Source organism: Roseococcus sp., from assembly GCF_965227005.1.
In the GTDB taxonomy this organism is placed as follows: domain Bacteria; phylum Pseudomonadota; class Alphaproteobacteria; order Acetobacterales; family Acetobacteraceae; genus Roseococcus.
In genome coordinates this window covers 1-84,643 of record NZ_CBDDFJ010000035.1, presented here as the reverse complement: position 1 = coordinate 84,643, position 84,643 = coordinate 1, and the positions used below count along the sequence as shown (strand labels likewise).

The 84,643-nt window shown below is 68.9% G+C and carries 88 protein-coding genes, 2 tRNA genes and 1 rRNA gene; 46 read left to right on the top strand and 45 right to left on the bottom strand.

Features of this window, described 5'->3' with window-relative positions:
• The 3 genes from ACO057_RS17415 to ACO057_RS17405 all read left to right on the top strand — a co-directional run.
• Window positions 1-1,051: DUF6716 putative glycosyltransferase (locus ACO057_RS17415; RefSeq protein WP_421993875.1), on the top strand; the 1,051-nt coding region annotated here is incomplete at its 5' end.
• Window positions 1,052-1,156: 105 nt separating this feature from the next.
• Window positions 1,157-2,329, top strand: coding sequence for a glycosyltransferase (locus ACO057_RS17410; RefSeq protein WP_421993874.1), 1,173 nt, complete (start codon window positions 1,157-1,159; stop codon window positions 2,327-2,329).
• 101 nt (window positions 2,330-2,430) lie between these two features.
• Window positions 2,431-3,393 (top strand): N-carbamoyl-D-amino-acid hydrolase, encoded by a 963-nt coding sequence (locus ACO057_RS17405; RefSeq protein ID WP_421993873.1) that lies wholly within the window; start codon window positions 2,431-2,433, stop codon window positions 3,391-3,393.
• 89 nt (window positions 3,394-3,482) lie between these two features.
• Here ACO057_RS17405 and epmA read toward each other — a convergent pair whose 3' ends face one another.
• Window positions 3,483-4,502, bottom strand: coding sequence for an EF-P lysine aminoacylase EpmA (gene epmA, locus ACO057_RS17400; RefSeq protein WP_421993872.1), 1,020 nt, complete (start codon window positions 4,500-4,502; stop codon window positions 3,483-3,485).
• Window positions 4,503-4,540: 38 nt separating this feature from the next.
• Between epmA and ACO057_RS17395 the strand changes: the two genes are divergently transcribed.
• Together ACO057_RS17395 and ACO057_RS17390 are read left to right on the top strand one after the other, a co-directional pair.
• Window positions 4,541-5,506: a lysine-2,3-aminomutase-like protein gene (locus ACO057_RS17395; protein ID WP_421993871.1), complete on the top strand. Its 966-nt coding sequence runs from the start codon at window positions 4,541-4,543 to the stop codon at window positions 5,504-5,506.
• Window positions 5,507-5,551: 45 nt separating this feature from the next.
• Window positions 5,552-5,627: transfer RNA gene (locus tag ACO057_RS17390), tRNA-Lys, on the top strand.
• Between the two features lie 77 nt (window positions 5,628-5,704).
• Here the strand turns inward: ACO057_RS17390 and ACO057_RS17385 are convergent.
• Window positions 5,705-6,202, bottom strand: coding sequence for a hypothetical protein (locus tag ACO057_RS17385; RefSeq protein WP_421993870.1), 498 nt, complete (start codon window positions 6,200-6,202; stop codon window positions 5,705-5,707).
• Window positions 6,203-6,310: 108 nt separating this feature from the next.
• Here ACO057_RS17385 and ACO057_RS17380 point away from each other — a divergent pair, with 108 nt between their 5' ends.
• From ACO057_RS17380 to ACO057_RS17355, 6 genes are read left to right on the top strand one after another with little or no spacing between them, the layout of a single operon-like run.
• Complete coding sequence (locus tag ACO057_RS17380) at window positions 6,311-6,670, top strand: hypothetical protein (RefSeq protein WP_421993869.1); 360 nt, start codon at window positions 6,311-6,313, stop codon at window positions 6,668-6,670.
• 26 nt (window positions 6,671-6,696) lie between these two features.
• Entirely contained in the window at window positions 6,697-8,781 is a 2,085-nt protein-coding gene (locus tag ACO057_RS17375) for an exo-alpha-sialidase (protein WP_421993868.1), read from the top strand.
• Complete coding sequence (locus tag ACO057_RS17370; protein ID WP_421993867.1) at window positions 8,781-9,572, top strand: hypothetical protein; 792 nt, start codon at window positions 8,781-8,783, stop codon at window positions 9,570-9,572. The genes ACO057_RS17375 and ACO057_RS17370 overlap by 1 nt, the downstream gene beginning before the upstream one ends.
• A gap of 11 nt (window positions 9,573-9,583) precedes the next feature.
• A complete protein-coding gene (locus tag ACO057_RS17365) occupies window positions 9,584-9,748 on the top strand; it encodes a hypothetical protein (protein ID WP_421993866.1) in 165 nt (54 codons plus the stop codon).
• Window positions 9,745-9,906, top strand: coding sequence for a hypothetical protein (locus tag ACO057_RS17360; RefSeq protein ID WP_421993865.1), 162 nt, complete (start codon window positions 9,745-9,747; stop codon window positions 9,904-9,906). Before ACO057_RS17365 ends, ACO057_RS17360 begins: the two co-directional genes overlap by 4 nt.
• A 31-nt stretch (window positions 9,907-9,937) precedes the next feature.
• Window positions 9,938-10,132, top strand: coding sequence for a hypothetical protein (locus tag ACO057_RS17355; protein ID WP_421993864.1), 195 nt, complete (start codon window positions 9,938-9,940; stop codon window positions 10,130-10,132).
• A 218-nt stretch (window positions 10,133-10,350) separates the two neighbouring features.
• On the opposite strand, the gene ACO057_RS17350 is transcribed toward ACO057_RS17355, so the two are convergent.
• Window positions 10,351-10,536, bottom strand: coding sequence for a hypothetical protein (locus ACO057_RS17350; protein WP_421993863.1), 186 nt, complete (start codon window positions 10,534-10,536; stop codon window positions 10,351-10,353).
• A gap of 134 nt (window positions 10,537-10,670) precedes the next feature.
• Between ACO057_RS17350 and ACO057_RS17345 the strand changes: the two genes are divergently transcribed.
• Both ACO057_RS17345 and ACO057_RS17340 read left to right on the top strand, forming a co-directional pair.
• Complete coding sequence (locus ACO057_RS17345) at window positions 10,671-11,318, top strand: structural protein (RefSeq protein WP_421993862.1); 648 nt, start codon at window positions 10,671-10,673, stop codon at window positions 11,316-11,318.
• Complete coding sequence (locus tag ACO057_RS17340; protein ID WP_421993861.1) at window positions 11,315-11,575, top strand: hypothetical protein; 261 nt, start codon at window positions 11,315-11,317, stop codon at window positions 11,573-11,575. Before ACO057_RS17345 ends, ACO057_RS17340 begins: the two co-directional genes overlap by 4 nt.
• Window positions 11,576-11,817: 242 nt before the next feature.
• Here ACO057_RS17340 and ACO057_RS17335 read toward each other — a convergent pair whose 3' ends face one another.
• Together ACO057_RS17335 and ACO057_RS17330 are read right to left on the bottom strand one after the other, a co-directional pair.
• The gene (locus tag ACO057_RS17335; RefSeq protein WP_421993860.1) at window positions 11,818-12,225 is read right to left on the bottom strand and encodes a response regulator; all 408 of its coding nucleotides are present in this window, start codon (window positions 12,223-12,225) and stop codon (window positions 11,818-11,820) included.
• Window positions 12,222-12,611, bottom strand: a complete 390-nt coding sequence (locus ACO057_RS17330) for a response regulator (protein WP_421993859.1) — start codon at window positions 12,609-12,611, stop codon at window positions 12,222-12,224. Before ACO057_RS17330 ends, ACO057_RS17335 begins: the two co-directional genes overlap by 4 nt.
• Window positions 12,612-12,891: 280 nt before the next feature.
• Here ACO057_RS17330 and ACO057_RS17325 point away from each other — a divergent pair, with 280 nt between their 5' ends.
• Both ACO057_RS17325 and ACO057_RS17320 read left to right on the top strand, forming a co-directional pair.
• On the top strand, window positions 12,892-13,293 hold the full coding sequence (locus ACO057_RS17325; RefSeq protein ID WP_421993858.1) for a hypothetical protein: 402 nt from the start codon (window positions 12,892-12,894) through the stop codon (window positions 13,291-13,293).
• A 583-nt stretch (window positions 13,294-13,876) separates the two neighbouring features.
• Window positions 13,877-14,092, top strand: coding sequence for a hypothetical protein (locus ACO057_RS17320; RefSeq protein ID WP_421993857.1), 216 nt, complete (start codon window positions 13,877-13,879; stop codon window positions 14,090-14,092).
• 34 nt (window positions 14,093-14,126) lie between these two features.
• Here the strand turns inward: ACO057_RS17320 and ACO057_RS17315 are convergent, their stop codons facing one another.
• The 3 genes from ACO057_RS17315 to ACO057_RS17305 all read right to left on the bottom strand — a co-directional run bounded on the left by ACO057_RS17315 (window position 14,127) and on the right by ACO057_RS17305 (window position 15,473).
• The gene (locus tag ACO057_RS17315; protein WP_421993856.1) at window positions 14,127-14,564 is read right to left on the bottom strand and encodes a hypothetical protein; all 438 of its coding nucleotides are present in this window, start codon (window positions 14,562-14,564) and stop codon (window positions 14,127-14,129) included.
• Between the two features lie 229 nt (window positions 14,565-14,793).
• A complete protein-coding gene (locus tag ACO057_RS17310) occupies window positions 14,794-15,180 on the bottom strand; it encodes a helix-turn-helix domain-containing protein (RefSeq protein ID WP_421993855.1) in 387 nt (128 codons plus the stop codon).
• A complete protein-coding gene (locus tag ACO057_RS17305; protein WP_421993854.1) occupies window positions 15,180-15,473 on the bottom strand; it encodes a type II toxin-antitoxin system HigB family toxin in 294 nt (97 codons plus the stop codon). The genes ACO057_RS17310 and ACO057_RS17305 overlap by 1 nt, the downstream gene beginning before the upstream one ends.
• A 96-nt stretch (window positions 15,474-15,569) precedes the next feature.
• Between ACO057_RS17305 and ACO057_RS17300 the strand changes: the two genes are divergently transcribed.
• Window positions 15,570-15,944, top strand: a complete 375-nt coding sequence (locus ACO057_RS17300; RefSeq protein ID WP_421993853.1) for a hypothetical protein — start codon at window positions 15,570-15,572, stop codon at window positions 15,942-15,944.
• Between the two features lie 139 nt (window positions 15,945-16,083).
• Window positions 16,084-17,172, top strand: a complete 1,089-nt coding sequence (locus tag ACO057_RS17295) for a histidine kinase dimerization/phosphoacceptor domain -containing protein (protein ID WP_421993852.1) — start codon at window positions 16,084-16,086, stop codon at window positions 17,170-17,172.
• 336 nt (window positions 17,173-17,508) lie between these two features.
• Here the strand turns inward: ACO057_RS17295 and ACO057_RS17290 are convergent, their stop codons facing one another.
• The 7 genes from ACO057_RS17290 to ACO057_RS17260 all read right to left on the bottom strand — a co-directional run bounded on the left by ACO057_RS17290 (window position 17,509) and on the right by ACO057_RS17260 (window position 24,977).
• The gene (locus tag ACO057_RS17290; protein WP_421993851.1) at window positions 17,509-18,315 is read right to left on the bottom strand and encodes an ABC transporter permease; all 807 of its coding nucleotides are present in this window, start codon (window positions 18,313-18,315) and stop codon (window positions 17,509-17,511) included.
• Window positions 18,312-19,145, bottom strand: coding sequence for an ABC transporter permease (locus ACO057_RS17285; protein ID WP_421993850.1), 834 nt, complete (start codon window positions 19,143-19,145; stop codon window positions 18,312-18,314). Before ACO057_RS17285 ends, ACO057_RS17290 begins: the two co-directional genes overlap by 4 nt.
• A 4-nt stretch (window positions 19,146-19,149) precedes the next feature.
• Window positions 19,150-20,211 (bottom strand): ABC transporter ATP-binding protein, encoded by a 1,062-nt coding sequence (locus ACO057_RS17280; protein ID WP_421993849.1) that lies wholly within the window; start codon window positions 20,209-20,211, stop codon window positions 19,150-19,152.
• On the bottom strand, window positions 20,208-21,269 hold the full coding sequence (locus ACO057_RS17275) for an ABC transporter substrate-binding protein (protein ID WP_421993848.1): 1,062 nt from the start codon (window positions 21,267-21,269) through the stop codon (window positions 20,208-20,210). Before ACO057_RS17275 ends, ACO057_RS17280 begins: the two co-directional genes overlap by 4 nt.
• A 47-nt stretch (window positions 21,270-21,316) precedes the next feature.
• Window positions 21,317-22,558, bottom strand: a complete 1,242-nt coding sequence (locus ACO057_RS17270; protein ID WP_421993847.1) for an NAD(P)/FAD-dependent oxidoreductase — start codon at window positions 22,556-22,558, stop codon at window positions 21,317-21,319.
• A gap of 82 nt (window positions 22,559-22,640) precedes the next feature.
• Complete coding sequence (locus ACO057_RS17265) at window positions 22,641-23,978, bottom strand: NAD(P)/FAD-dependent oxidoreductase (RefSeq protein ID WP_421993846.1); 1,338 nt, start codon at window positions 23,976-23,978, stop codon at window positions 22,641-22,643.
• Window positions 23,979-24,047: 69 nt separating this feature from the next.
• Complete coding sequence (locus ACO057_RS17260) at window positions 24,048-24,977, bottom strand: LysR substrate-binding domain-containing protein (RefSeq protein ID WP_421993845.1); 930 nt, start codon at window positions 24,975-24,977, stop codon at window positions 24,048-24,050.
• A gap of 382 nt (window positions 24,978-25,359) precedes the next feature.
• On the opposite strand from ACO057_RS17260, the gene ACO057_RS17255 reads away from it, so the two are divergent.
• Complete coding sequence (locus ACO057_RS17255) at window positions 25,360-25,776, top strand: MucR family transcriptional regulator (protein WP_421993844.1); 417 nt, start codon at window positions 25,360-25,362, stop codon at window positions 25,774-25,776.
• Window positions 25,777-26,047: 271 nt separating this feature from the next.
• Here ACO057_RS17255 and ACO057_RS17250 read toward each other — a convergent pair whose 3' ends face one another.
• Both ACO057_RS17250 and ACO057_RS17245 read right to left on the bottom strand, forming a co-directional pair.
• Window positions 26,048-27,037, bottom strand: a complete 990-nt coding sequence (locus ACO057_RS17250; protein WP_421993843.1) for a Bug family tripartite tricarboxylate transporter substrate binding protein — start codon at window positions 27,035-27,037, stop codon at window positions 26,048-26,050.
• A gap of 126 nt (window positions 27,038-27,163) precedes the next feature.
• Complete coding sequence (locus ACO057_RS17245; protein ID WP_421993842.1) at window positions 27,164-27,661, bottom strand: flavin reductase; 498 nt, start codon at window positions 27,659-27,661, stop codon at window positions 27,164-27,166.
• Between the two features lie 181 nt (window positions 27,662-27,842).
• On the opposite strand from ACO057_RS17245, the gene ACO057_RS17240 reads away from it, so the two are divergent.
• The 5 genes from ACO057_RS17240 to serA all read left to right on the top strand — a co-directional run bounded on the left by ACO057_RS17240 (window position 27,843) and on the right by serA (window position 33,785).
• Window positions 27,843-28,544: a dienelactone hydrolase family protein gene (locus ACO057_RS17240; protein WP_421993841.1), complete on the top strand. Its 702-nt coding sequence runs from the start codon at window positions 27,843-27,845 to the stop codon at window positions 28,542-28,544.
• A 76-nt stretch (window positions 28,545-28,620) separates the two neighbouring features.
• Entirely contained in the window at window positions 28,621-29,904 is a 1,284-nt protein-coding gene (locus tag ACO057_RS17235) for a DUF1800 domain-containing protein (protein ID WP_421993840.1), read from the top strand.
• Window positions 29,901-31,097: a DUF1501 domain-containing protein gene (locus ACO057_RS17230; protein WP_421993839.1), complete on the top strand. Its 1,197-nt coding sequence runs from the start codon at window positions 29,901-29,903 to the stop codon at window positions 31,095-31,097. The genes ACO057_RS17235 and ACO057_RS17230 overlap by 4 nt, the downstream gene beginning before the upstream one ends.
• A gap of 151 nt (window positions 31,098-31,248) precedes the next feature.
• The gene (locus ACO057_RS17225) at window positions 31,249-32,529 is read left to right on the top strand and encodes a M20 family metallo-hydrolase (RefSeq protein WP_421993838.1); all 1,281 of its coding nucleotides are present in this window, start codon (window positions 31,249-31,251) and stop codon (window positions 32,527-32,529) included.
• An 11-nt stretch (window positions 32,530-32,540) separates the two neighbouring features.
• Window positions 32,541-33,785, top strand: coding sequence for a phosphoglycerate dehydrogenase (gene serA, locus ACO057_RS17220; protein ID WP_421993837.1), 1,245 nt, complete (start codon window positions 32,541-32,543; stop codon window positions 33,783-33,785).
• On the opposite strand, the gene ACO057_RS17215 is transcribed toward serA, so the two are convergent.
• Together ACO057_RS17215 and ACO057_RS17210 are read right to left on the bottom strand one after the other, a co-directional pair.
• A complete protein-coding gene (locus ACO057_RS17215) occupies window positions 33,770-34,099 on the bottom strand; it encodes a hypothetical protein (protein ID WP_421993836.1) in 330 nt (109 codons plus the stop codon). The genes serA and ACO057_RS17215 overlap by 16 nt on opposite strands.
• Window positions 34,100-34,139: 40 nt before the next feature.
• Complete coding sequence (locus ACO057_RS17210; protein WP_421993835.1) at window positions 34,140-34,442, bottom strand: hypothetical protein; 303 nt, start codon at window positions 34,440-34,442, stop codon at window positions 34,140-34,142.
• Window positions 34,443-34,538: 96 nt separating this feature from the next.
• Here ACO057_RS17210 and otnK point away from each other — a divergent pair, with 96 nt between their 5' ends.
• Both otnK and ACO057_RS17200 read left to right on the top strand, forming a co-directional pair.
• Entirely contained in the window at window positions 34,539-35,801 is a 1,263-nt protein-coding gene (gene otnK, locus ACO057_RS17205; RefSeq protein WP_421993834.1) for a 3-oxo-tetronate kinase, read from the top strand.
• Window positions 35,798-36,418, top strand: coding sequence for an aldolase (locus ACO057_RS17200; RefSeq protein ID WP_421993833.1), 621 nt, complete (start codon window positions 35,798-35,800; stop codon window positions 36,416-36,418). Before otnK ends, ACO057_RS17200 begins: the two co-directional genes overlap by 4 nt.
• A gap of 68 nt (window positions 36,419-36,486) precedes the next feature.
• On the opposite strand, the gene ACO057_RS17195 is transcribed toward ACO057_RS17200, so the two are convergent.
• Window positions 36,487-37,173: a hypothetical protein gene (locus ACO057_RS17195; RefSeq protein ID WP_421993832.1), complete on the bottom strand. Its 687-nt coding sequence runs from the start codon at window positions 37,171-37,173 to the stop codon at window positions 36,487-36,489.
• Between the two features lie 511 nt (window positions 37,174-37,684).
• Complete coding sequence (locus tag ACO057_RS17190) at window positions 37,685-38,818, bottom strand: bifunctional 2-methylcitrate synthase/citrate synthase (protein ID WP_421993831.1); 1,134 nt, start codon at window positions 38,816-38,818, stop codon at window positions 37,685-37,687.
• Here ACO057_RS17190 and ACO057_RS17185 point away from each other — a divergent pair.
• The gene (locus ACO057_RS17185; protein ID WP_421993830.1) at window positions 38,817-39,878 is read left to right on the top strand and encodes a MipA/OmpV family protein; all 1,062 of its coding nucleotides are present in this window, start codon (window positions 38,817-38,819) and stop codon (window positions 39,876-39,878) included. The two genes, ACO057_RS17190 and ACO057_RS17185, sit on opposite strands and share 2 nt — an antisense overlap.
• Before the next feature lie 124 nt (window positions 39,879-40,002).
• Here the strand turns inward: ACO057_RS17185 and ACO057_RS17180 are convergent, their stop codons facing one another.
• Entirely contained in the window at window positions 40,003-41,538 is a 1,536-nt protein-coding gene (locus ACO057_RS17180; protein ID WP_421993829.1) for an MmgE/PrpD family protein, read from the bottom strand.
• A 131-nt stretch (window positions 41,539-41,669) separates the two neighbouring features.
• On the opposite strand from ACO057_RS17180, the gene ACO057_RS17175 reads away from it, so the two are divergent.
• Both ACO057_RS17175 and ACO057_RS17170 read left to right on the top strand, forming a co-directional pair.
• The gene (locus ACO057_RS17175) at window positions 41,670-43,043 is read left to right on the top strand and encodes a dihydroorotase (protein ID WP_421993828.1); all 1,374 of its coding nucleotides are present in this window, start codon (window positions 41,670-41,672) and stop codon (window positions 43,041-43,043) included.
• Between the two features lie 56 nt (window positions 43,044-43,099).
• Window positions 43,100-44,044 carry an N-carbamoyl-D-amino-acid hydrolase gene (locus ACO057_RS17170; protein ID WP_421993827.1) on the top strand — a complete coding sequence of 315 codons (945 nt, stop codon included), beginning with the start codon at window positions 43,100-43,102 and terminating at the stop codon, window positions 44,042-44,044.
• Here the strand turns inward: ACO057_RS17170 and ACO057_RS17165 are convergent, their stop codons facing one another.
• The 10 genes from ACO057_RS17165 to ACO057_RS17120 form a co-directional block, all read right to left on the bottom strand.
• Window positions 44,045-45,454 carry an amidase gene (locus ACO057_RS17165; RefSeq protein ID WP_421993826.1) on the bottom strand — a complete coding sequence of 470 codons (1,410 nt, stop codon included), beginning with the start codon at window positions 45,452-45,454 and terminating at the stop codon, window positions 44,045-44,047.
• Window positions 45,455-45,575: 121 nt separating this feature from the next.
• Window positions 45,576-46,733 (bottom strand): rod shape-determining protein RodA, encoded by a 1,158-nt coding sequence (gene rodA, locus ACO057_RS17160; protein WP_421993825.1) that lies wholly within the window; start codon window positions 46,731-46,733, stop codon window positions 45,576-45,578.
• Window positions 46,734-46,838: 105 nt separating this feature from the next.
• Window positions 46,839-48,713, bottom strand: a complete 1,875-nt coding sequence (gene mrdA, locus ACO057_RS17155; RefSeq protein WP_421993877.1) for a penicillin-binding protein 2 — start codon at window positions 48,711-48,713, stop codon at window positions 46,839-46,841.
• Window positions 48,714-48,769: 56 nt separating this feature from the next.
• Window positions 48,770-49,309, bottom strand: coding sequence for a rod shape-determining protein MreD (locus tag ACO057_RS17150; RefSeq protein WP_421993824.1), 540 nt, complete (start codon window positions 49,307-49,309; stop codon window positions 48,770-48,772).
• 4 nt (window positions 49,310-49,313) lie between these two features.
• Window positions 49,314-50,183: a rod shape-determining protein MreC gene (mreC, locus tag ACO057_RS17145; RefSeq protein WP_421993823.1), complete on the bottom strand. Its 870-nt coding sequence runs from the start codon at window positions 50,181-50,183 to the stop codon at window positions 49,314-49,316.
• 48 nt (window positions 50,184-50,231) lie between these two features.
• Window positions 50,232-51,275 carry a rod shape-determining protein gene (locus tag ACO057_RS17140; protein WP_421993822.1) on the bottom strand — a complete coding sequence of 348 codons (1,044 nt, stop codon included), beginning with the start codon at window positions 51,273-51,275 and terminating at the stop codon, window positions 50,232-50,234.
• Between the two features lie 241 nt (window positions 51,276-51,516).
• Entirely contained in the window at window positions 51,517-53,496 is a 1,980-nt protein-coding gene (locus tag ACO057_RS17135) for a protein kinase domain-containing protein (protein ID WP_421993821.1), read from the bottom strand.
• A gap of 62 nt (window positions 53,497-53,558) precedes the next feature.
• Entirely contained in the window at window positions 53,559-54,152 is a 594-nt protein-coding gene (locus tag ACO057_RS17130; RefSeq protein WP_421993820.1) for a hypothetical protein, read from the bottom strand.
• A 54-nt stretch (window positions 54,153-54,206) separates the two neighbouring features.
• Window positions 54,207-55,568 (bottom strand): serine/threonine-protein kinase, encoded by a 1,362-nt coding sequence (locus tag ACO057_RS17125; RefSeq protein ID WP_421993819.1) that lies wholly within the window; start codon window positions 55,566-55,568, stop codon window positions 54,207-54,209.
• A gap of 4 nt (window positions 55,569-55,572) precedes the next feature.
• Window positions 55,573-56,448, bottom strand: a complete 876-nt coding sequence (locus tag ACO057_RS17120) for a c-type heme family protein (RefSeq protein WP_421993818.1) — start codon at window positions 56,446-56,448, stop codon at window positions 55,573-55,575.
• A 136-nt stretch (window positions 56,449-56,584) separates the two neighbouring features.
• Between ACO057_RS17120 and ACO057_RS17115 the strand changes: the two genes are divergently transcribed.
• Window positions 56,585-57,442, top strand: a complete 858-nt coding sequence (locus tag ACO057_RS17115) for a hypothetical protein (protein ID WP_421993817.1) — start codon at window positions 56,585-56,587, stop codon at window positions 57,440-57,442.
• A 79-nt stretch (window positions 57,443-57,521) separates the two neighbouring features.
• Here ACO057_RS17115 and ACO057_RS17110 read toward each other — a convergent pair whose 3' ends face one another.
• Window positions 57,522-58,394: an endonuclease/exonuclease/phosphatase family protein gene (locus ACO057_RS17110; protein WP_421993816.1), complete on the bottom strand. Its 873-nt coding sequence runs from the start codon at window positions 58,392-58,394 to the stop codon at window positions 57,522-57,524.
• A gap of 263 nt (window positions 58,395-58,657) precedes the next feature.
• Between ACO057_RS17110 and ACO057_RS17105 the strand changes: the two genes are divergently transcribed.
• Both ACO057_RS17105 and ACO057_RS17100 read left to right on the top strand, forming a co-directional pair.
• A complete protein-coding gene (locus tag ACO057_RS17105; RefSeq protein WP_421993815.1) occupies window positions 58,658-60,016 on the top strand; it encodes an LLM class flavin-dependent oxidoreductase in 1,359 nt (452 codons plus the stop codon).
• Between the two features lie 17 nt (window positions 60,017-60,033).
• On the top strand, window positions 60,034-61,002 hold the full coding sequence (locus tag ACO057_RS17100; RefSeq protein ID WP_421993814.1) for a Bug family tripartite tricarboxylate transporter substrate binding protein: 969 nt from the start codon (window positions 60,034-60,036) through the stop codon (window positions 61,000-61,002).
• Window positions 61,003-61,044: 42 nt separating this feature from the next.
• On the opposite strand, the gene ACO057_RS17095 is transcribed toward ACO057_RS17100, so the two are convergent.
• From ACO057_RS17095 to ACO057_RS17075, 5 genes are all read right to left on the bottom strand, one after another.
• Window positions 61,045-62,010 (bottom strand): Bug family tripartite tricarboxylate transporter substrate binding protein, encoded by a 966-nt coding sequence (locus ACO057_RS17095; RefSeq protein WP_421993813.1) that lies wholly within the window; start codon window positions 62,008-62,010, stop codon window positions 61,045-61,047.
• A gap of 108 nt (window positions 62,011-62,118) precedes the next feature.
• A complete protein-coding gene (locus tag ACO057_RS17090) occupies window positions 62,119-62,679 on the bottom strand; it encodes a phosphonate degradation HD-domain oxygenase (RefSeq protein ID WP_421993812.1) in 561 nt (186 codons plus the stop codon).
• Window positions 62,680-62,752: 73 nt separating this feature from the next.
• Window positions 62,753-63,349, bottom strand: a complete 597-nt coding sequence (locus ACO057_RS17085) for a glutathione S-transferase C-terminal domain-containing protein (protein WP_421993811.1) — start codon at window positions 63,347-63,349, stop codon at window positions 62,753-62,755.
• 71 nt (window positions 63,350-63,420) lie between these two features.
• The gene (locus ACO057_RS17080) at window positions 63,421-63,906 is read right to left on the bottom strand and encodes a flavodoxin family protein (protein ID WP_421993810.1); all 486 of its coding nucleotides are present in this window, start codon (window positions 63,904-63,906) and stop codon (window positions 63,421-63,423) included.
• Window positions 63,903-64,586: a GntR family transcriptional regulator gene (locus tag ACO057_RS17075; protein WP_421993809.1), complete on the bottom strand. Its 684-nt coding sequence runs from the start codon at window positions 64,584-64,586 to the stop codon at window positions 63,903-63,905. The genes ACO057_RS17080 and ACO057_RS17075 overlap by 4 nt, the downstream gene beginning before the upstream one ends.
• Window positions 64,587-64,882: 296 nt before the next feature.
• Between ACO057_RS17075 and ACO057_RS17070 the strand changes: the two genes are divergently transcribed.
• The 10 genes from ACO057_RS17070 (at window position 64,883) to ACO057_RS17025 (ending at window position 72,052) form a co-directional block, all read left to right on the top strand.
• Entirely contained in the window at window positions 64,883-66,388 is a 1,506-nt protein-coding gene (locus ACO057_RS17070) for a hypothetical protein (RefSeq protein ID WP_421993808.1), read from the top strand.
• A 46-nt stretch (window positions 66,389-66,434) separates the two neighbouring features.
• Window positions 66,435-67,166 carry a TenA family transcriptional regulator gene (locus ACO057_RS17065; protein WP_421993807.1) on the top strand — a complete coding sequence of 244 codons (732 nt, stop codon included), beginning with the start codon at window positions 66,435-66,437 and terminating at the stop codon, window positions 67,164-67,166.
• Between the two features lie 7 nt (window positions 67,167-67,173).
• Complete coding sequence (locus tag ACO057_RS17060) at window positions 67,174-67,494, top strand: 2Fe-2S iron-sulfur cluster-binding protein (protein ID WP_421993806.1); 321 nt, start codon at window positions 67,174-67,176, stop codon at window positions 67,492-67,494.
• A 10-nt stretch (window positions 67,495-67,504) separates the two neighbouring features.
• Window positions 67,505-67,816: a hypothetical protein gene (locus tag ACO057_RS17055; protein ID WP_421993805.1), complete on the top strand. Its 312-nt coding sequence runs from the start codon at window positions 67,505-67,507 to the stop codon at window positions 67,814-67,816.
• Window positions 67,813-68,127: a 2Fe-2S iron-sulfur cluster-binding protein gene (locus ACO057_RS17050; RefSeq protein ID WP_421993804.1), complete on the top strand. Its 315-nt coding sequence runs from the start codon at window positions 67,813-67,815 to the stop codon at window positions 68,125-68,127. The genes ACO057_RS17055 and ACO057_RS17050 overlap by 4 nt, the downstream gene beginning before the upstream one ends.
• Complete coding sequence (locus ACO057_RS17045) at window positions 68,124-68,600, top strand: GlcG/HbpS family heme-binding protein (protein ID WP_421993803.1); 477 nt, start codon at window positions 68,124-68,126, stop codon at window positions 68,598-68,600. Before ACO057_RS17050 ends, ACO057_RS17045 begins: the two co-directional genes overlap by 4 nt.
• A 163-nt stretch (window positions 68,601-68,763) precedes the next feature.
• On the top strand, window positions 68,764-69,537 hold the full coding sequence (locus ACO057_RS17040) for an ABC transporter ATP-binding protein (protein ID WP_421993802.1): 774 nt from the start codon (window positions 68,764-68,766) through the stop codon (window positions 69,535-69,537).
• Window positions 69,527-70,297 carry an ABC transporter permease gene (locus tag ACO057_RS17035; protein ID WP_421993801.1) on the top strand — a complete coding sequence of 257 codons (771 nt, stop codon included), beginning with the start codon at window positions 69,527-69,529 and terminating at the stop codon, window positions 70,295-70,297. Before ACO057_RS17040 ends, ACO057_RS17035 begins: the two co-directional genes overlap by 11 nt.
• Window positions 70,298-70,313: 16 nt before the next feature.
• Window positions 70,314-71,279, top strand: a complete 966-nt coding sequence (locus ACO057_RS17030) for an ABC transporter substrate-binding protein (RefSeq protein WP_421993800.1) — start codon at window positions 70,314-70,316, stop codon at window positions 71,277-71,279.
• Window positions 71,279-72,052, top strand: coding sequence for an ABC transporter permease (locus ACO057_RS17025; RefSeq protein ID WP_421993799.1), 774 nt, complete (start codon window positions 71,279-71,281; stop codon window positions 72,050-72,052). The genes ACO057_RS17030 and ACO057_RS17025 overlap by 1 nt, the downstream gene beginning before the upstream one ends.
• A 108-nt stretch (window positions 72,053-72,160) precedes the next feature.
• On the opposite strand, the gene ACO057_RS17020 is transcribed toward ACO057_RS17025, so the two are convergent.
• On the bottom strand, window positions 72,161-72,982 hold the full coding sequence (locus tag ACO057_RS17020; protein WP_421993798.1) for an MBL fold metallo-hydrolase: 822 nt from the start codon (window positions 72,980-72,982) through the stop codon (window positions 72,161-72,163).
• 221 nt (window positions 72,983-73,203) lie between these two features.
• Between ACO057_RS17020 and ACO057_RS17015 the strand changes: the two genes are divergently transcribed.
• From ACO057_RS17015 to ACO057_RS17005, 3 genes are all read left to right on the top strand, one after another.
• A complete protein-coding gene (locus ACO057_RS17015) occupies window positions 73,204-74,184 on the top strand; it encodes a Bug family tripartite tricarboxylate transporter substrate binding protein (RefSeq protein WP_421993797.1) in 981 nt (326 codons plus the stop codon).
• Window positions 74,185-74,441: 257 nt separating this feature from the next.
• Window positions 74,442-74,804 (top strand): transposase, encoded by a 363-nt coding sequence (locus ACO057_RS17010; RefSeq protein ID WP_421993796.1) that lies wholly within the window; start codon window positions 74,442-74,444, stop codon window positions 74,802-74,804.
• A 123-nt stretch (window positions 74,805-74,927) separates the two neighbouring features.
• A complete protein-coding gene (locus ACO057_RS17005) occupies window positions 74,928-75,899 on the top strand; it encodes an SMP-30/gluconolactonase/LRE family protein (RefSeq protein WP_421993876.1) in 972 nt (323 codons plus the stop codon).
• Between the two features lie 2 nt (window positions 75,900-75,901).
• On the opposite strand, the gene ACO057_RS17000 is transcribed toward ACO057_RS17005, so the two are convergent.
• Together ACO057_RS17000 and ACO057_RS16995 are read right to left on the bottom strand one after the other, a co-directional pair.
• Entirely contained in the window at window positions 75,902-77,233 is a 1,332-nt protein-coding gene (locus tag ACO057_RS17000; protein WP_421993795.1) for an NAD(P)/FAD-dependent oxidoreductase, read from the bottom strand.
• Window positions 77,234-77,274: 41 nt separating this feature from the next.
• Window positions 77,275-78,423, bottom strand: a complete 1,149-nt coding sequence (locus ACO057_RS16995) for a citrate synthase family protein (RefSeq protein WP_421993794.1) — start codon at window positions 78,421-78,423, stop codon at window positions 77,275-77,277.
• An 82-nt stretch (window positions 78,424-78,505) separates the two neighbouring features.
• Between ACO057_RS16995 and ACO057_RS16990 the strand changes: the two genes are divergently transcribed.
• Complete coding sequence (locus ACO057_RS16990; protein WP_421993793.1) at window positions 78,506-79,906, top strand: CoA transferase; 1,401 nt, start codon at window positions 78,506-78,508, stop codon at window positions 79,904-79,906.
• Window positions 79,907-79,923: 17 nt separating this feature from the next.
• On the opposite strand, the gene ACO057_RS16985 is transcribed toward ACO057_RS16990, so the two are convergent.
• Both ACO057_RS16985 and ACO057_RS16980 read right to left on the bottom strand, forming a co-directional pair.
• Window positions 79,924-81,519 (bottom strand): ABC transporter substrate-binding protein, encoded by a 1,596-nt coding sequence (locus tag ACO057_RS16985; RefSeq protein WP_421993792.1) that lies wholly within the window; start codon window positions 81,517-81,519, stop codon window positions 79,924-79,926.
• A 159-nt stretch (window positions 81,520-81,678) separates the two neighbouring features.
• A complete protein-coding gene (locus tag ACO057_RS16980) occupies window positions 81,679-81,933 on the bottom strand; it encodes a hypothetical protein (RefSeq protein ID WP_421993791.1) in 255 nt (84 codons plus the stop codon).
• Between the two features lie 580 nt (window positions 81,934-82,513).
• Here ACO057_RS16980 and ACO057_RS16975 point away from each other — a divergent pair.
• Window positions 82,514-84,091 (top strand): ABC transporter substrate-binding protein, encoded by a 1,578-nt coding sequence (locus tag ACO057_RS16975; RefSeq protein WP_421993790.1) that lies wholly within the window; start codon window positions 82,514-82,516, stop codon window positions 84,089-84,091.
• A gap of 310 nt (window positions 84,092-84,401) precedes the next feature.
• Here ACO057_RS16975 and ACO057_RS16970 read toward each other — a convergent pair.
• Window positions 84,402-84,478, bottom strand: a tRNA-Met gene (locus ACO057_RS16970).
• A 61-nt stretch (window positions 84,479-84,539) separates the two neighbouring features.
• A 5S ribosomal RNA gene (rrf, locus tag ACO057_RS16965) occupies window positions 84,540-84,643 on the bottom strand; the annotation flags it as partial.

Below are 84,643 nucleotides of genomic sequence, written 5' to 3'. Positions count from 1 at the left end.
ATTCGCGGACTGGCCCGCCTTCATCGCCGGCTACCTCGCCCGGCACGCCATCACCGACCTCGTCCTGCTCGGCGAGCAGCGGCCCTATCACCGCCCGGCCATCGCCGCCGCCCGCCCGCTGGGCATCGCGGTCACGGTCACGGATTTCGGCTATCTCCGGCCCGACTGGCTGGCCATCGAGCGCGACGGCATGAACGGCGAGAGCCGGTTCCCGCGCGATCCGGCGGAGATCCTGCGACTCGCGGCGAAGCTGCCGCCGCTGGACATGCGGGTGCTCCATGCGGATAGCTTTCCCCGGCGCGCGCTGTGGGACATGGCCTATCACCTGTCCAACCTGCTGCCCTGGCCCTTCCCGCATTACCGCAGGGCGACGCTGCACCATCCGCTGCTGGTCTATCCCGGCCTGGCCTGGCGCCTGCTCCGCCAGCGGGGCGCGGCCCGGCGGTCCGAGGCGGATTTCGCCGCCGCCCTGGCGCGCGGGCCGGTCTTCCTCTTCGCGATGCAGATGGAGAGCGATTATTCCATCCGCGCCTATTCGCCCTATCCCGACATGGACACGCCCATCGACGAGGTACTGCGCGCCTTCGCGGCCCATGCGCCGGCCGAGGCGCAGCTCGCCATCAAGCTCCATCCGCTCGATCCGGGACTGAAGAACTGGCCCAGGAGGGTGCGCCGCATGGCGGAGGCCGCCGGGGTCGGGGATCGCGTCGTCTTCCTCGCCGCAGGGGCGCTGGAGCCGATGCTGCGCGCCGCGCGGGGGCTGGTGACGGTCAACAGCACCGCCGCGCTCCAGGCCCTGGCCCTGGGACGGCCGGTGCTGGCGCTGGGCCAGGCCATCTACCGCATCCCCCGCCTCGCCTTCGACGGTCCGGCCGAGGCCTTCTGGCGAGAGGCCCCTCCCCCGGATTCGGGCCTGACCGAGGCCTTCCTCCGGCTGATGGCCGCGGCCCTGCATGTCCGCGGCACCTATTACGCCCGGCCAGGGCTCGACGCCGCGGTCGCCGCCACGATCCATCGCCTGCATGGGGATCTCGTGAACGAGCCGTTGTGAACGGCTGATTGACAGCGCGGCGGCAGCCCAGGAGAACCGTGGCTCTTCCCGCTTTCGTTGCGTTCGTGGCCCGGCGCCGCGGTCGACGCCCTTAAAGGTCTGCGATTGCACGTCATTCTTGACCTCTCCCGGCTGCTGGCCGCCGGCTGGCGCGGCATCGCCGCCGGGATCGACCGGGTCGAGCTGGCCTATGCGCGCCATTTCGCCCCGCAGGGCTGCACCTTCACCGGCCAGAGCCCCTGGGGCTTCTACGGCGAGCTCCCGCGCGAGCTCGCTCTGAGCCTGATCGGCGCGCTGCTGAAGAATGCGCCGGGCGAGGCCAAGGTCTTCGCCGGCGCCGCATATACCGCCCTGGCGGGCTCGGTGGGCCGCGCGAAGCTGACCCGCAGGATCGCCGCCACGCCGGGCTGCGTCTTCCTCGTGGTCTCCCATGCCGGGCTGCACCAGGCCGCACCCATCGCCGCGCTGAAGGCGCAGGGCGCGCGCTTCCTGCCCCTGCTGCACGACCTCATCCCCATCACCCATCCGGAATTCACCACCCGCAAGCAGATCGAGCGTCATCCCAAGCGAATCGAGACCATTCTCGCTTTGGCCGATGGCCTGCTCATCAGCTCGCGGGCGACGGGCGCGGCGCTGGCGGCCCTGCATCCCGGCCGCAAGCTGCCGCCGATGCACCTGGCCCGCTTCGGCACCGACATCGCCAGGATCGACACGCCCCCGCCGCCGAGCCCGGATTCGAGGCCCTATTTCGTCACGCTCGGCACCATCGAGCCGCGCAAGAACCACCTCCTGCTGCTCAACCTCTGGCGGGCGATGCCGCCCGGCCCCCGGCTGGTCATCATCGGCCGGCGCGGCTGGGAAGCCGAAGCCGCCTGCCGCCTGCTCGATCGCCGCAAGGGTTTCGACGGCCATGTCGAGGAAGCCGGCCGCCTGGACGACGCGCGCACGGCCGCCCTGCTGCGCGGCGCCCGCGCCTTGCTCTTCCCGACCTTCGTGGAGGGCTACGGCATCCCCCTGGCCGAGGCGCTGACCATGGGCGTGCCGGCCATCTGCTCCGACATCCCCTCCCTCCGCGAGCTGGGCGACGGCGTGCCGGATTTCCTGGAGCCGCTGGACGGTCCGGGATGGCGGGACGCGATCCTCGACCATGCGCGTCCGGACAGCCCCCGGCGCGCGGCCCAGCTGGCGCGGATGCCGGGATGGCACGCGCCCAGCTGGAGCGAGCATTTCGCGATCGTCGAGGGCGTCGTGGCCGGTATCGCCGCCCAGAGGGCGTAGCGCGGCCGGACCATCGGGAGCCCCAACTTCCTCCCGACTGGCAGCTTGCCCCGGCGCCGCTCCCCCGCGATCCTGCGCCATCACATTCCGGAGCCTGATCCTTGCCGCGTCTCGTCACCCTCGCCGCCGCCCAGCTCGGCCCCATCCAGAAAGCCGAAGGGCGCGACGTCGCCGTCGGCCGCATGGTCCGCCTCATGGAGCGCGCCCATCAGCGCGGCGTGGAGGTCGTCGTCTTCCCCGAGCTCGCGCTGACGACCTTCTTCCCCCGCTGGTACGAGGAGGATATCTCCAAGGCCGACAACTGGTACGAGCACGCCATGCCGTCCAACGAGACGGCGCCGCTCTTCGAGGCCGCGAAGAAATACGGCATCGGCTTCCACCTGGGCTATGCTGAGAAGACGCCCGACGGCCACCGCTACAACACCGCGATCTACGTCCATCCCTCGGGCGAGATCGTGCTGAAGTACCGCAAGATCCACCTGCCCGGGCACAAGGAATACGACCCGATCCGCAAGGTGCAGCATCTCGAGAAGCGCTATTTCGAGGTGGGCGATCTCGGCTTCCCGGTCATCCGCACGCCGCTCGGCCAGCATGAGGCCAATATCGGCATGATGATCTGCAATGACCGCCGCTGGCCCGAGGCCTGGCGCGTCATGGGGCTGCAGCAGGTCGAGGTCGTGATGCTGGGCTACAACACGCCCAGCCTGAACATGGACAATCGCGGCTTCGAGGCGCACCACCTGCGCGTCGAGCACAGCCACCTCTCCATCCGTTCGGGCTGCTACCAGAATGCCTGCTTCGGCGTGGGCACGGCCAAGGGCGGCACGGAGGACGGGCACGAGCTCTTCGGCCATTCCATCATCGTGAACCCCTCGGGCGAGATCATGGCCCAGGCGACCACCTGGGGCGACGAGCTCATCACCGCCGATTGCGACCTCGATGCCTGCACGCTGGGGCGGACGACCATCTTCAACTTCGCCGCGCATCGCCGGCCGGAAGCCTATGGGCGCATCCTGGAGCAGGTGGGCAGCGAAGCGCCGCCCGTCTGGACGCCCAAGGGCTGACGCCCCAAAGGCCCGGCGCCGCAGCGCCGGGCCATCCACCTGCATTTCGCTGCCGCGCAGACCACGACGGCCCGGCGGTAGTGGGTGGATCAGGTGTAGGGAAACTCACCGAGCCAAAGCACGTCCTCGATCCGCCGCGCCCCGCTCGCCAGCATGGCCAGCCGATCGAAGCCCAGCGCGATCCCGGAGCCCGAAGGCATGCCCTGCGCCAGGGCGGCCAGGAAATCCGCATCCACCGGCCAGGAATTATCCGCCCCGTAGAGCCGCTCGCGCTCGGCCACGTCATGGGCGAAGCGGGCGGCCTGTTCCTCGGGATCGGTCAGCTCGTCGAAGGCATTGGCCAGCTCGATGCCGCCGGCGAAAAGCTCAAAGCGCAGCGCCACGCGGGGATCCGACGGGTCGCGCCGGGCCAGCGCCGCCTGGGGCGCTGGCCAATGGGTGAGGAAGCTGGCGCGCTCGCGGCCGAGCTTCGGCTCCACATGCTCCAGCAGGAGGCGGAAGAAGGCCTCCTCCCAGCTTTCGTCGTCGCGCGCGCCGAGCGCCGCGCCGTCGCCCGTGCCGTCCTCGCGGATGGAGGCGAGCACGTCGATCCCCACCCATTTGCGGAAGGCCTCGGCGACGGTGATCCGCTCGAAAGCCAGAGCGAGGTCGGTCGTCACCTCCTCATGCGCCACCAGGCGCGGGCAGAGCTGGCGAACCAGCGCCTCCGCTTCGTCCATGAGCCCGTCCAGCCCGAGACCCGGGCGGTACCATTCCAGCATGGTGAATTCGGGGGCGTGACGGCTGCCGATCTCGCCGTTGCGCCAGACCCGCGCCAATTCGAAGACCGGCCCCGCCCCGCCCACCAGCAGCCGCTTCAGCGCCAGCTCCGGGGAGGTGCGCAGCCAGAGCCTGCGCCGCTCTCCCTGGCCCAGATGAGGGTCGAACTCGGCCGAGAAGCCGCGCAGATGGACCTCCATCCCGGGCGCGGGCACGAGGCAGGGCGTCTCCACCTCGCGGTATCCCCTGGCGGTGAACCAGCCCCGCGTTTCGGCGGTAAGTCGCGACCGCGCGTCCAGGAAAGGCAGGCGCGCGGCGAGGCGCGCGGGGGTCCAGGGCGGGTTCGGCATTGCATCCGAAGGTTTAACAGGGCAGAGCCTGCCCCGCCATGCAACGCACCCTCCGCTCCGCCGGGGACCTGGCCGGGGCCGGCCTCATCCCACGCGAATCCGTGCCGGCGATCGACGAGGTCGCCCAGCGCTACTCCATCTCGGTCACGCCCCTCGTCGCCCGGCTCATCGCCGAGCACGGCGCCCCGCTCGCGCGCCAGTACCTCCCCGAGGCGGAGGAGCTGACCACCGCGCCCCATGAACTCGACGATCCCACGGCGGATGCGCCCTTCACCCCGCTGAAGGGCGTGGTGCATCGCTATCCCGACCGCGCGCTGCTCAAGCCGCTGCTGGCCTGCCCGGTCTATTGCCGCTTCTGCTTCCGGCGCGAGGCGGTGGGCCCCGATGGCGGCCTGCTCTCCGAGGCCGAGCTGGAGGCCGCGCTGGACTGGTTCGCCCGCACGCCCCAGCTGCGCGAGGCGATCCTGACGGGCGGGGACCCGCTGATGCTCTCGCCCCGGCGCCTGGCGCATATCCTGACGCGGCTGGCGGCCCTGCCGCATCTGGAGGTGCTGCGCATCCACAGCCGCGTGCCCGTGGCCGATCCCGCCCGGATCGACGCGGCGATGCTGCAGGCCCTGACCCTGGAGCGGCCGCTCTACCTCTGCGTCCACGCGAATCACGCCAGCGAGTTCTCGGACGAATCCGCTGTTGCCCTGCGGGCACTGCATGGCGCGGGCGTGGTGCTGCTCGGACAGTCGGTTTTGCTGCGCGGCGTGAACGACAGCGAATCCGCTCTGACGGATTTGTTCCGGGCGATGCTGCGAAACCGGGTGAAGCCCTATTATCTGCATCAGCTCGACCCCGCCCCCGGCACGGCGCGGTTCCACGTGCCCGTCGAGGAAGGATTGGCGCTTCTCCGCGGGATGCGCGGCCGCGTGACGGGCCTCGCCTGGCCGACCTATGTCCAGGAACGCCCCGCCGGGGGAGGAAAATTTCCGCTCGGCATGGAAGCTATGCGCTGAGGGGCTGGACAACGGCCGGAAGACAGTTAAAAGCCCTTTCACGGCGGGCGTTTAGCTCAGTTGGTAGAGCAGCTGACTCTTAATCAGCGGGTCGTAGGTTCGAGCCCTACAACGCCCACCATTCCGCCTGATATTTCAATAAGTTAGCGTACCGGGTCAGGTTGCGTTATGGAACTGTTCCATAACTCGTTCCAAAACTCAGGTGGCCTTTCGCGCCTTCGGTGAGGGCAGCGTTACGACGTTGCTGACCGCCGGGCCGGCCTTCTCCCATTTCTCCACGCCGCCCAGCGCCACCTCGCCCCGCCGCGGCAGATAGGTGTCCAGGATGGTCTGCACCTGATCGATGCTGTGGCCAGATAGAGCCGCGATCTGCGGCGTCGTCGCTTCCGCAAGGGCGAGCTGGATGATGCCGGTGCGGCGAACGTCGCGCCGCTGCAACTCGCCCAGCGTCATGCTCCTGATCGCTGTCTTCGCCAGATCCCGTTCTGCCCGATTCGCCTGCGAAGGCAGACCACCTCGCGCGCGCAGCTCGCGGCGAATAATCATCAGGTTCGCGCGGCGGGCGATGTCGTCCCACCGGCGGGCGAAGTTTCGATAGGTCCAAGCCCCTCCCCTCGGTGCCGGTAGCAGCAGCCCGACCTTGGGCGCCAGCTTGAGTTCCGCCCATAGACGCGCGTGGCACGGCACGTCGACCAACTCGTCGGTCTTAGCCTGGCGTAGGCGGATCCAGCCCCGGCCCGCGGCGTCCAGGGCAACGACAAGGGCGCGACCAAGCCCGACAGCGCGCGCGACCAGGGCGGGGATGTGCTGAAGGGAGCCGAGGCGCTGGAGAAGGGCTCCGTCACCTCCTTCGCCTCCAGCATCGGCGGTGGCGTCACGGGAGCGGTGGCAGCCGTCCGACAGGTCCAGAGCACCGTGTCGGGTTACGCCGCTCAGGCCACCGGCCTGGTCCGGAGCGCCGTGAACGCCATCGGCGCTGTCTCGAGGGTCGTGCCAGGCCTCGACCGGGTCATGGGCCGCTTCACCGGCGGCCTCACCGATCCGCTGCGCGCGTCCAGCCGGATGCTCTCGACCGTCAGCGGATCACTCGCCCGGCTGAGCCAAGCCAAGGCGGCGGTCGGAAGCCTGGCCGCTCGGGCCATTTCACTTGCGGGGCGGCTATGACGGCGGCGGAAGACCTCGGGCGGAGCATGATGGATTTGGCCGAGGGTGTCAGGGCCGTCGCGACCGACCCGTCGGAAGCCATCTCCATGCTCTGCACGCTGGCCGCCTTCTCGCCGGGCCTGAGCTTCGCCGCGGACGCTATCGGGTTGGCGCAGGCCAAGGCTCAGGAGGCCGTGGCCGCTCTGGGCCGGCGTGCCGCGCTGGTGTCTCTGGCACGAGCCACGTCTGACAACCTCCGCGAGGTCTATGGGCCAGGCGAATCCTCGGTCGCTGTTGCTGCGCGTGCGGAGCGTGAGCGTGCGGGCCAGGAGGCGGACCGCGCCGAGGGGGCCGCAGAACAGACCGATGGCAACGCGCAGGCAGTAGAGCAGGCGCGAGCGCAGGTGGACGCTGATGCGCAGGCCGTTGTGGCTGCCCGAGCCGATGTGCAGGCGAAGCAATCCCTTGTCGCGCAGGATAGGGCGGCAACTGACGCCGACCGCGCTGCAACGGGCCAGGACCGCGCAGACACGATTGAGCAAGCGGCGCTTGCATTGGGTCGCGCAAGCGCTGCCGCCGGCTCGGCTGGCGCTGCGGATACGGCCCGGCAGGGCGCCGAGAGCGCGGCCGCCACCGCCACAGCGCGGGCAAACGAGGCTGGCATCGCCGCCGCGCAGGCGGTAGGCGCCTCGCAGCTTTACCCAAGCACCACGGCCGGCCTCGCGGCCGTGGCCGAGAACGCCTATTTCTCGGTGCCCGGCAGCGGCAACGACTTCGCCATCCTCTATCGCAAGCTGTCCGGCGCGGCGGTTGAGGTCGCGCGCTATCCCTCCAAATCCGCCCTCGACACGGCCGTCGCGGCGATCGCCACGGTGCCCGATGATGTCGCCGGCCGGCAGAAGAAACTGACCTTCGCGCCGCCGTTCGGCGGCTCCGATGTCATCGGTCCCCTCTCGTCCAACGGTGTCGCGGTCTACGGCGCCGACGCGGCGGATGAGGGCCGTTTCATTGCCATCGGCATCCGCGCCACGACCGCCGAGGGAACCCCGCGTTGCCCGGACTTCCTCGCGAACGGCGCGCGGCATTACTGGGTCACGCCCGACAACCGCTACGGCGTCGGGGAGAACGGCGAGCACGCACCGGCCTGGATCAGGCTGAGCTACACCGACCTCGATGCGGCCGGCGCGCCGACGACGTGGACCCGCGTGCTCTACGTCCGGCCAGCGACCTACCCGAGCACGACCGGCAGCGCGATGCTCGACCCGCATCTGTTGTCGATCAAATCCCCGACCGGCGCCGACTGGCTCCTGATCACATGCCCCTCTGCCTCGGGCGTGCGCGCGGCCTGGGGCTTCGTGCTGCGCAATCCCCTGACGGGCGGTGAGGGGACCTGGGACGTGGGGCCGATGTGCTACCTGGGCGTGGGTTTCGTGGGCAAGCCCCGGTTCCACGGCGGCGAAGTGCGGATGACCATCAACCAGCCGGTCCCCACCGACCGCGACCCGGTGTCCTACGAGAAATCATCCTACGGGCGGCTCGTCTTCGACGCGGCCGGCACGATCATTTTTCAGGAGATCGGCATCATACCTTCGATGCCGAACCGTACGCAGAACCAGTACCAGGAAACGTCGATCCTTCCGTTCGACCACAACTCGGTCCTGGCCATTTTCCGCACGTTGGAGATCCGCCAGCACTACTGCGTCAGCCGCGATGGCGGGCGAACTTGGACCCAGCCGCTGCCCGTGCCGGGCTATCCGTCCGTCAACTCGCGCACCGACCTGGCGCGCAGCCCCTCGGGCCGGGCGGTCTGGGCGTTCAACGACAGCGCCGATCGGCGCGAGCGCATCGCCCTGGCTCTGAGCGAGACGGATATGGATCCGGCAAGTCCCTGGCAGCTCTACGCTCTGCTCGACCCACGATCTTCGCCAGCCGTCTCCTACACCGCGCTGGACTTCGGCCAGGACGCCGACGGCCGGTACAATGGGCTGATCTACTGCTGCTGGGATCGCGGGCGCGGCAAGGCCCAGGACGGCGACGGCCATTGGGTCAATGACCTCATTATCGGGCGCGTGAGCGAGGCGAGCATCGTCGCCGGCGCGCCCGATACCACCCTGTTCGCGGAGGGCCTGTGATGCCTGGCTTTACCCTTGTCGATCGTATTTTCCCGGCCGGTGCGGCCCCGCCAGCCTTCGTTCCGGACGCGACGCTCATCAACATCCTGAACATCCCGAGCCTCGTCAGCTACATCCGACCTTCGATCACCCCAGCGTATGTGACGGGCGACACGGCGGCGGGCTTCCGCCTGCGTGAACTTGCATTCGGGATCGAGGGCGTGGCGGCCCTGAGCAACCGCCCGGTCTCGTCCCTGATCAACGGCCGGCCGGCTCTGTCTTTTGGCTGCGACGGCACGGGCGTCACCTCGGGCACCAACGGCTCCGTCCTTATGGCCGACACGCCCCTGCTGGATTCCTCCGAGCGGACAATCGCCTTTGTGGCTGAGCTGCTGCCCAGCGCGGCGGGGGTCATCCTCGGCAACGCCATCACGACCAACTATTGGTCGCTATCTGTGGACAGCAGCGGGAGGCTGTCCGTGATTCCGCAGAACAGCAGCGGCTTCATCATCCGGTCCCCCGCCGGCTATCGCGGCCAGCGCATCGTCGTGGTGTCGAGCTATCGCGCGTCGGACGGCGCGGCCACGCTGCGGATCAACGGGTCGGTGGTCGGTACGGCCACCTCAGCCACGGCGATCCTCAACTCGCGACTGCGCATGGGCGGCGCCGGGCTGCCGGGCTCCACCACGGGCACGGGCATCGACATCCGGATCGGCGACCTCGCCTTGTTCAACAAGGATCTGACCGTCGCCTCGCGCGCGGTGCAGCTCGCCACGGTGGAGAACTATCTGCGCCTTCAGGCGGGCGTGTGATGGAGGGCGACATGCAGATCATGACCGATGCGCACGGCCGCGAGGTCCGCGTCTGGGAGGACGGCATCCACCGGTATTTCGAGCTGGTTGTCGGGGATTACGCGGTCCGGACGCGGATTGGCGCGTCGGTCGCCCAGGGCCTGGCGCTCATTGGCAGCCACGAGGTTGAGGCATGACGCGCGCTGCCGAGCTCGCCAAGCGGGCCGTCGATAACATCTGGCTGACCCTGGCGCAGCGGGTGGTCACGCTATTCCTGGTGCCGCTCATCGGCGCGGCCTTCGATCTGACGCCCGAGCAGATCGATGCCGGCTGGGTCGAGGCGGCGGCCCTATGACAGTGACGCGCGCCGCCGAGCAGGTGCTGCGATGAGCGAGGACGATGCTCGCCTCCGCGCTGTGGAGATGAAGCAGGCCGTGCATGAGGCGCAGTGCCTCGAGCGGCAGAAGCAGATCAACTTCAAGCTCAACCTGATCATCGCCGGGCTTGGGCTTCTTCAGTTTGCGTCCATGACAGGCAACTCCGCCCTGGACATGATCCGACGCTGGCTCGGCGCAACCTGACGGCCAATACCTGCCGCGATCTGCGCCGGCACTGCGCGGGCTGACCTATCGCCCCGAGCGACCACCAATGATCGCGTATGTAAGGACGGCGGCCCCGACTGCTGCAATGACGATGGCGATAATCAGCATGGTTGGCCTCCCATTGCTGAATCTAAGGCGCGAGGCTTGGCTCTAGAAAGTCGGGAAAGGTCTGAAAGTTCCTAACCCACCAAATTGAGTCAATGCGTCGTCAGCAGGAATATCGACAGCCCTCCCGCAAGGCCGACGGCGGCCAGTACGGCAAGAGTCGTCGAGAAGGCGCGCATTGAACAATCCTTACTGGCGCGTGCCCACCACGATGATTTGTTCGTGATTGTGTAGGTCAGGTCAGCGAAGTCGGTAGCGGCAATGGTCAGCATCGACATGTCTCCCGCTTGTTAAAGCACTAACGCGCCAGCCACCGGTTTCGGTGGTTCGCAACGGTCGGGAATTTTCTCGACTGTCTTCACCCCGTCGCCGGGCAGGCGGCATCCCAACATCACAGAGAGAGGAGACGGCCATGGCCGACCCCACGCGTTCGCGCGGCTATCGGAATCGCAACCCCGGCAATATCGACTGGTCGTCGGCCAACAACTGGCAGGGCCAGACGGGTATCGAGCCGGCGCCAGTCGGCGGGCGCGCGCGGTTCGCCGTGTTCCAGAGCCACGAATATGGCATCCGGGCACTGGCGATGCTGCTGACCACCTACCAGGACCGGCATGGGCTGCGGACGATCCGGGCGATCATCTCGCGCTGGGCACCGTCGAACGAGAACCACACGGACGCCTATGCCGGTCGCGTGGCGAAGCTCACGGGCTTCGATCCCGACCTGACGGCGCTGGACCTGCACAATTACGCCCACCTGCGGCCGCTGGTGGAGGCGATCATCACCGTCGAGCTCGACGGTCAGCCCTATGCGTCCAGCATTCTCGACGAGGGCCTGCGCCTGGCCGGCGTCCCCCGTCCGGTCGAGACGGTGGCTCAAGCCGCGGCGACCCAGACGGGCCAGGGGGCGCTGACGGTGGCGGGCATCGGCGCTGCGGCAGCAGCGGTCGCTCCCGCGCTGCAGGCGATCGGCAGCGCGCCACAGTGGACGGGCGTCGCGGTGGTTGTCGCGGGGCTGGTGCTCGCACTGGTGCTTGTGCTGCGCAGCCGGCGCGACGCGTGACCGCCCTCCTTGCGCTCCCCGTCGTCCGCAACGCGCTCCTGGCCCTGGCTGCGCTGGCTCTCGTCCTGGCCGGGCTGGTGTGGCTCCGTCGCGACGCCGCCGGCGACGCCCGCAACCAGGTCGCGGTCGAGGCCGCGCAAACTCAGGAAAGGATCAGGACCGATGCGGACATTGCTGCCCGTGCTGCTGAGCGCGACGGTGCTGCTGGCCGGCTGCGCACCGGCAATTTCTTCGCGACCGTGCCCAAAGATCACTGAGTTCCCGGCCGAGGTGCAGCGCCAGGCGGCCGACGAGATCAAGGGGCGGCCGGCGATCTCGCGGATGATGGACGCGATGGCGGGGGATAGGGCGTTCAACCGGGCAGTGTGCCAATTGACCTCCACGGCTGGTTTTGTGGGGTCTGGGTCGCCGTCTGGCCGCGAGGGTGGGCCGTTCGCCTCCGCGCGCTTCGGGATTTAGCCAGCGTCCCGGAACACTCGGGGATGTTGGCTTCAGATGCTCAGCCGTCAGCAGTCCGGCGCGGTATGTTCCTCAGCTTTTGAATCCAATCGAGCACCTGTTGGGGATCGTAGGGACGTTGCAGGTGCGGTCCGTCCTCACAGATCTCGCCGGCCTCTTCGGCTGCCTTCTTGACTGTACCCGCCAACACGACATGAGTTTCAGGGCGGTTTGCGCGCACCCACGACGCCAGTGCAAAGCCGTTCATCTCACCGTCGAGCTCGACTGCGCTTAGAACAACATGGACGATGGCTTCAGCTTGGGACAGGACCACCAAAGCTTCGTCACTGGATGCCGCCTCCAGGACCACATAGCCGCAATGGCGCAAATACTGCGCGAGGACATGGCGTGCGATGACATCGCTCTCAACGACCAGCACGGTCTCGGTCGTCGATGGAATGTCAGTCATTTACGAGCTTCCCTTGCGTTCACGGCGTGGTCGGATGGTGCAACAAGGCGCGTGACGAGCTCGGCAATCCCTGCGAGATCATAGGGCTTCATAAGAAAGGCCGAAGCCGCACTGCCAAGCGGTTTCGAAAGGGGGCTGCCTGAGACTAGGATTATGGGAAGTTCTGGTCGGACCTCCCGAAGCCTCTCGGCGAGCCCGAGGCCGTCGATGTCGCCGGGCATCTGGACGTCCGTGATCACGATGTCGATCTCCAAAATAGACTTCGACAGGGTGAGGGCCTCGTCGCCACAGGAGGCCTCCAGCACCTCGTGCGATTCCGAGCGCAGCCACTCGGACAGGCTCAGGCGGATCAGAACCTCATCCTCCACCACAAGGATACGCGGCATGCCTGAGAACCTCTGTGTAGTCGCCGGGTGGCGATTGTTGCTTTGGTGAGCGGCGTCATGTCTACGCCAGCATCGAGCCGGCCCTCATCGATGGGCGCAACGCGTCGCAGCGCGGGGGGTTTCAGGCGAAGCTTCGCGCGCGTTGCCCAAGTTCGGCCGGCGCGGTGCTCGCCCGTCGGCGGGGATGGAATTCATCCCTCGGCGGCGGGCTATCGCGGCTGGTGGCGGGATCTGCGACCGCCGTGAAATTTGTTGAACCGAGTGATCTGGTTGGCCGAGTATGCTCGCCATGAACGAGCGGAAGTACGAGCTTGATGTGCTTTCGCGCGTCGAAAGCGGGCTGCATGTCCCTTTCCGGGAAGTATCTTTAGGAGGCAGACCTCCGGTTGAGGGGTCCTGTCACGACAATGTCGATGAATGGGTGCGCCTGAATCCTGAGTGCCGGGCAATCAGGGGCTGGGCTGCAAATGATGGCAATTCCCATACCGCCCATTCAGTTGTTAAAGATGAATGCGGGAATTTATTCGATATAACGGTAAAATACGGATCTTCTCTGTTTGTAAGGCATATTGGTTCTGAGGAAGATTTTCGGCGGAAAGTAAAATGCAAGCACACCATCCGCTACCCAGATGATCTGCGAGACCGATTAATAGCAGCCCAACTGCGAATCTTCGAAGATTGACCAAGCCCGGCCGGAGCAATCCGCGCCGGGCTTTTGCGTTTCAGGGCGCGGCGCCCTGGTGCGATGTAAAGCGAAAATGAACACGCTTTCTGTCGATGCAGATTAGTCTTGGAAAAGGTTAACCTTCGGTTATTGTAGCCGTTCCAGTAAAGGGAGGCAAACATGGTTAATCCATTATTTCGTGTCCTCGTATGCAGCATCTTGTTCGTTTTCCCATCTCACGCGCAGACGCCCGCTCCTGCCGCGGCTTCATCAACGATTTCCTCCAGTGCGCCCCTACCGGTCACCATCATAGGAGTCCCGCAGGTCACGATCGGCACGGGATCTGGTGCCCCGCCCGTGCAGCTGCCACCTGCAGCGGGCGTCTCCAACAGCTTTGGGACAACGCAGGAGGCTGCAGTTTGGGCGTCGAATGCCTGTGACTTTAATCGCAGCATAGTGTCGTTCGTCCACCCAGGCCCCGAGAATCGTATCGCGGTCGCCTGTTCGCCTAGATGAGAGACCGCAGACCGGCGCCCGCTGGCCTTAGGCTGGTGGGAGTTTTGCGTTTCTGGGGCAGGTCGCAACGCGCTATGATCGTCCTATGGACAAGGCCACCCCCGAGTACGGCATCTACAGCGGCCTCGGCCTGGGCGGAGTGGTAAACCCCGTCGGCGTTTCCGGCCGGCCGGCTTCAACGGGCATCGGCACGACGGGGGCGCCACCGAGCCCGGGCGTGCTCCGAGAAATCTGGCTCGACAACTGCCCGACGCTGCGTGAGATGGTCAACGGGACTCTGAAGCTCACGCCGCTCGGATAATCGTTGCCGATGCCTTGCCGGCGTGGCGCTTCGGTTAGGGCGCATGCCCCGGCCAGGTGAAACGCCTCGGAGCTCGGTTGTGCTGGCCAAGGCCCCAGAGCGAATCAATGCTCCGCAGATAGATTTCCACCCGATCATCCGTATCAGCGATTATCGAGGCCGAGAGTTCGGAGATCGGCTTTCTAAGGTTCCGATCGAAGCTTCCAACGAATGCCGGCCATGAATCGGGGAGATTTTCTGAGATTTGCAGAATATCAACCTCGTACTGCTCGACTTTCGCACTGGGTAGCTGAAAAAACTTTAGATCCAGGACGAGGGTTAGGTTGCCCTTTTTCTCGCCGATGAAGAGGACAGGCGCCAGGAGGCCAGCGAGATAAATCTGCTCTACAGCCTCCAAAACACGTTCGTCATGATCCTCATCCCAGATTACCGCGAAGTCGTGGATCTGGGGGCGAGACAGTGGCCGGAGCAAAGCGTCTAGCCATTCCACAGAGCGGAAGACGGAGTAATGCGTCCCCCTGCCTAGAGTGCCGAGTGGGCGTGGTTCATCGTGAAGGCAAGATAAGATGGTCGAATACTGTCGGGTGCTGTTCACGTGCGTAATCTCCGATTTCGTCGGGATGCGGGTTCCCCCGCGGGCGCCGCTTTCGACGGCGCACGCATGGTAGCTTCGTCCGAGGAGATCGCGCCAGACTTTCCGTTCAGGCCGCCTGCGCCACTGCATAGGGCTTGATCAGCAGGTCTGGCGCCAAGCCCCATGCCGTGTGGATCGCCCAGATCTGGTCCTTCGACAGCTCGCGCTTGCGGTTCAGTATCTCCGACGCGCGCGGCTTCGAGCCGAGCACCGTCGCGAGGTCACTCTGCGTGTGGCCCTTCGCCTCCATGAAGGCCGCCAGCACGTCGACAGGGTGCGCGGCGTCGATGTGCCAGTGCTCGTCCTCGTAAGCCTTGATCAGGGCCGTCAGCACGTCGAAGCGGGCCGCGTCGGGCGTGCCGGGATCAGGCTCGCTATCGAAGTACCGCTCAACCTCGGCCAGGGCCCAGGTGAGGTCGGCCTCGTTCTGAATGGGTCGGATGTCCATCATCATCACACCGTCTCCGGATCTATGGCGTCGTACTCCTTGTGGGTGCCGACGAACTTGATCATCACGCGCTGGTGCTTGTAGGCGATCCGGGCGACCAGCCGGAACTTGTTGCCGCCGATATCGAAGATCACGCGGCTGTCGCCGACGAAATCCGCCGCCCGGAAAGTTTCGCGCACCTGGGCGGGGTTTTCCCAGGAGGCCTTGGTCACCAGGGCGAACCACGCTTCGAGCGGGGCCTGGGCGGCGGGAACCCGCTCCCAGAAAGCCCTCAGCGTGCGCTTCGCGATGATGTGCATGCAGATTTTATAGCCGGTTCCCGAATTGGGAACAAGAGCCAATTTCCACATTTGGGAACTTTCTAGAGGTGACTTAGGTCGGCGCAAAGCCCTTGATTGACCACCGATGTTCCGAATATGTTCCGCGCGAAGAAAGGATTTAAAATGCCTGCGCAAGCAAAATCTCGCCCTCGGCCCATCGATGACGCGATGCGCCGACTTCTGGATCTTGCCGCCCGCGCCGCTGCACCTGGTCGAATGGCGCGAGAGGTCGGGGTTATCATCACGGAATGGCGCGCGATCGAAGAAGCTGACGTGGTGCGGGAGCGCATCGCGGAGATGCTGGAACAGCTCGACACTGGCGTCATCGACGCCGAGGAGCAGGTGGCGGACGCGGACCGGGACCAGCCGGCCGCGATGACCCAGGCGAACGCGACACTGGCGGCGATCACCGCGTGTCGAAATGCCGCGCGGTATGCTGCCGCAGGCTGACCCCCTCGGTTAGCCACCAGAAGTGAATATAGCCCTCAAAGCCATCCTCGTGAATTTCCAAAAAAGCTCTAGGATTCGCCTTTGGCTTTGAATGTCCTGTCACCACTATCCATCGCTCCTTCAGCATGAAAGCTGCCTTTTGAACGCTGCCAACCCTTGGGACGAGCAAGCCCGCCTTGCCGCCCTCCATCGATACGATGTCCTGGATGCCGAGGTCGATTTTAACGACTTCACAAAAATAGCTGCGCATATTTGCGATGCGCCTATAGCTATCGTCAGTCTTGTTGATGAAAAAAGACAATGGTTTGCAGCAGAAATCGGCCTTGGTGTCCGTGAGACACCCATCGGCATGTCGGTATGCGCCCATGCTATTCTCCAGCCCGGCATTTTTATTGTGCCTGATTTAACCAAGGATAACCGATTCGACTGCAATCCTCTCGTGACTGGGGATCCCAATCTGCGCTTCTACGGTGGCGCGGTTATCAATAATCCCGATGGTCTGCCGCTTGGGTCGATGTGCGTGCTCGACTACAAGCCACGGCCGCAGGGCCTCACACAACACCAGGCCGAGACGCTAACCGCTCTTTCCCGTCAGATCACAACACAGCTTGAGCTCCGCTTGCTCGTCCGAGAAAAGGATCTTCTCGTCAAAGAAGCGCATCATCGCGTCAGCAACAGCCTGCAGATGATTCAAAGCCTGCTCTCACTGAAAGCGAGCATGACCAATCACCCTGAAGCGGCCGAGGAGTTGCAAAACAGTGCCGCGCGGATCCGGTCTTTCGGCGCCATGCACGAGCATCTGTATCGCGCCGGCGCCGGCGTCGATGTCGATCTGTCGGCCTACCTGCAGAGGATCATCGATGATCAGAACGCCAGTTCGGCTTCGACATTAGAGAAGCGGAGGATCCAGCTCCAAGCGGATCGGATCGTCTGGCCTAGCGCCGATGTCTCAGCCGTAGGCCTCGTCATGGTCGAGCTCACGACCAATGCCCTCAAATACGGCGCCGGCGTTATCACGGTGAGGGTCATCCGGCGGGATGGCTTCATAGACCTGGCGGTCGAGGATGAAGGTGTCAGCCTTCCGCCGGACTATGACCCTGCGCAAAGCACGGGGCTCGGGATGAGCCTGATCCTTGGGCTTCTGCAGGCCCGTAACGGTGGTCTGAAGCTCGATCGCTCCAAAGGTCACACAGCTTTCGTCGCGACTATCGCCCTAAGGGCCGCATAGCTAGGCCCGTTCCATAATGCCGAAGCTTGTTCCGGGACCCCGGAATTATGGGGACGCATTTAGGAACATGAGGCCTGAAATACCTCGAAATTCCAGAAACTCTTAATCAGCGGGTCGTAGGTTCGAGCCCTACAACGCCCACCATTCCCACCGCCTCTCATTTCTTCAAGGTGTCACCGCTTCGGGTGACGCATCGCGCTCCGCACCACCCCGTGCCCTGGAGCCGCTTTCGCACGTCCGGCGGACGCCGCCATTTCCCCCAGAATCGAAAACGGCCCCCTCCCCTCGGCGCGAGGGAAGGAGGCCGCTTTGCGACCGCGCGAAATGTCCCGAGGGCTATTTCAGTGCGGCCATGGGCCCGCCGCGAATCTTGCGGATCACGGCATCGATCGCCAGCGCCGTCGCCGTCACCGCGATCAGCAGCGAGCTGACGGCGGCGATGGTCGGCTCCACCTCGAGGATGAGGCTGTTCCAGATCCGCACCGGCAGCGTCTCCGACCGGATCCCCGCCAGGAAGAGCGAGATCACCAGCTCGTCGAAGGACGTAAGGAAGGAGAAGAGCGCGGCCGAGACCATCCCCGGAAGCGCCAGCGGCAGCACCACGCGACGGAAGACACCGAAGCGCGTGCAGCCGCAGACCATGGCCGCCCGCTCCAGCACCGGATCCACCGTCCGCAGCGCCGATTGCAGGATCACCAGCACCACCGGCAGCGCGACGACGCTGTGCGCCACCGAGATCCAGGGCCGCACGCCCACCAGCCCCATCCGAGCCGAGAGGAAGTAGACCGCGACCGCCGTGATGATGTGCGGCACGATCACCGGCATCAGCAGCAGCGAGGCGATCACCGTCTTGAAGCGGAACTCGCCGCGCATCAGCGCATAGGCGGCCAGGAAGCCGATCACCGTCGAGAAGACCGAGGTCAGCAGCCCGATGAAGACGGAGTTCATGATCGCCGAGCGCCAGCGGTAGTCGCCCAGGAACCGCTCGTACCAGCGGGTCGAGAAGGTCTCCGGCGGGAACTTCAGATAGCCGTCGCCGCTGAAGGAGGCGATGGCCACGACCAGGATCGGCGCCACCAGCCCGAAGCAGAGCAGCACCACGAGCGCCTTGAGCAGCGTCGCGCGCAGGACGGGCCCCATCATCGCGGCGCCTCCCGGTCGGCGAAGCGGCTGTAGAAGCCATAGAGGACCATCGTCACCGCCAGCAGCACGAGGGTCATCATCGCGGCCGCCGGCCAGTTCTGCGTCAGCTCCACCTCACGCTCGATCAGCATGGCGATCATGATGTCGCCAGGCCCGCCCATCAGCGCCGGCGTCACGAAGAAGCCGATGGCGAGGATGAAGGTGATCAGCACGCCGGCGATCACGCCGTGCAGGGTCAGGGGCATGAAGACCTTAAGGAAGACGGTGGCCGGCGAGGCGCCCATGCCCTCGGCCGCCTGAAGCAGCCGGTGGTCGACGGCCTTCATCGCGGCGAAGAGCGTCAGCACCATGTAGGGCAGCAGCACATAGGTCATGCCGATGATCACGCCGGTGCGGTTGTACATGAGCTCCAGCGGGGCATCGACGAAGCCGAGGCCGAGCAGGATCTGGTTGATCAGCCCGTTGCGCCCCAGCAGCACCATCCAGGCATAGGTGCGCACGATGGTGCTGGTGAAGTAGGGCAGCACGATGCAGAGCAGGATGGCCGTGAAGGCCAGCCCCTTCGCGCGCGACAGCGCGTAGGAGACCGGATAGCCGATCACCAGCACCAGCAGCGTCACGATGGCGCCGATGCCGTTGGTGTTCAGCATCACGCGCATCACAGTGCCCGAGAAGAGCACGTCCTGCGCCTCCTCCCAGAGTTCCGCGAGCGAGCCGAGCTCCTGCAGCGAGCCCACGAGGAACCAGCCGATCGGCAGCAGGAAGACGCCGAAGAGCAGGATCAGCGCAGGGGCGAGCATCAGCCAGGCGGTGAGACGTCCGAGTGGCATGTCCTCAGCCCGCCAGAAGCCGGCTGTCCTCGGCGCGCCAGCTCAGCGTCACCTGGTCGCCGGGCCGGTGGATCTGCGTGCCGGGGCCATTGGCCTGGTCGCAGATCAGCGTCGCCCCCTCGGCGGCCGTGACCGCATAGCGCACGATATTGCCGAGGAAGGAGGCGTGCTGGATCTGTCCGGGGAGATGATTGGGCGCGACCACGGCGTCGCCGGCGGTGACGCTGACCTTCTCGGGCCGCATGAAGACCAGGCCGTCCCCCGCCGCCAGCGCGCCACGGGCGGCGACGATCGTCGTCCCGCCGGGACCGCGCACGGCCTCGCCGTCGCGGCGCACCTTCAGCAGGTTCGCCTCGCCCAGGAAGCTCGCCACGAAGCTGCTCTCGGGGTTCTCATAGACCTCGCGCGGCGGGCCCATCTGGGCGATCCGGCCATGGTTCATGATCGCGATGCGGTCCGACATGGTCAGCGCCTCTTCCTGGTCATGGGTGACGTAGATCACCGTCATGCCCAGGCGCTGCTGGATCTCCTTGATCTCGACCTGCATGTGGTAGCGCAGGTTCTTGTCGAGCGCGCCGAGCGGCTCGTCCATCAGCACCACCTTGGGGTGGCCCACGATGGCGCGGGCCAGCGCCACGCGCTGCTGCTGCCCGCCCGAGAGCTGGCGCGCATAGCGCTCCCCGAAGCCGTCGAGCTTCACCATGGCCAGGGCGTCGGCCACGCGCGCCTTGATCTCGGCCTTGGGCGCGCCCTTCACCGTCAGCGGGAAGGCCACGTTCTCGGCCACGTTCAGATGCGGAAAGATGGCATAGTTCTGGAAGACCATGCCCAGGCCGCGCCCGCGCGGCGGTACCCGCGTGAGGTCGGCGCCGCCGATCAGCACGCGCCCCTCATCGGGCACCACGAAGCCCGCCAGCATGGAGAGCGTCGTCGTCTTGCCGCTCCCCGAGGGGCCGAGGAGGGTGAAGAACTCGCCCTGCGGGATGTCGATCGACACCCCGTTGACGACCGTCTCCGCTCCGTACCGCTTGGTGACGGTATCGAAGCTGACCGAGCCCGCGCTCAACGCAGCAGCCAGCGCGACCAGGCGCGGCTCACGCGGTCGCGGTTCTCATGCCACCAGGCGATGTCCTGGTAGAAGCCGAGGCGACGCGAATTCTCGCCGCCCGGCATGCGGGCGACCTCGGCGGGGGTGAGCAGGTCGAAGGCGCGCTCATTGGTCGCGCCGTAGATGAGGGCCTTGGCGTATTGCGCCTGCATCCGCGGCTGCAGCATGAAGTCGGCGAGCTTCTGCGCACCTTCCACGTTGCGCGCATCCTTGAAGACGCCCAGCGCCTGGACCTGGATCATGTGCTGGTTCCAGGTGTAGCCGAGCGGCGCGTTGCGATCGATCAGCGTCTGCAGGCGGCCGTTCCAGATGGAGCCGGCCACGACCTCCTTGTCCGACAGCATCTGCGCCGCGAGCGCGCCCGTGTCCCAGAAGCGGCGGATGGAGGGGCGGATGCGCGCCATGACGCGCAGCGCACGGTCCACGTCGATCGGGTAGAGCTGGTCCTTCGGCACGCCGTCCGCGAGCAGGGCGAATTCGAAGTTGACCGAGGCGCTGGCGATGTCGGCCAGCATGCGCGGGCCGGGGAACTTGCCGGCGTCCCAGAAGTCCGCCCAGCTGTTGGGGTGGGCATCGCCGGGGAAGGTCTCGGTGTTGTAGGCGAGCACGGAGGCGTAGGTGAAATTACCCACGCGGTGGGTCAGCCGGACCTCGCGCGTGATGTCCTCGGGCTTGGTCCAGCGCCAGCGGTCATAGGCGATGGGCGCCAGCGCGCCGAGGCGCTCCAGGGTCAGCAGCTGCGCGTCGCCGGTGTCGATCAGGTCGAGCTCGACATTGTTCGCGCGCACCATGGCGATGAGCTTGGCGCCCGTGGCCGCGACCGGCGTGACACGGATGCCCGTCTCGGCCGTGAAGGGGTCGTAGACGACGCGGCGCATGACGTCGTCATAGGCGCCGCCGGGCGTGCGGACGATCACCTCGCCATTGGCTTGGGCGCGGCCGGTGCGCAGCGCGGGGGCCGCGAGCGCGGCGCCCAGTAACAGGCGGCGGCGGATGGAATCAGGCGTCATGGTCATGTCGGGCCTCTTCGTCTGTTCGGTGGTCGTGGCCGGCGGAAAACGCTTCAGAGGAAGCGTCTGGCCGAATAGGGCGCCGCGTCGATACGCGGCGTGGCGCCCAGGATGAGGTCGGCGACGAGGCGCCCGCTCGGCGGGCCTCCCGTCATGCCGAAATGTCCGTGTCCGAGGCACAGATGCAGCCCCGGATGGCCCGGCGCGGGGCCGAGCACGGGCAGGCTGTCGGGCGTCGAGGGGCGATGGCCCATCCACAGCCGCGGCGTGCCGCCCTCGATCGCGGGGAAGAGCGTGCGGACATGGGCCAGCAGCCGCTCCGCCCGGCGCTCGTCCGGCACGGCGTCCAGCCCCGCGATCTCGACGGTGCCGGCGGCGCGCAACCCGCCCTCCATCGGCGTCAGGGAGAAACTGCGCGACTTGTAGAGCAGCGGCGCGTCAGGCGTGATGTTCGCGTCGGGCAGGAAGAGGTGGTAGCCGCGCTCGGTCTCGAGCGGCAGGCGCAGGCCGAGCGGCGCGATCAGGCTGCCCGACCACGCGCCGCCGGCCACGACCAGCGTGCCGGTCTCGTGATTGGCGATATTGGTCATCACCATCCAGCGCGCGCCCTCGCGCGGGATGAGCTTGAGCGCGCGCTCGGCGCGGATCTCGCCGCCCGCGGCGAGGAAGAGCTCGGCCAGGCGCCGCACCATGCGGCCGGGATTCACCGTATGGCCGTTGCCCGGGATCAGCACGCCGCGCGAGATCCGCGCCGCGATGCCGGGAAACATCTCCCGCAGCTCGGGGGCGCCGAGCACCTCGGTGGGAATGCCCTGGCGGGCGCGGAAGCTGCGCTCCAGCGCGGCGGCGGGCGTCTCCTCGGCCTGATCCCAGACCTGCACCTGGCCGTTGCGGCGGATGAATTCGGCGAAGCCGTCGGGGCCCAGCAGGTCGCGCCAATGGGCGAAGCTCGCGCCGTGCAGCGCCCGCATGGATTGGGAGAGGACAAGCGCGCGGTCCATGCGCCCGGCACGGATCCAGCGTAGGAGCCAGGGCAGCGCGCGCGGGAAATAGCCGGGGCGCACGACCAGCGGCCCCATCGGATCGCTCAGCCAGCCCGGCACCTTGCGCAGCATGCCCGGCAGCGCGACGGGCACCGAGGTGTCCGGGCTCAGCAGGCCTGCATTGCCGAAGGAGCTGCCGCCGGCCGGGGGCAGCGGATCGATCACCGTCACGGTACGGCCCGCGCGGGCGAGCGGCAGCGCCGCCGCCAGACCCGCGACGCCCGCGCCGAGGACGATGATGCGATCTTCCATCAGCTGGCCAGCACCAAGCTGGCACAGCCCCTCGCGAGGCGCAGCCCATGTTCCGCAGGCGTGAGAACGAGGGTTCGACCCATCAGGGCGCCCGCTTGCGCAGATGCCAGCCGTCCATGCGGTCGCGCAGCTGATAGGCCACGCCGATGAAGGGCATGAACCAGGGAACGCCGTTGTAGAGGGGCATCGTCTGGAAGGGGATGCGCGAATAGGCGGAGACGGCGTTCGAGCCGCCGAGCATCATCTTCGCGGCCACGGTGCCGAAATGCGTCATCGTCGTCACCCCGCTGCCGTTGCAGGCCATGGCGTAATGCACCCCGTTCTCGACGCCGACATGGGGCATCATGTCGAAGGCGAAGGCGACATTGCCCTTCCAGCTATGCGTGATCTTCGTCCCCTGGAGGTCGGGGATGAGGTCCGTCATGAAATGGTGCAGCCGCGCGCCGGAGCGGCGGGTATCGGCATCCACGAAGCTCGCGCGGCCGCCGAAGAGGATGCGGCGGTGATCCGGCGAGGGGCGGAAGTAATAGAGCACCTTCTTGGTGTCGCCATAGACGCGCAGCTTGGGCAGCGCCCTGCGCACGCGCTCCTCGCCGAGATCCTCGGTGGCGATCATATAGCTCGCGACGGGCACCAGGCGGCGGCGATGCCAGGGCGTCGCCTTCCCCGTATAGCCGTTGGTCGCGATCATCAGCTGCTTCGCCTTGACCACGCCGCGGCTGGTGTCGAGCACGAAGCTGCCATCGGCCTCGCGCCGGTAGCCGAGCATCTCGGTGCCGCCGGCGAGGACGGCGCCGTTGCGCTCCGCGGCCTGGCCCAGCGAGCGCACATACTTCCCCGGATGCAGCGAGCCGGCGCGGTTCAGCACCATGCCGCCATAGAAGCGGTCGGTGGCGATCTCTTCGCCCACGCCGTCCCTGGGAATCAGGAAGGCCTGCTCGCCGGCGGCGGCGTTGATCATGTCGGCCCGGCGCTTCAGCGCGTCCATCGCCTTGGGCGCATGGGCGCCGGTGAAGCGGCCGCAGCGCACGAAGTCGCAGTCCAGCCCTTCGCGGGCGACCAGCGCCTCGAAGCTCTCGAAGGCGCCCTCGCTCTCCTCGGCGAGCTCGTTCAGGAACTTCTGGCCGAGGATCTCGGCGAGGTCGGAGCGGGACTTGCCCAGGCTGCCGGCGCCGGCCAGCGCGCCGCCGTTGCGCGAGGAGGCGCCCCAGCCGATCATCTCGCGATCCAGCACGAGGCTCTTCACGCCATTGCGGCCGAGCTCCAGCGCGGTGGAGAGGCCGGCGATGCCGCCGCCCACGATCGCGACCTCGATTGTCTCCGGCAGCGGCGGTGCCGTGTCGATGGCGGGCGGGGCGGCGTCCCACCAATAGGGGCGCTCCACGAAACCGGGGGCGAAGGGGTCTGAGGCTTGTGTCATGCGGGTGTCACGCTCGCACATCGTTCGCACGGCGCATCATACCAAAGCGTTATAGGGTCGCTCGCGGTGTTATGGCCCGGCGAGCTCGGCCACCAGTTGCACGACCCGCCGCGCCTCGTTGCGGATCGCATGGGCCAGGGCCGCGCGGCCGAAGGTGTCGCGCACCTCCTCGGGCCAGATCAGCCGGTATTCGAAGACCACCGCCGGCTCGAAGGGCCGGATCACCAGGCCGCGATCGAGGTAGAGCGAGATGGAGAAGGCATCGGCGATGGTGACGCCCACGCCCGCCGCCACCATCCCCACCGCGGCGGCCGTCATGCGGCATTCCACGTTCTCGACGAATTGCGCGCCCGAGCCGCGCATGGCCTCGTCGATCAGCTCCTGGCGTCCCTCCTCGCGCGAGAGGGCGACGAAGGATTGCCCGTCCAGATCCGCCGCGCGCACGACCGATCGGGTCGCCAGGGCATGGCCGGGCGCCATCACGCACCAGGCGCGGGTGCGGGCGAGCGGGGTGGAACGAACGCCGGGAATGGCCGGCGAGCCGACCGCGAATCCAAGATCGGCCTGGCGCGAGGCCACCAGCCCGAGCACGCCGCCCGCGGTGCGGGAATGGATGGAGAGCGTCTCGCGCCGCCCCGCCTCGCGCCAGGCCATGACGGCGCCGGGCAGGATGGAGAGCGTCAGGGTCGGCAGCGAGGCGATGACCACGCGCCGCGGCGACTGCACGCGCAGGCGCTGGGTGAGGGCCGCGATCTCCTCGATGCCGGTGAAGATGCGCTCCGTCTCTTCATAGAGGGTCTGCGCCGTGGCGGTCGGGACAAGCCTGCCGCGAAGGCGCTCGAAGAGAGGGAAGCCGACCAGGTCCTCGGTCTGGGACAGCAGGCGACTGACGGCTGGCTGCGAGACTCCCAGCATCGCACCCGCGCCAGTGGCCGTTCCGCTGCGCATGATCGCGCGGAAGGCCTCGAGGTGGCGGAATTCCAGGGATTTTCGAGCCATTGGGGACAAAATCCTCGCTGGCGAAGGGCAGGTCAACTCGCAATGCCTTGCCAAAGGAGGCGAAGAATCGCGAGTTTCTGCTACAAATTCGTTCCTTGGCATGCAATAAGACTTCGAACGATCCAGCCACGCCAGCCTTGCTTCAAGTCGGGAGCCTTAATCAAGACGGGACGGCGAACGAACGAACGGGATGCTGTCCCGGTGACGAATAATTTCGACCGCCAGGCCGCCTTATTTTTCAAGGCCGACCGACCGCCCTATTCCGACAATCCCTTAATAATTATGACAGTTTTACCTGTAAACAACAGCGATCAATTTCGTTATTTTTATTTGAAGAAACAAAATCACCGCTATATTATCCAGAAGTACAAAGGATTTTTCGATGTCCGAACACACTCCCGCCAGTGATCTTCTTGGCCTTACCGCCGAGATCGTATCGGCCCACGTTTCAAACAATCCCGTCTCCACAGGAGATCTGGCAAGTCTGATCACCGAAGTTCATCGTACCTTGTCTTCGCTCAGCACCGGTCAGACGCCAGTACCCGTTCCTGAAGTGAAGCCGCCGGCGGTACCGGTGAAGAAGTCGGTCACTCCCGACTATCTGATCTGCCTCGAGGACGGCAAGAAACTGAAGATGCTCAAGCGCCATCTGCAGACGTCCTACGGGCTGACGCCGGCTCAATATCGCGAGAAGTGGGGCCTTGCCTCCGATTATCCGATGGTCGCGCCGAAGTATGCGGCACGTCGTTCGGCTCTCGCCAAGGAGATCGGTCTAGGCCGAGGCGGCAAGACGAACTGAGCCCCCGCCAACACGCAGTCCGTAGATCCGGCTGACGTGTTTTTCCACGAACTGGCGACCGGAGGTACTGCCAGACCTTCGGGCCAGCGCGCGGGAAGGATCGCCCGGAATTCCCGGCAAGAGGCTCATCACCTCTGTCGCGGCGCGGAACCGGGCTTTGTGATAGCGATGGCATTTGCCGTTGACGCCCGCCGGATGTGCCGCTGCCGCGGACCTTACCGCGGACAGCACGCACGAAAATTGGCGCCCGGATCGCGAAAAGCCAGGCCGCCTAATCCAGCGTGATATTCGCACTGCGGATGACGCTGCCGAGCTGCTCGATCTCCCGCTTCGCCAGGGCGTCCATCTCGGCGATGGTCATCGGCACCACTTGCGCCCCGCCCTCCTCCGCGCGGCGCCGCACGGTCGGATCCTGCGCCAGCCGGCGCAGCTCCCCGTTCAGCCGCTCCAGGATGGGTTGCGGCACGCCCATCGGCGCGAAGAACGCGAACCAGGCATCCATGACGAAGCTCGGCAGTCCGGCCTCGGCCGTGGTCGGGACATTGGGCAGGCCCGGGCTGCGCTGCGCGCTCGCCATGGCCAGCGCCTTCACCTGGCCGCCCTGGATCAGGCCGATGGCCGAGGAAGGGGTGGTGATGAAGATCTCCACGCGTCCCCCCGCCACGTCCTGCAGGGCCGGCGCCGCGCCGCGATAGGGGACGTGCACCATGGGCGCGCCGATCTGCCGCGACAGGACCTCGCCCGCGATGTGCTGGATCGAGCCATTGCCCGAGGAGGCGAAGTTCACCTTGCCCGGATTGGCGCGGGCATAGGCGATGAACTCCTGCAGGGTGTTCGCCGGCAGGTTGGGCGCCCCCACGATCACATGCGGCGCCATCGTGCCCATGCCGACCGGCTGCAGGTCGCGCACCGGGTCCCAGGTGAGGTTGCGCATCATCGCCGGATTGCCGGCGTGGTAGCCCGAATACTGCATCAGCAGCGTGTAGCCGTCGGGCGCCGCGCGCACGGCGGCCTGGATCGCGATATTGCCGTTGGCGCCGGGGCGGTTGTCGATGACCACGGGCTGGCCGAGGGACTGGGTCAGCCCCTCCACGAACAGCCGCGCGGCGAAGTCGCTGCCGCCGCCCGGCGGGTTGGGGACGAGGATGGTGATGGGGCGCGTCGGCCAGGCCTGGGCGCGGGCCAGGCCCGGCAGGGCCAGGGCTGGCAGGGCCAAGGCCGGCGCGGCGAGCAACAGGCGGCGGGTGGGGCGGAATGTCATGGCGTGTCCTCGCGGTTTCGTTGCCGCGCAGTGTGGCCATCCCTTGCCCGAGGGCAAGGTCAGTCCGGCCTGCTCGCCGGATTCATCATAAGGACGCCGATCCGCGGCCGTCCCTCCGGCGAGGCCTCAGGCGGCCACGCCCACGCGGCGGTAGTCGCGCGCGAAGTAGAGAAGTGCCGCATCCACGCCCTCGCCGAGCCGGATGGCCTCGATCTCGGCGAAGACGACGAGATGCGTTCCCTTCTCCACCATGTCGGTGATGCGCCCGTCGAAGGCGACCATGGCGCCGTCCAGCGCGGGGGCGCCGGTGGCGAGCCGGCTCCAGCTGCCGCTCTCGAAGCGCGCCTCGCCCTCCACGCCGGTGAAGCCGGCGAAGATGCCCGAGAGCTCCTGCTGCTCGGCCGCCAGGGTGTTCACGCAGAGCACGCCGTTCTTGCGGAAGACCTCGGCGGAGGAGACGCCCTTGTTCATACAGACCAAAATCGTCGGCGGGGTGTCGGTCACGCTGCACATGGCGCTTGCCGTGAAGCCGGCGCGACCGGCGGGGCCGTCGGTGGTGATGATGTTCACGGCCGCGCAGAGCCGCGCCATCGCATCCCGGAATTCCTTACGCTCGACGGGCATCACCGCTCCTCACCGCAATCGCTGAATCTGATCCGCCCCACCATGGCGGATATTCGCGCTCATGTATCCTGGCTGTCGGGCCAGGCGGCAATTTCCCGGGGCGGCGCACGGTCGGCATGGTCGCGCGGGGGTTCCTCCGTTAAATGTTAAGCTCAGAACAATGCCAAGGGAGTTCAGCATCATGGCCGTGATTCAGATCGCCGCGACGGATGGCGCGGGCAGCTTCGACACCCTCGTCGTGATGCCGAAGGCCCAGCCGGCAGGCGTAGTCGTCCTTGTCCAGGAGATCTTCGGGGTGAACAGCGCCATGCACGCGCTCTCCGAATGGGTCGCCGATATGGGCTTCATCGCCCTCACCCCCGACCTCTTCTGGCGCCAGCAGAAGAACGTCGTGCTCGAGCCGGACCAGGGCCAGGCGCAATGGGAGCAGGCCTTCAAGTTCATGAACGGCTTCGACCAGGAGAAGGGCCTCGCCGACATCGCCGCCACCATCGCCCATGGCCGCAAGATGCAGGGCGCGAGCGGCAAGGTCGGCACCATGGGCTTCTGCCTCGGCGGGCGCATGGCCTTCAAGGCGGCCACCGGCACGGATGCCGATTGCAACGTCTCCTACTACGGCGTGATGCTGGACGCGCTGGTGGCCGAGAAGCCCGCCTTCCGCGGCCCGCTGCTGATCCACATCGCCGAGAACGACAAGTTCGTCCCGCCCGAGGCACAGCAGAAGATCCTGGCCGGGGTGAAGGGCGAGCCCAAGGTCGCGGCCCATGTCTATCCGGGCGTGGACCACGCCTTCGCCCGCATGGGCGGCCATGCCTGGGACGGGCGCGCGGCGACCATCGCCAATGGCCGCACCGCGGAATTCCTGGTGAAGCACCTGGGCTAGCCGGCCCGCCCCCGCGCGACAAACGGGACATATTTCCCGGCATACGCCGGCCGAGTCGTGTCATGGTCTGGCCGCCATGACGCCGCTCGCCGCCCATGCCGCGATCCGCTTCGGCCTTGGAGCCCGTCCCGAAGCCCCCGCGCCGGCTGATCCCTCGGCCTGGCTCGCGGGCCAGGTCGCGCCCCTCGCCGAGCTACCCGGCCCCAGCCTCAACGACATCCAGCTCGCGCTGCGGGCCCAGCGGCGCGACATCCGCCACCCCGGCGTGGGCGACATCTTCCGCGTGGAATCCACCGCCTGGGCCACGCGGATGATCGCCACGCGGATCCCCTTCGCCGAGCGCTGGGCGAATTTCTGGACCAACCACCTCACCGTCAGCCGTCGCGCCTTTCAGACCACGCCCTGGCTCGGCCACTACCAGCGCGCCATCCGCGCGAAATGCTTCGGCCGCTTTGAGGATCTGCTGCTGGCCGCCTACCGCCATCCGGCGATGCTCGGCTATCTCGACCAGACCAATTCAACCGGCCCGGCGAGCCCCGTCGGCCGGCGCGGACGCGGGCTGAACGAGAACCTCGCGCGCGAATGCCTGGAGCTGCACACCGTCACCCCGGCGGCGCGCTACGGCCAGCCCGATGTGGCCGCGCTGGCGCGGATCCTGACGGGATGGTCCTCCGGCCGGGGCGAGCAGTTCTCGGAAGTGGACGGCTTCCTCTTTCGCGCCGACGCGCATGAGCCGGGCGCCAAGCGCCTGCTCGGGGAAAGCTTCCCCGAGGGCGAGGAGGGCGGCGCCGAGGCGCTGCGCTTCCTCGCCAACCATCCGTCCACCGCGCGCGCCCTCGCGCTCAAGCTCGGCCGGCACTTCATATCCGACACGCCCTCGCGCGCCTCGCTGAGCTGGATCGAGGGCGCCTGGCGCGACAGCCGAGGCGACCTCGCGGCCGTGGCCCGCGCCCTGATCGCCGATCCCGAGACGCAGACGCCGCTGCGCAAGCTCCGCAGCGGGCAGGACTATGTGATCGCCGTGCTGCGCGCGCTGGGCCAGGGCGCGGAGAGCGCGCCGATGCTGCTGGCCACTTTGAACCGCCTGAACCAGCCGCTGTGGAACGCGCCGGCGGCCGATGGCTGGTCGGACGCCGCCGCCGAATGGGCTGCGCCCGAGCAGCTGATGCGCCGCCTCGAATGGGCGACCGAGCTCGCCGGCCGCGCCGCCGCGGCCGGGGCGACCGAACCCGAGGCCCTGGCCGCGACCATGCTCGGCCCCCTCGCCCGCGCCGAGACGATGAACGTGATGCGCCGTTCCGGCTCGGCGCGCGACGCGATCGTGGTGGTGCTCGCCAGCCCGGAGGCCCAACGCCGATGACCCAGCACAGCCTTCCCCGCCGCGGCTTCCTGCTCGGCCTGGCCGGCGCGATGGCCTTGGGCGGCACGCGCCTCGCCCTGGCAGAAGGCCCGCCCGGCGAGAAGCGCCTCGTCGTGGTGATGCTGCGCGGCGCGCTGGACGGGCTCGCCGCCGTCGCGCCCTATGGCGATCCCGGCTTCGCCACGCTGCGCGGCGGGCATGCCCCGCCCGAGCCCGGCCAGGAGGGCGGCACGCTCGACCTCGGCGGCTTCTTCGGCCTGCACCCGGCCCTCCCCCGGCTGCATGGCCTCTATTGTTCCGACCAGGCGCTGGTGGTGCATGCCGTCGCCGGCCCCTGGCGCAGCCGTAGCCATTTCGACGCGCAGGATTTTCTCGAATCCGGCTCGACGCAGCGCCTGCCGGACGGCTGGCTCAACCGCGCTTTGGCCACCATGCCCGGCGAGGCGGCGGGATATGCCCGGCGCGGCCTCGCCCTCGGCATCGAGGTGCCGCTGCTGCTGCGCGGGCCGGTGCGCGTGGGCAGCTTCGCCTCCCAGGCGCGGGCGCGACCCGACACCCAGGTCCTCGCGGCCCTGGTCAGGCTGCACCGGGCGGACCGCGAGCTCGGCCCGGCCTTCACCGAGGGGCTGCGCTCGCGCGGATTTTCCTCGGGCGTGCTGGCGGGACTGGAGCCGCCGCCGCCGGGCACCAGCGGCTTTGCCACCCTGGCGCGTTCGGCCGGGCGGCTGCTGGCGGATCCGCGCGGGCCGCGCGTCGCGGCGATGGAGCTCGGCGGCTGGGACACCCATGCGACCCAGGGCCCCAAGCTGATCGGCGCGCTGAACCAGCTCGACGAGGGGCTGGAGGCCTTGCGCGCGGGGCTCGGCGCGGCCTGGGCGCAAACGGCCGTGCTGGTCATGACCGAGTTCGGCCGCACGGCGCGCATCAACGGCACCCAGGGCACGGATCACGGCACGGCGGGCGTCGCCTTCCTGCTCGGCGGCGCGGTGCGCGGCGGGCGGGTGCTGGCGGACTGGCCGGGTGTCGGGCCCGGAAAGCTCTTCGAGAACCGTGACCTGGCGCCGACGCTGGACCTGCGCCGCGTGGCCAAGGGGCTGCTGCGCGATCACCTCGGGCTCGGCGAGGCCGCGCTGCTGCGGGCCTTTCCCAATAGCCGGGAGGCCGAGGCGCTGGCGGGGCTGGTGGCCATCTGAGGCTCAGCCGGGCGGCGCGCGACCATCGTCCCCGGTGATCGCCGCGGCGAGGCGGAACGCGCGCCTCTCAGGGAAATGCAAGGCTGACGCGCGGAAGCCCTCGCTGGCAAGGGCACGGGAGTTGCTCTAATCCCGGCAGCAGGAGGCCCCCATGCCCGATACCGTTGCTCCCAATCTCGTCGCTGCCGTCAGCGAAGCGCGCCACTGGCAGCGCCTGATGGAGATGGGCGCGATCGGCGGCTTCACCGATGCGGACGGGAACGAGGGCGTGAACCGCGCCTGCCTCACCGATCTCGACCGGCAGTCGCGCCGGCTGCTGATCTCCTGGGCCGAGGCCATCGGCCTCACCGCCAGCACGGACGCGCTGGGCAACCTCTTCCTGCGGCATGAGGGTGCCGATCCCACCCTCGCCCCCGTCCTCGCCGGCAGCCATATGGACAGCCAGCCCTCGGGCGGGCGCTTCGACGGCATCTGGGGCGTGCTCGCCGCCTTCGAGGCGGTGCAGGCGCTGCGCGAGGCGGGCATTGCCACGCGCCGCTCCATCGAGGTCGTGGCCTGGACCAATGAGGAGGGCGGCCGCTACGCGCCGGGCTGCATGGGCAGCATGGCCTATGCCGGCTACCTGCCGCCGACCACCTGGGATGCCGTGACCGACAAGGACGGCATCCGCTTCGGCGATGCCCTGTCCGAACACCAGGCCAGCGAGGCCGACATCGCCCGCCGCCCGCTCGGCGTGGTCGAGGGAACAGCGCCCTTCGCCTATGTCGAGGCGCATATCGAGCAGGGTCCGCTCCTCGAGGCCGAGGGCGGCGACATCGGCGTCGTCACCGGCATCCAGGGCAGCCGCTGGTTCCTCGTCGAGATCAACGGCAAGTCCGACCATGCCGGCACCACCCCGCTCGGCCTGCGGAAAGACGCCGTGCAGGACATGGTGCGCGCCATCACCGCGCTGAACGCCCTCACCCACGACCCCGCCGACGTGCTGCGCTTCACCGTCGCGCATATCGAGGTGGAGCCGAACAGTTCCAACAGCGTCGCCGCCGTCGCGCGCTTCACCATCGACCTGCGCCACCCCGACAACGCCGTGCTCCAGGCGCGCGGCAATGCCATCGAGGACGTGATCCAGGCCGCGCTGAAGACCTGCACGGCCAAGGTCACCGAGCGCTTCCACGCCATCCCCACCACCTTCGCGCCCCTGGTGCCCGACGCGGTCGAGGCCGCCTCGCGCGCCCAGGGGCTGCGGGCGCTGCGGCTGCCCTCGGGCGCCTTCCACGACGCGCAATTCATCCACCCGCTCTGTCCGACCGGCATGATCTTCGTGCCTTGCCGCGCGGGCGTCTCACACCATCCCGCGGAATACGCGACGCCCCCGGCGCTCGCCGCCGGGACGCGGGTGCTGGCGCAGGTGCTGGCGGATCTGGCGAACCGATAGGGCCATCACCGATGAACGATCTTCTCTCCCTCCCCAAGGACCGCATCCGCACGCTGCTGCTGGAGGGCATCTCCGACACGGCCGTCGAGCTGCTGGGCCATGACGGCTACAACAACATCGTCCGCGAGAAGAAGGCGCTGGAAGGCGCGGCGCTCAACGAGGCGGTGCGCGGCGTCCACATGCTCGGCATCCGCAGCCGCACCAACGTCACCGAGGAGATGCTGAGCCATGCCGACCGGCTGATCAGCATCGGCTGCTTCTGCATCGGCACGAACCAGGTGGATCTGGACGCGGCGCGGCAGCGCGGCATCCCCGTCTTCAACGCGCCCTTCAGCAACACGCGCTCCGTCGCCGAGCTCACGCTGGGCGAGATCATCATGCTGCTGCGCGGCATCTTCCCGAAATCGACGGCGGCGCATGCCGGTCAGTGGGACAAGTCGGCCGACGGCTATCGCGAGGTGCGCGGGCGCACGCTTGGGATCGTGGGCTATGGCAATATCGGCAGCCAGCTCTCGGTATTGGCCGAATCCCTCGGCATGCGGGTGATCTATTACGACACGGCGGCCAAGCTGCCGCTGGGCAATGCCAGCCGCTGCGGCACGCTGGACGAGCTGCTCCACTGGTCGGACATCGTGACCGTCCACCTGCCCGAGACGCCGGCGACCATGAACCTCATGGGCGCCGAACAGATGGCGAAGATGAAGGCCGGCAGCTTCCTCATCAACAACGCGCGCGGCACCATCGTGGATGTCCCCGCTCTGGCCGCCGCCCTAAAGTCCGGCCATCTGGCGGGTGCCGCGCTCGACGTCTTCCCCGAGGAGCCCAAGCGCAACGGCGACCCCTTCATCTCGCCGCTCCAGGGCCTCGACAACGTGATCATGACGCCGCACATCGGCGGCAGCACCGAGGAGGCGCAGTCGCGCATCGGCGAGGAAGTCGCGCGCAAGCTCGCCGATTATTCCGACACCGGCAGCACCGAGGGCGCGGTGAACTTCCCCCAGGTAGCCCTTCCCGCGCGGCCGACCGGCACGCGCTTCATGCACGTCCACCGCAATGCGCCGGGCGTGCTGGGCAATGTGAACCAGATCTTCTCCAAGCGCGGCGTGAACATCGCCGGCCAGTACCTCCAGACGGATGGGGAGATCGGCTACGTGGTCGTCGATGCCGGCGCCACGCGCGACGGCGAGGCGATCCTGGCCGAGCTGCGGGCCCTGCCCCACACCATCCGCGCGCGGCTGCTCTACGAGCGCGACTGAGGCCGAATTTTGCGGGGCCGGTGACGCCACCGGTCCTGCAGGGGACCGACCAGCAGAAGGGGCGACGCGGCAAGCGTGAGCAGCGCGAAGATCGCCGCCGTGCTGCGCGCGCCCGAGGCGAAGGCCGCGACCGTCACCCCCGCCAGCCCGCCGACCACCACCGCGCCCAGCGCGAAGAGTCCCAGGATGAGCCGATGGCGGCCCGACAGCCATTCGGGCGGCGGCACGCGCGTCTCGCGCGCCTGGCCGTCCCGGCCGACGTCATATGTTCGTGAAGGGTCGAGGCCGAAGGGCCTCTCGGAATCGGACGGCACGAAAGCGGCCTCGCATCAGGGCCGAAGCCGCAATTTGGCCTTAGCGGCGCATCACGACGAAGAAGGGCGTGGGCTCGATCCCCATCGCGCGCATCCGGCGGCGGCGCCACCAGAGCGACACGCTGGCGATCAGGGCCGCGCCGATCACCACCGGCAGCAGCAGGCCGATGAAGAAGATGGCCAGGGCCACCATCAGCAGCCCGCCCGCCGCGAGGGCGACGAGGATGGCGATACGGCTCGTGCGCGCCAGCAGCGCGTTGAGGCCGGAGGGGCGCGGCGGATCCCGGAACTCGCCCTCGGGCGTCATGTCCAGGACGGGGCGGCGGGAGAAGCTGTCGGTCATAGCCAGGATGTTGCCCCTCCTGCCGTGGCGTTCAAGACCTGTTTGCCGATGTTCCGCACCCGGCCTAAATCGGAAACGACCAGGGGAGAGAAACTCATGCCGTTGCTCGGCTGCATCGCGGACGATTTTACCGGGGCCACCGACCTCGCCAGCACGCTCGTCCGCCAGGGGATGCGCGCCGTCCAGGTGATCGGCGTGCCCGACGGACCGTTGCCTGAAGCGGATGCCGTCATCATCGCCCTGAAGTCCCGCACCATCCCCGTGGCCGAGGCCATCGCGCAGTCGCTCGCCGCCTGCGAGGCGCTGCTGGCGGCGGGCGCGAAGCAATTCCTCTTCAAATATTGCTCCACCTTCGACAGCACGGACGAGGGCAATATCGGCCCCGTGGCCGAGGCGCTGCTCAAGCGGCTGGACGGCGGCTTCGCCATCGCCTGCCCCGCATTCCCCACCAATGGCCGCACCATCTTCCAGGGCCATCTCTTCGTCGGCGGCGCGCTGCTGAGCGAGAGCGGGATGGAGAACCATCCCCTCACGCCCATGCGCGACGCCAACCTGGTGCGCGTGCTTGGCCGCCAGACCGAGGGCGGCGTGGGCCTGCTGCCCTTCGCCGTCGTCGAGCAGGGCGAGGTCGCCATCCGGCGCGAGGTGACGCGGCTGCGCGAATCCGGCCGCCGCTTCGCCATCGCGGATGCCATCACCGACGCGCATCTCATGGCGCTCGGCGCGGCCTGCGCGAACCATGCGCTGATCACCGGCGGCTCGGGCATCGCCATGGGCCTGCCCGAGAACTTCCGGCGTTCCGGGCTGCTGCCGGCGCGCGGCGATGCGGGCGCGCTGCCGGAGGTCGGGGGTTTTGCCGCCGTGCTCGCGGGCTCCTGCTCGCGCGCGACGCTCGGGCAGATCGGCACGGCGCGCGACCATGTGCCCACGCTGGAGCTGGACGCGCTCGCCACGCCGGACGCCGCCGCGCTCGCAGGCCAGGCCAAGGCCTGGATGGCCGGCAAGCTGGAGGCCGGACGCCCGGTCGTGATCGCGGCCTCCGCGCCGCCCGATCGCGTGGAGGCGCTGCAGAAGAAGCTCGGCCGCGACGCCGCCGGCGCGCTGGTGGAGGAGGCGATGGCGGAGATCGCCGCGGCGCTCGTCGCCGCCGGCGTGCGGCGGCTCGTCATCGCGGGCGGCGAGACCTCGGGCTCGGTCGTGCAGCGGCTGGGCGTGCGGTCCCTGCGCATCGGCGCGGAGATCGACCCCGGCGTGCCCTGGACGCATGCGACGCCCGACAGCGCGCCGGAGGGGATGCTGCTCGCGCTCAAGAGCGGCAATTTCGGCGCGCGCGACTTCTTCCTGAAGGCCTTCCAGTGAGCGAGGAGACGCAACGCCGCCTGCTCGTCGAGCTCGGCGCCTCGCTCTTCGCGCGCGGATTTTCCGTGGGCAGCGCGGGCAATATCAGCGTGCGCCTGGCGGACGGCTATCTGATGACGCCGACGAATTCCTCGCTCGGCCGGCTGGAGGCCGCACGCATCAGCAAGCTCGATCTCGCCTGGAAGCATGTCAGCGGCGACAAGCCGACCAAGGAGGTCTTCCTCCATCGCGCCTTCCTCGACGCGCGTCCGGAGGCGGGCGCCGTGGTGCACCTGCACAGCACCTACGCCACCGCGATCTCCTGTCTGGAGCCGGCGGTGATCCCGCCGCTCACGCCCTATTTCGTGATGCGCGTCGGCCGCACGCTGCCGCTCATCCCCTATTACCGCCCGGGCGATGCGGCGATGGAGCCCGCGATTCACGATGCGGCGCAGCATGCCAAGGCCGTGCTGCTCGCCAATCACGGCCCGGTGATCTGCGGCGCGACCCTGACCGATGCGGTGAACGCCGCCGAGGAGTTGGAAGAAGCCGCGAAGCTCGCGATCCTGCTGCGCGGGATGTCGCCGCGGCTGCTGACGCCGCCGCAGGTGGAAGATCTGCTCACCACCTTCGGCTGACGCGGCGGGCATAAAAAAGGCGCCGCCCCGATGGGGGCGGCGCCGGTCTCACGCGATGTTCGGCGTGATCAGCTGGTCGGCGTCTCGGTCACCGGCGTGGGGGCCGGCGCCGCGGCGGCGGCCTTCTTGGCGGCGCGCGTGATGGCGGCGCGCTTGGCGGCCTCGGCGCGCTTCGGATCCTTCGCCTTCACGACCGGCTTGGCAGCGGCCTTCGGGGCAGCCTTGGGGGCGGCCTTGGCCTTCGGAGCTGCCTTGGCGGCGGGCTTCTTCGCGGCGACGGCCTTCTTGGGAGCGGCCTTCTTCGCAGCCGGCTTCTTCGCGGCGACGGCCTTCTTGGGAGCGGCCTTCTTCGCAGGGGCAGCCTTCTTCGCAGCCGGCTTCTTCGCGGCAGCGGCCTTCTTGGGAGCGGCCTTCTTCGCGGCGACGGCCTTCTTCGGCGCGGCCTTCTTCGCGGCCGGCTTCTTGGCGGCGACGGCAGCCTTCTTCGGCGCGGCCTTCTTCGCGGGAGCGGCCTTCTTCGGCGCGGCCTTCTTCGCGACGGGCTTCTTCACGGCGGCGGCCTTCTTCGGCGCGGCCTTCTTCGCAGGGGCAGCCTTCTTCGCGGGAGCGGCCTTCTTCGCGGCCGGCTTCTTCGCGGCGGCGGCAACGCGGCCGCGCGCCGTGGCGGGCTTCTTGGCCGTGCGGCGGGCGCCGGTCGCCATCGCCATCGCCTGCGCGCGCGGCTTGATCTCGGTGGTCTCGGTCGTATCGGTCATTCTTATTCTCCTATGCGCCGTGGGCGCTCCAGACTGGGATGGTGACTCACTTCGCCGCGGCGCCGCGCCGCGACAGATGGCAGAGGCAATCACTCGGCAGGCGATGGACACCACGAAAGAAAGCTCGGCGCGCCATCTGCGCTTCCGCCGGCATCAGGCGACGGCCCATGCCTCTCTTCCGCGGCGACCGGAAACGGTGTTTCCTGACATTCGAAAATCACCGATCCAATCTTGGATCATCCTTCCTGCTCGACGCTCGCCCTGCTCTGCGATCCGGTTCGATGCTCGCCTCTCTCGCGCCAGGCGCGACAGCGTGTTCATGCCAGCGAATCGCACGTCAATGCGTGCGTTTGCAACGCTATCGGAATGCGCGAGTTGCCTGTCAAATACATTCTGCATTTGCTTGTGCGTTTTCGCGCGCGATGAATCGCCGATGCATCACGCGCCACAACGAAAGAGGCCGTCCGATCGCTCGGACGGCCTCTTGTTTTTCAGCGCGACGTGAGTCGCTTCAGCGCGCGCTCATCGGCGGAACAGGCCGCTGTTCGAGGCCCGTATAAAGTGAGAGCGGACGGATGAGGCGGTTGTCCGCGAGCTGCTCGAACACGTGCGCGGACCATCCGACGATGCGGCTGCACACGAAGATCGGCGTGAAGAGCGGAATGTCGAAACCCATCAGGAAATAGGCGGGGCCAGCGGGGAAATCGAGGTTCGGGTGGATGCGCTTCTCTTCGAGCATCACCTTCGCGAGCACGGCGGAGGTGTTCATCCACCGCTTGTCGCCCACGACCTCCGCCATGATCTCGGCGTATTTCTTCATCGTGGGGACGCGGCTGTCGCCCGACTTGTAGACGCGGTGGCCGAAGCCCATCACCAGCGCCTTGTGGTCGAAGCGGCTGCGCAGCCAGCCCTCGGCTTCCTCCGGCGAGGGGATTTCCTGCAGCATGTGCATCACGGCCTCGTTGGCGCCGCCATGCAGCGGGCCCTTCAGCGCCGCGATGCCGGCCGTGATCGCGCCATGGATGTCGGCCATGGTCGAGGAGACGGTGCGCGCCGTGAAGGTCGAGGCGTTGAAGGTGTGCTCGGCGTAAAGAATCATCGAGACGTCGAAGGCCTTGATGACCTCCTTCGCCGGCACCTTGCCGAAGACGACGTGGAAGAAGTTCTCGCAATAGGAGAGCGAGGGGTTGGGCGCCACCGGCTCCAGTCCCTTGGACAGGCGGAAGGCGGCGGCGACGGCGGTCGGCGCCTTGGCGAGGATGCGCATGGCCTTGCGGCGCTGGGCGGCGTCGGAGATGTCGGCCCATTCGGGATCTTCCATCCCCATGAAGCTGACGGCCGTGCGGATCGCATCCATCGGATGCGCGTCCTTGGGGAATTCGCGGATGACCTTCAGCAGCGCCGGGCTGAGGGCGCGGTTCGCCTTCTCCTCGTCCTGGAAGGCCTTGAGCTGCGCGGCGTTCGGCAACTCGCCGTTCCACAGCAGATAGGCGACCTCGTCGAAGCTCGCCTGCTCGCAGAGGTCCTGCACGGCATAGCCGCGATAGGTGAGGCTGTTGGTCTCGGGCATCACCTTGGAGATGGTCGAGACGTCGGCGTAGACGCCGACGAGGCCCTTCTTCAGGTCGGGTGCTGATTCGCTCATGGCATTCCTCATGCGGGTTCTTCTGCGGCGAAGCTTAAGCTCGCGCGCGCGGCTGTCCATCGCCGGGACCGATGCGGCGCATGCCCGCCGCAGCATGCGGATGCGCAAGTCGCGCGACCGGATGGGAGCCACCGCTCCCCGCGCCAGGGTCCAGGAACGGGTACGCCAGGCGCATCGCCGGGACACCGCGCCGATGCCCTCCGCCTTTCCCCGCTCTAGGCTGGGGCGCTTCCATCTCGAGGGCCCCTCCATGTCTGGTGTTTTCCGCAGCGTCGCTTCCGTGAGTCTGGCCGTCAGTCTGAGCCTGGTGGGCGCGGCGCGGGCGCAGGATCCGATGGACGGCATCCTGCCCAACTATGTCGGCGCGGGGGCCGGCGTGGCGCCGGAATATCTCGGCTCGCGGCACTCCACCTTCGGCGCGGCGCCGGCAGCGCGCTGGCAGTTCGACGGCCAGCGCTATGTCTCCGTGATCGGCCCGCGCATCGAGGTCAATCTGGTGGACAGCCCGTACTTCCAGTTGGGCCCCATCCTGAACTACCGCTTCGGCCGCTCCGGGGCCGATGATCGCGCGGTCCGCAACCTCGGTTCGCTGAACGGCGTGCTGGAGGGCGGCATCACCATCGGCGGCACCTATATCGGCACCGGCGCCATCCCGTTCCGGGTACGGGCCGGGGTGAACGTCGTCAGCGACATGACGGGCGGCTATGGCGGCGTCTCCGCCCTGCCCTTCGCCAATCTCTGGTTGCCGCTCTCGCCCACCGTCTTCGTGGGCGCCGGCGTCAGCGCACGGTTTTCGCCCGCGTCGCAGAACCGGTACTATTTCGGTATCTCGCAGGCCCAGTCGGTCCGCAGCGGGTTGCCGGGGTTTGACCCGGGCGGCAGCGGCTTCGCGCAGTTCTCGGCCTGGCCGGCCGTCGTCTGGCGGTTCAGCGACAAATGGGTCGCGAGCGCGTCGATGCACTATACCCGGCTGAGCGACGAGGCGGCGAACAGTCCCATCGTGCGGCGCGGCAGCCGGGATCAGCTGGTGGCCGGAGTGGGCGTCGCCTACCTCTGGTAGAGGATCGTGGGGCCTCGGAAGCGGGCGTGATGCCGTTCGGCATCACATGCGGGTCACCCCGACTGTAGCATCCCGCGCGTTCTGTTCGGTTCATGCGCGTGAACCGAACAGCGGATTGTTAACCTCAGAAGATGCCCGGCTTGCTCTCGTTGAGCGTGCCCTTCGGCAGCGCAACATGAAGCGCGCCGAGCTCGCCGGCCTTGAGGCTGGCGAGCTCGGCGGCGTCGATGAAGCGGCTCGCCTCGCGCGTCGTGATGATGCCATCCGTCAGCTCGCGGAACTTCCGGATGTACTGCGCCCGCACGAAGGGGCGCGCGCCGCGCGGATGGGCATTGGCAACGCCCAGCTCGTCCACCAGCCTGGTGCCGTCCTTGAACAGGATCTCGACGCGGCCGCCGAAGGCCAGGGTCTCGGGGTCGCGCGAATGGTAACGCTCCGTCCACTCCGGCGCCTCGGTGGTTTCGATCTTGTGCCAGAGACGGACCGTATCGACGCGGCCGGCGCGCCTGGGCGCGTAGCTGTCCACATGATGCCAGCGGCCGTCCTGCAAGGCGACGGCGAAGATGTACATGATCGAATGGTCGAGCGTCTCGCGGCTCGCCTTGGGGTCCATCTTCTGCGGGTCGTTGGCGCCGGTGCCGATCACGTAATGGGTGTGATGGCTGGTGTGGATGATGATCCTTTCGATCTTCTCCATGTCCGGGATGCTCTCGCGCATGCGAAAGGCGAGGTCGATCAGCGCCTGGCTCTGGTACTCGGCCGAGTGCTCCTTGGTGTAGCTGTCGAGGATGGCGCGCTTGGGCTCGCCGGCGCCCGGCAGCGGCACAGTATAATAGGTGGGGTCGTAGACGGTCTTGCGGCCCTTGCTGTCGGCCTGGGTGCGGCCGGAAAGGATCCAGGCGATCACGCTGTCCTCGCCCTCGTAGATCGGGCCTGGCGCGCCCTCGCCGCGCATGCAGCGGTCCACGGCCTCGACGGCGAGCTTGCCGGCATGGGCGGGGGCATAGGCCTTCCAGGAGCTGATCTCGCCCTTGCGCGACTGGCGCGTGGTGACCGAGATGTGCAGCGCCTGCTGGACCGACTGGAAGATCACCTCCTGCTTCAGCCCGAGCAGCGTGCCGAGGCCGGCGGCCTGGGCCGGGCAGAGATGCGCGATGTGGTCGATGCGGTGCTCGTGCAGGCAGATGGCGCGCACCAGGTCGATATGGATCTCGTAGCCCGTCGCGAGCCCGCGCAGCAGGTCGCGGCCCGAGCGGCCCATGGTCTGCGCCACGGCCAGGATCGGCGGGATGTTGTCGCCGGGGTGGGAGTAGTCGGCGGCGAGGAAGGTGTCGTGCATGTCGAGCTCGCGCACCGCGGTGCCGTTCGCCCAGGCCGCCCATTCGGGGCTGACCGTGAAGGAGGCGGGCATGCCGAAGACGGTCGCGCCGCCCTTCCTGGCGTGGCCCAGCGCCATGCCGCGCGCGGAGACGACGGGGCGGCGGTTGATGGCGGCGATGGCGACCGAGGCGTTGTCGATGACGCGGTTGAGGATCATCTCCGCCACATCCTTCTGGACGGCGGTCTTGTCGGTGGCGACCCCGGCGATCTTCCAGGCCAGCTGGTCCTCGCGCTTGAGCAGCGCCTTCGACGGGTAGACCTTGACGGGATGCATCTGCATTCGCGGCCTCCTCGGTGGTCAAACCCGGCTTGGCGGCTCATCCACGCGCGCCTAGCCTGATCCCATGCCTGGTGGGTCGCATCCTATGCGCCCCCGCATGCAGTGCAACATGGCCTGAGGATTTCTGAAGTATGGCGTTCGATCTGGTGGTACGAGGCGATCTGGTCCTGAGCGACCGCGTGCTGGAGGGCGGCTGGATCGGCGTTTCCGGCGGCGTGATCGCGGCGATCGGACAAGGCGTCCCCCCTGCCTCGGCGGAGGTCGCGGATCATCGCGGCCTGCTGATCTTCCCGGGCCTCGTCGACGGCCACATGCACACGAGCAGCGCGCTGGGCTGGCCGGGCATCGAGGGTGCCTCGCGCACGGCGGCGGCCGGTGGCGTCACCACCTGCGTGGACATGCCCTACGACATCCCGCGCCCCGTGACCGACGCCACGATCCTCGCCGAGAAGGTGAAGGTCGTGAACGCGACGAGCCATGTGGACATGGCCCTCTACGGCACCATCCGGAAGGACGGCGGCGTGGAGGAGATCGCGGGCCTCGCCGCGGCGGGCGTCTGCTCCTTCAAGCTCTCCACCTACGAGTATGACGCCGTGCGCTTCCCGCGCATCGACCACACGACCATGGAAGCGGCCTTCCGCGAGATCGCCAAGACCGGGCTGATGGTGGCCATCCACAACGAGGACCAGGAGATCGTCGAGGGCGCGATCGCGGCCGCGCGCGCGACCGGGCGCACCGATCCCATCATGCATGCCCGCACCCGCCCGCCGCTCTGCGAGACCATGGCCGACCTCGCCATCTTCGAGATGGCGCTGGAAACCGGGGCGCATGTCCATATCGCCCACTCGTCCCTTGCGCGCGGCTTCGACCTCGCCGAGCTGTTCCGCAACCAGGGCGCCAAGACCTCGGGCGAGGCTTGCATCCAGTATCTGTGCATGACCGAGGAGGACCTCGTCCGGCTCCAGGGCTTCGGCAAGTGCAACCCTCCCTTCCGCACGGCCGACGAGGTGGAGCGCATGTGGCAGAGCCTGGCCGAGGGCAAGATCGCCTATGTCTCGACCGACCACGCGCCCTGGCCGCGCCACAAGAAGGAATACAGCGGCGACATCTTCGCCTGCGGCGCCGGCCTCACCGGGCTGCAGAGCTTCGCGCCGCTGATGTTCACCTTGCTGGAGCAGCGCGGCCTTCCCGCGACGCTGCTGGCCTCGCTCTGCGCCGAGCGGCCGGCGAAGTTCCACGGGCTCTTCCCCAAGAAGGGCGCCATCCGCCAGGGCTGCGACGCCGACCTGCTGGTCATGGAGCGCGGCGACTTCACCCACGACGCGGCGAAGATCCAGGACCGCGAGGAGAACCGCTGGTCGCCCTATGACGGCATGAAGATGAAGGGCCGCGTGGCCGCGACCTATCTGCGCGGCGGCTGCATCTGGAACGGGACGGAAGTCCTGGCGACGCCTGGCACCGGCCGCTTCGTGCCCCGTCAGCATGCGGAGACGTTCCTGGGCTGATTTTTCCTGGCGGGGGCGGCCTTGTCATGCCGCCCCCCAAAAGGCAGCTTCCGGCCATGTCTCGCATGATCACGCTCGCCGGCGCTCAGACCGGCCCCATCCAGCGCGCCGACACCCGCGCGCATACCCTCGACCGGCTCATCGCCCTTCTGGAGGGCGCCGCGAAGGCGGGCGCCCAGCTGGTCGTCTTTCCCGAGCTCCCGCTCACCACCTTCTTCCCGCGCTGGCTGATCGAGAACACCCAGGAGCTCGACACCTGGTACGAGCGCGAGATGCCCAACGCGAATTGCCAGAAGCTCTTCGACCGGGCGCGCGAGCTGAAGGTCGGCTTCCACCTCGGCTATGCCGAGCTGACGCCCGAGGGCCAGCGCTTCAACACCGCCATCACCGTGGGCCCCGACGGGCAGATCCTGGGCAAGTACCGCAAGGTCCACCTCCCCGGCACGGTCGAGCCCCGCCCCGGCGCGCGCTTCCAGCAGCTGGAGAAGCGCTATTTCGAATATGGCGACCTCGGCTTCCCCGCCTTCCGCGGCGCGCCCGAATGGCACCGCCCCGTCATGGGCATGCTCATCTGCAACGACCGCCGCTGGCCCGAGGGCTGGCGCGTCTATGGCCTCCAGGGCGTCGAGCTCATGGTCATGGGCTACAACTCCGCGGCCTATGATCCGCTGGGCGGCGACACCGAAAGCGCCGAGCTGCGGACCTTCCACTCCACCATGGCCGCCCAGTCCAACGCCTATATGAACGCCACCTGGGCGGTCAGCGTCGCCAAGGCCGGCGACGAGGACGGCTCGGGCCTGATCGGCGGTTCGTGCATCGTCAGCCCGAACGGCATCGTGGTCGCCCAGGCCAAGACGCTGGCCGACGAGCTGATCATCGCCGAGGTCGATCTCGACGACTGCAAGCAGGGCAAGGAGAAGATGTTCAACTTCGCCGCACACCGCCGCCCGCAATATTACGGGCGGATCGTGGACCAGGTCGGCGCGATCCTGCCGGACTGATCAGCCTGCCAAGGGCGGCCTGAGCTGCGCCCAGGGCCGCGCCGCCTCGAGGGCGGCGCTGGCCTGCAGCACGCCCAGGTCGTCGAAGCGCCGCCCTACGACCTGCAGCCCGACCGGCAGGCCGGCGGGGGTGAAGCCGCAAGGCAGGCTCGCCGCCGGGCTGCCCGACCAGTTGAAGGGGTAGGAGAATTCCGCCCACATCAGCCAATCCCAATCATGCTGCGGCCAGTGCTCGGGCTGCAGCCGGTCCGCCGGGAAGGCAGCCACGCTCGCGGCCGGCGAGAGCAGGAAGTCGTAGCCCTCCATGAACTCGTGGATCTGCTGGACATAGGCGAAGCGCCGCAGCCGCATCTGCATGTATTGCGGCGCGGTGAAGCTCGAGGCGTGCTTGATCATCGCCACGAAGCCCGGATCCATCCGGCTCTCGAATTCCGGCAGGCTCTCGATCCGCCCGCTGAAGGTCGCCGGCCAGAAGAAGCGCACCAGCTCGGGGCCGAGAGGTCCCCATTCGGGCGTCACCTCCTCGATCTGCGCGCCCATCTCCTCGAAGGCCTTCACCGCGCGTTCGACCACCTCGGCGACCTCGGGATCGACGCGGGCATGGCCGAGGTCGCGCGTATAGGCGATGCGCTTGCCCTTCATGCTCGCCGCATTCAGCTGACCCGCATAATCCTGCGGCGGCGCCTCGAGCGAGGTGTAGTCCCACACATGCGGCCCGGCCATCGCCTGGGTCATCAGCGCGGCATCCTCCACCCGGCGCGTCAGCGGGCCGATATGGGTGGCGAGCTCGTTGTTGGACATCGGCCAGTTGGGCACGCGGCCATGCGTCGGCTTGAACCCATAGACGCCCGAGAAATGCGCCGGCATGCGGATCGAGCCCGCCCCGTCGCCGCCCTGGTGCAGCGGCCCATAGCCGCAGGCCGCCGCCACCCCCGCGCCGGAGGAGGAGGCCCCCGCATTCAGCCCCTTGCCCCAGGGATTGTGCGTGATGCCGGAGATCATGGCCTGGCTCACGCCCTTCCAGCCCCATTCGCTGGCCGAGGTGGTCTTGCCCACCATCATCCCGCCGGCGTCGTGCAGCCGGCTGACGCAGGGCGCGTCCACATCGGGGATCGTGCCCTGCAGGATGGCGGTCGCGAAATCGGTCTGCACACCCTTGGTGTGCTGCAGGTCCTTGATGGTGAAGGGGATGCCCTCCAGCAGGCGCGGCGTCTCGCCCGACAGGAACACGGCCTCCGAACGCCGAGCGGCCTCCAGGGCATGCTCCGGGGTGAAGCGCATCATGGCATTCACCCGCGGCTCGACCTGCGCCATGCGGTCGAGCACGGCCTGCGCGACCTCGACCGGCGAAAGCTTCCGCGCCCGGTACAGCGCGCCGAGCTCCGTCACGCCCAGATAACCGATATCCATCCGAGATTCCCCAGTCCTGTTGGGCCGCGTCAGGCGGCCTCCCTTGCGGCCTCTCGCGGGCCTGGCGTCATTTGACGCGAGGCCCGACGGCTTGGAAAGACGGGTTGGAAAGACGGTGGGCTCAGTCGCGCGCGGCCCCGAACTCGGCATCGCGATGCACCCAGGCGCTGATGAGCAGCCCGAAGCCCAGCATGGTGGTGAGCATGGCCGAGCCGCCGTGGCTGATCAGCGGCAGCGGCACGCCGCCCACGGGGATGCTGCCCGTCACCATCGCCACGTTCACGAAGACATAAAGGAAGTAGTTCGTCCCGAGTCCGATCGCGAGGAGCCGGCCGAACTGGTGCTTGCAGCGCAGCGCCACCAGGAAGCAGAAGCCCACCACCAGCATCAGCAGCACCAGCGTGCCCATGGCGCCGACGAGGCCGAATTCCTCGGCGATCATGGTGAAGATGAAGTCCGTCTGCTTCTCCGGCAGGAAGTTCAGGTGGCCCTGCGTGCCCTGCAGGAAGCCCTTGCCCCAGAGCCCGCCCGAGCCCAGCGCGATCTTGGACTGGATGATGTTGTAGCCGGCGCCGAGCGGGTCGGATTCCGGATCGAGGAAGGTCGTGATGCGGGCGCGCTGATAGTCGCGCAGGTTCTCGTAGACGATGGGCACCGCCGCCACCCCCGCAGCGATGATCGCCGCGAACTTCCACCAGCGCACGCCCGCCGCCCAGAACATCGCCCCGCCCAGCATGGCCGTGATGAGCGAGGTGCCGAGGTTCGGCTGCTTGAAGATCAGCCCGACGGGGACGATCACCAGGATCGCCGGGATCACCAGGAACAGGGGATTGCCCACCCGCTCCCAGCTCGCCCGGTGGAACCAGGCGGCCAGGGTCAGCACCAGGACGATCTTCATCAGCTCCGAGGGCTGGAGCTGCAGCGGGCCGAGGTCGATCCAGCGCTGCGCGCCCTTCCCCACCTCGCCGTGCAGCGCGACCATGACCAGCAGGCCGATGCCCACCACATAGGCGAGGGGCGCGGCCCGCGCGATCAACCGGATGTCCACGAAGCCGATGCACAGCATCATCACTAGGCAGAAGCCGAAGCGCAGCGCGTGCTTGGTGGCGTAGAGGTCCGGATTGCCGCCGCCGGCCGAATAGAGTGCGACATAGCCCACCGCCGCGACGGCGCTGAGCAGCAACACGAAGATCCAGGGGATCTGCCAGAGCTTCTGCAGGATTCCCGACCCGCGATCGCGGGTGAGCAGGCGTTTTTCGAAAACGGTCGAGCCGGACATGTTCTTAGGCCCTCAGACGGCGGGCGCCGGCTCCGCCGGCTTGCCTTCGCCGCGCGGCGGTTGGGCGGCGCCGGGCGCCTTGCGACCGGTCGGCGTTCACGGGCGTCACGTCCCGCGCACCACGTCGGCGACCCGCTGGCCTGGCTGGGAAGGGGCCACGCGGAAGCGGTTGAAGGTCTCGAACATCGCATCGCGGGCCAGGGGCGCCGCGGCCGCCGAGCCGGAGGTGCCGTGCTCCACGATCACGCTCACCGCATAGAGCGGGTTGTCGTGCGGCGCGAAGCCGACGAAGAGCGCGTGCGGCCGGTATTCCCGCGGCAGGCTCTCCACGCGGAAGCCGCGCTCGCGCTGCTCGCGCGAGACGCGGCGCACCTGGGTGGTGCCCGTCTTGCCCGACATCTGGCCGAAGCCGCCCGGAAGCCTGGCGATCGCCGCCGTGCCGCCGGCCTCGTTCACCACCGCCCACATGGCGTCGCGCACCAGGCGTATGTCCCGGTCGGCGACGCCCATGGCGGGCCAGTCGTCCGGCCGCCCGCCGCGCGCCGGCCGCCCGCCGATGCTGCGTGTCAGATGCGGCTGCACCGCCCGGCCCGTCGCCAGCCGCGCGGTCATCGTCGCGAGGCTCAGCGGCGTGAGCTGGTAGAAGCCCTGGCCGATGCCATGCACCACCGTGTCGCCCAGCGCCCAGCCGCGGCCCTGCGCCTCGCGCCATTCGCGCGTGGGCATCAGCCCGCGCCTTGCGCCCGGCAGCTCGATGTCGAGGTCCACGCCCATGCCGAAGCGCCGCCCCATGGCGGCGATCCGGTTGATGCCCAGGCGCTTGGCCAGCTCATAGAAATAGACGTCACAGCTCAGCTTGATGCCGGTGCGCATGTCCATCCCGCCATGGCCGGAACGGTTCCAGCAGTGGAAGCGGCTCTCGCCCAGGTCGAAATGCCCAGGGCAGTAGATTCGCTCGCCCGGCCCGATCACCCGTGCCTCCAGCCCGGCCAGGGCCACCACCATCTTGAAGGTGGAGCCAGGCGCGTAAAGCCCGTTGGTCGCCTTGTTGATGAGCGGCGTCGCGCGATTGGAGGTGAGCTGGCGCCACTGCGCATTGCTCACGCCGGCATTGAAGACGTTGGGGTCGAAGCTCGGCTGGCTCGCCATGGCCAGCACCTCGCCGTTGCGCGCGTTCATCACGACGATCGAGGTGCCCTCCTCGATCTTGCCGCGGATGGTCTTCTGCAGCTCGGTGTCGACGCTGATCTCGATGTCCTGGCCCGGCTGGCCCTCGCGGCGGTCGAGCTCGCGGATGATGCGCCCGACGGCGTTCACCTCCAGCTGCACCGCGCCCGCGCGGCCGCGCATGGCGAGGTCGTGATGGCGCTCGATCCCCGCGCGCCCCACCCGGATGCCGGGCAGCTGCAGCAGCGGATCGCCGTCCATGTCGCGCTCGGCGGGCGGGGCGACATAGCCCACGATATGGGCGAGGTGCTCCGCCTCGGGATAGATGCGCGTGGTGCCGACATCGATGAGGATGCCCGGCAGGTCCGGCGCATTGACCTCGATGCGCGCCATCTCCTCCCAGGCCAGGAACTCGCGCACGATGACGGGCACGAAGCGGCGGCGGCGGCGCATCTCGCGCTCGATGCGGGCGCGCTCGTGATCGGCGAGCGGGACGATGCGGTTGAAGGTCTCCAGCGTGGCGCCGACGTCGGAGGTCTGCTCGGCGACCAGCAAAGCGCGCCAATTCAGCCGGTTGCCGGCGACCACCGTGCCGTTGCGGTCCAGCACGCGCCCGCGCGGAGGCGAGAGCAGGCGCGCCGAGAGCCGGTTCTCCTCGGCCAGCGTCGCATAGCGCTCGCCCTGCTCGACCTGCAGCTTGTGCAGCCGGAAGCCCAGGAAGCCGAAGAGGCCGAGCTGACTGCCGGCCAGCAGCAGGGCGCGGCGGGTGAAGACGGAGCGGCGCTGCTCCTCCTCGCGCTTGACGCCGCGCATGGTGAAATTGGCAATGCCGCCCTTCTCGCGCCGCAGCTGGAGGATCTTGGGGAGTTTCACAGGGCCAGCTCCGCCCGGCGCATGGCCGTGTGCAGCCGGGTCAGCGCCCAGGCGAACATGGGATAGAGCCCGACCGAGACGCCGAACTGCGTGATGCCGGGCGTCATCGGCGGCAGGTGCCAGCCGAGCACGGCCTCCAGCCCCCAGCCGAGCGCGGCCGCGCCGGCGGCGAAGGCGCAGAAGATCAACCAGGCCGCGAGGAAGGACTGCCGCACCAGCACGTCGCGCCAGCGCAGCGCCACCCCATGCACGACGAGCAGGGTCAGGATGCCACCGCCGAGCGGGGCGAAGGACAGCAGATCCTGCAGAAGGCCAAGGAGGAACACCACGGGCGCGGGCATGGCAGCCGGCCGGAAGATCGTCCAGAAGAATATGCCCGGCAGGGCCAGCGCCGCGATCAACCCTGGTACGCCCACGGGGACGGCCGCCAGGATGATGAGGAAGCCCGTGAAGACGGCGGGGAAGCCCGCGCGTGCGCCGGCATCCAGCCGCCGAAGCAGGCCCATCGGCGGTTCGGGCCGACCCTTGATGTGCATGCCGTCAGCGCCGACCGGAAGCTCGCGGCTCGGGCCGCGCCACGGCCTCGGGCGGCAGGATGCCGGACAGGCCGAAGTCGAAGAGGCGCAGCACGTCGAGCCGATCCAGCTGAGCGAAGAGCTCCACCTCGGCGGCGCCGCTCTCGCTCCAGCGGACCACGCCGACCGGCAGGCCCGCCGGGAAGGCGCCGGCCTGGGCGCTGGTCACCACGCGGTCGCCCTCGCGCGGCGTCGTGCCCTCGGGCCAATGCTGCAGCCGCGGGCGGGCCATGTTGCTGCCGACCATGATCGCGCGGGCGCGGCTGCCCTCCAGCGTCACGGGGATGCGGCTGTTGATGTCGGTGGCGAGCAGCACGCGGGCGGAGCGGCTGCCCACCTCGGTCACGCGCCCGGCGAAGCCGCGCTCATCCAGCGCCACCTGGCCCTTGCGGATATTGTGCTGCGGCCCGGCGGCCAGCAGTACGGCGCGGGCATAGGTGCCGCCGGCATCGGCGACGACGCGGGCCGTGCGGAATTGCGGCGCGGGCTCGGGCACCCAGGAGAGTTGGCGGCGCAGCAGGGCGTTCTCGGCCTCAAGCGCCAGGGCCGTCGCCTGCCAACGGCGCAGGCGCTCATTCTCCTCGACGAGGCGGCTGTTCTCGGCACGGATGTTCCACAGCGTCTGTGCCTCGGAGAGCGCGTCGCGCACGGCAGAGACCGGCTGCTGCACGGCGCCCCAGATGGGCGAGAGCGCGTCGGCGATGCCCATCCGGGCGCGCTCGATCAGCAAGGCATCAGCCTTGCCGAGCAGCATGGCGCCGAAGGCGGCCGCGATCAGCACCGGCAATGACAGCCGGGCGAGAGCCTGACGCAGCGGGATACTGAGACGGATCATCGGCACTCCACCCCGAGGGGGGTAATCCGGGCTTCAGTCAGTTCGCCATCAATACATCGAAGTGAGGACCTGGCGAAGCCGTTTGATCTCCTCCAGGGCCCGGCCCGTGCCGAGTGCGACGCAGTTCAACGGCTCTTCTGCCACGACAACGGGCAGGCCTGTCGCATCGCGCAGCACTTCGTCCAGACGGTGGAGCAGCGCGCCGCCGCCCGTCAGGACGATTCCCTTGTCCACTATATCGGCGGCCAGCTCCGGCGGCGTGTTCTCGAGCGCGACCTTCACCGCGTCCACGATCTGCGTGACCGGCTCCATCAGCGACATCGCGATCTCGCGCTGGCTGACGACGACCTCGCGCGGGACGCCGTTCATCAGGTCGCGGCCCTTCACTTCCATGAGCGGACCGTCCTCGCTGTCATAGGGCGGCGAGGCGGCGCCGATGCCCATCTTGATGCGCTCGGCCGAGCTCTCGCCGATCAGCAGGTTATGGGTGCGGCGGATGTAGCTGATCACCGCCTCGTCCATCTTGTCGCCACCGACGCGCACCGAGCGGGCATAGACGATGCCGCCGAGCGAGATCACGGCGACCTCGGTGGTGCCGCCGCCGATGTCCACGACCATCGAGCCGGAGGGCTCGGTCACCGGCAGGCCGGCGCCGATCGCGGCGGCCATGGGCTCCTCGATGAGGAGCACCTTGCGCGCCCCCGCGCTCTCGGCGCTCTCCTGGATCGCGCGGCGCTCGACGGCGGTGGAGCCGGAGGGCACGCAGACGATGATCATCGGCGAAGTGAAGCTGCGGCGGTTATGCACCTTGCGGATGAAATGCTTGATCATTTCCTCCGCCACTTCGAAATCGGCGATCACGCCGTCGCGCAACGGACGAATGGCGGCGATGTTGCCGGGCGTGCGGCCGAGCATCTGCTTGGCCTCCTCGCCGACGGCGAGAACCTGCTTGCGGCCGCGATTGTCGGAAATGGCGACGACGGAAGGCTCGTTCAGCACAATGCCCCGGCCCTTCACGTAAACCAGCGTGTTGGCGGTACCGAGGTCAATGGCCATGTCGGCGGAGAGGAAGCCGAACAGGCGTGAGAACATGCGGGAAGGCCTTCCGGGGCAGTGTGGGACGACCGTGGCGTAGCCGCAGAAGCCAGCGGGGGCAAGCCGTTCGCGCGTCCAGACAGATGGACGAAAATACGCAAAGGCGCCGCCGTCCCACGTTTTCCTTTACCGCCAGATGGGTAGCCCCGACGACGGGGCGGGCGGCCTGGCCGAGAGATCGTGCCGGGCGGCCTGAAGCCCGTCGGCAAAACGGCAATCCGGGGCGGATCGCGCCGGATCAGCGCGCCGCCGTCTCGATGACGAAGGGCCGGATCTGCACGCGCCGGTTCTGCTCGCGCGCCTGGCGCAGCGCATCGGCCAGCGCCGCCAGATAGCTCTCCTGCTTCTCCACCTCCGGGCGCGCGGCCGGGAAGAGCGGGCCTTCGCTGACGATCGCCACCAGCAGATCGGTGCCGAAGGGCTCGCTGACCTCCCAGCCCGGGAAGCCCGCCCTGGGCTCGCCCAGGCGGACCGTGGCATTGGCTGGATGCGGGGCCGAGGGCACCAGATGCGCGACCTCGCCCGAGCTCATGAAATAGGCGACGTAGAGATTGCCTGCCCAGTCCGGCATGGTGACGTCGAAGCGCAGGAGCTGGCCGTTGACCAGCGGCAGATTGCCGACAGGGCGCACGTTCGGCCCCGTGTCCAGCGCGGCGAGATAGGGCCGCAGCACATCCGTGGCCGGGCAATAGGGTCCGTCGAAGCCCTGCACCGACATGCGGGCCGAGGCGAGCGGGATGTCGCGCGCGGCGAGCGCCCGGCGCAGCGCGCTGTCCTCACCCCGACGCAGCACGCCCTGCAGGGTCAGCGCATCATCCGTGGCGGAAGCGGCGATCAGCCCGCAGGCCGGCGCGGCCGCCGCCGCGCGGGCGGCGGCGCGGAAATCGAGCGCGGGACGCGGCGCGAGGGCCAGCTGCTGGGGCGGCGTCGGCCGGTCGGGGGCCGGCAGGGGCGCCGAGGGGAAGGTGCCGGCATTGCCCTGCCCCGACGGCGTCGGCGGCACCGGCGTGGGCGCGACGAGGACGGGCGCCGGAACGGCAGGGGCGGGCTGCAGCGCCACGGGATCCGCCGGGCGCAGCGCCGGCGTCGTGGGCGGCGGCGCGACCGGCGCGGAAGGCGTGACCGCGACCGGCGCGGAGGGCGTGACCGCGGGCGGCTGCGGGACCGCCGGGGCCAGCGCGATCACCGCCGGCGCCGGGGCCGGCGTGGGCGCCGTGCCGCCGAGGAACATGAAGGCTGCCGCTCCGGCCACCAGCGCGGCCGCGACGCCGCCGCCGATGAGCATCACCGGCGGGCCGGACTTCGCCTTGGCCGGCGGCGCGACGGGCGCGGGGGCGGCGGGACGCATCGTGGCGGAGACCACCGTCGCATCGGCATCGGCCATGGGCAGCGGGGCCGCCGCCGGTCCGGCCAGTGCCGCGCGGATCGCCTCGGCGAAGGCGGCGGCGGAAGCGAAACGGTCCTCCGGGCGCTTGGCCAAGGCCTTGGAGATCACCGCATCGAAAGCGCGCGGCGCGGTGACGGAGAGAATGGAGGGCGCCGTCGGCTCGGTGTGGATCGCCTTGTGCTGGACGGCGGTGATATTGCCGTCGAAGGGCTTCATGCCGGTCAACAGCTGGTAGAGCAGCACGCCGGAGGCCCAGATATCCGCCCGCGCATCCACCGGCTCGCCGCGGAGTTGCTCGGGCGCCATATAGGCCACGGTGCCCATGATGGTGCCGACCTGCGTCATCGAGGAGTTCTCGATGCGGGCGATGCCGAAATCGGCGATCTTCACCGTCCCGTCCGCCGTCAGCATGATATTGGCCGGCTTGATGTCCCGGTGCACCACGCCGCGCTTGTGGCTGTAGTCGAGCCCGGCGAGGATCTGCTCCATCACCCGCCCGATCTCGGGCGGCGCGAAGCGTTCCTCGCGGTCGATCACCTGCTTGAGCGTGCCGCCCTCGACCAGCTCCATGGCGATCCAGGCATTGGCGTCGTCCTCGCCGTAGTCATAGACGGCGACGATATTGGGATGGTTGAGCCGGCCGGCGGCCTGGGCCTCGCGCTTGAAGCGGGCGAGGGATTCCTGCCCTTCCACGTCGCCGGCGGCGGGCTTGGGGATCACCTTGAGGGCGGCGCGGCGCTCGATCACGACGTCGAAGGCATCGAGCACGGTGCCCATGGCCCCCGCGCCGAGCCGACCGCGAATCTCGTACTTGCCGACCTGTTCCGCCATGAATCGCGCCGCCCCCTGAAGCGGCATAGACTAGCGCCGAAGGTCCCGCTTGCCAGCAGGCATTATCGGCCCGGCTCGTCGCGGCCCATATCGGTATCGGTGAACTGCCCGGCCAGCAGCATTGTCGCCCCGAAGCTCTCGCGGCGGGCGGCATGGGCGGAGAGGAGGATGCGCAGCTCCGCCTCCTGGCGCGCCTCCGCGCGGTTGGTGGGCGCCGCGCGGGCGGCCCGCGCGGCGGGGCCGGCGACGACGGCCGCGTCCGCGGCGGCCATCCGCTCGGACACCAGCAGCGCGGCCTCGATCTCCTCGCGCAGCTGGGCGCGGATGCGCGCGATACGGACCGCCGCCGTCACCCGCCAGGTGCGGCCGGCCAATTGGTCCTCGCGCACCTCCCCGGCCTCGGCGGATCGGCATTCGAAGAGCTGGGTGGCCGCTTCCTGGGAGAGCATCAGATGGAGGTTGGCCGTGCGCGCCGCGACGATCATTCCCGCGCGGCCTGGCGGCTCGCCGGTCCAGGCCAGCCCACTCGCCGCCATCTGCCGGCCGAGCACGCCGGCGATGGCGGCGCAGCCCTCCGAGGACGGCGCCGCGCCGGACGCGCAGGCGGAAAGGCCGAGGGCCAGCAGCAGCGGCCAGGAACGGAGGGTCAGGTGCATCTCAGGCGGCGGTTGGGGCCGCCGACAAGAGCATGCGCCGGCAGGCGCCGCAAATTACGATCGGAACAGCCCGGCGAGCTTGCGCCGCAGCTCCGGCGCTTCCTGGGCCGTGGCATGGCCGCAAAGCAGGTCGATAAAGCCCGCCGCATCCTGACTGCGCGCCGCCGCCTTCTGCACCAGGATCTTGGCAAGCGGCCCCACCACGAAAGCGAGCGCCTCGGTCGCGGCCTCGCGGCTCCCGGGGGGAAATTCGAAGGGATGTCCCGCGCCGAGCGTCGGCGTCAGGGTGGGCGGGCGGGTCGCGGTCGGGGCGGGCTCGGCGGCGGCGCCATGCAGCTTGAGGAAGGCCACGCGCTCCTCGGGGGATTCGATCATCGCCGCGCAGGCGCGCAGCAGCTCGTCCTCGCTGGCCGAGCCGGAGACGGCGCGGCGCAGCAGCGTGACCGCCAGGGGCCCAAGCCGGCTCGTGAGATCCGCGCGCAGCCGCTCCACCAGCCGCGGGTCGAAGGCGGTGGTCGGCGGCGCGGCGGGCGCCAGAACGCGCGTGGCTTCCTCATGGTCCTCGGGGGCCGGCAGCACGCCGCCGGCCAGCGCCGTGCGCAGCGCCCCGGCGAAGTCCTCGGCCGAGGCGAAGCGCAGGTCGCGATCCTTGGCGAGGCCGCGCGCCAGCACCGCGCCCAGGGAGGTGCCGGCCAGGGCGCCGAGATCGGCGGGCTCGGGCGCGGTCAGGCGCAGCAGGGTCTCGGCCAGGCTGGGGGCCGCGAAGGGCGGCTTGCCGAGCAGGATCTCGTAGAGCACCGCGGCCGCGGCGAAGAGGTCGATCCGATGGTCGACCGCGTGCCCCATGGCCTGCTCGGGCGCCATGTAGGAGGGCGTGCCGACCACGCCGCCCGCCGCCGTCAGCGCCGAGAGCCCGAGCCGCGCGATGCCGAAATCGGCGATCTTGGGCTGGCCCTGCGGCGTCACCATGATGTTGCCGGGCTTGATGTCGCGATGGACCACGCCCAGCGCATGCGCCGCCCCCAGCCCGTCCAGCACCTGGAGCATGGCCCGTGTCAGCAGCGGGACGGCGGCGGCGCGGGCCACCGGATCGCCCCGTAGGATGGAGGAGAGCGCGCGGCCCTGCACGAACTCCATCACGATATAAGGTGGGTCGGCGTCGTCGGCGAAGTCGTAGACGGCGACGATGGAGGGATGGGCGCAGCGGCCCGCCGCGCGGACCTCGGTGCGGAAGCGCTCGAGGAATTCCGGACGGTCCTCGGGCTCCAGCAGGTCGGCGCGGATGGTCTTCACCGCGACGGTGCGGTCGATCAGCGGGTCATGCGCCTTGTAGACCCGGCCCATGGCGCCTGCGCCGAGAACCTCCTGCGCCTCGTACCGTCCGAAGCGGACGGGCGGCGCGGCATTGTCGCTCATGCGCTCAGCCGTCCAGCATCTTCACGGCCTGGTCCAGGCTGCGGCGCATGCGGGTGAAGGCCCGGCCGAGCTCGGAGATCTCGTCCTTGCCCGCCGCCTCGAAGGTATCGGACTCGGTGGACTGGCCGAGGCTGACCGCCGTCGCCGCGCGCGACATGCGCGTGACCGGCCGGATCACGACCAGGTGCAGCAGCGCGTTCAGCACCAGCATCATGGCGAGGAAGGTGCCGAAGAGGATGGCCATGGCGCTGTGCAGGTTCCGCCGGGCATTGCCGAGAGCGAGGTTCATCGGCACCGAGACCAGCTGCGCGCCGATCGTCTCGTTCATCCGCCAGCCGAAGCCGTTCGCCGCGCCATAGACCTGCACCATGCGCGGCGGCGCGGCCTCGGGGGTGGAATGGCAGGTGAGGCAGGCCTCGTCGCGGATGGTGATGGGGCGCGAGAGGGTCAGCACGCGCCCGTTGGGCGTCTCGCGCTCGCCGATGGCCTCGAGCATGCGCGGGTTGTTGCGGAAGCCATTGATGAAATCCGCCTCCCAGTCGAGCGCCCGGTCGTTCAGGTTGGTCGGGTTCAGCGCGGCTTCCTTGTAGGTGTAGTCCGGAAGCTCGTTGCGCATGGTCCGCAGGTTGGTCTGGGCCGCGTAGGAAGGCACGGTCAGCGGCGCGATCCAGCCGGGATTGTTGCGCGTGACCACCGGAACCACGTCGCGCACCGTGTACTCGCGCACGGCGTTCGCGGCGCTCAGCATGACGCGGGCGTTCTGCAGGACCTCGTTCCGGGCCGTTGTGACGAACTGTCGGTCGAGGAAGACCCAGGCCGAGGCGAATGCCAGGGCGAAGACCGCCAGAAGTCCGAGGTTGAATTTCGTGCGGATGCTCATGGGACAGGATCATGTCGTTCTGGACGATCCGCGCAAGAGCGGAGAATTCGTCGTACCCCGCAACGCCCGGGCCCGCTCTTTACTCGACTTTGCGTGAGCATGGTCTAGCATGTTTCGTGAAGATTGAGGTTTCGACATGTCGTTTGCCGCCTTCCCTCTCCGCGCCGTCGCCCTGGCCGGATCGCTCGGCCTCCTGGCCGCCTGCGTCCCGCCCCCTGGGCCGACGGGCTCGAGCCAGGTCGTGATCGACCCCGCCGATTCCTGCGGCCCCCAGGTCGTGGTCTTCGTCTCCGCCGGCGATCTCTTCGGCGAGCCGCCGCGCCGCGCGGCGCCCCCCACCGCCGCGGAGCTGGAGGCCGAGCTGGCGCGTGAGAACGTGGCCCTCGAACGCCTGCAGATCTCCTTCGACGCCCTGCTCTATTGCCGCTGGACCGAGGTGCGGGTCATCCGCTCCGAGGCGGAAGCGGGCACGATCCCCCCCGCCGAGGGCGCGCGCAGGCTCGCCGCCGCCGAGGGCCGCCTGCGCCGCGACGTGTCCCAGGGCGGGCAGATCCGCGACAACATCACCGCCCGCAGCGCCCGCATCGAGGCGGCGGTGGAGCGTGTCTCGCCCGGTACCCGCGCCGCCGTCGCGGCGGCCCGCGCCACCTCCACGGCGCTCCCGCGCGCGGTCGCCTCGGCCCCGCTCGTCCTGCGGCTGCGGCCCGACAACGTCTCGCCGATCGTGGCGCGGCTGCCGGCGGGCGCCCAGGCGACCCTGCGCCCCGGCGCCGGGGGCTTCTCCTTCGCCGATGCCGGGCCGCAGGCGCGCGGCTATGGCCCAAGCTCGGCCTTCACCGTGGTGCCGCAGGTCCAGGTGACGAGCGGCGCGCCGGGGACGGACCGGCTGCGCACCCTGGCCGCGACCAACATCGCCCGGCGCGAGAGCTTCTCGCAGAGCATCGCCCTGGCCGATCGCTCGAACCTCCAGCAGCGCTTCGAACCGGCGAGCTGACTTCGGCTGATTGGGTGGAAATGCTCGAAAAGCAACAGGCCAGAGCCTTCGAAGTAAGCCTGTTCGATCGGGAAAAGCTCTAGGCGGCTCTCGCCGCCTGCTGCGCGGCCGCGAGATCGATCCGCGCCTTCAGCGGCAGATGGTCCGAGGCCAGGCGCGCCAGCGGCGTGCTGTGTGCCTCCACGCTCGAGACGATGCCCTGCGGCGTGCCCAGGATCCGGTCCAGCGCCAGGAAGGGCAGCCGCGAGGGAAAGCTCGGCGCGCCGCCGATCAGCGGGCCGAAGACCTGCTCCAGCGCGATCAGCGAGGAGGGCACGCCCGGCCGCCACTCGTTGAGGTCGCCCATCAGCAGCGTCGGCATCGGGGTATGGGCGCTGCGGTCGCCCTCGGCGATGGCCGCCAGGAGCCGCGCCGCCTGCATGGCGCGGTGGCGGCGCATGAGGCCGAGATGCGTCGCGATGACGCGGATGCGCCCCGCGGGCAGCATGAGCTCGGCGATCAGCGCGCCGCGCGGCTCGGCGCCGGGCAGGTCGATCCGGCGCAGGCGCAACAGGCGGCCCTCGCGCACCAGCAGGGCATTTCCGTGCCAGCCATGCCCGCCGGGCGTATCGGCGACCGGCAGCACGGTGAGGCCGGTGCGCTTTTCCAGCGCGGTGACATCGAAAAGCCCGGTCCGCTGGCCGAAGCGCCGGTCGGCCTCCTGAAGGGCGAGCACATCCGCGTTCAGCTCGGCGATGACACCGATGATCCGGTTGGGGTCGAACCGCTTATCCATGCCCACGCATTTATGGACGTTGTAGGACGCCGCCGTAATGCAGCCCTCGGCCTGGGCCTCCGGCAAGGGCCGGCTCGATTTTCCGCGCAGCCTCGCGAGCGCGCCCTGCAACTGGCGAAACGCGCCATGAACCTCGATCGGGAAACCGGTGCGGCGGGAACGGGGCGGAACGGACATCAGGACTTTCTTGAGGCCAGGGAATTCTCGGGCGGAACACGGGAACGACTCGTCACGAACCGCTCCCTCGTGAAAATGGTCACCCGGAGGGCCCATGCCAACCGGTCCGGAACCATAACGCCGGGCGGATGCGAGGTTTTCATCCCCCGTCCATACTGCTGTCCACACTGCGGCTGGGGCCACAGCTTCGGGCCGCCGGCCCCCTTGCGTCAGTTTCATATTCGCGACGATGTTAAGCTTATAAGCTTTTCGGACCTTTCTCCATGCCCATGATCCTCGCCGCCAACGCCAATGCCCAGGGAAGCCACGTCGGCGAATGGCGCCATCCGACCGCCTGGGACAAGCCCGCCGCCAATATCGAGAACGCCATCCGCCTGGCGCAGATCGCCGAGGCGGGGAAGATGGACCTGCTTTTCCTCGCCGACGGCAATGGCGTGCGCAACCTCGACAAGCCCGACCTTTTCGCCGCGACCTCGCCCTCCGACCGGCCCGGCGTCTTCGAGCCGGTGACGCTGCTCTCGGCGCTGTCCATGGTGACGAAGAACATCGGCCTCGTGGCGACCGCGACCACGACCTATGACGAGCCCTTCGCCGTGGCCCGGCGCTTCGCCTCGCTCGATCACCTGAGCAAGGGCCGCGCGGGCTGGAACCTCGTCACCACCTCCAATCCCGGCGACGCGTTGAACTTCTCCCATGACGAGCATGTCGGCCGCTCGGACCGCTATGAGCGCGCCGGCGAATTCGCCTCGGTCGTGAAGGGGCTGTGGGACAGCTGGGCCGACGACGCCTTCCCGCAGGACAAGGCCACCGGCCAGTATCTCGACCCCAAGAAGGTCCATGCGCTCAACCACAAGGGCCAGCACTTCTCCGTCGCCGGGCCGCTGAACGCGCCGCGCCCGCCCCAGGGCCATCCGCTGATCTTCTCGGCCGGGCAGTCCGATGCGGGCAAGGAGCTCTCCGCCTCCACGGCCGATTGCGTCTTCGCCATCGAGGGCACCATCGAGAACGCGCAGAAGCTCTACGCCGATCTGAAGGGCCGCATGGCCAAATACGGCCGCCAGCCCGACGAGATGAAGATCCTGGCCGGCACCACCATCGTGGTCGGCGAGACGGAGGCCGATGCGCTTCGCATCCTCCAGGAGCTGGAGGACCTCGTGCCCGTCGCCGTCGGGCTCGACTACCTGTCGAAAATGGTCGGCACGAAGATGTCCGCCTATCCGTTGGACGAGCCCATGCCCGCGCTGGATTCCGAGCATGTCGGCCCCACGGCCATCGGCAAGTCCATCATCGCCATGGCGCGCGCCAAGGGCCTGACGGTGCGCGAGACCTACAAGTCCGTGCTGCCGCAGATGGCCGGCAATATCTTCTGCGGCGATCCCGTCCAGGTCGCCGACAAGCTGGAGGCCTGGTATCGCGGCAAGGCCTGCGACGGCTTCATGATCGCCGCCCCCGTGGTGCCGACCGGCATGGAGCGCTTCACCCAGATGGTGATCCCCATCCTGCAGCAGCGCGGCCTGTTCCGCACCGAATACGAAGGCCGCACCCTGCGGGACAATCTCGGCCTTGCACGGCCGGAGAACCGGTTCTTCGTGCCGGCCGCCGCGCTCGAAACGACGAAGTGATTCCAGGAATGCCCCCGATGAACCTGACCCGCCGCGCCGCCCTCGGCGCCCTCGCCGCCCCGGCCCTGGCCGGCACCGCCAGCGCCCAGGCCTGGCCGAACCGGTCGATCCGCGTGATCGTGCCCTTCGCCGCCGGCGGCACCACCGACCTGATGACCCGCCTGGTGGCCGAGCGCCTCGGCGGGCCGCTCGGCCAGAATGTGGTGATCGAAAATCGCGGCGGCGCCTTCGGCATGCTGGGCGCCGATTCGGTCGCGAAGGCGCCGGCCGACGGCTACACGCTGCTGGGCGGCAGCCCGGGGCCGATGGTCGTGAACTCCTACGTCTACAAGTCCCTGCCCTATGACGCGGAGCGCGACCTCTGCGGCGTCTGCATGGTCGCCTCCGTGCCCTATGTGATGGCGGTTCCGGCCTCGCTGGGCGTCAACACCGTGCAGGAGCTGATCGCGCTGGCGCGCTCGCGCCCGGACGCCATCAACTTCGCGACCTCGGGCATGGCCTCGCGCCTGACGGTGGAGCTGTTCCGCGCGCTGGCGGGCGGCGTGCCGATGGAGATGGTGCAGTATCGCGGCGGCACGCCCGCCCGCACGGACCTCTTGGCCGGCCGCGTGCAGCTCGTCATCGAGCAGGCGCCCGCCTTCATGGAAGACTTCCGCGCCGGCACGCTCAAGGCGCTGGCCGTCGGCGGCGCGCATCGCTTCCGCCTGTTGCCCGACGTGCCGACGCTGCAGGAAGCGGGCATCGCGGGCTACGAGGCGGAAGCCTGGATGGGCTATGGCGCGCCGGCCGGCACGCCGATGGCGATCCGCCAGCGCCTTGCGGCCGAGATCGACAAGATCGTGAAGTCTCCCGAGGTGCAGGAACGCCTGATTTCCTGGGGCTCCGAGCCCGTGGGCGGCACGGTCGAGGACATGGAGCGCATCCTCGCGGCGGAGCGGCGCCGCTGGTCCGAGGTGGTGCGCATCTCGGGCATCGAGAAGGAGTAGCCCGCTCTTCCGCCGGGGGCGCCCGCCGTCGCGGGCGTTCCGTCAGAGCGCGATCTGGCTGTTGCCCAGCACCGCCTTGTAGCGGTCGATCTCCAGCGCCACGAAGTCGCGGAATTCCTGGCCGCGCCGGCTCGCCGGGATGGAGCTCCCGGCCTCCAGCACGCGCCGCATGGTGGCGGAGGCCAAGGCATCATCGGCGGCCTTCGCCGCGGCCTCCGCCAAAGCCGGCGGCAGGCCGGGGGGCGCGAAGACGCCAACCCAGCTCATCGCGTCGATCTCGCCATAGCCCTGCTCCTGAAGGGTGGTCAGCTCGGGCCAGCGCGCGATGCGCTGCAGCGTGCCGGCCGCCAGGGGGCGCAGCTTGCTTTCGCCGATGGGGCCGGCGACGGCGCTGACGCCATCGATCGTCATGCTCACGCGCGCAGCGAGCAGATCCGCCATGGCCGGCGCGCTGCCGCGATAGGGGACATGCACCATCTCGACGCCAGCCTTCTGCGCCAGCGTCGCGCAGGCGACATGGTGCACGGAGCCGATCCCCGCCGAGGAATAGGAGATGCTGCCCGGCCGCGCCCGCGCCGCGGCAATCAGTTCCTCGGTCGTGCGATACGGGGAGGAGGCCGGCACGACGAGCAGGTGCGGGTGCACCGCGATCTGCGCGATCGGCGTCAGGTCCGCCAAGGGGTCATAGGGCAGGTTGCTGAACAGCGCCGCGGCGACCGCATTCGGCGTCGAATGACCGAGCAGCAGCACGGAGCCATCGGCGGGCGCCTTGGCGACGACATCCGTCGCCAGCGTGCCGGAGGCGCCGGAGCGGTTCTCCACCACGACATTCACGCCCAGGCTGCGCGTGTACTGCTCTGCGACCGCGCGGGCGACGATGTCGCTGAAGCCGCCCGGGGCGAAGCCGACCAGCAGGCGCACATGGCGCTGCGGCCAAGCGGTCTGGGCGAGGGCGGGAGCGGTAAGCGCCGCCAGGGCGGCGGTGCCGAGGTTACGGCGAGCGATCATGGGGTTCTCCTGACGACCTCGCCCATAGCGCGGATCGCCGGGGCGCGGAATCGCCGGAGCTGCCATCTTGCGTCCCGACAACGATCTAGGATCAGGACGCCCGGGAGTTCATTCCACGGCGGGAAGGATCACCCGCTCCACATATTGCATGAAGTGCGAGGCCGGCGGCGTCTGCAGCCCCTTCACCTTGGCCTGCTCGTCGAAGCGGCGCAGTTGCACGGCCTCGCGATATTGCGGCACCGCCTCGAATTCCGCGATCTCCTCGGGCGACATGGGGCCGCCCTGGAGGCTCAGGCTCACGATCGAATCCTTCGAGAGCTTGGCGAAGTAATCCGGCTCCACCGCGCAAAGATAGCGCTTGGCGGCGACGTGCAGCCGCACCGGCTCCGTCACGTCGGGGCCGAACATCGAGGTGAGGAATTCGTGGCCGAGTTCCTCATGCTTGTCGTCCACGCCATTCTCGGCGGCATTGTCGCCGAGATCGTGGACCATGTGGCCGATATCGTGCAGCAGCGCGGCCGCGATCAGCGTCTCGGGGCATCCCTGCTTCTCCGCCAGCGCCGCCGCCTGGAGGGCGTGCTGGCGCTGGTTGATCTCGGCAAGCCCATACTGGCCATCGGCCTTGAGCTCGATGAGCTCGGCAATGTGCGCGAGGCGCGGGTCGGTCATCGGCGGCATCCCTGTCTGGATGCCCGAAATTAGCGGCCGACCCGCACTTGTACAATCATCTAGATGATGACGATCAGGCGACAGGCATGGTCTTCGCCAGCGGCGGCAGGGCGATGACCTTCGCGTACCAGGCTTCCAGCTTCGGACGACCGGCGCGCCAGGGCTCGTTCTGATAGCGGAAGTCCAGATAGCCGAGCGCGCAGGCCACCGTGATGTCGCCGATCGTGGCGAGCTGGCCGAGCTTGTCGGCCTCGGCCTCCAGCAGATCGAGCGCGCGCTCCACCTTGCCGCGCTGGGTCGCGATATATTCCTTGCGGCCGTCATCCTGCGGCAGCGCGATCTCGCGGCGGCGAGGCTGGCTCGCATCCATGATGCCATCGCCGAGCGCCTGGAGCTGCAGCGCCTTCCAGCGCGCGGGCCCGGCGGCGGGGAAGAGCTTCGGCGCGCCGCCGATGCTGTCGAGATACTCGCAGATCACGGGACTGTCGAAGAGGGCGACGCCCTCGGGCGTGACGAGAGTCGGGATCTTGCCGAGCGGGTTGAGCGCGGCCAGAGCGGGGTCCACCGTCTTCAGGCCGAGGTCGGAAAGCTGCCCGTCGATGCCGCGGATGATGGCGCAGGCCATGGCCTTGCGGACATAGGGGCTGGCGCCGGAGAAAGAGAGCTTCATGGGGACGTTTCCGTGTTCTGTTGGCCGCGGAACTCTCCCCGCCCCCGCCGCATCCGGCAAGACGGCGCGCGTCAGAAGATGCCGAGGGAGAGGCCCGCCGCCATCGCCGCGCCAAGCTCGCGACAGGGGGCGAGCTGTGTCGGCGACAGATGCTTGGGCGCGAGGATCGCCTCGGGCGTCTGCGCTCCCGTCAGGATGAGGACCGGCTCGGCCACCTCGCGCAGCCGCCAGCCGGTGGCGATGCGGCGCATCTGGCGGATCGCGCCTTGCCCGTCCGTGCCCGCGCAGACCATCAGCGCGAAAGGCCGGCCCTGGACGCGGTCGAGCAGCGGGTAATAGCACCGGTCGAACAGATCCTTCATCGGCCCCGAAAGCGCGGCGAGGTTTTCGGGCGCGGCGAAGAGGTAGCCCTCGGCGGCCAGCAGGTCGTCCGGGCCGGCTGCCTCTGCCCGCAGGAGGCGGGTTCGCGCCTCCGGCTCCGCCGCCTCGAACGCGGCCTGGGCCATCGCGGCCGTGCCGCCCGTGCGCGAGTGGTAGAGGATCAGCAGCCGCGTCATGCGACGGCGGGAATCTCGGCCGTCATCCGCGCCCGCGCCGCGCGGCGCACATGCCGCGCAGCGAGCAACGCGGCCAGCTCCTCGTCGCCCTCGGCGACGGCGGTGAGGATCATGGCGTGCTCGCGCCAGTCCATGCCCGCGCGCTCGACGCTGTTGCGGCGGAAGACCATCTCGGTACGCTCGCGCAGCGGCCGCATGAGTTCCTGAAGCGCCTGGTTCGCGCCGGCCGCCGCCAGCAGCTCGTGGAAGCTGATATTGAGCGCGGCGAGCTCGGCCGGGGAGCCCCGGGCCGCCAGGGCATCGCCCTCCAGGAGCAGTTCCTGGATGCGCGCGACCTTGCGCGGATCGCGGCGGCGGGCGGCAAGGCGCGCGGTCAGCCCCTCCAGCACGGCGCGCACCTCGATGAGGTCCTGGGCATCTTCCGGCGAAAGGGCGGCGACCTGCGCGCCGCGGCCGCCGTCCACCGGTTCGGCGAGGCCCTCCGTGATGAGCTGCTTGATCGCCTCGCGGATGGGCACGCGCGACATGCCGAGATCCGCCGAGAGGCGCTCCTCCACCAGCCGCTCGCCGGACTGCAGGCGGCCAGAGACGATCGCCTCGCGCAGCGCCTTGAGCGCGCGCTGGCCGAGCGAGGGGCGCCGGGGGGCGCTGGTGGGATCCGTTGCGGGTTTAGGCGCCATATCCAAACTCATCTCCTCGCCGACCACCGATAGGCCGGCTTTGCCGCCGGCCCAAGAGCGGGGATCTATCGACTCACTTGTATACAAACAGACTTCGATCTCCATGCGATAGCCTGCGCATTGTGCCGCACCGCACAAGATATAAGCCGATCAGCCCTCCGTTTTGCGTGCTCAGGATGCATTTCGTGTCAAATCGGCCACTATTTCCGATCAACCGGAAAAATCTCGCTTTGCCGCGGATCATTATCGTATACGGAATTATCCGGGAACCATCCAAACCCGGAAGGTAAGAACGCATGACCTCCATCGGAGCTGTTCACTACGTCTACCTGCTTGGCGTCGCCGCAATCATCCTCTCGATGATCCTGCGGGCGAATGTCGTCGTGCCTGCCATCCTCGCGACCTTCGCCGTGGCACTCACCTTTTCTGGCAGCCTGATCGGCGCGACCATCTCCATCTTCAACGGCTCGCTCGTCGCGGCGAAGGAGCTGTTCAGCATCTTCCTCGTCATCGCCCTGATGACCTCGCTGCTGAACGCACTGCGCGCGCTGGGCGCCGACCAGCGCATGGTCCAGCCCTTCCGCCGCGTCATGACGAACGGGCATGTCGCCTTCTTCGTCCTCGCCGCGATGACCTATGTCATCTCGCTCTTCTTCTGGCCGACGCCCGCCGTGCCGCTGGTCGCCGCCACGCTGCTGCCCGCCGCCATCGTCGCCGGCCTGCCCGCGCTGGGCGCCGCGGTGGCCATCGCCATCGCGGGCCAGGGCATGGCGCTCTCCTCCGACTATGTCATCCGCGTCGCCCCCGGCATCAGCGCCCGCGCCGCCGGCATTCCCGAACTGGCGGGCGTGGTCGCGGACAAGGCGCTCGTCCTCTCGCTCGTCACCGGCGCCGTGGCGCTGACGCTGGGCTATCTCTCCATCCGCAGGAGCATCGCGCGGCCCAGCGAACGGCATCTCGTCGCCTGGCAGTCCGGCGCCACGCTGGGCGAAAGCCTCGCCGAGCAGCGCGAGGAGATCGCGCCCAATATCGGCTCCTTCGACAAGTCCGTCATCGCGCTCCAGGCCGCCGAGGAGGGCACGAAGGCACCGGCCTCGTCCTGGACCAACCGGATGGCCATCCTCACGCCGATCGTCTTCGGCGCGCTCATCCTCTTCATGCTCGCGCCCAAGGTCATCCCCGGCCTCACCGAGCTGAAGGGCGGCGACGCCGCGGCGCTGGTGGGCGGCACGGCCGCGCTGCTCATGCTGGTCGCGACCTTCGCCGCCGATGGCCCCAAGGCCATGCACAGCTCGGCCGACCACATCATCGACGGCCTGGTCTTCTCCTTCCGCGCGATGGGCACGGTGCTGCCGATCGCGGGCTTCTTCTTCCTGGGCGCGGCGGAATTCTCCGGCGCCATTCTCGGCCTGCCTTCCGCCACCCGCGGGCCGGACCTGCTCTTCGAGGTGATCCGCGCCATGGAGCACCTCATCCCCCACAGCCCGACGGTCGTGGCCTTCGCCGTGATGATCGTGGGCATGATCACCGGCATCGACGGCTCGGGCTTCGCGGGCCTGCCGCTGACCGGCGCGCTGGCCGGCGCGCTCGGCCCCGTGGCCGGCATCGAGCCGACGACGCTCGCGGCCGTCGGCCAGATGGGCGCGGTCTGGACGGGCGGCGGCACGCTGATCGCCTGGTCCTCACTCATCGCGGTGGCCGGCTTCGCGCGCGTGCCGGTGCTCGACGCCGTGCGCATCCTGTTTCTGCCGGTGGTCGCGGGCCTGGTGGCCTCGACCATCGTGGCGGTGGTCCTGTGGTGACGCCGCTTTCCCCACCCCCAACCCCTGGCCCCCAAGGAGGTCCGTCATGACTGCGCTCATGAATCACGACGAGTTCCGCACCGCGCTCGAGAACGCCATCAAGGGCAAGAGCGCGAACAAGTCGCCCTTCAGCATCGCCTGGGCTAGCGGCAAGCTGAGCCGCGACCATCTCTCGCGCTGGGCCGAGAACCACTACAATTACGTCGGCCCCTTCGCCGACTACCTCGGCTACGTCTATGGCCGCATGCCGGCCGAATTCCAGGAGGCGAAGGACTTCCTGCTCGCCAATATGTACGAGGAGGAAATCGGCGGCGATCGGCACACCGATCTGCTGATCCGCTTCGCCGAGGCCTGCGGCACGACGAGCGCGCGCGTGAAGAACCCGGACAACATGTCGCCCACGACGCGCGCCCTGCAAAGCTGGTGCTACTGCGTAGCGATGCGCGAGGATCCTATCGTTGCAGTGGCCGGACTCGTGGTTGGGCTGGAGAGCCAGGTGCCCTCCATCTATCGCCGCCAGACGCCGACGCTGCGCGAGAAATACGGCTTCACCGACGAGGAGGTGGAGTTCTTCGACCTGCACATCGTCTCGGACGAAATCCATGGCGAGCGCGGCTATCAGATCGTGCTGGAGCACGCGAACACGGTGGAGCTGCAGCAGCGCTGCCTGAAGATCTGCGAGGTCGGCGCCGAGATGCGGCTGCTCTACACCACCGCGCTCTACCGCGACTACGTGCAGCACGAGCTGCCGCTCACCGACCTCGACATGGCGGCCTGAGCCGCGCATGCCGCAGGTCACCTTCCGCAAGGGGGAAGAGGCGTTTTCGGAGGAGGTCCTGGACAACACCAATCTCGTTGTCCGGGCCGGCATCAAGAAATTCCCCTGGCCCCATCTGCGCTACGGCTGCGGCATGGGCAAATGCGGCAAGTGCAGCTGCCGCGTGCTCGACGGGGCGGAGAACCTCGCCGAGCCGAACTGGAAGGAACAGAAGGTGCTGGGCGAGAAGCTGGCCGAGGGCCTGCGTCTCGCCTGCCAGCTCTGGATCCACCACGACATCACCGTGACCCAGGACGGGGTGCCGATACCCGGCCCCGCGAAACCCTGAGAGGTTCGCCATGTACGTCATCCTCACCAGCAAGCCCGGCCAGTTCCGGACCGAGGTCACCGATGGCCTCGTGCCCGTCGAGGCTTATGACTACGTCTTCCACGGCCGCTCCCGCGCGCAATTCGTCATCGCCGAGCTGACGCAGGCCATGAAGGTGACTGTGGTGGACGAGGCCTTCCCGCCGGTCGTGAACCGCGTGCCGTCCAAGTTCCTGCCAAGCTTCGAGACGGCGGAGGCGGCGCGCGCGGAGCTCAACCATCTCACGCAATATGGCAGCGTCCGCGCGGCGCTGGAGAAGGCGCCGCTGCCGGTCGTCGCATGATGCAGATCACCTTCATCACCAACGGCAACAAGACGGTCGAGGCGCCGGAGAACAGCAACCTGCTGCGCGTCTCCCTGCGCGAGAAGGGTGGCATTCCCTTCAAATGCGGCGGGGGGCTCTGCGGCACCTGCAAGTGCCGCATCGAGCAGGGGCGCGAGTACGCCGACGCCATCAAGCCCAAGGAGCGCAAGCACCTGACCGAGGATCAATTCGCCGAAGGCTGGCGCATGGCCTGCCAGACCTTCGTGGCCGGCGATGTCGCCGTCTCCTGGCCCCCTCCCCCGCCCAAGCCCGGAAGCACCGCCCCATGAAACCCGCCTGGAAACTCGAACAGCGCGAGGCGCGCGCGATGGTGGAGGCCGCCACCGCCAAGGCCCGCGAGATCGGCGTCGCGCAGACGGTCTGCATCGTCGATGACGGCGGCCATCCGCTGCTCATCGAGCGCATGGACGGCGCGCGCGTAACCGGCCCGCAGATCGCCTGGAACAAGGCCTTCACCGCCGCCGGGCACAAGCGTTCGACGCATCTGTTCAACACGGCGCCCAACGGGCCGGCCTTGCCCGGCAACGAGGCCTTCGGCATCCAGTGGAGCTTCGAGGGCCGCTTCGCCGTCTTCGTCGGGGGCTTTCCCATCGTGCTGGACGGCGCGGTGATCGGCGGCATCGGCCTGTCGGGCGGCAATGGCGAGCAGGACACGGCCTGCGGCGTCGCAGGCCTCCAGGCCCTGGCGGATCTGCTGGCCGGGCGCCATCAGGTAACCGTCGCGGCGGACATCAAGCTTTAGCGAGGAGCGAGGCTTCCACCACCATCCCGGGATCTCCCGTTTCGGAGGCGAGGTGACGGCGCGTCGGCATCGAGAGTATTTTGGGCTCTTCTGATCCGGAGGAATCGGGCACAAGACCCTGAGCCACCCGAGATGCGATACGGCGGCTGTCACAGGTGGGTCTATGGATTTCCTCGAGCTTGAGGCTGTCACCAAGGAGTTCCCAAACCCCTCGGGCCCGCCGGCCCGGGTGATGGACCGCGTCTCCTTCTCGGTCCGCGAGGGGGAGTTCATGGCGGTGCTCGGCCCCTCGGGCTGCGGCAAGTCCACCTTGCTCCAGATGGCCGCCGGCCTGCTGCCGCCCACCTCCGGCGAGGTGCGCATCGCCGGCCGCCGGATCGACGGCCCGCCGCCCGAGGCGGTCTACGTCTTCCAGCAATACACCCGCTCGCTGCTGCCCTGGCGCAATGTGCGCGACAACGTGGCCTTCGCCGTCGAGCACCGCATCGGCCGCCGCCGCGCGCGCGATGCGGCCGAGACGCAGCTCGGCCAGGTCGGCCTTTCGGGCTTCGGCGATCACTTTCCCTGGCAGCTCTCGGGCGGCATGCAGCAGCGCGTCGCCATCGCCCGCGCGCTGGCCGCCGAGCCCGCCATGCTGCTCATGGACGAACCCTTCAGCGCGGTGGACGCCCTCACCCGGCTCGACCTCCAGGCGCTGATCCTCGACATCTGGACCCGGCGCAGGCTGACCGTGCTGCTCGTCACGCATGACGTGGAGGAGGCCATCACTCTGGCCGACCGCATCGCCATGCTGACCCACCGCCCCGCCACCCTCGCCGGGATGGTGGAGGTCGGCCTGCCGCGCCCGCGCGACCCCATCACCACGCGCGAATTGCCGCGCTTCCTGGAGCTGCGGCACCAGCTCCTGGGCCAGCTGCTGCACCGCCATGCTGTCTAGGCGCGTGCTGGGCTGGCTGCCGGGCTTCGCCGTCCTGGCGCTGATGCTCGTCGGCCTCGAGACCGCGGTGGAGGCCGGCTGGATTCGCCGCGCGCTGATGCCGCCGCCGAGCGCGATCGGCCTCGCGCTCTGGGACCTGCTGGAATCCGGCGAGTTCGCCGCCCCCCTGCTTGCCACGCTGCGGCTGGTCTTCACCGGCTTCGCCATCGGCAGCGTCCTGGGCGTCGCGGGCGGGATCGCCATGGGCTGGTTCCCCCGCGTCTTCCGCCTGCTGGAGCCGCTGGTCGAGCTGACACGCCCCATCCCCAAGGCGGCGCTGGTGCCAGCGCTGATGCTCTTCCTGGGCATCGGCGACACCATGAAGATCACCTCCGTCTCGCTCGCCGTGCTCTTCCCTGTACTGGTGAACACCTTGCAGGGCGTGCGGGGGACGGACCGCGTGATGCTCGATGCCGCGCGCACCCATGGCTGGGGAACGGCGCATACGCTCTGGCACCTCGTGCTGCCCTCGGCGCTGCCCTTCATCCTGGCGGGCATGCGGATCAGCCTCGGCCTCGCTCTCGTGCTGGCCGTGCTGGCGGAGATGCTGTCGGGCCAGGGAGGTCTGGGCTTCCTCATCCTCGACATGCAGCGCAGCTTTCTCATCCGCCAGTTGTACGCCTGGCTGATCATCCTCGCCGTGCTTGGCCTGGCGCTGAACGGCCTTTTCCTTCTTGCCGAACGCCGGGCGCTGCATTGGCAGCCGGCCAACAGAAAATGAAGATCGGAGAATCTCCATGAATCCGCTCACCCGCCGCTCTTCCCTGGCCCTCGCCGCCCTGCCCCTCGCCGCGCCGCCGCTGATCGGCCAGACGCTGACGAAGCTGCGCGTCAGCGTGATCCCCGTGCTCGACGTGGCGCCGCTGCACGCCGCCATCCGCGAGGGCTATTTCGCCGCCGAGGGGCTGGAGATCGACACCTCCACCACCGCCGGCGGCGCGACGGGCTTGCCGGGGCTGGTGGCCGGGCAGTTCCGCCTGGTCTTCTCCAACACGGTCTCCATCCTGCTCGGCATCCGCGAGGGGCTGGACTTCCGCTTCGTCGCCGGCGCCGCGGCCGGAACGGCGAGCCCGCCCGACATCTTCGGCATCCTGACGCGCAAGGGCACCGGCATCGCCACGGGCAAGGATCTGGAGGGCAAGCGCATCGCCTCCAACACGCGCAACAACATCGTCTGGCTGCGCGGCATGGCCTGGGTCGAGAAGACCGGCGGCGACTGGCGCAAGGTGAACACCGTCGAGGTCCCCTTCCCGCAGATGGCCGACGCCCTGGCCGGCGGGCAGGTCGACGCCGCCATCTTCAGCGAGCCCTTCGTCACCGGCGCGCTCGCCTCGCATGGCGATCGCCTGGAACGCATCGGCTGGCCCATCCACGACACCGCGCCCGGCTCCACCGTCGCGCAATATGTCGCGATGAAGGAGGATGTGGAGCGCAATGGCGAGGTCTTCGAACGCTTCGCGCGCGCGCTGTTCAAGGGCGTCGACTGGGTGAGCGCGCGGCGGGGCGATCCGGCGTTGCTCGACCTCATCGCCGCCTTCAGCCGCGTGCCGATCGAGCGGCTGCGCCAGGTGGCGCTGCCGGCCTATCCCAAGGCCGTGACCGTCGCCGAGGTGCAGGAGGTCATCGCCACCATGGCGCGCTTCGGCATGGGTGGGCGCTTCCCCGCGCCGGCCTCGCTCATCTTCCGGACCGCCAACGCCTGATGAAGGAGGCCGGTCGTCTGTCCTCGGGGCTGTGGCTGATCCTGGGCCTGTTGCTGCTGTGGGAGGTCTCGGCGCGGGGCGACTGGATGAACACGCCGAACTGGCCGCCGCTCAGCACCGTGCTGGTGGCGTTGGTTCGTGACGCGTTCAGCGGCGAATTGCCTGTGCTGGTCGGCGGCACGCTGTGGCGGATGTTCGCGGGATTGCTGGCGGGCGGCGCGGCGGGGGTGGCGGTGGGGCTGGTCTTCGCCACCATCCCCCTCACGGCGCGGCTCTTCGGCCTGACGGTGGAGCTGATCCGCCCCATCCCGATCCCGGCGGTGATCCCGCCGCTCGTGCTCTTCCTCGGCCTCGACAACACGATGAAGGTGACGGTCGTGGCGCTGACCGTCTTCTTCCCCGTGCTGACCAACACCATCCAGGGCGTGCGCGCGGTGGAGGCCGATGCCGTCGCGATGGGCCGCACCTTCGGCATCGGCGCCTGGCGCCGCGCGATCCATATCGTCCTGCCGGCCTGCCTGCCCTATATCCTCGCAGGCTTCCGCGTGGCGCTGGCGCTTGCGCTGGTCGTCACCGTCGTGGCCGAGATGATCGCGGGCGAGCAGGGCGTGGGCCACTATCTGGTGCTCATGCAATTCGCCGGCCGCGCGCCGGAGATGTACGCGACCGTCATCGTGCTGGCAGTCCTGGGCTATGCGCTGAACCGCGGCTTCCTGGCCTTCGAGCGCCGCGCCATCCACTGGTACTTCGCCCTCGGCCGGGCGGCCGACTAGAGCCTTCTTCGTTCGCAAGGGCTCACTTCGAAGTCTTTAGCTCTTTGTTTTTTCGAGCATCACCCGACCAGACGATTCTGTCTGATCGGGTGATGCTCTAACGGGTCGCTACTCCAGCGCGCCGCGTCCCAGCCAGTCGATATGGCGCGCGACCGAGGCGTCGAGCGCCTGGCGCGCGTCTCGCGAAATCACACGGTCCCAGAAGGCGCCGTAGATCGCATCGAAGGCGAAGGGCGAGACGCTCGCCGCCACGCGCCGCACCGCGGCCGCGCCGAGCGGGATGAAGTTCGGATAGGAGCGCATGAAGCCCAGGAACCTCGAATCCGCCGTGACCTGCAGGATGTCGCCGGTCAGCAGCGCGCCCTTGCCCTCCGGCCCTGCCTGCTCCCAATGGAGCACCGTGCCGCCGGCATAATGCCCGCCCGCGCGGATGAGCGTGATGCCGGGCAGGATCTCCTTCGTCTCGCTGTCCCAGAACGCCACGCACGCATCGGGCCGCATCACCCATTGGCGGTCGGCGGCGTGGAGATGGATGGGCGCATCGCCGAAGCGGCAGCTCCATTCGACCATCGTCGTGTAGTAATGCGGGTGCGAGATCGCGATGGCGGCGATGCCGCCCAGCGCCTGGATGATCTCGACCATCGCATCGTCGATCAGCGTCACGCAGTCCCAGAGCACATTGCCGGCGGGCGTGCGCAACAGCAGCGCGCGCTGGCCGATGCCAAAGGACGGCGCCGTACCAATGCCGAGCACGCCCGCCTCATGCCGGAAGGTTGCCGCGAAGGTTCGGCGCATCGCATCGAGCGTGGTCCAGCGCTGGCCGGCGGCGGGGACGTATTGCCGCTCGTCGTCGCAGATCAGGCAGCTCGGCGGCGGCGCTTCCGTCTCCGCGTGCTGGGTTCCACAGGTCACGCAGATGTAGTTCGCCATCAGCCTCGCCATTCTCTCAGCGCCACGCCGTCAGCAGGGTAGGACGAATTCATCGGGGGACAAGGTCACGGCACTGAGCATCCGGCTGCCCAATTTCGCGCCCGCGGATGGGCGCGGATGCGCCATGCGGGGGGCAAGACGCGCCGTTTCTTCATAAACGCCGTTCGCCATCCCGCCTGGACCGTGCTTGCCTAGCCGCAACAGGCTGCAGGGAACACAAGATGCAAAGGCGATCTCTCCTGGGCGCGGCCGCCGCGCTGCCGGCGCTCGACCATCGCGCGATGGCCCAGGGCTCCGCCATCGCGGGCTGGCCCAGCCGTCCCGTCCGCATCCTCGTCGGCTTTCCCCCTGGTGGCCTTCCCGACGTCTATGCACGCCTCCTCTCCGACCGCCTGAGCGCGATGCTCGCCCAACCGGTCATCGTGGAGAACCGGCCCGGCGGCGGCGGTACGCTGGCCAACGAGCAGCTCGCCCGCACGGAGGACGGCCACACCTTCATGTCCACCTCCATTTCCATGACGGCGGGCGCCGCGCTGCGCGCCGGCCAGATCGGTTACGACGTGCTGCGCGACATCGCGCCGGTCTCGCTGATCTCGGTCGTGGCCAATGGCGTGCTGGTGCATCCGAGCGTGCCGGCGCGGACCATCGAGGAGTTCGTGGCTCTGGCGAAGGCTCAGCCCGGCCGCGTCACCTGTGCCTCGCCCGGCAACGGCACCTCGGGCCATGTCACGCAGGAGTACTTCAAGCTGCGCACCGGCACCGACATGGTGCACGTCCCCTACCGCGGCAGCGGCCCGCTGCTGCCGGACTTTTTGGGCGGGCAGGTGCAGTCCGTGATCGACAACATCCCCGTCTACATGCCGCATGTGCGCGAGGGGCGGCTGCGGCTGCTCGCCGTAACGACGCCGCAGCGCTGGCCGAGCGAGCCGGCGGTGCCGACGCTGGCCGAGACCATGGCGCCGGGCTTCGACGTACGGGCTTGGTTCGGGGTGGTGGCGCCGGTGCGGACGCCGGGACCGGTGCTGGAGGCGATGAACCGGCTGGTGGTCGCGGCGCTGAACGAGCCGGGGGTGGCTCGGCGTGTCCGGGAGGGTGGGGCAGAGCCTGCGCCGACGTCGCGGGCGGAGTTTGGGCAGTTCATGCGGGAGGATATGGAGCGGTGGACGGAAGTGGTGCGGGTTTCCGGCGCGAAGGCCGATTAGGGTGGAACCGGGAGGCGCCGCCTCCCGGCCCCCTGCGGTCAGTGGGCGACGGGCAGGACCCATGAAACGAACAAAAAAGCCGGATGACGACTTCGAGGCCAGGACGGACCTCCATCAGCCGGTCCGCCGCTTGCCGGTGTCCGATCACGTCGTCGGGGCGGTTATCTCCGCAGGGCGCCTCAGACATCAGTCGGTCCTCATCTCGCCTTCTTCGTCGGTCTCCTCGACGTAATCAAACCCGGCTCGCCATTCATCGTATGCGACTCGCCCATGCCGCGCTCTGGGAGCGCCTGCTGATCGGCCTGTCCCTCGCGCCGAAGCAGCACCCGCTCCGCCGCCTCGAAGAGCTGATCTGCCGCGCCATCCGCCTCCGCGGCCTGCGCCTCATCGTCCTGATCCGCCGCCTCAACCTCAAGCGCGCCCTGCCGGGGCCGCCCTGGATGTGTCCTGATCCGGATTTGTCCGAAAAGGTCTTCGCCCTGCCATTGCCGCAGCGGAATCCGCGCCCGCACCGGCTGCGGAAGGCCGCCATCGAGTACCTCCGCACCATCCGGGGGCTGCTTGCCCTCGCCGCCGGCCGCCGCTCCATCCCGCGTGCCCTGAAACCGTCCTGGCCATGAGGCTGGCGCGCCATGAACTCCGTGTTAGCGTCGTTGCGGCCGCTCGGCGGCCCGACAAGAAAAACTCGGAGGGACCCCCAGATGGACGCCAATCGCCGCGGTCTGCTCTCGGCCGCAGGGGCCATGCTCGCTTTGCCCAGCCTCCTCTCCACAGCCCGGAGCCAGAACGTGGAACGCTACCCCGATCCTGCGGTGCAGGTGCTCGACCCATCCTTCAACCGCTACCGCCTGCTGCTCGCCGCCGTCGAGCAGCTCTATACCGGCGCGCGCTGGAGCGAGGGGCCCGCCTGGTTCGGCGACCATCGCTGCCTCATCTGGTCGGACATCCCCAACAACCGGATGCTCCGCTGGTCGGAGGAGACGGGCGGCGTGGACGTATTCCGCGGCCCCTCCAACAACGCCAACGGCAATACGCGCGACCGGCAGGGCCGCCTCGTCACCTGCGAGCATCTGACGCGGCGCGTCACGCGCACGGAATATGACGGCAGCATCACCGTGCTGGCCGACCGCTTCGACGGCAAGCGCCTGAACAGCCCGAACGACGTGGTGGTGAAGTCCGATGGCAGCATCTGGTTCACCGATCCGCCCTTCGGCATCCTCGGCTTCTACGAGGGCGAGATGGCCCAGCCGGAACTACCCACCAACATCTACCGCATCGACGGGCAGACGGGCGCGATCACCGTCGCCACGGGCGAGATCGGCCGGCCGAACGGCCTGGCCTTTTCGCCGGACGAGACGAAGCTCTACGTGGTGGAGGCGGCGGCCACGCCGCGCGTGATCCGCGTCCTCGACGTGGACGGGTCGGGGCGCCTCTCCAACAACCGCATCTTCATCCAATGCAAGGACGGCGAGACGCCGGACGGCTTCCGCGTGGATGTGGACGGCAATCTCTGGTGCGGCTGGGGAATGGGCACGCCGGAGTTCGACGGCGTGCGCATCTTCAACAAGGACGCCGCGCCGATCGGCCATATCCGCCTGCCGGAACGCTGCGCCAACCTCGCCTTCGGCGGCCGGCACCGCAACCGGCTATTCATGGCGGCGAGCAAGTCGCTCTACGCGCTCTACGTGAACACGCAGGGCGCGCCGGGCGGCTGAGGTCAGATCATGCCCGGCACGGTCAGGTCCGTGCCGTCGACCAGGCGTTCGTAGCGGAAGGGGGACGGGTCGATGCTCGGCGTCGCGCCCGTCGCCAGGTCGGCAGCCAGCTTGCCCGCCGAGGGCCCCGTGCCGAAGCCGTGGCCGGAGAACCCGGCGGCCACCGTCAGGCCGGGGATCTTCGCCATCCGCGCGATGACCGGAATGCCGTCCGGCGTCCAGTCGATCGCGCCGCCCCAGCTCTGCGCCACGCGGATCTGGCCCTTGAGGGCGGGGTAGGTCTCGCCCATCGCCACCAGCGCCTCGTCGATCAGCGATTGCTGCGGGGCGGGGTCGAGCATGCGGATGCGCTCGAAGGGCGAGACGGAATCCAGCGACCAGCGCGCCATGGATTCCGGCCCGTTGAAGAAGGAGCCGCCAAGGCGGATCGCCAGCTTGTCGCGGCGCGCCAGGAACATCGGCCAGAACTGCCTTGCGTAGCGAATGCCCTGCGGCGCGAGATCCAGCCGGCCGCGCCCGCTGAGCCCGATCGTATAGCCGCCGTCGATCCGCCGCCTCAGGGTGAAGGCGGGGGTGGAGAGCCCGCCCGTCACGAATTCCGGCAGCGGCTCCGTGCGGAAGGAGGTGGAGCGGATGCTCGCCTGGGGCAGCGAGACGCCGTGATGGCGCAGGAACATCGACGCCCAGGCCCCGCCGGCCAGCAGCACCGCCTGCGTGCGGATGGTGCCGTGCTCCGTCACGACGCCGCTGACGCGCCCGGCCGCCATCTCCAGCCCCCGCGCCGCGCAGTTCTCGACGATGGCCGCGCCCAGGCGCATGGCCGCGCGCGCGATGGCCGGCGCGGCGAGCGTGGGTTCCGCCTTGCCGTCGGTCGGCGAATGCACGCCCCCGATCCAGCCATCGGCCGTGCCGGTCGCCATGGCGCGCGCCTCGGCCGCGCTCAGCATGCGCGTGTCCACGCCGAAGGGCTTCGCAGACTTGCCCCAGGCCTCCCAGGTCGCGAGGGTGGCGGGGTCCTTGGTGACGTAGATCAGGCCCTTGCGCTGGAAGCCGAGATCCTCATTGGTCTCGGCCGAGAGCGCCTCCCACATGGCAAGGCTCTCGATGGCCATCGGCAGCTCGCGCGGATCGCGATTCTGCTGGCGCACCCAGCCCCAGTTGCGGCTGGACTGCTCGCCGCCGACCACGCCCTTTTCGACCAGCGCCACCGAATGCCCCGCCTTCACGGCGGAGAGCGCCGCGAAGACGCCGACGATGCCGCCGCCGATGATCACGAGATCCGCCTGGGTGGGGGGCTTGGGGGTGCTGGCGATGGGATCGGCGAGAAGCGGCACGCTAAATTTCCCTGACGATTCGTTCGTGATGATGGATCGGCTCAGCCGGGCGGAACAGGGCCCGCATAGACGGCGCGCGGTCGGATCAACTGGCCGTGGATACGCTGTTCCAGCGCATGGGCGATCCAGCCCATGGTGCGTCCCAGCGCGAAGAGCCCGAAGGCCGCGCCCTCAGGAAGGCGCAGCGCCCGCCGCAGCGCGACCAGCGCGAAATCGACGGAAGGATCTTCCCCGGTCAGAGCATGCACGGCCTCGATCAGGCCCCGCGCCTGTGGCAGCGCCGGCAGCAAGCGCGGCAGCAGGACCTGGGCGCGGATGTCGCCTCGCGGATAGAGCGGGTGGCCGAAGCCTGGGATGGTTTCGCCGGAGGTCAGGCGGCGGCGTAGCAGCGGCGTCGGATCGACAGCATCGAGGCTGTTCCACAGGGCCTCCAGCCGCGCCGTCGCGCCGCCATGGCGGCCGCCCGTGAGCGCCGCGAGGCCGCCGATCACCGCCGCCCGCAGGCTGGCGCCGGTGGAGGCGACGCAGCGGGCCGTGAAGCTTGAGGCATTGAGCTCGTGATCGGCGCAGAGGATCAGCGTCATGCGGATCAGCTCCGCGCCCTCGGCATCCAACTTCCAGGCCCGGGCGATCTGGCGGTGCAACGGGCCGGCGCCGGGAGACTGGCCCAGAACGGCGCCCAGCATCGCGCCGAGCAGCGCGCCGCAGCCCTCCGCCAGACGACGCGGATCCTTCTGCCAGAGCGCGGTCGCGTCGTCCTGCGTCGCCAGGGTGAAACGGGTGAGCAGCACCCCCTCGAGCGGGCCAGCGGGGCCGGCGGCAGGGGCTGACAAGGTGTTGGCCACGGGCATGCCCCAGAGGAGCGCGGCCACCTCCTCCACCGTCGCGTCCCGCGCCAGTCCCGTCGCATCCTGGCCGCGATAGAAGAGCTGCCCGTCGCGGATCAGCGTAATCGCCGATTCCAGAACGGGGGTCCCCCAGTCGAGCGTGGCCTTCGCCACCTCCCTCGGTCTGCGACCGCGCCGGCGCTCGAGGGCCAGGCGCTCCACGGCTTCGGTTGCATAGCCGCTGCGGCGCGACCCCTCGCCGCCATGGGCGCGCAGCAGCCCGCGGCTCACATAGGAATAGAGCGTCTGGCGCGAGACGCCGAGGCGGCGGGCGGCCTCCTCGGCGGTAAGGTAGCTGGACATGCGGCAGGTCGATTCAATGAATCAAGATTGACGATATGAACCGATGGGCGTGCCCTGGCCAAGCCAAAAGGGAGCGCAGCACATGGACCAGGTCACGCAGCAGGATACCGGCACGGATGCCGCCTTCCTCCAGGACATCTGGACCGGGATCGGCGGGGATCGCGCGCATCTCGCCAAGGTGCGCTTCATCGGCCACGGCGGGCTGAAATCGGTCTTCGGCACCACGCCCCTCGCGGCGGGGTCGGTCGCGGCGACCGGGCTTGCGGCGGCGGAGCTGGTGGCCGCACGCACGGGCGCGATGCCCGAGGTGGTGGTGGATCGCCGCCACGCCTCCTTCTGGTTCGGCTGGTCGCTGCATCCCCAGGGCTGGCCGCTGCCGGCGAGCTGGGACGCCGTGGCCGGCGACTACGCCACGCGCGACGGCTGGATCAAGCTGCACACCAATGCCCCGCATCATCGCGCGGCCGCGCTCGCCGTGCTCGGCGCGCCGGCCGAGAAGGCCGCCGTGGCCCGCGCCGTCGCCACCTGGTCGGCCGATGAGCTGGAGGCCGCGATCGTGGCGGCCGGCGGCTGCGCGGCGGCGATGCGCCCGATGGCCGCCTGGGCCGCCCATCCCCAGGGCCGCGCCGTGGCGCAGGAGCCGATGCTCTGGGTTGAGCCGACCGGCCCCGCGCCGCGGCGCGACTGGCCCTTCGATCCGGCGCGTCCGCTGTCCGGGCTGCGCGTTCTGGACCTAACCCGCGTTCTCGCCGGCCCCGTCGCCACGCGCTTCCTGGCGCTGCTGGGCGCGGAGGTGCTGCGGATCGACCCGCCCGACTGGGAGGAGCCCGGCGTCATCCCCGAGGTCACGCTCGGCAAGCGCTGCGCCCGGCTCGACCTGCGCAAACCCGAGGACAAGGAGCGCCTGGCCGGGCTGTTCCGCGACGCGGATGTCTTCCTCAACGGCTATCGCCCGGACGCGCTGGAGCGGCTCGGCTTCGGCACGCAGGCCCGCCACGCCCTGCGTCCCGGCCTCGTGGATGTCCGCCTCGACGCCTATGGCTGGACCGGCCCCTGGAGCGGCCGGCGCGGCTTCGACAGCCTGGTGCAGATGAGCAGCGGCATCGCCGAGGAGGGCATGCGCCGCACGGGCGCGGACAAGCCCACGCCCCTTCCCGTCCAGGCGCTGGACCACGCCACCGGCTATATCCTCGCCGCCGCCGCGCTGCGCGGCCTCACGCGGCGGTTCACGGAGGGATCGGGCTCGGCCTCGCGCACCTCGCTGGCCCGCACGGCGGCTCTGCTCGTGTCACGCCCCGGCACCCCGGAGGTGCCGATGGCGCCCGCCGGCGAGGCCGATTTCTCCGAGGGGATCGAGACCACCAGCTGGGGCCCCGCGCGACGCGTCCGCCCGCCGCTGACCATCGCCGGGCTGGACATCGGCACCGGGATCGCGGCCGGGAGCCTGGGCACTTCCGAGCCGGCATGGGCGCATCGCGGCTGAGAACGACGCGCGCGGCTTCACGGCGCCGGGCTCGCGGAGGTGGCCAGCGTCTGCTCGTCCGCGCGCGCTTCGTAGCGAAGGCCGCGCCGCAGCGCCCAGGCGTTGCGCAACAGGAAGAGCGGCACGATGCCGACCTCGTCCGTCTCCAGCTTCACCGCCTGGCGCAGCAGCGCCTCGCGTTCGCCATCGTCGATGGTGGTGATCGCGCGCTCGGTCAGCGCGTCGAGCCGCGGGCTGCTGAAGCGGCTGAAATTCGGCGAGCCCCAGCCCCGCTCGCGGTCATAGGTGCCGACGACATTGCGCAGCAGATAGGAGGCCTCGCCCGTCGAGCTGCCCCAGCCGCCCAGGCGGAAGCCGAATTCCTGCCGCGGCCCGCGCGACACGTAGCTCGCCCAGGGCAATGCCTCGATCTCGGTGCGCACGCCGATGCGCGTCCAGAACTGCGCCACGGCCTGCGAGGTGGAAAGGTCGCCGGGATAGCGGTCGTTGGGCGTGCTGAGCGTGACGCGGAAGCCCTGCGGATAGCCCGCCTCCGCCAGCAGACGCCGCGCCTCGGCGGGATCGAAGGCGGGCACGCCCACTTCGGGGTTGTGGGAATAGCTGCCCTCCGGCAGCCATTGCCCCGTCGGGATGGCGGCGCCGTGCATGATGCGCTCGGCCAGAGCGCGGCGGTCGATGGCGTGGGAGAGCGCGCGGCGGACGCGTACATCCTGGAAGGGGTTGCTCGGCAGCCGCTGGCCGTTGTTGTCCGTGACGCCCGGCACGTCGCCGCCCTGCCGGGAGAAGTCGGGCTGCAGATAGATCAGCCGCACGCCGGTCGTCTCGGCGATGGTCAGCCGGGGTTCGCGCCGCAGCCGCGGCAGGTCGGCGCCGGGCACCTGGTCGATCAGATCCACATCGCCCGCAAGAACGGCAGCGCTGCGCGAACCGTCATTGGGAAGGAAGCGGAAGTTCACGCGCGCCCAGGGCTGGGCAGGGCCCCACCAGGCCGCGTTGCGCTCGACGACCGCGCCCTCGCCGGGGCGATAGCTGACGAAGCGATAGGGACCGGTTCCGATGGAGGCGCGGCCGCTGTTGTAATCGGAGGGATTCGCGCCGGTGCCCGCATGGCGCGAGATGATCTGCACCGAGGCGAGGTCGTTGGGCATCAGCGGATGCGGCTGTGCCGAATGGAGGCGGATGGTGCGCGCATCCACCACCTCCACCCGCGTGATGGGCCGCACCGCGCCGCCGAAGCCGCCCGGGCTGCCCTGGACATTCGGCACGCGGCCGATGGTGAAGGCGATGTCGTCGGCCGTCAGCGGCTGGCCGTCATGCCAGGCGACGTTGGGCCGCAGGCGGAACTCCCAGACCGTCGGCTCCACGGCCGTCCAGCTCTCGGCGAGGCCCGGAATCAGGCGGGCCTGGGCATCGCGGCGCACCAGCGTGTCGAAGACATGCGCCGTAAGCGCGAAGTTCGAGGTCGTGTTGGAGAAATGCGGATCGGCCGAATTCACCGGGCTGGCGAGGCCGATGGTGAGCGTCTGCGACAGCGCGCCGACCGGTGCGAAGGCGACCAGGATCGCGGCCAGCCGCGCGGTGTGACGGCGCGCGGGCGACAAGGCATGAGACATGAAATGTGACCTTGATGGCCCCGCAGAAGCGGGGAGAACGATGAGGAAAGAGGCCGCGCGAGCGGCTCAGAGCGGCGCGAGCCCTGCCAGGGACCGGCCGGAGCCGCGCCGAGGCACAGCCCTCACCCGGCCGCCGCGCGCAGGGCCAGGGTCTCGGGCTCAGACCTCATGGGAGGCTCCTTGCGGCGTGCGCGGCGCGGCCCATCCGGCGACGGACTGCCAGGGCGCGGTGGTGGGATGGTTGCGGCGAAGATAGCCGCGCGCGGCGCGCTCGACGTCCTGGACGCTCGGGAAATTCGCGCGGTCGAGTTCCTCGAGCCGCCGATCGACGGCGACCAGGAACCAGCCGGAATCGCCGAGCGCCGCGACGGCGATGAGCTGGCCGTCCACGGTGATGGGATGGGAAAGACGCATGTGATCCTCCAGCGCCGCGCGCGGCGGCGTTCGGATGCTTTCAGTATGGATGGAGAGGAAGGGCGGCTCAGCCGCGGCGACAGCGCGGACAGGGCATTCCGTGCGTGGTCGGCATCATCCGGGCGCAGGAGCGGCCGAGGCGGGGCATGTCCTTGTCCCTGTCAGTTCCAGGCGGCGCGGAAAGCGCGGCGCCGCATCATCACGCCTCCGATCCGATGATTTGTCAACACGCATCAATCATTTTTTATAGTGTTTTTTGAATTCAACAAATTTATTTCCAATCCGCCTCACGGCATGGTCCACGGATGGCGCGCCAGACCATTCCGTTAAGGTTGAACCTTCCCGATCTCTATTGAAAATAAGGCACTTTCCCTAAGCCCTCCGCCGCGCTGCTCCGCGAATGGCCTGCTCAGCCGGAGATTGCCTGGCCGCGCCCGAGCCGCCATTCAACCATTAATTACGACATTTTATATATATCACTTTTTATAATTGTCGTTTAAGGCGCGTCGGATGCATCGCTCGGTCGGCGCCGGCTCCATCGGCGAACAGGCCTCCCCTCACCTTCCTGTGGAGAATCATCATGAACAGGCGACAGTTCCTGGCCGCTCCGGCCGCCACGCTCCTGGCCGGCCCGGCGCTCGGGCAGAACGCACGCAGCAAGACCCTGCGCTTCGTCCCGCAGGCCAATCTCAGCTCGCTCGACCCGATCTGGACCTCGGCCCATATCGCCCGCAACCACGGCTACCTCGTCTACGACACGCTCTATGCGATGGACCGCGGTTACCAGATGCATCCGCAGATGGCCGCGGGACACAGCATCGAGGACGACGGCCTCCGCTGGATCATCACCCTGCGCGAGGGCCTCGCCTTCCATGACGGCGAACCCGTGCGGGCCCGCGACGCGGTCGCCTCCATCCGGCGCTGGGCGCAGCGCGTCGCCTTCGGCCAGAAGCTGATGAGCGTGACGGAGGAGCTCTCCGCCCTCGACGACCGGCGGATCCAGTTCCGCCTGAAGAAGCCCTTCCCGCTGCTGCCGAACGCGCTCGGCCTCGCCGGCCAGCCGCCCTTCATCATGCCCGAGCGCATCGCCCGGACCGATGCCTTCCGGCAGATCACCGATCCCACCGGCTCGGGCCCCTTCCGCTTCAAGCCCGATGAATACATCTCCGGCGACCGCGCGATCTACGAGCGCAACGCCGCCTATGTCCCGCGCCCGGACGGCACGCCGAGCTTCGTGGCCGGCCCCAAGCGCGCCCTTCTCGACCGGATCGAATGGCGCATCATCACCGATGCCGGCACGGCCTCGGCGGCGTTGCAGGCCGGCGAGATCGACTGGTTCGAGCAGCCGGCCTTCGAGCTGACGCAGCTCTTCGCCCGCAACCGCAACATCCGCGTCTCGGCCCTGGATTCCGCCGGCACCAACGGCTTCCTCCGGCTGAACCATCTCCATGCGCCCTTCGACGACAAGCGCGCGCGCCAGGCGGTTCTGCGGGCGACGAAGCAGGAGGACTTCCTGATCGCCGATTTCGGGACGGACCCCGCCTTCTGGCGCACCGGCACCGGCGTCTTCACACCCGGCGGGCCCATGGCCAATGACGCCGGGCTGGAATGGGTGAGCGGCCCGCAGGACATCGCGCGCTCCCAGGCGCTGCTGCGCGAGGCCGGTAGGGCCGGCGCGCTGGCGCGCCTGCTGGGCGCGACCGACATCCCCTCCATCGCGGCCCGCGGCCCCGTCGCCGCCGACCTGCTGCAACGCCTGGGCTTCGAGCTCGACTTCAGCGAGTCCGACTGGGGCACGCTGCTGCAGCGGCGCAACAGCCGCGAACCGCTCGACAAGGGGGGCTGGTCGGCCATCTTCAGCGGCTTCACGGCCTATGACTTCGCCGACCCCGCCTCGCATCCGCTGCTGCGCGGCAATGGGCTCGACGGATATCTCGGCTGGCCGACCATCCCGCAGCTCGAGACCCTGCGCGAGCAGTGGTTCGACGCGCCCGACGAGGCCAGCCGCAAGGCCATCGCGCGCGACATCCAGCGCGTGGCGCTGGAGGAGGTCTGCTACATTCCGACGGGCACGGGTCTTTCCCGCACGGCCCTGCGCGCGGATCTGCAGGACCGCCTCGAGGGCTTCCCGGTGTTCTGGAACCTCCGCCGCGGCTGAAGCCGGCGACAGATCGCGCCGGCCGCGCCGCCCCGGACCTCGGCGAGCGCGATCGCGCTCGCCGCCAGGAGCAACGCCAGGACGAGGGCTCCGGCCGCGTCAGACCGTCGCATCGCCAACCCCCAGCAGGGCCAGGACCTCGCGGCGCTTCTCCACCATCTGCGGGTCGACGGCGGCAAGGCGCCCCGGATCGAGCTGATCGGTCACCTGACGTCGCTGCTGCGCGCGGCTGGTGTGGAGGGTCTTCCGGAGCCCATGAACGCGAAAAACCCCACCGGCGGTGCCGGTGGGGTTTTGAGTTCGTTCAAAGTGGATGCGGGGACAGGATTTGAACCTGTGACCTTCAGGTTATGAGCCTGACGAGCTACCGGGCTGCTCCACCCCGCGGGGGTGTCTGTGCGGGGTTAAGGGTCCCCGTGATGTGGGATGTTTGACTTTCGGTTGGGTGGCCTGGCGCTGACCGACTCTCCCGCCGCTTGAGCGGCAGTACCATAGGCGCAGGAGTGTTTCACGGCCGAGTTCGGGATGGGATCGGGTGTTTCAACTCCGCGA

What these genes read in the sequence shown, in the direction of transcription:
- ACO057_RS17210 (WP_421993835.1), bottom strand. Translation starts at nt 34,442, where the DNA reads ATGACCGACAGCTTCTCCCGCCGCCCCGTCCTGGACATGACGCCCGAG.
- ACO057_RS17165 (WP_421993826.1), bottom strand. Translation starts at nt 45,454, where the DNA reads ATGGATATCGGTTATCTGGGCGTGACGGAGCTCGGCGCGCTGTACCGG.
- ACO057_RS16975 (WP_421993790.1), top strand. Translation starts at nt 82,514, where the DNA reads ATGAACAGGCGACAGTTCCTGGCCGCTCCGGCCGCCACGCTCCTGGCC.
- ACO057_RS17015 (WP_421993797.1), top strand. Translation starts at nt 73,204, where the DNA reads ATGCAAAGGCGATCTCTCCTGGGCGCGGCCGCCGCGCTGCCGGCGCTC.
- ACO057_RS17235 (WP_421993840.1), top strand. Translation starts at nt 28,621, where the DNA reads ATGACGCCGCTCGCCGCCCATGCCGCGATCCGCTTCGGCCTTGGAGCC.
- ACO057_RS17090 (WP_421993812.1), bottom strand. Translation starts at nt 62,679, where the DNA reads ATGACCGACCCGCGCCTCGCGCACATTGCCGAGCTCATCGAGCTCAAG.
- ACO057_RS17305 (WP_421993854.1), bottom strand. Translation starts at nt 15,473, where the DNA reads ATGCACATCATCGCGAAGCGCACGCTGAGGGCTTTCTGGGAGCGGGTT.
- ACO057_RS17110 (WP_421993816.1), bottom strand. Translation starts at nt 58,394, where the DNA reads ATGTCCGTTCCGCCCCGTTCCCGCCGCACCGGTTTCCCGATCGAGGTT.
- ACO057_RS17270 (WP_421993847.1), bottom strand. Translation starts at nt 22,558, where the DNA reads ATGGAAGATCGCATCATCGTCCTCGGCGCGGGCGTCGCGGGTCTGGCG.
- ACO057_RS17325 (WP_421993858.1), top strand. Translation starts at nt 12,892, where the DNA reads ATGCTCGCCATGAACGAGCGGAAGTACGAGCTTGATGTGCTTTCGCGC.
- ACO057_RS17125 (WP_421993819.1), bottom strand. Translation starts at nt 55,568, where the DNA reads ATGAGCGACAATGCCGCGCCGCCCGTCCGCTTCGGACGGTACGAGGCG.
- ACO057_RS17190 (WP_421993831.1), bottom strand. Translation starts at nt 38,818, where the DNA reads ATGAGCGAATCAGCACCCGACCTGAAGAAGGGCCTCGTCGGCGTCTAC.
- ACO057_RS17130 (WP_421993820.1), bottom strand. Translation starts at nt 54,152, where the DNA reads ATGCACCTGACCCTCCGTTCCTGGCCGCTGCTGCTGGCCCTCGGCCTT.
- ACO057_RS17060 (WP_421993806.1), top strand. Translation starts at nt 67,174, where the DNA reads ATGCCGCAGGTCACCTTCCGCAAGGGGGAAGAGGCGTTTTCGGAGGAG.
- ACO057_RS17335 (WP_421993860.1), bottom strand. Translation starts at nt 12,225, where the DNA reads ATGACTGACATTCCATCGACGACCGAGACCGTGCTGGTCGTTGAGAGC.
- ACO057_RS17360 (WP_421993865.1), top strand. Translation starts at nt 9,745, where the DNA reads ATGACGCGCGCTGCCGAGCTCGCCAAGCGGGCCGTCGATAACATCTGG.
- ACO057_RS17310 (WP_421993855.1), bottom strand. Translation starts at nt 15,180, where the DNA reads ATGATGATGGACATCCGACCCATTCAGAACGAGGCCGACCTCACCTGG.
- ACO057_RS17080 (WP_421993810.1), bottom strand. Translation starts at nt 63,906, where the DNA reads ATGACGCGGCTGCTGATCCTCTACCACTCGCGCACGGGCGGCACGGCC.
- ACO057_RS17120 (WP_421993818.1), bottom strand. Translation starts at nt 56,448, where the DNA reads ATGAGCATCCGCACGAAATTCAACCTCGGACTTCTGGCGGTCTTCGCC.
- ACO057_RS17375 (WP_421993868.1), top strand. Translation starts at nt 6,697, where the DNA reads ATGATGGATTTGGCCGAGGGTGTCAGGGCCGTCGCGACCGACCCGTCG.
- ACO057_RS17255 (WP_421993844.1), top strand. Translation starts at nt 25,360, where the DNA reads ATGTCCGAACACACTCCCGCCAGTGATCTTCTTGGCCTTACCGCCGAG.
- ACO057_RS17355 (WP_421993864.1), top strand. Translation starts at nt 9,938, where the DNA reads ATGAGCGAGGACGATGCTCGCCTCCGCGCTGTGGAGATGAAGCAGGCC.
- ACO057_RS17320 (WP_421993857.1), top strand. Translation starts at nt 13,877, where the DNA reads ATGGACAAGGCCACCCCCGAGTACGGCATCTACAGCGGCCTCGGCCTG.
- ACO057_RS17010 (WP_421993796.1), top strand. Translation starts at nt 74,442, where the DNA reads ATGCGACTCGCCCATGCCGCGCTCTGGGAGCGCCTGCTGATCGGCCTG.
- ACO057_RS17225 (WP_421993838.1), top strand. Translation starts at nt 31,249, where the DNA reads ATGCCCGATACCGTTGCTCCCAATCTCGTCGCTGCCGTCAGCGAAGCG.
- ACO057_RS17370 (WP_421993867.1), top strand. Translation starts at nt 8,781, where the DNA reads ATGCCTGGCTTTACCCTTGTCGATCGTATTTTCCCGGCCGGTGCGGCC.
- ACO057_RS17290 (WP_421993851.1), bottom strand. Translation starts at nt 18,315, where the DNA reads ATGATGGGGCCCGTCCTGCGCGCGACGCTGCTCAAGGCGCTCGTGGTG.
- ACO057_RS17170 (WP_421993827.1), top strand. Translation starts at nt 43,100, where the DNA reads ATGTCTCGCATGATCACGCTCGCCGGCGCTCAGACCGGCCCCATCCAG.
- ACO057_RS17175 (WP_421993828.1), top strand. Translation starts at nt 41,670, where the DNA reads ATGGCGTTCGATCTGGTGGTACGAGGCGATCTGGTCCTGAGCGACCGC.
- ACO057_RS17260 (WP_421993845.1), bottom strand. Translation starts at nt 24,977, where the DNA reads ATGGCTCGAAAATCCCTGGAATTCCGCCACCTCGAGGCCTTCCGCGCG.
- ACO057_RS17140 (WP_421993822.1), bottom strand. Translation starts at nt 51,275, where the DNA reads ATGTTCTCACGCCTGTTCGGCTTCCTCTCCGCCGACATGGCCATTGAC.
- ACO057_RS17150 (WP_421993824.1), bottom strand. Translation starts at nt 49,309, where the DNA reads ATGCACATCAAGGGTCGGCCCGAACCGCCGATGGGCCTGCTTCGGCGG.
- ACO057_RS17250 (WP_421993843.1), bottom strand. Translation starts at nt 27,037, where the DNA reads ATGACATTCCGCCCCACCCGCCGCCTGTTGCTCGCCGCGCCGGCCTTG.
- ACO057_RS17230 (WP_421993839.1), top strand. Translation starts at nt 29,901, where the DNA reads ATGACCCAGCACAGCCTTCCCCGCCGCGGCTTCCTGCTCGGCCTGGCC.
- ACO057_RS17105 (WP_421993815.1), top strand. Translation starts at nt 58,658, where the DNA reads ATGCCCATGATCCTCGCCGCCAACGCCAATGCCCAGGGAAGCCACGTC.
- ACO057_RS17285 (WP_421993850.1), bottom strand. Translation starts at nt 19,145, where the DNA reads ATGCCACTCGGACGTCTCACCGCCTGGCTGATGCTCGCCCCTGCGCTG.
- serA (WP_421993837.1), top strand. Translation starts at nt 32,541, where the DNA reads ATGAACGATCTTCTCTCCCTCCCCAAGGACCGCATCCGCACGCTGCTG.
- ACO057_RS17005 (WP_421993876.1), top strand. Translation starts at nt 74,928, where the DNA reads ATGCTCGCTTTGCCCAGCCTCCTCTCCACAGCCCGGAGCCAGAACGTG.
- ACO057_RS17025 (WP_421993799.1), top strand. Translation starts at nt 71,279, where the DNA reads ATGAAGGAGGCCGGTCGTCTGTCCTCGGGGCTGTGGCTGATCCTGGGC.
- ACO057_RS17085 (WP_421993811.1), bottom strand. Translation starts at nt 63,349, where the DNA reads ATGAAGCTCTCTTTCTCCGGCGCCAGCCCCTATGTCCGCAAGGCCATG.
- ACO057_RS17195 (WP_421993832.1), bottom strand. Translation starts at nt 37,173, where the DNA reads ATGACCGATACGACCGAGACCACCGAGATCAAGCCGCGCGCGCAGGCG.
- ACO057_RS17345 (WP_421993862.1), top strand. Translation starts at nt 10,671, where the DNA reads ATGGCCGACCCCACGCGTTCGCGCGGCTATCGGAATCGCAACCCCGGC.
- ACO057_RS17115 (WP_421993817.1), top strand. Translation starts at nt 56,585, where the DNA reads ATGTCGTTTGCCGCCTTCCCTCTCCGCGCCGTCGCCCTGGCCGGATCG.
- ACO057_RS17185 (WP_421993830.1), top strand. Translation starts at nt 38,817, where the DNA reads ATGGCATTCCTCATGCGGGTTCTTCTGCGGCGAAGCTTAAGCTCGCGC.
- ACO057_RS17055 (WP_421993805.1), top strand. Translation starts at nt 67,505, where the DNA reads ATGTACGTCATCCTCACCAGCAAGCCCGGCCAGTTCCGGACCGAGGTC.
- ACO057_RS17070 (WP_421993808.1), top strand. Translation starts at nt 64,883, where the DNA reads ATGACCTCCATCGGAGCTGTTCACTACGTCTACCTGCTTGGCGTCGCC.
- mrdA (WP_421993877.1), bottom strand. Translation starts at nt 48,713, where the DNA reads ATGCGCGGCGTCAAGCGCGAGGAGGAGCAGCGCCGCTCCGTCTTCACC.
- rodA (WP_421993825.1), bottom strand. Translation starts at nt 46,733, where the DNA reads ATGTCCGGCTCGACCGTTTTCGAAAAACGCCTGCTCACCCGCGATCGC.
- ACO057_RS16985 (WP_421993792.1), bottom strand. Translation starts at nt 81,519, where the DNA reads ATGTCTCATGCCTTGTCGCCCGCGCGCCGTCACACCGCGCGGCTGGCC.
- ACO057_RS17035 (WP_421993801.1), top strand. Translation starts at nt 69,527, where the DNA reads ATGCTGTCTAGGCGCGTGCTGGGCTGGCTGCCGGGCTTCGCCGTCCTG.
- ACO057_RS17050 (WP_421993804.1), top strand. Translation starts at nt 67,813, where the DNA reads ATGATGCAGATCACCTTCATCACCAACGGCAACAAGACGGTCGAGGCG.
- ACO057_RS17100 (WP_421993814.1), top strand. Translation starts at nt 60,034, where the DNA reads ATGAACCTGACCCGCCGCGCCGCCCTCGGCGCCCTCGCCGCCCCGGCC.
- ACO057_RS17030 (WP_421993800.1), top strand. Translation starts at nt 70,314, where the DNA reads ATGAATCCGCTCACCCGCCGCTCTTCCCTGGCCCTCGCCGCCCTGCCC.
- ACO057_RS17180 (WP_421993829.1), bottom strand. Translation starts at nt 41,538, where the DNA reads ATGCAGATGCATCCCGTCAAGGTCTACCCGTCGAAGGCGCTGCTCAAG.
- ACO057_RS17240 (WP_421993841.1), top strand. Translation starts at nt 27,843, where the DNA reads ATGGCCGTGATTCAGATCGCCGCGACGGATGGCGCGGGCAGCTTCGAC.
- otnK (WP_421993834.1), top strand. Translation starts at nt 34,539, where the DNA reads ATGCCGTTGCTCGGCTGCATCGCGGACGATTTTACCGGGGCCACCGAC.
- ACO057_RS17020 (WP_421993798.1), bottom strand. Translation starts at nt 72,982, where the DNA reads ATGGCGAACTACATCTGCGTGACCTGTGGAACCCAGCACGCGGAGACG.
- ACO057_RS17040 (WP_421993802.1), top strand. Translation starts at nt 68,764, where the DNA reads ATGGATTTCCTCGAGCTTGAGGCTGTCACCAAGGAGTTCCCAAACCCC.
- ACO057_RS17045 (WP_421993803.1), top strand. Translation starts at nt 68,124, where the DNA reads ATGAAACCCGCCTGGAAACTCGAACAGCGCGAGGCGCGCGCGATGGTG.
- ACO057_RS17075 (WP_421993809.1), bottom strand. Translation starts at nt 64,586, where the DNA reads ATGGCGCCTAAACCCGCAACGGATCCCACCAGCGCCCCCCGGCGCCCC.
- epmA (WP_421993872.1), bottom strand. Translation starts at nt 4,502, where the DNA reads ATGCCGAACCCGCCCTGGACCCCCGCGCGCCTCGCCGCGCGCCTGCCT.
- ACO057_RS17065 (WP_421993807.1), top strand. Translation starts at nt 66,435, where the DNA reads ATGACTGCGCTCATGAATCACGACGAGTTCCGCACCGCGCTCGAGAAC.
- ACO057_RS17095 (WP_421993813.1), bottom strand. Translation starts at nt 62,010, where the DNA reads ATGATCGCTCGCCGTAACCTCGGCACCGCCGCCCTGGCGGCGCTTACC.
- ACO057_RS17245 (WP_421993842.1), bottom strand. Translation starts at nt 27,661, where the DNA reads ATGCCCGTCGAGCGTAAGGAATTCCGGGATGCGATGGCGCGGCTCTGC.
- ACO057_RS17395 (WP_421993871.1), top strand. Translation starts at nt 4,541, where the DNA reads ATGCAACGCACCCTCCGCTCCGCCGGGGACCTGGCCGGGGCCGGCCTC.
- ACO057_RS16995 (WP_421993794.1), bottom strand. Translation starts at nt 78,423, where the DNA reads ATGTCCAGCTACCTTACCGCCGAGGAGGCCGCCCGCCGCCTCGGCGTC.
- ACO057_RS17330 (WP_421993859.1), bottom strand. Translation starts at nt 12,611, where the DNA reads ATGCCGCGTATCCTTGTGGTGGAGGATGAGGTTCTGATCCGCCTGAGC.
- ACO057_RS17265 (WP_421993846.1), bottom strand. Translation starts at nt 23,978, where the DNA reads ATGACACAAGCCTCAGACCCCTTCGCCCCCGGTTTCGTGGAGCGCCCC.
- ACO057_RS17350 (WP_421993863.1), bottom strand. Translation starts at nt 10,536, where the DNA reads ATGTCGATGCTGACCATTGCCGCTACCGACTTCGCTGACCTGACCTAC.
- ACO057_RS17365 (WP_421993866.1), top strand. Translation starts at nt 9,584, where the DNA reads ATGCAGATCATGACCGATGCGCACGGCCGCGAGGTCCGCGTCTGGGAG.
- ACO057_RS17275 (WP_421993848.1), bottom strand. Translation starts at nt 21,269, where the DNA reads ATGACCATGACGCCTGATTCCATCCGCCGCCGCCTGTTACTGGGCGCC.
- mreC (WP_421993823.1), bottom strand. Translation starts at nt 50,183, where the DNA reads ATGATCCGTCTCAGTATCCCGCTGCGTCAGGCTCTCGCCCGGCTGTCA.
- ACO057_RS17135 (WP_421993821.1), bottom strand. Translation starts at nt 53,496, where the DNA reads ATGGCGGAACAGGTCGGCAAGTACGAGATTCGCGGTCGGCTCGGCGCG.
- ACO057_RS16990 (WP_421993793.1), top strand. Translation starts at nt 78,506, where the DNA reads ATGGACCAGGTCACGCAGCAGGATACCGGCACGGATGCCGCCTTCCTC.
- ACO057_RS16980 (WP_421993791.1), bottom strand. Translation starts at nt 81,933, where the DNA reads ATGCGTCTTTCCCATCCCATCACCGTGGACGGCCAGCTCATCGCCGTC.